This is a genomic window from Ruegeria sp. B10 (assembly GCF_056539825.1).
Genome location: NZ_JBQFVP010000004.1, coordinates 169,920 through 281,903, shown reverse-complemented (window position 1 = coordinate 281,903; position 111,984 = coordinate 169,920). Strand labels below are relative to the sequence as shown.

The 111,984-nt window shown below is 59.0% G+C and carries 115 protein-coding genes and 1 tRNA gene (2 of these 116 running past the window's edge); 54 read left to right on the top strand and 62 right to left on the bottom strand.

Translation table 11 applies throughout. The annotated features are described in order from the left end of the window. The 9 genes from ACR0J4_RS07745 to iolG all read right to left on the bottom strand — a co-directional run. A protein-coding gene (locus tag ACR0J4_RS07745) for an SDR family oxidoreductase (protein ID WP_170642835.1) crosses the window boundary here: on the bottom strand, nt 1-212 show its beginning. The gene continues 547 nt to the left of window position 1, outside the view; the window shows 212 of its 759 coding nt (coding positions 1-212); the start codon lies at nt 210-212; its stop codon lies beyond the left edge, outside the window. Further along, nucleotides 209-1,015, bottom strand: coding sequence for a 5-deoxy-glucuronate isomerase (gene iolB, locus ACR0J4_RS07740; RefSeq protein WP_170642834.1), 807 nt, complete (start codon nt 1,013-1,015; stop codon nt 209-211). The genes ACR0J4_RS07745 and iolB overlap by 4 nt, the downstream gene beginning before the upstream one ends. A gap of 47 nt (nt 1,016-1,062) precedes the next feature. After that, nucleotides 1,063-2,244 (bottom strand): phytanoyl-CoA dioxygenase family protein, encoded by a 1,182-nt coding sequence (locus ACR0J4_RS07735; protein WP_170642833.1) that lies wholly within the window; start codon nt 2,242-2,244, stop codon nt 1,063-1,065. Nucleotides 2,245-2,292: 48 nt separating this feature from the next. Then, nucleotides 2,293-3,192, bottom strand: a complete 900-nt coding sequence (iolE, locus tag ACR0J4_RS07730; protein ID WP_170642832.1) for a myo-inosose-2 dehydratase — start codon at nt 3,190-3,192, stop codon at nt 2,293-2,295. Continuing rightward, nucleotides 3,189-5,021 carry a 3D-(3,5/4)-trihydroxycyclohexane-1,2-dione acylhydrolase (decyclizing) gene (iolD, locus tag ACR0J4_RS07725; RefSeq protein ID WP_170642831.1) on the bottom strand — a complete coding sequence of 611 codons (1,833 nt, stop codon included), beginning with the start codon at nt 5,019-5,021 and terminating at the stop codon, nt 3,189-3,191. The genes iolE and iolD overlap by 4 nt, the downstream gene beginning before the upstream one ends. A gap of 89 nt (nt 5,022-5,110) precedes the next feature. Further along, nucleotides 5,111-5,929 (bottom strand): ATP-binding cassette domain-containing protein, encoded by an 819-nt coding sequence (locus ACR0J4_RS07720; RefSeq protein ID WP_170378783.1) that lies wholly within the window; start codon nt 5,927-5,929, stop codon nt 5,111-5,113. Nucleotide 5,930: 1 nt separating this feature from the next. Next, the gene (locus tag ACR0J4_RS07715; RefSeq protein WP_170378785.1) at nt 5,931-7,055 is read right to left on the bottom strand and encodes an ABC transporter permease; all 1,125 of its coding nucleotides are present in this window, start codon (nt 7,053-7,055) and stop codon (nt 5,931-5,933) included. Between the two features lie 84 nt (nt 7,056-7,139). Further along, nucleotides 7,140-8,081 carry a sugar ABC transporter substrate-binding protein gene (locus tag ACR0J4_RS07710; RefSeq protein ID WP_170378787.1) on the bottom strand — a complete coding sequence of 314 codons (942 nt, stop codon included), beginning with the start codon at nt 8,079-8,081 and terminating at the stop codon, nt 7,140-7,142. A 122-nt stretch (nt 8,082-8,203) separates the two neighbouring features. Next, nucleotides 8,204-9,217: an inositol 2-dehydrogenase gene (iolG, locus tag ACR0J4_RS07705; protein ID WP_170642830.1), complete on the bottom strand. Its 1,014-nt coding sequence runs from the start codon at nt 9,215-9,217 to the stop codon at nt 8,204-8,206. 256 nt (nt 9,218-9,473) lie between these two features. Between iolG and ACR0J4_RS07700 the strand changes: the two genes are divergently transcribed. Further along, nucleotides 9,474-10,538, top strand: coding sequence for a Hint domain-containing protein (locus ACR0J4_RS07700; protein WP_170642829.1), 1,065 nt, complete (start codon nt 9,474-9,476; stop codon nt 10,536-10,538). Nucleotides 10,539-10,719: 181 nt separating this feature from the next. Here ACR0J4_RS07700 and ACR0J4_RS07695 read toward each other — a convergent pair. The 3 genes from ACR0J4_RS07695 to ACR0J4_RS07685 form a co-directional block, all read right to left on the bottom strand. Next, nucleotides 10,720-10,796, bottom strand: a tRNA-Arg gene (locus ACR0J4_RS07695). A gap of 21 nt (nt 10,797-10,817) precedes the next feature. Then, nucleotides 10,818-11,294, bottom strand: coding sequence for a GNAT family N-acetyltransferase (locus ACR0J4_RS07690; protein ID WP_170553323.1), 477 nt, complete (start codon nt 11,292-11,294; stop codon nt 10,818-10,820). Then, a complete protein-coding gene (locus ACR0J4_RS07685; protein ID WP_170378795.1) occupies nt 11,295-11,606 on the bottom strand; it encodes an ETC complex I subunit in 312 nt (103 codons plus the stop codon). Nucleotides 11,607-11,760: 154 nt separating this feature from the next. Here ACR0J4_RS07685 and uvrB point away from each other — a divergent pair, with 154 nt between their 5' ends. After that, nucleotides 11,761-13,947 carry an excinuclease ABC subunit UvrB gene (gene uvrB / locus ACR0J4_RS07680; protein ID WP_170642828.1) on the top strand — a complete coding sequence of 729 codons (2,187 nt, stop codon included), beginning with the start codon at nt 11,761-11,763 and terminating at the stop codon, nt 13,945-13,947. Between the two features lie 5 nt (nt 13,948-13,952). Here uvrB and ACR0J4_RS07675 read toward each other — a convergent pair whose 3' ends face one another. Further along, the gene (locus tag ACR0J4_RS07675) at nt 13,953-14,417 is read right to left on the bottom strand and encodes a hypothetical protein (protein WP_480668355.1); all 465 of its coding nucleotides are present in this window, start codon (nt 14,415-14,417) and stop codon (nt 13,953-13,955) included. Nucleotides 14,418-14,607: 190 nt separating this feature from the next. Between ACR0J4_RS07675 and ACR0J4_RS07670 the strand changes: the two genes are divergently transcribed. The 3 genes from ACR0J4_RS07670 (at nt 14,608) to ACR0J4_RS07660 (ending at nt 16,380) form a co-directional block, all read left to right on the top strand. Then, nucleotides 14,608-15,087 carry a Pycsar system effector family protein gene (locus ACR0J4_RS07670; RefSeq protein WP_170642827.1) on the top strand — a complete coding sequence of 160 codons (480 nt, stop codon included), beginning with the start codon at nt 14,608-14,610 and terminating at the stop codon, nt 15,085-15,087. 115 nt (nt 15,088-15,202) lie between these two features. Further along, complete coding sequence (locus ACR0J4_RS07665; protein WP_170642826.1) at nt 15,203-15,904, top strand: ORF6N domain-containing protein; 702 nt, start codon at nt 15,203-15,205, stop codon at nt 15,902-15,904. Nucleotides 15,905-15,951: 47 nt separating this feature from the next. Beyond that, nucleotides 15,952-16,380: a hypothetical protein gene (locus ACR0J4_RS07660; protein ID WP_170642825.1), complete on the top strand. Its 429-nt coding sequence runs from the start codon at nt 15,952-15,954 to the stop codon at nt 16,378-16,380. 44 nt (nt 16,381-16,424) lie between these two features. On the opposite strand, the gene ACR0J4_RS07655 is transcribed toward ACR0J4_RS07660, so the two are convergent. Both ACR0J4_RS07655 and ACR0J4_RS07650 read right to left on the bottom strand, forming a co-directional pair. Beyond that, entirely contained in the window at nt 16,425-16,715 is a 291-nt protein-coding gene (locus ACR0J4_RS07655; RefSeq protein ID WP_170468737.1) for a hypothetical protein, read from the bottom strand. A gap of 143 nt (nt 16,716-16,858) precedes the next feature. After that, nucleotides 16,859-17,278 carry an excalibur calcium-binding domain-containing protein gene (locus tag ACR0J4_RS07650; RefSeq protein ID WP_480668354.1) on the bottom strand — a complete coding sequence of 140 codons (420 nt, stop codon included), beginning with the start codon at nt 17,276-17,278 and terminating at the stop codon, nt 16,859-16,861. 109 nt (nt 17,279-17,387) lie between these two features. Here ACR0J4_RS07650 and ACR0J4_RS07645 point away from each other — a divergent pair, with 109 nt between their 5' ends. Next, nucleotides 17,388-17,870: a pyridoxamine 5'-phosphate oxidase family protein gene (locus tag ACR0J4_RS07645; protein WP_170553341.1), complete on the top strand. Its 483-nt coding sequence runs from the start codon at nt 17,388-17,390 to the stop codon at nt 17,868-17,870. Nucleotides 17,871-17,891: 21 nt separating this feature from the next. On the opposite strand, the gene ACR0J4_RS07640 is transcribed toward ACR0J4_RS07645, so the two are convergent. The 6 genes from ACR0J4_RS07640 to phhA all read right to left on the bottom strand — a co-directional run bounded on the left by ACR0J4_RS07640 (nt 17,892) and on the right by phhA (nt 24,053). Beyond that, the gene (locus ACR0J4_RS07640; protein ID WP_170462743.1) at nt 17,892-18,212 is read right to left on the bottom strand and encodes an antibiotic biosynthesis monooxygenase family protein; all 321 of its coding nucleotides are present in this window, start codon (nt 18,210-18,212) and stop codon (nt 17,892-17,894) included. Between the two features lie 111 nt (nt 18,213-18,323). Beyond that, a complete protein-coding gene (locus tag ACR0J4_RS07635) occupies nt 18,324-20,609 on the bottom strand; it encodes a glycosyl hydrolase family 28-related protein (protein ID WP_170553344.1) in 2,286 nt (761 codons plus the stop codon). A gap of 135 nt (nt 20,610-20,744) precedes the next feature. Further along, nucleotides 20,745-21,146, bottom strand: a complete 402-nt coding sequence (locus ACR0J4_RS07630; protein WP_170490745.1) for a DUF4864 domain-containing protein — start codon at nt 21,144-21,146, stop codon at nt 20,745-20,747. A gap of 49 nt (nt 21,147-21,195) precedes the next feature. Then, on the bottom strand, nt 21,196-22,770 hold the full coding sequence (locus tag ACR0J4_RS07625) for a lysine--tRNA ligase (protein ID WP_170553350.1): 1,575 nt from the start codon (nt 22,768-22,770) through the stop codon (nt 21,196-21,198). A 122-nt stretch (nt 22,771-22,892) separates the two neighbouring features. Then, a complete protein-coding gene (locus ACR0J4_RS07620; RefSeq protein ID WP_170642824.1) occupies nt 22,893-23,246 on the bottom strand; it encodes a 4a-hydroxytetrahydrobiopterin dehydratase in 354 nt (117 codons plus the stop codon). A 6-nt stretch (nt 23,247-23,252) separates the two neighbouring features. After that, complete coding sequence (gene phhA, locus ACR0J4_RS07615) at nt 23,253-24,053, bottom strand: phenylalanine 4-monooxygenase (protein ID WP_170642823.1); 801 nt, start codon at nt 24,051-24,053, stop codon at nt 23,253-23,255. A 109-nt stretch (nt 24,054-24,162) separates the two neighbouring features. Between phhA and ACR0J4_RS07610 the strand changes: the two genes are divergently transcribed. Continuing rightward, nucleotides 24,163-24,630: an Lrp/AsnC family transcriptional regulator gene (locus ACR0J4_RS07610; RefSeq protein ID WP_480543195.1), complete on the top strand. Its 468-nt coding sequence runs from the start codon at nt 24,163-24,165 to the stop codon at nt 24,628-24,630. 79 nt (nt 24,631-24,709) lie between these two features. Continuing rightward, nucleotides 24,710-25,132 (top strand): tellurite resistance TerB family protein, encoded by a 423-nt coding sequence (locus ACR0J4_RS07605; RefSeq protein ID WP_170553359.1) that lies wholly within the window; start codon nt 24,710-24,712, stop codon nt 25,130-25,132. 2 nt (nt 25,133-25,134) lie between these two features. Here ACR0J4_RS07605 and dacB read toward each other — a convergent pair whose 3' ends face one another. The 3 genes from dacB to ACR0J4_RS07590 all read right to left on the bottom strand — a co-directional run bounded on the left by dacB (nt 25,135) and on the right by ACR0J4_RS07590 (nt 27,803). Then, a complete protein-coding gene (gene dacB, locus ACR0J4_RS07600) occupies nt 25,135-26,613 on the bottom strand; it encodes a D-alanyl-D-alanine carboxypeptidase/D-alanyl-D-alanine endopeptidase (protein WP_170642822.1) in 1,479 nt (492 codons plus the stop codon). Nucleotides 26,614-26,679: 66 nt separating this feature from the next. Further along, nucleotides 26,680-27,300, bottom strand: a complete 621-nt coding sequence (locus tag ACR0J4_RS07595; protein ID WP_170642821.1) for a nicotinate-nucleotide adenylyltransferase — start codon at nt 27,298-27,300, stop codon at nt 26,680-26,682. A gap of 32 nt (nt 27,301-27,332) precedes the next feature. Beyond that, entirely contained in the window at nt 27,333-27,803 is a 471-nt protein-coding gene (locus tag ACR0J4_RS07590) for an MOSC domain-containing protein (protein WP_170642820.1), read from the bottom strand. A gap of 138 nt (nt 27,804-27,941) precedes the next feature. Here ACR0J4_RS07590 and ettA point away from each other — a divergent pair, with 138 nt between their 5' ends. The 5 genes from ettA to ACR0J4_RS07565 all read left to right on the top strand — a co-directional run bounded on the left by ettA (nt 27,942) and on the right by ACR0J4_RS07565 (nt 32,020). After that, complete coding sequence (gene ettA / locus ACR0J4_RS07585; protein ID WP_170642819.1) at nt 27,942-29,609, top strand: energy-dependent translational throttle protein EttA; 1,668 nt, start codon at nt 27,942-27,944, stop codon at nt 29,607-29,609. Between the two features lie 3 nt (nt 29,610-29,612). Next, nucleotides 29,613-30,281, top strand: a complete 669-nt coding sequence (locus ACR0J4_RS07580; RefSeq protein ID WP_170642818.1) for an SEC-C metal-binding domain-containing protein — start codon at nt 29,613-29,615, stop codon at nt 30,279-30,281. Beyond that, on the top strand, nt 30,278-30,742 hold the full coding sequence (locus tag ACR0J4_RS07575) for a hypothetical protein (protein WP_170642817.1): 465 nt from the start codon (nt 30,278-30,280) through the stop codon (nt 30,740-30,742). The genes ACR0J4_RS07580 and ACR0J4_RS07575 overlap by 4 nt, the downstream gene beginning before the upstream one ends. Nucleotides 30,743-31,107: 365 nt before the next feature. Beyond that, nucleotides 31,108-31,314, top strand: a complete 207-nt coding sequence (locus tag ACR0J4_RS07570; RefSeq protein ID WP_170378838.1) for a cold-shock protein — start codon at nt 31,108-31,110, stop codon at nt 31,312-31,314. Between the two features lie 151 nt (nt 31,315-31,465). Continuing rightward, nucleotides 31,466-32,020: a L,D-transpeptidase gene (locus ACR0J4_RS07565; RefSeq protein ID WP_170378840.1), complete on the top strand. Its 555-nt coding sequence runs from the start codon at nt 31,466-31,468 to the stop codon at nt 32,018-32,020. Nucleotides 32,021-32,026: 6 nt separating this feature from the next. On the opposite strand, the gene ACR0J4_RS07560 is transcribed toward ACR0J4_RS07565, so the two are convergent. Continuing rightward, nucleotides 32,027-32,692, bottom strand: coding sequence for an arylesterase (locus ACR0J4_RS07560; RefSeq protein WP_170642816.1), 666 nt, complete (start codon nt 32,690-32,692; stop codon nt 32,027-32,029). A 26-nt stretch (nt 32,693-32,718) separates the two neighbouring features. Here ACR0J4_RS07560 and ACR0J4_RS07555 point away from each other — a divergent pair, with 26 nt between their 5' ends. Together ACR0J4_RS07555 and ACR0J4_RS07550 are read left to right on the top strand one after the other, a co-directional pair. Beyond that, nucleotides 32,719-33,414: an ATP-binding cassette domain-containing protein gene (locus tag ACR0J4_RS07555; RefSeq protein WP_170468773.1), complete on the top strand. Its 696-nt coding sequence runs from the start codon at nt 32,719-32,721 to the stop codon at nt 33,412-33,414. Next, entirely contained in the window at nt 33,411-35,939 is a 2,529-nt protein-coding gene (locus ACR0J4_RS07550) for an FtsX-like permease family protein (protein ID WP_170642815.1), read from the top strand. The genes ACR0J4_RS07555 and ACR0J4_RS07550 overlap by 4 nt, the downstream gene beginning before the upstream one ends. A 4-nt stretch (nt 35,940-35,943) precedes the next feature. Here ACR0J4_RS07550 and ACR0J4_RS07545 read toward each other — a convergent pair whose 3' ends face one another. Then, complete coding sequence (locus ACR0J4_RS07545; RefSeq protein ID WP_170378848.1) at nt 35,944-36,390, bottom strand: Rrf2 family transcriptional regulator; 447 nt, start codon at nt 36,388-36,390, stop codon at nt 35,944-35,946. Between the two features lie 95 nt (nt 36,391-36,485). On the opposite strand from ACR0J4_RS07545, the gene ACR0J4_RS07540 reads away from it, so the two are divergent. Beyond that, nucleotides 36,486-37,097 (top strand): gamma-glutamylcyclotransferase family protein, encoded by a 612-nt coding sequence (locus ACR0J4_RS07540; protein ID WP_170642814.1) that lies wholly within the window; start codon nt 36,486-36,488, stop codon nt 37,095-37,097. A gap of 10 nt (nt 37,098-37,107) precedes the next feature. Here ACR0J4_RS07540 and gltX read toward each other — a convergent pair whose 3' ends face one another. Beyond that, nucleotides 37,108-38,433, bottom strand: a complete 1,326-nt coding sequence (gene gltX / locus ACR0J4_RS07535) for a glutamate--tRNA ligase (protein WP_170642813.1) — start codon at nt 38,431-38,433, stop codon at nt 37,108-37,110. A gap of 216 nt (nt 38,434-38,649) precedes the next feature. On the opposite strand from gltX, the gene ACR0J4_RS07530 reads away from it, so the two are divergent. Further along, complete coding sequence (locus tag ACR0J4_RS07530; protein ID WP_170642812.1) at nt 38,650-39,582, top strand: MBL fold metallo-hydrolase; 933 nt, start codon at nt 38,650-38,652, stop codon at nt 39,580-39,582. Between the two features lie 4 nt (nt 39,583-39,586). Here ACR0J4_RS07530 and ACR0J4_RS07525 read toward each other — a convergent pair whose 3' ends face one another. From ACR0J4_RS07525 to ACR0J4_RS07515, 3 genes are all read right to left on the bottom strand, one after another. Then, nucleotides 39,587-40,918, bottom strand: a complete 1,332-nt coding sequence (locus ACR0J4_RS07525; RefSeq protein WP_170642870.1) for an NAD(P)/FAD-dependent oxidoreductase — start codon at nt 40,916-40,918, stop codon at nt 39,587-39,589. A 161-nt stretch (nt 40,919-41,079) separates the two neighbouring features. Continuing rightward, nucleotides 41,080-41,301: a hypothetical protein gene (locus ACR0J4_RS07520; protein ID WP_480668353.1), complete on the bottom strand. Its 222-nt coding sequence runs from the start codon at nt 41,299-41,301 to the stop codon at nt 41,080-41,082. 323 nt (nt 41,302-41,624) lie between these two features. Then, complete coding sequence (locus tag ACR0J4_RS07515; protein WP_170642810.1) at nt 41,625-43,283, bottom strand: NAD+ synthase; 1,659 nt, start codon at nt 43,281-43,283, stop codon at nt 41,625-41,627. Between the two features lie 130 nt (nt 43,284-43,413). On the opposite strand from ACR0J4_RS07515, the gene ACR0J4_RS07510 reads away from it, so the two are divergent. After that, complete coding sequence (locus ACR0J4_RS07510; protein ID WP_480668358.1) at nt 43,414-44,922, top strand: MORN repeat-containing protein; 1,509 nt, start codon at nt 43,414-43,416, stop codon at nt 44,920-44,922. A gap of 4 nt (nt 44,923-44,926) precedes the next feature. On the opposite strand, the gene ACR0J4_RS07505 is transcribed toward ACR0J4_RS07510, so the two are convergent. After that, nucleotides 44,927-45,592: an SDR family NAD(P)-dependent oxidoreductase gene (locus ACR0J4_RS07505; protein ID WP_170553392.1), complete on the bottom strand. Its 666-nt coding sequence runs from the start codon at nt 45,590-45,592 to the stop codon at nt 44,927-44,929. A 291-nt stretch (nt 45,593-45,883) separates the two neighbouring features. Between ACR0J4_RS07505 and ACR0J4_RS07500 the strand changes: the two genes are divergently transcribed. Continuing rightward, entirely contained in the window at nt 45,884-47,452 is a 1,569-nt protein-coding gene (locus tag ACR0J4_RS07500) for a 2-isopropylmalate synthase (protein WP_170553395.1), read from the top strand. Between the two features lie 171 nt (nt 47,453-47,623). Here the strand turns inward: ACR0J4_RS07500 and ACR0J4_RS07495 are convergent, their stop codons facing one another. After that, a complete protein-coding gene (locus ACR0J4_RS07495) occupies nt 47,624-48,409 on the bottom strand; it encodes a 23S rRNA (adenine(2030)-N(6))-methyltransferase RlmJ (protein WP_170639960.1) in 786 nt (261 codons plus the stop codon). A gap of 155 nt (nt 48,410-48,564) precedes the next feature. Here ACR0J4_RS07495 and ACR0J4_RS07490 point away from each other — a divergent pair, with 155 nt between their 5' ends. The 6 genes from ACR0J4_RS07490 to ACR0J4_RS07465 are packed head-to-tail and all read left to right on the top strand — an operon-like array spanning nt 48,565 to nt 55,132. Then, nucleotides 48,565-49,611, top strand: a complete 1,047-nt coding sequence (locus ACR0J4_RS07490; protein WP_039523195.1) for a rod shape-determining protein — start codon at nt 48,565-48,567, stop codon at nt 49,609-49,611. A gap of 59 nt (nt 49,612-49,670) precedes the next feature. Beyond that, nucleotides 49,671-50,573, top strand: a complete 903-nt coding sequence (gene mreC, locus ACR0J4_RS07485; protein WP_170642808.1) for a rod shape-determining protein MreC — start codon at nt 49,671-49,673, stop codon at nt 50,571-50,573. Next, nucleotides 50,566-51,102: a rod shape-determining protein MreD gene (locus tag ACR0J4_RS07480; RefSeq protein ID WP_170642807.1), complete on the top strand. Its 537-nt coding sequence runs from the start codon at nt 50,566-50,568 to the stop codon at nt 51,100-51,102. The genes mreC and ACR0J4_RS07480 overlap by 8 nt, the downstream gene beginning before the upstream one ends. Next, on the top strand, nt 51,099-53,048 hold the full coding sequence (gene mrdA, locus ACR0J4_RS07475) for a penicillin-binding protein 2 (protein WP_170642806.1): 1,950 nt from the start codon (nt 51,099-51,101) through the stop codon (nt 53,046-53,048). The genes ACR0J4_RS07480 and mrdA overlap by 4 nt, the downstream gene beginning before the upstream one ends. Continuing rightward, on the top strand, nt 53,045-54,184 hold the full coding sequence (gene rodA / locus ACR0J4_RS07470; protein ID WP_170462716.1) for a rod shape-determining protein RodA: 1,140 nt from the start codon (nt 53,045-53,047) through the stop codon (nt 54,182-54,184). The genes mrdA and rodA overlap by 4 nt, the downstream gene beginning before the upstream one ends. A gap of 15 nt (nt 54,185-54,199) precedes the next feature. Then, on the top strand, nt 54,200-55,132 hold the full coding sequence (locus tag ACR0J4_RS07465; protein ID WP_170642805.1) for a 2-hydroxyacid dehydrogenase: 933 nt from the start codon (nt 54,200-54,202) through the stop codon (nt 55,130-55,132). 31 nt (nt 55,133-55,163) lie between these two features. Here ACR0J4_RS07465 and ACR0J4_RS07460 read toward each other — a convergent pair whose 3' ends face one another. The 6 genes from ACR0J4_RS07460 to ACR0J4_RS07435 all read right to left on the bottom strand — a co-directional run bounded on the left by ACR0J4_RS07460 (nt 55,164) and on the right by ACR0J4_RS07435 (nt 61,722). Beyond that, nucleotides 55,164-57,179 carry a M3 family metallopeptidase gene (locus ACR0J4_RS07460; protein WP_170642804.1) on the bottom strand — a complete coding sequence of 672 codons (2,016 nt, stop codon included), beginning with the start codon at nt 57,177-57,179 and terminating at the stop codon, nt 55,164-55,166. A 62-nt stretch (nt 57,180-57,241) separates the two neighbouring features. After that, nucleotides 57,242-58,291, bottom strand: coding sequence for a molybdopterin-synthase adenylyltransferase MoeB (locus ACR0J4_RS07455; protein WP_170642803.1), 1,050 nt, complete (start codon nt 58,289-58,291; stop codon nt 57,242-57,244). Then, the gene (gene dut / locus ACR0J4_RS07450) at nt 58,291-58,746 is read right to left on the bottom strand and encodes a dUTP diphosphatase (protein WP_170642802.1); all 456 of its coding nucleotides are present in this window, start codon (nt 58,744-58,746) and stop codon (nt 58,291-58,293) included. Before dut ends, ACR0J4_RS07455 begins: the two co-directional genes overlap by 1 nt. A gap of 16 nt (nt 58,747-58,762) precedes the next feature. Beyond that, on the bottom strand, nt 58,763-59,959 hold the full coding sequence (gene coaBC, locus ACR0J4_RS07445) for a bifunctional phosphopantothenoylcysteine decarboxylase/phosphopantothenate--cysteine ligase CoaBC (protein ID WP_170642801.1): 1,197 nt from the start codon (nt 59,957-59,959) through the stop codon (nt 58,763-58,765). Nucleotides 59,960-60,022: 63 nt separating this feature from the next. Continuing rightward, nucleotides 60,023-60,847: a ChaN family lipoprotein gene (locus tag ACR0J4_RS07440; protein WP_170642800.1), complete on the bottom strand. Its 825-nt coding sequence runs from the start codon at nt 60,845-60,847 to the stop codon at nt 60,023-60,025. Then, nucleotides 60,844-61,722 carry an RNA polymerase factor sigma-32 gene (locus ACR0J4_RS07435; protein ID WP_170642799.1) on the bottom strand — a complete coding sequence of 293 codons (879 nt, stop codon included), beginning with the start codon at nt 61,720-61,722 and terminating at the stop codon, nt 60,844-60,846. The genes ACR0J4_RS07440 and ACR0J4_RS07435 overlap by 4 nt, the downstream gene beginning before the upstream one ends. Before the next feature lie 99 nt (nt 61,723-61,821). On the opposite strand from ACR0J4_RS07435, the gene cobU reads away from it, so the two are divergent. The 4 genes from cobU to ACR0J4_RS07415 are packed head-to-tail and all read left to right on the top strand — an operon-like array spanning nt 61,822 to nt 65,423. Next, a complete protein-coding gene (gene cobU, locus ACR0J4_RS07430; protein ID WP_170642798.1) occupies nt 61,822-62,343 on the top strand; it encodes a bifunctional adenosylcobinamide kinase/adenosylcobinamide-phosphate guanylyltransferase in 522 nt (173 codons plus the stop codon). Continuing rightward, a complete protein-coding gene (locus ACR0J4_RS07425) occupies nt 62,340-62,918 on the top strand; it encodes a histidine phosphatase family protein (protein WP_170642797.1) in 579 nt (192 codons plus the stop codon). The genes cobU and ACR0J4_RS07425 overlap by 4 nt, the downstream gene beginning before the upstream one ends. A 58-nt stretch (nt 62,919-62,976) precedes the next feature. Continuing rightward, on the top strand, nt 62,977-63,861 hold the full coding sequence (locus tag ACR0J4_RS07420) for a glutathione S-transferase (protein ID WP_170468844.1): 885 nt from the start codon (nt 62,977-62,979) through the stop codon (nt 63,859-63,861). A 47-nt stretch (nt 63,862-63,908) separates the two neighbouring features. After that, complete coding sequence (locus ACR0J4_RS07415; protein WP_170642796.1) at nt 63,909-65,423, top strand: YifB family Mg chelatase-like AAA ATPase; 1,515 nt, start codon at nt 63,909-63,911, stop codon at nt 65,421-65,423. Nucleotides 65,424-65,620: 197 nt separating this feature from the next. On the opposite strand, the gene gshB is transcribed toward ACR0J4_RS07415, so the two are convergent. The 3 genes from gshB to rsmI all read right to left on the bottom strand — a co-directional run bounded on the left by gshB (nt 65,621) and on the right by rsmI (nt 67,845). Beyond that, nucleotides 65,621-66,553, bottom strand: coding sequence for a glutathione synthase (gene gshB, locus ACR0J4_RS07410; protein ID WP_170642795.1), 933 nt, complete (start codon nt 66,551-66,553; stop codon nt 65,621-65,623). Between the two features lie 61 nt (nt 66,554-66,614). After that, complete coding sequence (locus ACR0J4_RS07405; RefSeq protein ID WP_170642794.1) at nt 66,615-66,986, bottom strand: YraN family protein; 372 nt, start codon at nt 66,984-66,986, stop codon at nt 66,615-66,617. A 1-nt stretch (nt 66,987) separates the two neighbouring features. Further along, a complete protein-coding gene (gene rsmI / locus ACR0J4_RS07400; RefSeq protein WP_170642793.1) occupies nt 66,988-67,845 on the bottom strand; it encodes a 16S rRNA (cytidine(1402)-2'-O)-methyltransferase in 858 nt (285 codons plus the stop codon). 88 nt (nt 67,846-67,933) lie between these two features. On the opposite strand from rsmI, the gene ACR0J4_RS07395 reads away from it, so the two are divergent. Genes ACR0J4_RS07395 through murJ form a run of 3 tightly spaced genes read left to right on the top strand, consistent with a single transcriptional unit; the run spans nt 67,934 to nt 73,423 of the window. Beyond that, the gene (locus tag ACR0J4_RS07395) at nt 67,934-69,106 is read left to right on the top strand and encodes a penicillin-binding protein activator (RefSeq protein WP_170378902.1); all 1,173 of its coding nucleotides are present in this window, start codon (nt 67,934-67,936) and stop codon (nt 69,104-69,106) included. Further along, nucleotides 69,066-71,885: a [protein-PII] uridylyltransferase gene (locus tag ACR0J4_RS07390; RefSeq protein ID WP_170642792.1), complete on the top strand. Its 2,820-nt coding sequence runs from the start codon at nt 69,066-69,068 to the stop codon at nt 71,883-71,885. The genes ACR0J4_RS07395 and ACR0J4_RS07390 overlap by 41 nt, the downstream gene beginning before the upstream one ends. After that, on the top strand, nt 71,882-73,423 hold the full coding sequence (gene murJ / locus ACR0J4_RS07385; RefSeq protein ID WP_170642791.1) for a murein biosynthesis integral membrane protein MurJ: 1,542 nt from the start codon (nt 71,882-71,884) through the stop codon (nt 73,421-73,423). The genes ACR0J4_RS07390 and murJ overlap by 4 nt, the downstream gene beginning before the upstream one ends. Here the strand turns inward: murJ and ACR0J4_RS07380 are convergent, their stop codons facing one another. Beyond that, entirely contained in the window at nt 73,424-74,110 is a 687-nt protein-coding gene (locus tag ACR0J4_RS07380) for a rhomboid family intramembrane serine protease (protein WP_170553474.1), read from the bottom strand. It abuts the gene before it with no gap. Nucleotides 74,111-74,196: 86 nt separating this feature from the next. Here ACR0J4_RS07380 and trpS point away from each other — a divergent pair, with 86 nt between their 5' ends. The 13 genes from trpS to ACR0J4_RS07315 all read left to right on the top strand — a co-directional run bounded on the left by trpS (nt 74,197) and on the right by ACR0J4_RS07315 (nt 85,671). After that, a complete protein-coding gene (gene trpS, locus ACR0J4_RS07375) occupies nt 74,197-75,225 on the top strand; it encodes a tryptophan--tRNA ligase (RefSeq protein WP_170639940.1) in 1,029 nt (342 codons plus the stop codon). Between the two features lie 59 nt (nt 75,226-75,284). Further along, entirely contained in the window at nt 75,285-76,148 is an 864-nt protein-coding gene (locus ACR0J4_RS07370) for a branched-chain amino acid aminotransferase (RefSeq protein WP_170642790.1), read from the top strand. 65 nt (nt 76,149-76,213) lie between these two features. Beyond that, nucleotides 76,214-76,669, top strand: coding sequence for a universal stress protein (locus ACR0J4_RS07365; protein WP_170642789.1), 456 nt, complete (start codon nt 76,214-76,216; stop codon nt 76,667-76,669). Nucleotides 76,670-76,675: 6 nt separating this feature from the next. Next, nucleotides 76,676-77,269 carry a 2-hydroxychromene-2-carboxylate isomerase gene (locus tag ACR0J4_RS07360; RefSeq protein WP_170747348.1) on the top strand — a complete coding sequence of 198 codons (594 nt, stop codon included), beginning with the start codon at nt 76,676-76,678 and terminating at the stop codon, nt 77,267-77,269. A gap of 69 nt (nt 77,270-77,338) precedes the next feature. Beyond that, complete coding sequence (locus tag ACR0J4_RS07355; RefSeq protein ID WP_170553485.1) at nt 77,339-77,902, top strand: NifU family protein; 564 nt, start codon at nt 77,339-77,341, stop codon at nt 77,900-77,902. After that, the gene (tsaB, locus tag ACR0J4_RS07350) at nt 77,892-78,479 is read left to right on the top strand and encodes a tRNA (adenosine(37)-N6)-threonylcarbamoyltransferase complex dimerization subunit type 1 TsaB (protein WP_170642787.1); all 588 of its coding nucleotides are present in this window, start codon (nt 77,892-77,894) and stop codon (nt 78,477-78,479) included. Before ACR0J4_RS07355 ends, tsaB begins: the two co-directional genes overlap by 11 nt. Beyond that, nucleotides 78,476-78,889, top strand: coding sequence for a GNAT family N-acetyltransferase (locus ACR0J4_RS07345; protein WP_170553491.1), 414 nt, complete (start codon nt 78,476-78,478; stop codon nt 78,887-78,889). The genes tsaB and ACR0J4_RS07345 overlap by 4 nt, the downstream gene beginning before the upstream one ends. A 157-nt stretch (nt 78,890-79,046) precedes the next feature. Beyond that, nucleotides 79,047-80,045: a BMP family lipoprotein gene (locus tag ACR0J4_RS07340; RefSeq protein ID WP_170553494.1), complete on the top strand. Its 999-nt coding sequence runs from the start codon at nt 79,047-79,049 to the stop codon at nt 80,043-80,045. 84 nt (nt 80,046-80,129) lie between these two features. Further along, a complete protein-coding gene (locus tag ACR0J4_RS07335; RefSeq protein WP_170462691.1) occupies nt 80,130-81,659 on the top strand; it encodes an ABC transporter ATP-binding protein in 1,530 nt (509 codons plus the stop codon). Nucleotide 81,660: 1 nt separating this feature from the next. Further along, nucleotides 81,661-82,755 (top strand): ABC transporter permease, encoded by a 1,095-nt coding sequence (locus ACR0J4_RS07330; RefSeq protein WP_170378926.1) that lies wholly within the window; start codon nt 81,661-81,663, stop codon nt 82,753-82,755. Beyond that, nucleotides 82,755-83,723, top strand: coding sequence for an ABC transporter permease (locus ACR0J4_RS07325; RefSeq protein ID WP_170553497.1), 969 nt, complete (start codon nt 82,755-82,757; stop codon nt 83,721-83,723). The genes ACR0J4_RS07330 and ACR0J4_RS07325 overlap by 1 nt, the downstream gene beginning before the upstream one ends. A 257-nt stretch (nt 83,724-83,980) precedes the next feature. After that, nucleotides 83,981-84,901 (top strand): sulfite exporter TauE/SafE family protein, encoded by a 921-nt coding sequence (locus ACR0J4_RS07320; protein WP_170378929.1) that lies wholly within the window; start codon nt 83,981-83,983, stop codon nt 84,899-84,901. A 2-nt stretch (nt 84,902-84,903) separates the two neighbouring features. Further along, on the top strand, nt 84,904-85,671 hold the full coding sequence (locus tag ACR0J4_RS07315) for a TIGR02186 family protein (protein WP_170642786.1): 768 nt from the start codon (nt 84,904-84,906) through the stop codon (nt 85,669-85,671). A gap of 3 nt (nt 85,672-85,674) precedes the next feature. Here the strand turns inward: ACR0J4_RS07315 and ACR0J4_RS07310 are convergent, their stop codons facing one another. The 6 genes from ACR0J4_RS07310 to ACR0J4_RS07285 all read right to left on the bottom strand — a co-directional run bounded on the left by ACR0J4_RS07310 (nt 85,675) and on the right by ACR0J4_RS07285 (nt 92,585). Next, entirely contained in the window at nt 85,675-86,403 is a 729-nt protein-coding gene (locus ACR0J4_RS07310; RefSeq protein ID WP_170642785.1) for an SDR family oxidoreductase, read from the bottom strand. Further along, a complete protein-coding gene (locus tag ACR0J4_RS07305) occupies nt 86,400-87,932 on the bottom strand; it encodes an AAA family ATPase (RefSeq protein WP_170642784.1) in 1,533 nt (510 codons plus the stop codon). The genes ACR0J4_RS07310 and ACR0J4_RS07305 overlap by 4 nt, the downstream gene beginning before the upstream one ends. Before the next feature lie 60 nt (nt 87,933-87,992). After that, nucleotides 87,993-88,631 carry an acyl-homoserine-lactone synthase gene (locus tag ACR0J4_RS07300; protein ID WP_170642783.1) on the bottom strand — a complete coding sequence of 213 codons (639 nt, stop codon included), beginning with the start codon at nt 88,629-88,631 and terminating at the stop codon, nt 87,993-87,995. A gap of 83 nt (nt 88,632-88,714) precedes the next feature. Beyond that, nucleotides 88,715-89,434, bottom strand: a complete 720-nt coding sequence (locus ACR0J4_RS07295; RefSeq protein ID WP_170642782.1) for a LuxR family transcriptional regulator — start codon at nt 89,432-89,434, stop codon at nt 88,715-88,717. Between the two features lie 364 nt (nt 89,435-89,798). Next, on the bottom strand, nt 89,799-91,085 hold the full coding sequence (gene ccrA, locus ACR0J4_RS07290; protein WP_170468948.1) for a crotonyl-CoA carboxylase/reductase: 1,287 nt from the start codon (nt 91,083-91,085) through the stop codon (nt 89,799-89,801). Nucleotides 91,086-91,196: 111 nt separating this feature from the next. Next, the gene (locus ACR0J4_RS07285; RefSeq protein ID WP_170553513.1) at nt 91,197-92,585 is read right to left on the bottom strand and encodes a 1-acyl-sn-glycerol-3-phosphate acyltransferase; all 1,389 of its coding nucleotides are present in this window, start codon (nt 92,583-92,585) and stop codon (nt 91,197-91,199) included. A 144-nt stretch (nt 92,586-92,729) separates the two neighbouring features. On the opposite strand from ACR0J4_RS07285, the gene ACR0J4_RS07280 reads away from it, so the two are divergent. The 3 genes from ACR0J4_RS07280 to deoD all read left to right on the top strand — a co-directional run bounded on the left by ACR0J4_RS07280 (nt 92,730) and on the right by deoD (nt 95,870). Beyond that, nucleotides 92,730-94,697, top strand: a complete 1,968-nt coding sequence (locus ACR0J4_RS07280; RefSeq protein ID WP_170642781.1) for a protein meaA — start codon at nt 92,730-92,732, stop codon at nt 94,695-94,697. 122 nt (nt 94,698-94,819) lie between these two features. Then, entirely contained in the window at nt 94,820-95,137 is a 318-nt protein-coding gene (locus ACR0J4_RS07275; protein WP_170642780.1) for an H-NS histone family protein, read from the top strand. A gap of 19 nt (nt 95,138-95,156) precedes the next feature. After that, on the top strand, nt 95,157-95,870 hold the full coding sequence (gene deoD / locus ACR0J4_RS07270) for a purine-nucleoside phosphorylase (protein WP_170553522.1): 714 nt from the start codon (nt 95,157-95,159) through the stop codon (nt 95,868-95,870). Between the two features lie 34 nt (nt 95,871-95,904). Here deoD and ACR0J4_RS07265 read toward each other — a convergent pair whose 3' ends face one another. The 12 genes from ACR0J4_RS07265 to ACR0J4_RS07210 form a co-directional block, all read right to left on the bottom strand. Next, a complete protein-coding gene (locus tag ACR0J4_RS07265) occupies nt 95,905-96,102 on the bottom strand; it encodes a hypothetical protein (protein WP_480668352.1) in 198 nt (65 codons plus the stop codon). 43 nt (nt 96,103-96,145) lie between these two features. Then, the gene (locus tag ACR0J4_RS07260; protein ID WP_170553527.1) at nt 96,146-96,292 is read right to left on the bottom strand and encodes a hypothetical protein; all 147 of its coding nucleotides are present in this window, start codon (nt 96,290-96,292) and stop codon (nt 96,146-96,148) included. 124 nt (nt 96,293-96,416) lie between these two features. Continuing rightward, nucleotides 96,417-97,196, bottom strand: a complete 780-nt coding sequence (locus ACR0J4_RS07255; RefSeq protein ID WP_170642779.1) for a succinate dehydrogenase iron-sulfur subunit — start codon at nt 97,194-97,196, stop codon at nt 96,417-96,419. A 13-nt stretch (nt 97,197-97,209) separates the two neighbouring features. Continuing rightward, nucleotides 97,210-97,836, bottom strand: a complete 627-nt coding sequence (locus ACR0J4_RS07250; protein WP_170666837.1) for a sulfotransferase — start codon at nt 97,834-97,836, stop codon at nt 97,210-97,212. A 91-nt stretch (nt 97,837-97,927) separates the two neighbouring features. Further along, the gene (sdhA, locus tag ACR0J4_RS07245) at nt 97,928-99,736 is read right to left on the bottom strand and encodes a succinate dehydrogenase flavoprotein subunit (RefSeq protein WP_170378956.1); all 1,809 of its coding nucleotides are present in this window, start codon (nt 99,734-99,736) and stop codon (nt 97,928-97,930) included. Nucleotides 99,737-99,758: 22 nt separating this feature from the next. Beyond that, the gene (locus ACR0J4_RS07240; protein ID WP_170642777.1) at nt 99,759-100,130 is read right to left on the bottom strand and encodes a succinate dehydrogenase, hydrophobic membrane anchor protein; all 372 of its coding nucleotides are present in this window, start codon (nt 100,128-100,130) and stop codon (nt 99,759-99,761) included. Nucleotides 100,131-100,140: 10 nt separating this feature from the next. After that, a complete protein-coding gene (gene sdhC, locus ACR0J4_RS07235) occupies nt 100,141-100,524 on the bottom strand; it encodes a succinate dehydrogenase, cytochrome b556 subunit (protein WP_170378960.1) in 384 nt (127 codons plus the stop codon). A 213-nt stretch (nt 100,525-100,737) separates the two neighbouring features. Continuing rightward, the gene (locus tag ACR0J4_RS07230) at nt 100,738-101,397 is read right to left on the bottom strand and encodes a DUF1194 domain-containing protein (RefSeq protein ID WP_170642776.1); all 660 of its coding nucleotides are present in this window, start codon (nt 101,395-101,397) and stop codon (nt 100,738-100,740) included. Between the two features lie 156 nt (nt 101,398-101,553). Beyond that, complete coding sequence (locus ACR0J4_RS07225; RefSeq protein WP_170553542.1) at nt 101,554-102,582, bottom strand: MaoC family dehydratase; 1,029 nt, start codon at nt 102,580-102,582, stop codon at nt 101,554-101,556. After that, a complete protein-coding gene (locus ACR0J4_RS07220; protein WP_170378966.1) occupies nt 102,582-102,788 on the bottom strand; it encodes a DUF1737 domain-containing protein in 207 nt (68 codons plus the stop codon). The genes ACR0J4_RS07225 and ACR0J4_RS07220 overlap by 1 nt, the downstream gene beginning before the upstream one ends. Before the next feature lie 15 nt (nt 102,789-102,803). Continuing rightward, a complete protein-coding gene (locus ACR0J4_RS07215) occupies nt 102,804-103,355 on the bottom strand; it encodes an NnrU family protein (protein WP_170553545.1) in 552 nt (183 codons plus the stop codon). A 6-nt stretch (nt 103,356-103,361) separates the two neighbouring features. Next, nucleotides 103,362-104,219, bottom strand: a complete 858-nt coding sequence (locus tag ACR0J4_RS07210; protein ID WP_170642775.1) for an HpcH/HpaI aldolase/citrate lyase family protein — start codon at nt 104,217-104,219, stop codon at nt 103,362-103,364. A gap of 169 nt (nt 104,220-104,388) precedes the next feature. Between ACR0J4_RS07210 and ACR0J4_RS07205 the strand changes: the two genes are divergently transcribed. Beyond that, entirely contained in the window at nt 104,389-104,694 is a 306-nt protein-coding gene (locus ACR0J4_RS07205; protein ID WP_170553551.1) for a hypothetical protein, read from the top strand. On the opposite strand, the gene ACR0J4_RS07200 is transcribed toward ACR0J4_RS07205, so the two are convergent. After that, nucleotides 104,691-105,446 carry a sulfite exporter TauE/SafE family protein gene (locus ACR0J4_RS07200; protein WP_170642774.1) on the bottom strand — a complete coding sequence of 252 codons (756 nt, stop codon included), beginning with the start codon at nt 105,444-105,446 and terminating at the stop codon, nt 104,691-104,693. The two genes, ACR0J4_RS07205 and ACR0J4_RS07200, sit on opposite strands and share 4 nt — an antisense overlap. A gap of 161 nt (nt 105,447-105,607) precedes the next feature. On the opposite strand from ACR0J4_RS07200, the gene mdh reads away from it, so the two are divergent. Next, nucleotides 105,608-106,570: a malate dehydrogenase gene (mdh, locus tag ACR0J4_RS07195; protein WP_170468993.1), complete on the top strand. Its 963-nt coding sequence runs from the start codon at nt 105,608-105,610 to the stop codon at nt 106,568-106,570. Nucleotides 106,571-106,628: 58 nt separating this feature from the next. Here mdh and ACR0J4_RS07190 read toward each other — a convergent pair whose 3' ends face one another. Next, nucleotides 106,629-108,209 (bottom strand): hypothetical protein, encoded by a 1,581-nt coding sequence (locus tag ACR0J4_RS07190; protein ID WP_170553556.1) that lies wholly within the window; start codon nt 108,207-108,209, stop codon nt 106,629-106,631. A 263-nt stretch (nt 108,210-108,472) separates the two neighbouring features. On the opposite strand from ACR0J4_RS07190, the gene sucC reads away from it, so the two are divergent. The 4 genes from sucC to ACR0J4_RS07170 form a co-directional block, all read left to right on the top strand. Continuing rightward, complete coding sequence (gene sucC, locus ACR0J4_RS07185; protein WP_170469002.1) at nt 108,473-109,666, top strand: ADP-forming succinate--CoA ligase subunit beta; 1,194 nt, start codon at nt 108,473-108,475, stop codon at nt 109,664-109,666. Between the two features lie 84 nt (nt 109,667-109,750). Next, nucleotides 109,751-110,632: a succinate--CoA ligase subunit alpha gene (gene sucD / locus ACR0J4_RS07180; protein ID WP_170378979.1), complete on the top strand. Its 882-nt coding sequence runs from the start codon at nt 109,751-109,753 to the stop codon at nt 110,630-110,632. Nucleotides 110,633-111,073: 441 nt separating this feature from the next. Then, entirely contained in the window at nt 111,074-111,616 is a 543-nt protein-coding gene (locus ACR0J4_RS07175; protein ID WP_170642773.1) for a DUF805 domain-containing protein, read from the top strand. Beyond that, on the top strand, nt 111,613-111,984 hold the start of the coding sequence (locus tag ACR0J4_RS07170) for a 2-oxoglutarate dehydrogenase E1 component (protein ID WP_170642772.1). The gene runs 2,586 nt beyond the window's last position; 372 of the gene's 2,958 nt are visible here — the first part of the coding sequence; the start codon lies at nt 111,613-111,615; its stop codon lies beyond the right edge, outside the window. Before ACR0J4_RS07175 ends, ACR0J4_RS07170 begins: the two co-directional genes overlap by 4 nt.

The following is a 111,984-nucleotide window of genomic DNA, read 5'->3' as shown; positions in this document are numbered from 1 at the left end:
ATATCGCGTAGATCGCATTGGGCAAAGGCATGCTCACCTTCGAGTTCTGCCAACAGCTCATGGCCCGCATCCGCGTTGAGGTCCAGAAACCCCACCTTGGCCCCCTGTTCAGCAAAGGCCCGAACCGTTTCCGCTCCGATTCCTCCAGCACCGCCGGTGATGAAAACGGTCTTGCCGTTCAGACTGGGATAAGTGGCAAATTCTCGGGTCATCCGTCACGCTCCATAATCCACTCGACCTCGGGGGCCGCGACAAAGCGCCATTTCCGCAAAGGTCCGGCCATGACGTTCAGATAGTACATCTCAAACCCAAAGGGCGCTCCGCAAGGGTGGTGGCCGCGCGGAACGGTCACAACATCGCCATCCGAGACCGCCATCGTTTCATCCAGCTGGCCGTCATCGGTATAGACGCGCTGAATTCCGAACCCGTTGGCCGGGTTGAGGCGGTGGTAATAGGTTTCCTCGAGATAGGTAATGCGCGGGAAGTCATCCTCATCATGGCGGTGACTGGGGTATGAGGACCAATGGCCGTTCGGGGTGAACACCTCGGTCACCAGCAAGCTATCGGCGTAGTCTTCATTCTCCATCGCGATATTGTTGATATGGCGTGTGTTCACGCCCTTGCCGCGCTGGGTCAGAGTGATGCCATCCGGCCCAATCCGCCGGGCCTGATGCCCGCCTTTGCCGGGGGCCGAGCAGACGGCGATGACGCAATCGGTTTCGGCCACGGCCTCCCATTCGGTGCCGTTGGGCAGGTAGAGGCAATGAGGCGGTGATTTCTCGAACACATTCATCCGGTCGCCCAGAACGCCCCAATCCTGCCCGGCGCCGGAGATCTGCGCCTTGCCTTCGACCATGACCAGAATGACCTCACGATCTCCAGTGACCTCGGTCGCCTTGTCGCCCGCACGCAGGTGGTAGAGGCCGAACCCGACATAACGCCACCCTGCGCTGGCCGGAGTGATGTCGTGGACCTTGCCACGGGTGCCGAATGGTTTCTTGAGCAAATCTGCCATGTTGGTCTCCGGTATTGGGCGGTCTATGCAACCGCCCGGTTCTTATTTCAGGCGGATTGCCGTTTGGTCAGCGCCGAAAGCGCATTCGAAAGCTGCGCCTCGGACCACCCCTCGGCCACAGCGCGGCGCAGGATATCCGCCTGACTGTCCGGCGCATTCCCCCCGACCGGAGGGTCCGTGTCGAGATTGGTCGGAAAAGGATAGCCCTCGGCAGTTGCGGCGATCGCGGCCTCTAGCTGTGTCGCGGTCAGGTCGCCCCGCTGTTTCAAGGTGATGAGCGACGGAAACACCGCCTCGGACATCGCGCGGCGATCCACGGCCTCCATCGCCCGACCAAAGGCCGAGGACACCTGAAGCAGGTTTGCCATGCGATGAATGTCCGCGCTGCGGTTTTCGCCCGCTGCATGGAACAGCGCAGGGTTGAAGAACACGGCATCACCTTTTTGCAAAGGCAGCTGTACGTAGTTCTCTTCGAAATGCGCGCGGTGCTCCGTGTCGTGGAAGGCAAGATATCCGGGCGCATAAAGCTGCGAGAACGGAAGCAGCTTGGTTGGGCCGGACTCTACCGGCATATCGCAATGCGCTACAGCGCCCTGCAATGTCAGAGCTGCCGTTAGAAAATGCGCGTGCGCGGGATAGCGTGCTGCGCTGTCTGCCGTCTGAAACCCAAGATGATAGTCACGATGCGCTTGCTGTGCCTGCCCGCCGGGACGCACCTGGTTGATCTGAGCCGTGACCTGATAGTTCGGGCCAAGCCAAGCCTCACACGCGGCGGCAATCGAGGTGTTTCCGAAATAGAGAGCGAAGCCCTCGGGATCGCGCAGGCACTGTTTCTGCAACGCGTTCCAGATCCGGTCATTGGCCCCAGAGGCCGCAAAGTGGTCGCCCTCACCCCCACCGCCCTGACGTTCGTCTTCGATGATCTGGCGGAATACATCTGTGGCCCGGTCGATCACACTCGTGTCCGGATACGCCTGTTTCAGGGCGATGACGCCTGCGGATTTGGCAAGAACCCAAGCCCATTCGGCCAGCAAGGCCTGCCGCTTGTCTGCTTGCCCTAGTAGCGGTCGCAAAGCCTGCATGTCATAGACGGGCACATTGTTTTCTACGGACGCAGCAAATGGCACCGCGTCCGTCGAAAGGGCTTGCGAGGTCAACACCTTGAATTCATCCAGATCACAGGATTCCCGGTCAAAATAGCCGATGTATCCGAGGTCTTGATTTACCATGACTTTCTCCTTTCTCATGGCTTCGGTGTTGCCCCTTGGGGCGGTGTGCTAAGCGGTGATCTCCAATCCTGCCTTGCCGCAGACGTCAACGATATGGTCGTAGCCTTTTTTGGAGTACTCATAGGGCGGCGCTTTGGCCGGGTCCTGTTCTGCCTCAACGACGATCCAACCGTCATAGTTCATCGCTTTCAGCGCATTTGCGACCGCCTGAAAATCAATGCAGCCGTCACTGGGCACCGTGAACGCGCCTGCAATCACGGCGTCCAGGAAACTGCGGTTGTTTTCCCGCACGTCCCGTACGATGGCGGGGCGAATATCCTTGAAATGCACGTGATGCACACGGTCGCCCCAGCGGTTCAGGGTCGCCATCACGTCACCTCCTCCAAACAGCAGGTGGCCGGTGTCAAAGCACAGCTTCACCTCGGGGCCTGAACCCTCCATCAACCAGTTCACGTCATCTTCGCTTTCAATGATCGTGCCCATGTGGTGGTGATAGGCCATTGGCATGCCCTGATCACCCATCCATTTTGCCAGTTCGGTCAGCTTGACCGCGTAGGACAGCACGTCATCCTTCGACAGTTTCGGGCGGTCATTGACCGGCGTCCCGATCTGGCCCTGAACGGTGTTGGAGCATTCGGCATAAACGATACACGGGCTGTTCAACGCCACAAACTGTTCTACCTGTTCGCGAACGGCGTCTCGTTCCGTCGCAAAGTCATTGACCAACGACGCACCGGAACACCAGCCGCCACAAAGCGCGATATCGTTGCCCTCAAGGTAGGCACGCAGCCCCTCGGTATCGCTGGGCATCCGCTGACCCCGTTCGACGCCGGTGTAACCAATCTGACGCGACTCCTGCAGCGCTTGTTCCATGGTGTATGCCGCCGTCAGGTCCGGCAGATCGTCATTCTGCCACGCGATCGGAGAGATCCCGATTTTCACGCTCATTTCGTGTTTCTTTCCTTGATGGCAACCTCATAGGCCGCGCGTTTTTCATTCACTTCGGGGCGGGTGCTGACCTCGGGCACCGCGACTTCCCACCACGTGCCGCCATATTCGGTCGAGGGGTAAGGATCGGTGTCGATGACCACCACGTAAGGCCCTGTGATGTCGCCGCGTTTAGCCAACGCGTCCTCAAGCTCGGCAATCGAGCTGACCTTGGCCGAGGTCGCGCCCATTGCCGCCGCATGTGCCGCGAAATCGATGTTCGAGGCAGTTTCATGGACAGTGTGATCAAGCAGGTTGTTAAATTCGGCCCCGCCGGTGCCCATTTGCAGCCGATTGATACAGCCAAAGCCCCGGTTGTCGGTGATCACAACGGTGAAGGACACGCCCATCATCGCCGCCGTCGCCATTTCCGAGTTCGCCATCATGTAGGTGCCGTCGCCCGTAAAGCAGATCACGTCGCGATCCGGTTGGGCCATCTTGATGCCCATGGCGCCTGCGATCTCATAGCCCATGCAACTGAACCCGTATTCCATGTGATAGGCCCCGGGTCGCGGCGCTTTCCACAGCTTGTGCAGCTCACCCGGCATTGTGCCAGCGGCGCACATCACCACCGTGTCGTCATGCGAGGCACGCTGTACCGCACCCACCACCTGCATATCAGTGGGCAGAGCGTTCCCGTCACCCGGCGCGTCGGTCAGCGCGTCAACCTTGCCAAACCAATCCGCTTTGAGTGTGTCGGCCACAGGATCAGCATTGTAGCCCTGCAGCGCGGTGCCCAGCTCCTGCAAGCCAACGCGCGCGTCGGATTGCAACGGCATCGCGCCGTGTTTCTCAGCATCATAGGCGGCTGTGTTGAGGCAGATCATCTCGCGCGCTGGGTTTGAAAACAGGCCCCACGAGCCGGTCGTGAAATCCTGCAAGCGCGTACCAACGGCCAGCACCAGATCGGCCTCCGCGCAGATGTCATTGGCCGGCTCACCGCCCGTCACACCAATCGGACCCAGGTTAAGAGGATGATCCCAGGCCAAGGAGGATTTGCCGGCCTGCGTCTCGGTGATCGGGATATTGTGTGTCTCAGCAAAGCTCTGCAAGGCGTCGGTTGCATCCGAGTAATGCACCCCACCGCCTGCGACAATGACTGGTCGTTTGGCCGCTGAAATTGCGGCTACGGCGCGCGCCAGCTCGCCTTCGTCCGGGCGAATACGGCGTTGGAACCACACGCGCGGTTCAAAGAAGCTTTCGGGATAGTCATAGGCCTCGGCCTGCACGTCCTGACAGAAAGCCAAAGTGACCGGCCCGCAATCCGCCGGATCTGTCATCGTGCGGAAAGCACGCGGCAGAGCGGTCAGCAGATGCTCGGGGCGCGAAATACGGTCATAGTAGCGGCTGACTGGGCGGAAACAGTCATTTGCGCTGATGGTGCCATCGCCAAAACTCTCGATCTGTTGCAACACCGGGTCCGGCCCGCGCGAGGCGAAGGCGTCGCCCGGCAGCAGAAGAACCGGCAGGCGGTTCACATGGGCCAGCGCAGCAGCGGTGACCATATTGGTCGCGCCCGGCCCGATGGACGAGGTCACCGCCATCGCCCGTGTGCGCCGCATCTGTTTGGCATATGCAATCGCGCAATGCGCCATCGTCTGTTCATTGTGGCCGCGATAGGTTGGCAGCGTGTCTTTGACACCATGCAGCGCCTCACCCAGCCCGGCCACATTGCCATGGCCGAAAATGGCCCAGACACCTGCGATGAAAGGCTCTCCGGCCTCATTCATCTGGGCACCCAGATAGCGCACCAAAGCTTGCGCTGCGGTCAGTCGGACGGTCTTGCCCATTGTGATCCCTTTCAACACAAGGCCATTCCGGCCAGTTCTGCGATTTCGTTGGATGTCGGACCGAATGGTCCCGTTTTGGGGGAACGGCGTTAAACCGTTCCGCCCAGTGACCCTTCCAATTGGGCCAATTCCTGTCCTCCCGCCATCAGGTCCTGTAGTTCTTCAGGTGTGATCTCGCCGCGTTTTGCGGTGCCCAGCGTTTTGCCCCGGTTCAGCACGGTAAAGCGGTCGCCGACGGCCAGCGCGTGGCGCACGTTGTGGCTGATGAAAACCACTCCGACGCCTTGGCTGCGCACCTTGTCGATGGTCGCTAGCACGTTCGAAGTTTGCCGCACCCCAAGGGCCGAGGTCGGCTCGTCCAAAATCAAGATCTTGGCGCCGAAATGAACGGCGCGCGCAATCGCAACCGTCTGGCGTTCCCCTCCAGACAGGGTGCCCACAGCCTGATCAGGGCCACGCAGATTGATGCCCATCTTGCGCATCTCTTCCATAGTGATTTCGTCAGCCAGCTTCTTATCGAAGAAGCTGATTCCGGCCACTTTGCGCGTAGGTTCGTTGCCCATGAAGAAATTGCGGCTGACACTCATCAGCGGGATCATGGCCAAATGCTGATGCACTGTTGCGATCCCCGCTGAAATAGCATCGCGCGGGTCTTCAAAATGCATCGGCTTGTCTTCGAAGAAAATCTCGCCCGAAGTTGGTTTGTGAACGCCCGACATCGTCTTAATGAAGGTCGATTTGCCTGCACCATTGTCGCCGAGAAGACAGTGGCATTCCCCCGGTTTAAGATCAAAGCTGACGCCTGCCAGCGCAATCACCGAGCCGAAGTGTTTCTGGATGTCGACCATACGAATGATCGGCTTGCTATCCTGCACGTCCCCATGGTGGAACTTGGTATCGTCAGTCATCTCAGTGTTCTCCTGTGATGATGCGGCGGATATAGGTGTTCAGGATTACGGCACCCAACAGGATGATCCCCAAGAAGACCCTAAACAATGAGCTTTCAACGCCAGCAAAGAACAGCCCCTGCTGTACCACGCCAAAAATCAAAGCGCCTAAAGCAGCCCCCAGAACCGAGCCATATCCGCCGGTCAGCAGCGCGCCGCCAATTACAACCGCAATAATCGCTTCAAACTCCTTGAGCAAACCGCGGTCTGCACCAGCCGAGCCGAACTCCATAACCTGACAGGTGGCGAAGACCGTGGCGCAGAAGGCGGTGAACATGAACATCAGTATTTTGACTTTGTTCACTGGCACGCCTGAATTCCGCGCTGCCTCGGCGTCGCCACCCGCTGCGAAAATCCAGTTGCCAAACTTGGTTTTAGTAAGCAGCACGTGACCAAAAATAATGATACCAATGGCCCAGACAATCAGCATGGGAATACCGTCAACAACAGGCTGGCCCGCGCGCGTTCCACGCTCGAACGTTTCGATCAAACCGTTTTCGCCAAGCCAAGTGAAGAACCCTTGTCCGACTTTGCCACCGAAGATCGACGCCAGCCAGTCACCCTCCGCGACGTCTTTGATGCCGCCAATGATCGTCTTCCGCTCAATGGTTTGCGGCAGATAAATGGTGAAGCCGCGCAGGATAAACAGAAAGGCCAAAGTCACGATAAAGCTGGGCAGGCCAGTTCGCACCACGATAAAACCGTTCAAGGCCCCAATCGACACACAGAGCGCAAACGTCACAATGATAGCCATCCACACGGGCCAACTGAGTGTGACTGAGAAGATCGCGATCATCATCCCGGCAAAGCCGATCATCGAACCGACCGATAAGTCAAATTCGCCTGCGATCATGAGCAGGCACGCCCCTACGGCAATGATCATGAACTGCGCCGAAACGATTGACCAGTTCAGCACACCCTGACTGGTAAACATGCCACTATCGAAGGCAAACAACAGAAAAAACGTGAATACGGCGACGGTGCCGACAATTCCACCCAGCTCAGGGCGGATCAGAGCACGGCGCAGCGGCGAGATCTCTTTGATCCGTTCATCTTCAACTGCCGTGGATTGAGCTGACTCAGACATTGTGGTCCTCCCCTCGCGGGTGATCCAGAAAAAATGGAAGTAGGTCTGAGCGGGCGCCTTAGCACGCCCGCTCAGCTAGGAAGATCAGCGGTATTCACCTGCGAATTCTTCGATTTTCTCCAGGCCGTCCGCGGTCACGAAACCGGGGCCAGAGTTGATGTTGTTGCCAGGCAGAACGCCGTAACGGTGGTAGTTAGTCAGAACAACAACCGGCAGGTAGGCCTGCAGGAACGGCTGCTGGTCGATTCCCCACTGAATGGTACCGTCCTTGATGGCTTTGACAATCTCGCCACCCAGATCGAACGTACCGAAATAAATGTCACCGGCCATGCCGTTCTCTTGAAGCGCCAAGATGGTTGGATCGGCAGAGGTCGGGCCAAGCGTCAAAACAGCGTCCGTCTCTGGGTTAGCCGACAGGTAGGCCAGAACGCGGTTTTTAATCTCCGCCGGATCCTGTCCCGCGTCGATCATCTGTTCACCAAGTTCAATACCCAGACCGTCCGCGAAGCCCTGGCAACGCTCTTGGCTGGATGGCTGGACTATGTAGTGGTTCACACAAAGGAAAGAGCCAATGCCGTCACCTTTCGCACGAAGACCAGCCGCGTAACCAGCGTCATATTCGGGTTGCCCGACATACATCAGGGCACCAACTTCGCGTGCCTTATCGGGTGTCCCAGTGTTCATAATGATCACGTCGATCCCGGAATCTACAGCCGCTTTGATTGGGCCTTCGAGAATATCCGGGTCAGCCAACGTGGTGATGATACCGTTGGGACCAGAGGCCGCAGCCTGATCGATGATGCGCGCCATATCCGCAAGGTCACCAGTAGGCGGGTTGCGATATTCCACCTCGACACCCATCTGCTCACCAGCCAGAGCGATACCGTTCTTGATCGTGTTCCACCAGCTGTCACTGTCTGGGGCATGGCTGACCAGGATGTACTTTTCGCCTTCAGCCGCGGCACCGCTTGCGGCCGCCACCGCGACAGCACTGGCCATCAGTACTCGTTTCACAAACTTGTTCATTTGGTTTCCTCCCATAAAACCGTCTGTTTTCGTCCTAGGCTATCAGCTCCATTTATTCGGTTGGGCCGAATCTGTATTGCCCGGGTCTGTATCCGAGCTGTTTTCAGTTTGAAGAAATTCAATCATTTTGCAACCGGTTTCAAAACTTCAGCCAGATGAACCGGCCTACCAGACTGCGCCGACAGCGTTGCCGCCTCGGCCATGGCGAGGGCTGCAACCCCATCTTCCAGCGAGACCGGAACCTGCGCGCCCGAGGCCGCTGTCACCACAAAAGCGGCCCACTCGGCCTGATAGGCCGGCATGTAGCGTTCCAAAAAGAAATAGGTAGGTTTGGCGCCGACAACGCCAGCAGAGGTCGATTTGACAACCGTGTTTTCCAGCATGTTCTGCGCTTGCAGAAGACCTTCGGAACCCAGCAACTCGACCCGCTGATCATAGCCATAGACCGCACGGCGTGAATTCTTGATGGCCGCGATACGACCATCCGCGTAAGTCATTGTGACAACGGCGGTATCCACGTCTCCGGCTGCGCCGATTTCTGGGTCGACGATCGACGACCCGACAGCGGAAATCGTTGTCGGGACCTCTCCCATCAGAAAATTCGCCATGTCGAAATCGTGGATCATCATGTCCCGGAACAGGCCACCTGAAACCTTGACATAGCTCAACGGCGGCGGAGCTGGGTCAAACGAGGTGATGGACAGCAATTCGGCCTTGCCGATGTCGCCTGTATCCACAGCTGCTTTCAATGCCGAAAAGCTGGGATCAAACCGACGGTTGAAACCAATCATCACGGGCTGACCATGGGCCGCAACCGACTGCTGGCAAGAAATGGCGCGCTGAAGGTCCAGATCGACGGGTTTTTCGCACAAAACAGCTTTACCCGCCGCTGTTGCGGCTTCGATCAGGTCTGAATGCGTGTCTGTCGGCGTCGCGATCAGCACAGCGTCAATTTCTGGGTCCGCTATGATCTGGTCCGAGGTTCGAACCTCAGCGCCGTGGTCACTGGCCAGATCCTCTGCCGCCTGAGCCATGGCATCCGAGACCGCGCATAGCACACTGCCCGGATGGGCTGATATCGCCCGCGCATGCACCCGCCCGATCCGTCCGGCGCCCAGCAATCCAACCTTCAACATCCAAACCCTCGAATCCTGTTCTGTGGCGTAACAATGGATTTTTTTGCAACCGGTTGCAATAGTTTTATCATCGGTCCTCCGATCAAGGTCTGCGGGCGATGCAGTCGTCACCTCAACAACAATTGAATACGCGAAGCCTAAATAAGCCTGACGCTCAAGATGACGTGAATTGGTCGGGGTCGAGAACCACCCTAGGGTGCGCCGCAAATGGTCTGTTCAGGCCGCTCAAAGCAACAGCAATCATGACGGGTACTAGATGGTTCTGCGTAGTTTCTTTTCGGTCGACAGCGAAAACATGATGGTAACGTCTAGCCCCAGCGCGGGGATTGTAGGCACGCCAATCCGCAACAACTCAGACACGCCGAACGGTACTGTTTTCCAATATACGGCGGGCGGCGGAACCACGGTCACTGTAGATGACACCTCGGGCAATCCAGATGTGTTCGAAGATGATCAGGCCTTTGGTCACACAGTCACCGATGGCGGTGGCATCGTGGCCAATGGTACTCCTGTGGAATCCGAATCCTTCATCGACATTCGGCAACTTGACGAAAACGGTCTAGAAACCGGACCTGTCATCCGGCTGTATGTCTTTTCGCAAAACGGCGTGACCTCAGATGTCTGGGGTTTCGCGGCCTCGGAACGGCTGATAGATGGGGCGTCCTACGTCAAGGTTGCGGGATCGAATACGGGGTCTTCGCTGTATTCGGACTATGTGGCTTGCTTTGCTGAGGACACATTGATCGAAACAGCCGACGGTTCGGTTCCCGTGCAGCAGATCCACGTCGGTCAAAAGGTCTGGACACGGGACAACGGCCTGCAGCCAGTTCTGTGGATCGGGAGCACATCCGTTCCGGCAACCGGGCGCTTTGCCCCTGTGGTCTTTGCCCCCAACACGCTGGGGAACCCGAGACAACTAGTCGTCTCGCAGCAGCACCGGATGATGATCGACACCAGCGTAGCCGAGCTTCTGTTTGGCGCGCCCCGCGCATTGGTGGCAGCCAAGTTCCTATGCGGCATGAACGGAGTATCGATTCGCGAAGGCGGGCATGTCAGCTATTGGCATATTATGTTCGATCAGCATCAGATCATCAGATCTGAAGGCGTCCTTAGCGAGAGTTTTTTCGTGACCCCGACTTCGATCGGAGCGCTGGATCGCCCGCAGCGCGCTGAAATAATGTCACTTTTCCCCGAGCTGCGGGTAAATTCCGACGCTTATGGGCCGACGGCTGCACCCATTCTGAAACCACATGAAGCGGCTGTTCTCAGGCCCCATCTATCCCGTTTGAACACCACAGGAGCCCGCGTAGCGGCACAGTAACTACGGGAATCCCCCAATTTCGCGCGCTGTGCGCATTTGTTAATCATTGGTTACTGATTTTCCTACCACTCAGTAACCCTCTAAAGAAGGGCTGGCGCGACCCCCTCAGCCAGCCCTTCTGAACCTTCCCCGCCAAAGCGAAGAACGGATCGGACAAGCCGCGTGTTTTTCTTGGGTGAAATGGCGATCCCTGAAGGACTCGAACCCTCAACCTGCTGATTAGAAGTCAGCTGCTCTATCCAGTTGAGCTAAGGGACCGCTGCGCCCTTCTTGCTGGTTTTAAGAGCGGGGTTCAAGGGCCAAGCGCATGAAGGCGCTGTTTGGATCGTCTTCATACCCATAGATCGGGCCGCAATAGGAATAACCCAGCGCCTCATAGAGCTTACGGGCAGCTGCATAATCTGGCAGATGCGCCGCACCCGTTTCGAGCACAAGTGCCTTTGTCCCCTCATTGGCTGCCAGATCGGCAAGGTATGCCATCATCACCCGCGCCAGACCGCGCCCACGTGCTGTTTCGACAACGTGCACCGATTTCACTTCGGCCGTACCATCGGGCAGGGTCTTCAACGCGCCGCAGCCCAAGGCGCGACCCTCTTCGAAAAGACCCCAGAAGCGGATGCCGTCACCCGACAAGGCCTCGGGCCCCATGGTATGATTGCTTTCCGCCGGACCGGCTTGTTCGCTATGGGCAAAATGCGCCTCAATCACGGGACGCAAGGCATCCGACATGGGGTCGGCCAGTCGAATTTCGATCATTTAGTGCGTCCAGGGGCTGCGACGGTCCGTTGCGAAATTCTCGCCATACCCACGCGGACGCAGGTTGGGCTTGCGCTTGTGCGGCTCGCTGACCTGTACGTCGATACCATTGTCCTTGGCGTAATCCAGCGCCTCTTCCTTGGTATCGAATTTCAGGCGCACCTGGGTCTGAGTGTCATCGGATGAGGTCCAGCCCATCAGCGGATCAACTTCACGCGAAGACGCAGGCGCATATTCCAAAACCCACTTGCGGGTCTTGGCCATGCCCGAGGTCATCGCATTCCGCGAAGGCTGGTAAATCCGTGCGCGCATCTCGCCTCTCCGTACTCACTTTGCTGGCTTTGTTTATGCGTCACACCATCCATTCGGACAAGTCCACAATTGTCGCAATTGCGTGCAATGGAAATGCCCCCTTGAACCGGAACAAAAACAGATCAAAATCAGGCGCGAAAGGAATCCCCCCTCTATGGCCTATGCTCATTCCGACAAGACCCAGCTGACCTCAGAAGACGTCCGCGCCCGCCTCAAGCTTGAGGGCGGCAAGGCGTTCGTGATGCACACCGATTTTGCACCTGCCGGGGACCAGCCCACAGCCATAAAAGAGTTGGCGGGCGGCGTTCTGGACGGCGAGCGCGATCAAGTTCTGCTTGGCGCGACCGGAACGGGCAAGACCTTCACCATGGCCAAGGTGATCGAGGAAACCCAGCGCCCTGCCATAATCCTTGCGCCTAACAAGACGCTGGCCGCACAGCTATACGGCGAGTTCAAAGGCTTCTTCCCCGAAAACTCGGTCGAATATTTCGTATCCTACTACGACTACTACCAGCCCGAGGCCTACGTGCCGCGCTCGGACACCTATATCGAGAAAGAATCGCAGATCAACGAACAGATCGACCGGATGCGCCACTCAGCCACCCGCGCGCTTTTGGAACGTGACGACGTGATCATCGTCGCCTCGGTCTCGTGCATCTACGGTATCGGTTCGGTCGAGACCTATGGGGCGATGACGCAGGACCTGAAGGTGGGTCATGAGTATGACCAGAGGCAGGTGATGGCTGATCTGGTCGCCCAGCAATACCGCCGCAACGATCAGGCGTTTCAGCGCGGGTCCTTCCGGGTGCGGGGTGACTCGCTGGAGATCTGGCCCGCCCACCTCGAGGACCGCGCTTGGAAGCTGTCCTTCTTTGGCGAAGAACTGGAACAGATCACCGAATTCGACCCGCTAACCGGCGAACGCGCCGCCACAATGGAGCAGGTGCGCGTCTATGCAAACTCGCACTACGTGACGCCGAAACCGACGATGCAGCAGGCGATCATCAGCATCAAAAAGGAACTCCGCATCCGGCTCGACCAATTGGTGGGCGAAGGCAAACTGCTGGAAGCGCAACGTCTGGAGCAGCGTACCAATTTCGATCTGGAAATGCTCGAGGCTACTGGTGTCTGCAACGGGATCGAGAACTACTCGCGCTACCTCACGGGTCGCGCGCCGGGTGAACCGCCCCCGACCCTGTTCGAATTCATCCCCGACAACGCCATCGTCTTCGCCGACGAATCCCACGTCAGCGTGCCGCAGATCGGCGGCATGTACCGCGGCGACTATCGGCGCAAATTCACGCTGGCCGAACACGGGTTCCGCCTGCCGTCCTGCATGGACAACCGCCCCCTGAAGTTCGAGGAATGGGACGCCATGCGCCCGCAATCCGTCTTCGTCTCGGCCACCCCGGCGAAGTGGGAGATTGAACAGACCGGCGGCGTTTTCACAGAACAGGTGATCCGCCCCACGGGTCTGCTGGACCCCGAGGTCGAAATCCGCCCCGTCAGCATGCAGGTGGACGATCTGCTGGACGAGGTGCGCAAGGTCTCTGCCAACGGCTTCCGCACGCTGGTGACAACGCTCACCAAACGCATGGCCGAGGACCTGACTGAATACCTGCACGAACAGGGCATCAAAGTCCGCTACATGCACTCGGATATCGACACGCTGGAACGGATCGAAATCCTGCGTGACCTGCGGTTGGGGGCGTTCGACGTGCTGGTCGGCATCAACCTTCTGCGCGAAGGCCTCGATATTCCCGAATGTGGGCTGGTCGCCATTCTTGACGCGGACAAAGAGGGCTTCCTGCGATCCGAGACCTCTCTGGTCCAGACCATCGGCCGCGCTGCGCGGAACGCCGAGGGCCGGGTGATCATGTATGCCGACAAGATCACCGGCTCGATGGAGCGCGCGCTGAACGAGACCAACCGCCGCCGCGCCAAGCAGATCGCCTATAACGAGGAACACGGCATCACGCCCGAGACGGTGAAGAAAAACGTCGAGGACGTTTTGGCCGGTCTCTACGAAGGCGATGTCGACATGAACCGCGTCACCGCCACCATCGACAAACCGATGCACGGCGCCAACCTCGAGGCCCATCTGGACGGGTTACGCGAGAAGATGCGCAAAGCCGCCGAGAACCTGGAATTCGAAGAGGCTGCCAACATCCGCGATGAGATCAAACGTCTGGAAGCGGTCGATCTGGCCGTCGCCGATGACCCTATGGCGCGCCAATGGGCGGTCGAGAAGGCCTCGGAAGACGCGGTGAAATCGCGCGGACGATCAACGGCTGGTAGGCCGGGGCAACGGGGTGGGAATGTGAAGCGGAGGAAGCGGTGAATTCGCTACCAAGCACATTGCTTGGCTTCGTCTTTGCTGGTCGCCCAATCAACACAGTCTTTCAGTTCAGATAACTCGTTTGTAGTATCCTTAGCGTCGCGTAACAGGTCGTTATAGTCATCTACCAATTCGTTATATTTGAACTGAAGACTCTCGTATTCTTCCACGCATTCGGACACATTTGATTTGCACGTGAAGCCTTCGAAATCGCATTGGTAGCTGTCAAAACAAACAGCATTAGTGCTCACGCATTTGCCCGCACTTGAGCATACTTTGTCCCCATAATCGAGACAAGCAGGTTGGGCTCCGTACTGGCATGAGAAAGATTGCGCAATCATTTTAGTGGCAAATACCGTTGCAGAGAAGCAGACAGAAATAGCCAAATACATATTTACTAGTTTCATTTTCCCATTCATTTTATTTGTTCGCGTCGCACGAAATCCTTCTGCGATGAGCCAAAACAACTGCATTGCCCCATTCACTTCAATCGCGCGCGCGCTTCTATTTCTTCGGATTTTTCGATGGTTTGGGAGCCGGTTTTGGATTAGGTCTTGGCGCGGGCTTTGTCCCATCATTACGTTGCGATGAAGCATTTCCGAGACGACCACGTGTCGGTGGAGGCGCAGGTCTCTTTGCCATTTACTACCTTTAGGAGAAGTTTTGACGTCTAATAATCGTCTTGATATCGCAGTAGAAGCCCTTCGGCAAACGGAACTGAGGCTAGAAGACTACAATCAGTTGGCATCTAGTGCGGACCAAAGAGCAATGGCGCTTGCTGGAACGATGACGGCAGTTGCCGCTTTGCTTGGTGCTTTGGGGGCAAACACCCCTGCTCCACTGCTGACTTATTTTTGCTGCTCGGTTTTCGTCTTGTCTGGCATTTTGGCTGCGGCATCATGCCTTCCCCGAAGCTTCCATGTGAGAGGGCACTATTGGCGAGATTGGAAAGGCCATCTCGATGAAGACGATGATTTTTTTGAAGTTATTGCTTCTCAAGCTGCAGAAAACGATGACAGGTTAGATCAGAACGACAAAGCTTTGGAAAAAGCTGCGAGACTAACGAAATTCTCATTCGTTTTGTCGCTTTGGACGTTTTGCTTTTTTGTTTCCGCTCAATTAGGAGCATTGTTCATTCAATGAACTATGTGCTTGCAGTGCTTTGGTTTTCATTCTTGGTACCCCACACTCCACCCTTGCACCCCGCCCCACCCTCCTCCACGTTTGAAATCACAAATTGTGATTCCAAACGGTTGCCATGACGAACACCCTGCCCAGCACGCATGAGGTCCAAAGCGCCATTCACCGGGTGCGCGGCGCCCGTGTGGTGCTGGCCGAGGATCTGGCGCAGTTTTACGGAAAATCCGTCAGCGCCTTCAATCAGGCCGTCTCTCGCAACAAGGACCTGTTCGAGGGCTACCGCTTTCAGCTGACCGATGCCGAGGTCGCCGAGTTGCAATCACAGAATGTGATCTCAAAACCCAAAGGCCGCGGCGGGCGGCGGGTCAATCCTTGGGTCTATACGGATTACGGCGTGGCCATCGCCTCGGCCCTATTCAAGGACCCGCGCGCGATCAGGATCACCCGGATGATCACCGAGGCCTTTGTCGACGGTGCGAATGCGCTGGCCGAGGCCCCGCGTAGCGTACCGGAAATCCTGCCGCCCGAGGACGCCACTGCCCCATTGCTGCCCAATGGAGAACAGCTGCGCGATCTGGCCGAAAACATCCTCGATTCCGGTAAGCAGAGCCTTGTTGACTATATCGCCAGCCCTAGCACCAATCGCAAACAGGCCGTGGCGGCGATCATGAAGACGCTGGCCGAAACCGCCAGCGAAGATGTTCGCACCCAGCAGGAACGCCTGCGCCTGAGCATTGCCCAGCGCCTGGCCACCGGTGACTATGCTGACGATGATGACCGAAAGCGGCTGCTGGACTTGTTGAATGCAATGAAGGGCTAGCCCGTTACACACTTGTCAAAGGGCAATCTGCGGCTAGGTTCCTCGCTATGCGCTTTGTCCTGCTCTCACTGCTGCTCGGCAGCCCCGCCTATGCGTGGAACGCCACGATTGGCGACATCTGCACGTTGACACACGAAACCGAAGCAGAGGAGATCCGGCTCACCTACGATCCGGCGCAGCCGCTCTATACCCTCGAAATCACGCGCCGCATCGAAGGCTGGACGCAAACGCCGTGGTTCGCCATGCGATTTGAAGGGCCAAACCCGATTGAGATCGGAACGCCACGACACACGCTGTCGGACGATGCGATGTCGTTGTTCGTTTCAGACACCGGTTTTGGCAACGTCTTGGATGGCCTTGAGTTCAACCAAACAGCCTATGCCTTCACGCAAGACCACCTGAGTGAATTCTCACTGGCAGGTGCCGCGCCAGAGGTGCGCAAGTTTCGCACCTGTGCAGCGTCGCTGCTCTCGTAGCATCGCCTGAAGTGGCGCGGATCGGCCGGTGGTCAAACGTGCGTTCAGCCTTTGTCCCAATGGGCAATCACGTCAAAGCCTGCCGGGGTTGGCGGCGCTTCCATGAATTCAGCGAAATGCCCCCAAAGCTCGGCCACTTTTGGAGCGTTTGCGTTCGAGATATCCTCACTTTCGACCACCGAGATCACGTATCCGGTCCCATCCTCGTTCATGACGTTGGTAAAACAGTGCATGCCGGGCATGCCCATGATTTCAGATTTCAATTCGTTCATCTTCGCCGTGGCCGCCTCGCGCGTGCCGGGCTTCATTTTAAATTGAGTTACGCGTGCAAACATATTTGTCCTCCCAAACTGGGCGAAATTGCCCGATGGAGGCACCAAACTGGTACCAACGCGGAGCATCATAGCATGAACTGGCAGATTCCCGCAGCGTCACAGGCCAAGCGGTCGCGGAGGTAACGACCCTCAACCCACGGGTTTCAAGGCTTGATGAACTTGGCGTTGCCCAAGGACCTTTGGCTGGCGCTGGTTTCGCGGGGCGTGGTCGTGCTCGGCGAGGGAGCCGTTTGACGTTGCGCCACATCCGGTCCACAGGCCACTCCATCACCGTCGGGGTCGTTGCGTGGATGATAGCCCGCATAGCCTTCGTAAAACGTCCCAAACCCAATCGCCCGAGAGGCATCGCACCCAGCCAGCGCGATCAGATGGACCATGGCCTCATCCCGGCCATAGTCTGAAAGGCGCACGAACATGTTGAAGGAGATCAACGCGACGGTCAGCGGCAGGCACAGAACCATAAGCAGAATACGCAGGGGAGAGAGCGCGCGTCGCCGGGCAGCTTCGGCCCGGCGCTGACGTTTGGTCGGCAAGGGTTCGTCCAGTTTGGATTTGCGAAACATCATGCCATCGCGATACAGGGGATTTGTGGCGAAGCCGAGGCAGAACACGGCTTACCCACAAAGATCAGCGCGGATAGGATCACCCTCACACTCATCAATGCGAGGCACAATGCCAACCAAAGACCCCTACCAACAGCTGGACGACACCGCCCGGGGCCTGATCCGCGAATTGATGGATGAGGCGACCCATGCCGCGCTCGCCGTTCTGAGCCCGGTCACCGCTTTGCCATCAGTATCGCGGATTGCGCTGGCGACAGATGCCAAGGGGCAGCCGATCTCGCTGATATCAGGCCTATCGGATCATAGCCGGGCGCTACAGAGCAACCCGGCCTGCGCCCTTCTGATCGGGGATCCAGACCCTAAGGGGGATCCGCTGACGCATCCTCGGCTGACCTTGCACGCGACGGCTCGTTTGGTTGCAAGGGGAACGGCGGATCATGACAACCTCCGCCAGAGGTATCTGTCACTGCGCCCCAAGGCTAAACTCTATGCAGATTTCGCCGATTTCAGCTTTGTCCGCTTTGAGATTGAAGATGGGCTGCTGAACGGCGGGTTTGGCAAGGCTTACCGCGTCGAAGCTACAGACATCTGACACCGGGGCACCGGACCTGCGTTAATTGAAGGTCTCAGCCACGTCATACATGACCGGCTCGAAACTCTTGCAAAGCTCGTTGATCTTGCGGTTGCGGTCGCGCATTTCCGGTGTGCGCAGCATAGCCAGAAAATCCTCGCGCCGTTCCCATTGCGAATAATTGGCAATCCGGGTCTGGGCGTCGTTGACATGCAAGCCGGCCGATACAAAACCGGGCTGTTTTGAGATGAATTCGGAGTAAGCATCTGTCAGCGCCTCAAGCAGGTCCTGACAGGTGCCGGGTGTCATCTCAAATGTCGTGATAACGGTCTGAACGCTGGCGGTTTTGGCTATGGTCGGCATCTGGGTCCTCCTTTGGCTTACCCTCAGCCTAGCACAGGATTCCCAAACGTCTTGTCTTTCCTGCCGCCCAAAGCGAAGTCGCCCCGTTAAAGGGGCGACTTGCTGGTATCTCTACTCTTCCAGACGCATCTGCACCGAGACATCGCCGCTCAGGCTTTCGGCCCAGCGCAGTTGGACGGCATCGCCGTTGCTGCCCTGTTCCACATCGGCATAGGGAAAGGAATGGCGCACCGACCCAAGCGCCGTTCTGAGCGGCCCCAGAACCGCTACCGCATCGCAATTGCGAGCCTTGGAGCCAAACGGCAACCGACCGTCCGAGTCGATGGTCCAGACCTGCGAGGCCGAGTTCTGGCTGTGTCGCACCCGCAGCGGGTTTTCCACCTTGGCGTCAATCCCGTGATAGGTGTTGTTGCTGAACGTGACATTGATGTGCTGATCCGCATCCAAATCCGCAAAGGACGTATCCACCCGGTCGGCGCGCTCTAGGTCTGTCCCACTAGAACGGAACTTGTTGCCGGTCACCGCCAGCCCATTCAGAAAATGCCCCGGGCCGTGCGGGCGGATCACGATATAGCTGAACCAGGGCGGGGCCTCGCTGGAAAAGAAGATATTGTCAGTGATGCTCATGGCGCTGAAGGAATAGCCCGAGACATAGGCGGGCGTCGTGTCACGCTCATTCGTCCATTGCACGAAGCAATTGTCCACGTAATTCTCGGCGATGGTCGAGCTGTTATAGGTGCCGATCATGATCAGCCCTGCGGTCCGCACCCCTTGCGGAATACTGTCGCCCTGGAAAAAGTGGTTGCCAAGGATCATGTTGTTGTCGCCGCCGATAACCGCAAAGTGCTTGAAACGCACCGCCCGGTTGTGGCGGATCTTCACGTCATTCGAGGTGGTGTTCAGAGCGATCGACTTGCGATCGGGCACAATGAACGACTCTTCCGAGGACAGGAACTGGCAATTGTCGATCAGCATCCCCTTGCAGCCCGAGCCGATCGAGGTGATGCCGCGATCCAGCGGACGGCTGATGAAACAATCCGACAGGGAAAACGTGCTGCCCGCCGGTGCCAGGCGAATGGCGCTGCAGCGGCCGTTGCACTGGAACTCGATCTGCTCCATCCCGAATTTACGCAGCACTCCGAAATTACCGAAATCCAGCAGGTATTTGAAGGATACAAAAGTGAAGGTCTGGGTCCCTGCCGCATCATACATCGGTGCGTTCAGCGTCAGCTCTCCGGCGCTTTCATCCTTGCCGCGCACGTAGATCTCGCGCCCGACGCCGCTGCCCTGAACCAGCGAGCCGATGGGGATATTCGCCACGTTGGCCACATTGGTCAGACGGGTCGAATCCGCCGGATCATAGGTCGCGACCGAGGTGAAGGTCTCGGTATCCCAGGCCGAGCTGCTTTTGACATCGAACTGACCGTTTCGGATGACACGACGGGTCGAAAACCCCGGCTTGTTGGGAACGGCGGCAAACATGTCGATTGGGGCCGTCACCTCGATCTTGCGACCGCCCAGATCCAGCGATTCATGGTCCGAGTTGTTCAGCAGCGCCTGAAACGCCTTTTTGAAGGCCAGTTCTTCATTCCCGAACGCGGCAATATAGGCGGGCAGGTCATAGTTTTTCAGCAGCAAAAGCATCTTGTCGTCAGGCATCGTAACTGTGCCCTCAAACTCGACCTCCGAGGACAGGGTGGTGTTCTCGGCCAGACGATAGGTGCCTTGGGGCACAAAAATGCGTCGGCCTCCGGCGGCCTGATCCGCCGCCTCGAACGCGGCCGAGTCGTCAGCAATGCCGTCGCCAACCGCGCTGTAGTCGCGCACGTCCACACGGCTGATGATCTCACGCAGGAACACGCCGGTGACATCGGTGATCTCCAGATCATCGACGCGGATGACGGCCCCGTTGGCGCCCTCAATATCAATACCGAAATGACCGTAGAGCGCACTTACACCCCAAGCCATGTCCACACCCGGACGTCGCCCGGTACCCACAATCGCGGTGATCTCGGTCACCGCGCCGTAACTTGTCAGCTGGGTGGCTGGTCCTTGCTCGATAACCCCCGTCAGATGGGTGTCGCCTGCTGCACCGGCCCAGGCGGCGATCCGCACCTCGGGCAGAGGGCCACTGATCGCCTTAACCCGCGCCTTGATCTGCAAATAGCACCCCGGCAGGATCGGGGTCTGGCCCATGTAGCGCAGTTGTTGCGGGCTGTTGATCTTCAGGATCTCAAGACAGCCGCCAAAATCCGCATCCGACGGCACAAATGCCCCGGTGCCCGAGCCATCATAGGTCGGTGAGCCCGGCGTACCATCGCCCGCAGACCACACGCCCAGACCGTTTTCGAAAGCAGGCGGCATGAACACAATGCCGTCGGTGATTGCCTTGTTCATAGAAATCCCTTTCCTCGTCGCGCAGCCCAATGGCTGCACGTTCAAACGCCGTGTTCAGGTCCATCCCGAACGCGACGGTCTGAGTATCCAAAAGGGATTAACCGCCACTCATGCGACCGTGACGGTGGTGTTGCATCAGGCTGCGGGGTCGGCGCGACCCAATAACTGCACGCCGTTGATCTTCCAGCCATTTTCCTGCTGGATCATCTGATAGTCGAGAATGTGAACCGCGCCATCGCCATCGGTGATCATGACCTTCTGCCACAACGCGCCTGCGACCTCGCGCAGTTCCAGAAACCGCACATCAGAAGGACGCCAGACCATGGGATAGCCATTGCGCACCATCGCTCCGAAATTGTCCGGGTTTCCGAAGAGACGCTGGATATTGGGGCTGGCAAAGGTAAAGGCCGTGGCGAAATCATCCGCCTTGAAGGCCTGAATCTGGGCCGCAATATTGGCCTCGATCTCAGCGCTCTGGGCAAACGCACCCGAGGCCAAACCGGCGCTCAGGGACAGGGCAAGCAGTAAACGACGCATGGGGCTACCTCCTGACGGGAACGGTAGCCCCATGTGGGTTCAGGTCAAATCAGACCAGCTCTCCGGCCAAGGCCTTGTCGATCAGCGCGATCGTTTCCGGCACGCCATAGAGGGCAATGAAGCCGCCAAAACGCGGGCCTTGCGAGGCCCCCAACAGCACCTCGTAGAGGGCGGTGAACCAGCCACGCATCGGGTCAAACCGCTCGCGCCCGATGGAATAGACCACCGATTGCAGAGCCTCATCCTCGGCCGGGCCGTCATAGGCCTCGAGCGCGGCCTTGAGCGCCTCCAGCGCTTCGCGCTCTTGATCCGTCGGGGCGCGGTGCTTGCGCGTTGGTTTGACGAAATCGTTGAAGTAGCGCACGGCAAAACCGGCCGCCTGATCCAGATCGGGGTGGCTCTCGGCGGTCGCCTCAGGCGCGTAACGGCGGATAAAGCCCCAAAGCGCCTCTTTGTCTTCTGCCCCGGAAACCGACGCGAGGTTCAGCAACATGGCAAACGGTACGATCAAGGTCGATTCCGGGACATCACCGCCATGGATATGCCAGACCGGGTTGTTCAGCTGCGCCTTCAGCTCCTGCCCCGGATAGGCCCGCAGCTGCTGGTGGTATTCATCATAGGCTTTGGGAATGACGTCGAAATGCATCCGCTTGGCAGTCTTGGGCTTTTGATACATGAAATACGACAGGCTTTCTGTCGGCGCATAGGTCAACCATTCGTCAATCGACACGCCATTGCCCGACGATTTCGAGATCTTCTGGCCGTTTTCATCAAGAAACAGCTCATACGAGAAATGCTCGGGCGCACGACCGCCCAAAGCACGGCAGATCGCGTCATAGATCTTTTCGTTAGTCGCGTGTTCCTTGCCGTACATCTCGAAATCGACGCCCAGCGCAGCCCAGCGCGCGCCAAAGTCCGGCTTCCACTGCAGCTTGACGTTGCCGCCAGTGACGGGAACGGTCCATTCCTTGCCCGTCTCATCATCAAAGGTCACGGTGTAGTTCTCGGCACAGACCTTTTTCATCGGCACATACATCACCCGCCCGCTTTCGGGATGCAGAGGCAGGAAGATCGAATAAGTTTGCTGCCGTTCTTCGCGGAGACTTTTCAGCATGATCGCCATAATCTCATCGTAGCGTTCGACAGCACGCTTTAGGATCTCGTCAAATTGTCCGGACTCGTAGAATTCCTTCGCCGAATAGAACTCATACTCGAACCCAAAGGTGTCGAGGAACCGGCGTAGCATAGCGTTGTTGTGAGCCCCAAAGCTTTCGTATTCACCGAATGGATCGGGCACCGATGTCAACGGACGCTGCAGGTGCTGCTCCAGAATCTCCGGGTTCGGCACGTTGCTTGGCACTTTGCGCATGCCGTCCAGATCGTCCGAGAAACAGATCAGCTTGGTGGGGATATCCGACAGGGCCTCGAATGCGCGCTTGACCATCGTGGTCCGCGCGACCTCCCCAAAGGTACCGATATGTGGCAGGCCCGAGGGGCCATAGCCGGTCTCGAACAGCACAAACCCCTTCTCCGGAGCGTTCTTCTGATAGCGTTTGAGCAACCGGCGCGCCTCTTCGAAAGGCCAGGCCTTGGACGACATTGCGGTTTCACGCAGTTCAGACATCAGATTTGCTCCATCGGGAAAAACGGCGCCGATCGCACTTTGCAACCGACCGGCCCCTCCTATTGTGCCGTTGCAGCATGAGTCAATAAAAGCGAGGGGTTTTTCCGAGGAACAAGGCCGATTTAACCGGTCAACTGGTCCAGTTTCGCCGCCCAGATAAAGTCATTCTCGCTGAGCCCGCCGATTTCGTGGGTTGTCAGCCTGACATCCACATAGCCCCAGCCGAACGAGATATCAGGGTGGTGGCCCTGCTGATCCGCCAGCCATGCACAAAGATTGGCCAGGTAGGTCGCCTTAGCAAAACCCTTGAACGCGAAGTGGCGGCTTAGCTCGGTCGACCCGGCATTCAGTGTCCATTCCGATGACAGCTCACCCATATGAGCGTTTGCCTCATCTGCCGTCAGGGCTGGAATGCCGCCGGAACAAGGTATGCACGTACGGTCTGACAAGTTGCAGGTTTGTCCTGTTGTGGTCATTTTCGATCACTCCGCTGCTGTTGCTTTGGGTGGGAATTTGTTCGGCAATAGACCGAGCGACTGCGCCTGCCTTACATCTGCCAACAGGTCCCTGTCGGCCGCGGCGAACAGCGCCTCGGGGTCTTGCAGAACAAAGTAGCCCATCTGGTGCATGTCGATCCGGTATGGGGTGCGCAGGATCGTCAGCACGTCAAACGGGTCCCGGTCCGGAATGTCGCTTTCGACCGCATAAACAAGTTCGGTGGGCGAGGACGCCAGCCCCGAACCCAGCGCTTTGATTGCACCATCCTGCCACCGTAACCCGAACTCGACCGAAAACCAATAAAGCCGGATCAGCCAGGCATAGTCCTTTGGCCCAGCCTGCACCCCGGCCTTGCCGATGGCCTGACTGAACGCCGCAAATCTGGGATCGCTGAGCAAGGGCGTATGCCCAAAGATCTCGTGAAAGATGTCCGGCTCTTCAATATAGTCGAAATCCTCGCGTGAGCGGATGAAGGACGCTGCCGGAAACACCCTGTCGGCCAGCATCCCGAAGAAGGTTTCGAACCCAATCAGCGCTGGCACGGGCTGAACCCGCCATCCGGTCAGGTCCAACAAACGTTCCGAGATATCCTTGCAAGAGGGCACACGGGTCTTCGGCAACTCCAACCGTTTCAGGCCGTCGAGATAGTCGCGCGCCATGTATTTCTGCACGTTGTCCTGCTGCGCCGAGTAGAGATCAGCCCAAACAGCGTCCTCTTCAGCGGTATACGCGATATGACCCTTCGCATCGGCGATTTTAGCGCGGTATTTCGTTGTTTTCGGCATCTTCTCCTCCCCTTCACAGATATTCTATTCAAGGGAGGTGGTGAATTCAGTTTCTATAGATGGGAAAATCGCTTATAGTTGAACGGATCATTTCGCATTGAGATTAAAATTGGCACAAACGTTTCATCCTGCCGATCTAGCCATCCTGCAACAGCTGCAAACCGACGGCCGATTGTCGATGCAGGAGCTTGCAGACCGCACGGGCCTGTCGGCCTCGCAATGCTGGCGTCGGGTGCGGGATCTTGAGGCATCCGGAGTTGTATCGGGCTACACTGCGCAGGTCCACGCCAAGTCTGTCGGGCTGAACGCAATTGCTTATATCCACGTCGCGTTGCAGAGCCATCAGGAAGACAGCATCAACGCCTTCCTCCGTCTGGTTGAGACAGAACCTCAGATCGTGGAATGCGCGTCGATTACCGGAGATCATGACTTCCTCCTCAAGGTCTATGCCAAATCGCCCGAAGATCTTGAGCTTTTCATAATGCAGCGCCTTCTGAAGTCAGGCCTGGTCCGTGACACCCGTAGCAATTTCGTGCTGCGCCAGACCAAAACGCGGGGACCACTGCCAATTCTCTGACACACACAGGCAAAAGCCGTTGAACCCGTCCGCCAGCCCTCCTATCGTGCGACGGCAGCAAATGACTCAGGACGACCCAATGACCGATCAAATTCCACACCCGATGTCTCCGCAAGATTGCCTTGTGGCGATCATGGTCGCGATCTCGGCGTCGGATGAGACGATCCGCACCGCCGAACTGGTCAAGATCGAAGGCGCGGTGAATATGCTGCCTGTTTTTGCGGGCTATGACATTGACCGCACCCGCCGGGTTTCGCAAATCGTGTTCGACCTGTTCGAACAGGAAGACGGGCTGGATGCGCTGTTTGGCCTGATCCGAGAAAACCTGCCCGAACGCTTGAATGAAACCGCCTATGCGCTGGCCTGCGACGTGGCCGCCGCAGACGGTTCACTGGCCGAGACCGAGCTACGTTTGCTGGAAGAAATCCGCTATGAGCTAAACATCGACCGCCTGCACGCTGCCGCGATCGAACGCGGTGCCCGCGCGCGCCACACGATTTAGGTTCAACTGCCGTAAAGAGACCCCCAGCGCTCAATCAAAGCCCGCTGAAGCTTGCGCGACCGTCGGTTCCAACTGCGCGCGCCTTCTGGTCGCTCGCGTTGTTCGCGCGGGATCGTGGCGCGGTGGTCCACATCTGCCGTAAAGATCGCAAAGGCCAGTTCGGACCCGTCGGCCGTGGTCAGAAAGCCGCCAAGACCCGAGACGAAGTTCAGCGTTCCGGTTTTTGCATTCACCTTGATGGGATGATCCTTGACCGCGCGACCCTGACTATCGGTCAGCGTAAAAGGCTTGAGCAGGGGCCGCAGCGCCCCGGTTTTGCGCGCCGCAACAAGCGCCTTCACCAGATCACCCGGAGGCATGCGGGACGCATCACCAAGACCAGAGTGATCCACCATGGCGATTTGGTTGGCACCATAGGTCTCCGCCGCCCAGCGGTTCATCTCAGCCGCCGAGTCCGCCAGATCACTCGGCCTCACCCCGCGTGCTTTAGTAGCCGCCATACCAACCATTTCTGCCGTCAGATTGGTCGAGTATTTCAGCATCCCGCGCAGGATGCTCTCTAACCGGTCACTCTGATGCACAACCAACGTAGTGCCCTGCGGGGTTTCCTGCGTGACTTGCACCCGACCCAGAACAATCCCGTTTGAGCGGGCAAGCGTGCGAAACACATCGCCCGCATAAAGTGCAGGTTTTCGAACAGGCAACCAGCGTGCGCCGCCATTGCCCAGCGCTCCTTTGGCCACGGTCCAGCGGTCCTGACGTGCGCTGGGTTGATAGGTGTAGATCGGTAGGCTGCGCGGTTCCACCCGCATCACAGCCATATCGACATCCGGACGGTACTTGGCGCTGCGCGCATCCATCGTGACGTTGTAATTCGTCCCGGCCCGCTTCCATTCGAAATGAACGCGGTTGAAGTTCAAAGAAATTCCACTGATCGCCGGGCTATAGCCCAGATGATCTGGCTGCCCGGGGTCGATGCTGAACACGTAGGGCAAGGCTCCGTCATAGACTTTGAACGCCCCGCGAACTTCGGTCACCCCAGCCTCGCGCAGATTGGCTGCCATGCTTGCCAAAGCATCTGTATCCAGCAGAGGGTCTCCGCCGCCGACAAGGATCAAGTCGCCTTTTAGAATGCCATTCTCAATTGGCCCATCCGCCAGAAGCTTGGTCTCAAAGCGATGATCTGGCCCCAGAACGTCCAATGCATAGAGTGCCGTCAGCGCCTTGCCCACACTGGCCGGAGGCAACCCGGCCTCACCCCCCAGCGCCTCAAGCTGAGTGCCTGTTTCAACATCTGCCACTGCAAAGATCACATCGCCCCGCAGCCCGGCTGCGCGCACGAACCGCTCTGCCCCGGTCAGCTGAGGTCCACGGGCCTGAGGCCGCAAGGACACCAAGGGGGCCTGCGCAAAGGCAGCAGCGGGGATCGCAGCTGCGCTCAACCCTGCAAGAAACAAACGGCGTGAAATACGATCAACCATGGGTCAATTAAAATCCCAGAGATGAAATTTGGACAACCATTGCATGAGAATATGCAGGCAATGTGGCTATTCGGGCAACACTCCGTTCGCCCAGATGCCGCGATTGCGAAGATCAGTTGAACTGAGATTTACCATCGGCACGTTCACGAAACACCATGCCGGCGCCTGCGCGCGTCCCAATAGATGCCGCGCCTGCCCGTCAATTCTGTAGGGTGCGTAGACCCGCGCCGCTGGCGACATCCGCGCGGAAATTCGATCACCCGATCGCGCCACAACGCCCACGGGGACGCTGTCCATGATCAGCCGCCAGTCCTTCCATTGGTGAAACTGCGCCAGATTGTCGGCCCCCATGATCCAGACAAATCGAACTTGAGGATAAAGCCGCCGGAGGGCCAACAGAGTATCCGCCGTCGCCCGCGTACCCGTCAGCGCCTCGATATCCGTAACGTCCACCCGAGGGTGCTGCATCACTGCCTGCGCGGCCCCTAACCGACGCGGCAAAGGCGCAGGCCCTTGCTGTTTCAGAGGGTTACCCGGAGAGACCAGCCACCACACACGATCCAATCCGAAAGCCTTCATCGCCTCAAGCGTGACATGCACATGACCTTGATGCGGAGGATCAAAGGACCCTCCGAACAGCCCAATGACCTGTCCGGGTCGAGCATATGGTATCTGGCTGCGCAACATCCCTTGCTGATGTTCAGAACTGAAGCAGCTTGTCAATCAATCGGTTGCACCGTATCGCCCACCCGAACGCGCCCAGGGCGCACCACTTCCGCACACCACCCGCCATGCCCACGCACGGCAGAATAGCCGCCTTTTCCCAGCGCTTCCTCCATTCGGCTGCAAGGTGCGCAGATCACGGTAAAGCGCAGAACCGCCTCACCCACCTGCACCTCGCGTCCTTTGAGCGCGGGGAGGTTAATCCCCGAAACCACCAGATTGCGCAGCAATATCTCTGGCGCAATCGGCCCTTGTCCTAGATACGAGCCAATCGCTGCCAAATGCTCCTGCTGGATCAAGGTCACCGCCCTCTTGCCCGTGCGACTGCGATCTCCATCCAAACCATCAGCGGAAATCATGGTGTCGCCTAAAGCGACGATCGCCGCCCGCCGGGCTGGACGCACTCCGATCCAATCGACCCGACCGGGCTTTGCCCAGCCAGCAATCAATTCCGCAAGTTCTGACATCTCACGCGCCTCTCAAACCTTGGCCACTCTAGCCCGCCCAAGGTCTCAGCAAAAATCACGAAACCACCAGCTTGCCCCGCCCGCTCCGCTTGGATATCAAGCGTTTCAACCTGATTTCCCCGACCCAGAGGACGCGACATGGCCGCCTATCAATATGTCTACCACATGCAGGGTGTCTCAAAGACCTATCCCGGTGGCAAGAAGTGCTTTGAAAACATCCACCTGAGCTTTCTGCCCGGCGTGAAAATCGGTGTTGTCGGCGTCAACGGCGCGGGTAAATCGACGCTGATGAAGATCATGGCGGGCCTCGACACGGACTTCACCGGTGAGGCATGGGCGGCCGAGGGCGCCAAGGTGGGCTATCTGCCGCAGGAACCGCAGTTGGATGAATCCCTGACCGTCCGTGAAAACGTCATGCTTGGCGTGGCCGCGAAAAAGGCCAAGGTCGACCGCTTCAACGAAATCGCCATGGAGATCGCCGAGAACTACTCGGACGAGCTGATGGAGGAAATGACCACCCTGCAGGACGCGATTGACGCGGAGAATCTCTGGGACCTCGACAGCCAGATCGACGTCTCGATGGAGGCGCTGCGCTGCCCGCCGGACGATGCCAACATCGCCAACCTCTCAGGCGGTGAGAAACGCCGCGTGGCGCTGTGCAAACTGCTGCTCGAAGCGCCCGACATGCTGCTGCTCGACGAACCGACCAACCACCTGGACGCCGAGACCATCGCCTGGCTGCAACAGCACCTGATCGACTACAAGGGCACCATCCTGATCGTCACCCACGACCGCTATTTCCTGGATGACATCACCGGCTGGATCCTCGAACTCGACCGCGGCCGCGGCATTCCGTACGAGGGCAACTACTCCGCATGGCTGGAACAAAAAGCCAAACGGCTGGAGCAGGAAGCCCGCGAAGACAAGTCCAAGCAGAAAACCCTGCAGCGCGAGCTGGAGTGGATGCGGCAGGGTCAAAAGGCCCGCCAGGCCAAATCCAAGGCCCGGATCAACGCCTATAACGAACTGGCCGAACAGTCAGAACGTGAAAAGCTGACCCGCGCCCAGATCGTCATCCCCAACGGCCAACGCCTCGGCGGCAAGGTGATCGAGGTCGAGGGCCTGTCGAAACATATGGGCGACAAGCAACTGATCGAAGGGCTGGACTTCGCCCTGCCCCCCGGCGGCATCGTCGGTGTCATCGGCCCCAACGGCGCCGGTAAATCGACCCTGTTCAAGATGCTCACCGGTCAGGAACAGCCCGACAGCGGCACCATCACGCTGGGCGACACGGTCGAGCTGTCCTATGTCGACCAGTCCCGCGATGACCTGAAAGACAACGACACCGTGTGGGAGGCGATCACCGGCGGCGCCGAGATCGTTCAGCTGGGCGACGCGCAGGTCAATTCCCGCGCCTATTGCTCGTCCTTCAACTTCAAGGGCGGCGACCAGCAAAAGAAGGTCTCGCTGCTATCGGGTGGTGAGCGCAACCGCGTCCACATGGCCCGCCTGTTGAAAGAGGGCGGCAACGTCCTGCTGCTGGATGAGCCGACCAACGATCTGGATGTCGAAACCCTGCGCGCGCTGGAAGACGCTCTGGTCGATTTCGCCGGTTGTGCCGTGGTGATCTCGCACGACCGCTTCTTCCTCGACCGGATTTGTACGCATATTCTTGCGTTTGAGGGTGACGCGCATGTGGAGTGGTTCGAGGGCAACTTCGAGGACTACGAAGAGGACAAAAAACGCCGTCTGGGACCGGACGCGCTGGAGCCTAAGCGGTTGAAGCATAAGAAGTTTGCGCGGTAGGTTTTGTTTACCGCCGACGACTTCAGCGACTTGTTCTCTGAGCAACCCTGTTTTTGTGGTAGCGGAAAGCCATACGACGACTGCCACAAAAACAAAACATACAAGCAGCCAATCGAAATTCAGCATGATCAGGCAAAGTTCATGCATCGAGCACGACTTTGCCCGGTTTCCTATTCAGGCCAAGAGTGCGGCAAGCCTGTCATAGCATCTCATTCACAGCAACGTAGAGGTCCTCTAAAACAGATTGCAGAAGCAGGTCACGTCATCGGGTTTTCCGATGGTCCAAATACAAAACCTTCGAGTTCGGATGAGCGCGAACTTGTTCGAGTAAGCGCGAAAAGAGCATCTACATTTCCCGGTCTTTGCGCCGAGCATGATGCTACCTCGTTCTCCGAAATTGAGAACAAGCTTCTACAGCCCGGTTATAGAACGTCTCTAGCTTTGGCCATTCGATGCGCACTTTATGAAGCTGTAGTTCATACTGACGGCGCACTATTTTTGAACTGGCTACAAACGGTACCAAGTTTCGATTTCTGGATAGATGTAGACAGCTTCACATCAGAACTTGAGCACATGATCCACTACTCGAGGTACAACTGGGACTTAATCAAGCTTATCCAACGCATTGAGCGAAAAAAAGCGCGCGTAAACTCTACTTCTACTCCGCATTGATCGACACGGCGCTGCCATTCTCCGCCACAGGTTGTTTTTGTATAGAAAACGACGTCTTTGGAAATCAACTCCAACCTTTCTCCGAATACGGGCGGAAGTTTTCTTACGCTCAACTGACTGTGATGCCGCAGGCAAACGATACCACATTGGTTTCAATTTCTTCGACGGACGACAAAGACAAAGCATCGTCTATACGGTTTGTGAACTCTTACCGAGCCTGCAAACCAAACGATTTACCTAACGTCATACTGCGTACTGCAATGGAATACACTGAGAACATCTACTTCAAACCATCTTGGATCGAATCTCTGAGTACCGATGAAAGGCGATCTTTGGTGGACAGGTTTGATGACCGCGTCGTTTTTGAGGCCGGACAAGAAAAGCCCAAGAACTCACTTTCTTTACCTCTTCACTTGAGTGTCCTTGGCACAAGAGTAAAACAGCTGTCGAATGCGGGTTGATGCAAGCGTAGGATGGGGTTTTACCCCTTTTTGCGGCTCTCCGAACGTGCCATTGGTGACCACACCGCTCCACTCCGGATCAACCCGGCTTGCACGAATATCGCGATGGAGAGACGAATGCGGCGTGGCCAAAGGTGAAATTTCATCGGCGGGTTCACGTTCAAATCACCAGTTACGCCCTGAATTCACAGCGCATCCTGTTCAATCCTCCCTTGCCACATACCCACCTCAATGCCATATCCAAAGGGCTAACGTTTTTCTATTTCGACCCACTGTCTCCTTCTACGGCGCTCAGTCATTCGATCCAGACCGACGACGCCAGGCTGCCGCATCCACGTGGGCAGCACTAAACAGGAGACACGGATATGCCTGCAGGCACCGTAAAATGGTTCAACACCACCAAAGGCTATGGCTTTATCGCACCCGAAGATGGCGGCAAAGACATCTTCGTTCACATCTCGGCTGTCGAGCGTTCGGGCCTGACCGGTCTGGCCGACAACCAGAAAGTCACCTACGAGCTGCGCTCGGGTCGTGACGGTCGCGAAAGCGCGGACAATATCGAGCTGGCATAAGCCACTTAGACGGGCGGGGGTAAACCCCGCCCTTTTTTGTGGCCGTAAGGCCTCACATCACAATTTCGTAATATCTGCCCCATAATTGACCAATTAAGATATCATTCTGGAGTTCGAGTGATGATTTTTCAGGTCAATTCAAGAGGCGCACATGTTCACACGTCGTGTTTTTCTGGCCGGAACGGCCCTGAGCCTTCTCCCCGGTATTGCCGTTGCCAAGAAGGCCGCCGAGTATGATCCCACACCACAATTTGTCCGGATCAAAAAGCAATTTCAGCCGGGGCAGCTGCTGGTCGTGCCGCGATCATTCTACCTGTATTACGTGACCGAACCGCGCAAGGCGGTCCGCTATGGCTGTGGGGTCGGCAAAGCCGGGTTGGAGTTCACCGGCACTGCGACCATCGACGTGAAGAAGGAATGGCCCACCTGGCGACCGACGCAAGAGATGATCGAGCGGGATCCGGTGGCCTATGCGCGTTTTAAGGATAACGACTATGTTCAGCCCGGAGGGGGCGACAATCCGTTGGGCGCGCGTGCGCTCTATCTGTTCCAGAACGGGGTCGATACCTATTTCCGCATCCATGGGACAACGCAGCCGCAAACGATCGGACGGGCCGCGTCGAACGGATGTATCCGGATGATGAACGAACACGTGGTGGACCTCTACAACCGTGTGCCGATCGGAACGGTCGTCACAGTGGTTTGACGGCCCCTAGCCCTGTTCACCCGACATCTTGACCAGTTCCAGCACGGATGGGCCAAGCGCCTCAACAATCCGCGCGACGCCTTGGGCATTCGGGTGAATCCTATCAGGCTGCATGTATTGGCTGACTGCGTTCGGATCACCACCCGAGGCGAGACCGTCAAAGAAACTCTCGGCGTAGAGGACATCAAACTGTTCAGCCAAATCCGGGTAGATCGTGTCGAACGCCTGTTTGTAGTCCGGACCATAGTTGCCGGGGGCCTGCATGCCGATCAGCAAAACGTCGACATCGCTTGTTTCAGCCGCGCTCAGGATTGCGGTCAAGTTGGCGCGCGACAGATCGGGGTCGAGGCCCCGCAGCAAGTCGTTGCCACCCAGCGCAACGATCATCGCGTCCACATCCGGCGTCAAAGTCCACTCGACCCGCGCCGCGCCGCCCGCCGTTGTATCCCCCGAGACACCTGCGTTGATCAAACGAACCTCGGCCCCGTTCGCCTGCAGCCAACGTTCCAGCTGTGGGACAAACCCATCCTGTTCGACCAGCCCATAGCCTTGGGTTAGCGAATCCCCCAATGCGGCAATCACCACGGGCTCGGCTGTTGCAGTATAGCCCCAACTGACAAACAGCCCTGAAACCAGAACCTTGCGCAGAGCTACAAACGCTCCATATCCCAATTGACTGCCCTCCGATGGAAAGACCAATGACTTCAGCTGTTCTTACGCTCCAAAATGCCTCTTTGTCTCTGGATGGCAATGCCGGGCGGGTCGATATCCTGCATGAAATCTCTCTGTCCGTGACGAAGGGTGAGAGTCTGGGGCTGATCGGGCCATCCGGGTCGGGCAAATCTTCGCTGCTGATGCTGATGGGCGGGTTGGAGCAAGCGACCGGCGGTCGCGTCTCGGCTTTGGGTCAGGATCTGACGACAATGGATGAAGATACTCTGGCCCGCTTTCGACGCGACACGATGGGTATCGTGTTCCAGAACTTCCATCTGATCCCCACCATGACGGCACTGGAAAACGTTGCCACCCCACTGGAGCTGGCTGGCCACAAGGACGCATTCACCCGCGCCGAAGCAGAACTCGACACCGTCGGTCTGTCCCATCGGCGCGACCACTATCCGGCGCAATTGTCCGGGGGTGAGCAGCAGCGGGTTGCCCTGGCCCGCGCCTCGGCCCCGCGCCCTCAGATCCTGCTGGCGGATGAGCCGACGGGCAATCTGGATGAAACCAACGGTGCTGCAATCGTCGATCTTTTGTTCGGTCTGCGGGACAAGCACGGCGCGACCTTGGTATTGGTCACGCACAGCCCATCGCTGGCGGCGCGCTGCGACCGCGTTGTGCGCCTGCGCGATGGCCGCATCTCGGATGAGACCAAGCAAGAGGCCGCGGAATGAGTCTGCGACTGGCCGGACGGCTGGCACGTCGTGAACTACGCGGAGGCCTGCGCGGCTTTCGTATTTTCCTCGCCTGTCTCGCCCTTGGGGTTGCCGCCATCGCTGCGGTCGGCTCGGTCCGCTCGGCCATCCAGACAGGGTTGACGCAGGAAGGGGCTGCCTTGCTGGGCGGAGACGCGCAGCTTGAGTTCACCTATCGCTTTGCCAGCGACGAAGAACGGCGCTGGATGGACGAGACCGCGCAACAAGTGTCCGAGGTTGTCGATTTCCGGTCGATGGCTGTCGCCGCGCAAGACACCGGAACCGAGCGGGCGCTGACACAAGTCAAAGCGGTAGATGGCGCTTACCCTTTGGTGGGATCTGTCACTCTGGCCCCAGAGATGCCACTGGACAACGCTTTTGCGGGCGCAGACGGCCTGCCTGGTGCCGTCATAGCCCCCGCATTGATCGATCGGATGGGGCTGACGGTCGGCGATCGCTTCGCCTTAGGCACGCAGGAGTTTGTCCTGATGGCGGCCCTGAATCACGAGCCAGACGGTGCCGCGGACGGGTTCGCCCTCGGGCCAAGAACACTGGTCCGAACCGAAGACTTGCAGACGTCGGGGCTATTGGCCCCGGGCACCCTGTTTTCGACCAAATACCGCCTTAACCTGCCCAAAGGTACTGATCTTGCAGACCTCACCCAGCAGGCCAAGGAAGCCTTCGATGGCACCGGCATGCGCTGGACCGACGCCCGCAACGGGGCACCTGGCATCACTGAATTCGTCAACCGCCTCAGCGCGTTTCTGGTTCTGGTCGGCCTTTCGGGGCTGGCAGTCGGAGGCATAGGTGTATCCGCAGCCGTCCGAGCGTACCTGTCGCAAAAGACCGAAACCATCGCCACCTTGCGCACCTTGGGGGCCAACCGCGCGACGATCTTCCTGACCTATATGATCCAGATCGGGCTCTTGTCGGGCATCGGAATAGCCATCGGCGTAACATTGGGCGGGGTCTTACCGCTGGCCTTGGCTCCAATGATCGAAAGCATGCTGCCGATCCCGGCGGTTTTCGCCCTCTACCCGCAAGCTCTGGCCGAGGCTGCGATCTACGGCATTCTGACCGCTTTCCTGTTTACCCTCTGGCCACTGGCCCGAACTGAGGAAGTGCGCGCCGCCACCCTGTTTCGAGATGCGCTGACCACGGCCCGCGCCCTCCCCCGACCCATCTATGTCATGGCAACCGGTTTCGGGCTGGTCCTGCTGATCGCAATCGCCGCGTGGTTCAGCGGCTCGGCCCGACTGACGCTCTGGACCAGCGCTGGCTTGGTAGGCGCGCTCATCCTGCTTTCCCTATCGGCCATCGCCATCGGTCGCCTCGCCCGGGCGGGCAAACCCGCCGCACGTGGTCGTCCCGCCCTGCGATGGGCGCTCTCGGCTATTTCCGACCCGCGGGAGGGCGCGGCATCGGTTGTCTTGTCCCTCGGTCTCGGCCTGTCTGTTCTGGCCGCTGTTGGGCAGATTGATGGAACCTTGCGCAACGCGATCTCAGGCAACTTGCCTGACGTTGCGCCGTCCTATTTCTTTGTCGACATCCAAAAAGACCAGATGCCAGGGTTCACCGAGCGTCTTGAGACCGACCCATCCGTCAGTCGCATCGAAAGCGCACCGATGCTGCGCGGCATCGTCACCCAGATCAACGGACGCCCCGCGCGCGACGTTGCCGGGGACCATTGGGTTCTGGAAGGCGACCGAGGTATCACATACTCGACCCGCCCGCCCGAAAACGCCCGCGTCACAGCAGGCGATTGGTGGGCCGAAGACTATTCCGGAGAACCGCAGGTCAGCTTCGCCGCGGAAGAGGCCGCTGAGATGGGCCTGGCCCTTGGGGATGAACTGACGGTTAACATCTTGGGCCGAGATATCACGGCCCGCCTGACCTCATTGCGCGAGGTTGACTTTTCGACGGCAGGCATGGGCTTCATAATGTCGATGAACCCCTCGGCGCTGGCCGGTGCACCACACAGTTTCATCGCCACCGTTTATGCTCAGGAACAGGCCGAAACCGCGATCCTGCGCGATCTGGCCAACCAGTACCCCAATATCACCGCGATCCGGGTGCGGGACGCGATTGACCGGGTGTCGAGCCTGCTGGCCGGGTTGGCGGCGGCAACCTCCTACGGGGCAGGTGTCTCGCTTTTGACCGGGTTTCTGGTCCTGATCGGCGCAGCCGCCGCCGGAGAGCCTGCGCGACGCTACGAAGCTGCGGTGCTGAAAACACTCGGGGCGAACCGGCAGCGCATCCTGCAAAGCTTTGCTCTGCGTGCTGTCTTGCTGGGAGCAGCCGCTGGGGGAGTCGCCCTTCTGGTCGGAATTCTGGGGGGCTGGGCCGTCGCCACATATATCTTCGACACCGGCTATACGGTTATCTGGCCTTCAGCCGTTGGCATCGTATTGGCCGGAATGGTCGTGACACTGGGTGCAGGGCTTGCATTCGCTCTACGTCCGCTATCGGTAAGACCAGCCCGCATCCTTCGCGCCAGCGATTGACCCCTTAGCGCACGCAGGCGACGGGTTGCAGGATTTTCAACAAAGGATCGTTGTCGCAAACCAAAGCATCCAGCGTGATATCGTCCAACGAGGCATAAAACACCTCAGCCGCGTCCTTCAGCGCCAGCTTCAATCGACACGCATCTGTCAAAGGGCAGGTGTTGTCGGCATCCGCAAAACACTCGGCAATCGGCAATGCGCCTTCCACATCCCGGAACACAGCCCCCACCCGGATCTCATCGGCCGAGCGCGCCAGCGACATGCCCCCATTGCGGCCCCGTTGGGTGCTGAGATAGTTTAGCTGGCTCAACTGGTTGATCACCTGGGCCAAATGGTTCTCGGAAATGTTGCAGACCTCGGCGATCTCGGCCTTGGTCACCAGCCTTTCGGGATGTGCCGCGCAATACATCAACAGGCGCACGGCAATATTCGTCCGTTTGGTAATCCGCATAAGGGCCTCCCTAAATCAATGATGTGATCTTATTGCATGTCTGGCAAAAAAGCGGTTTGACATACATCAATCGACCCAAAGGACATCGCGCGCTGATGGCAGACCCCTATTTCTTTGGCTATGGCAGCCTCGTAAACCTGGCCACACATGACTTTCCCGATCCTCGGCCTGCAAAGCTCAAAGGTTGGCGGCGGGCATGGAAGCACACCGACTTGCGCTCGGTCGCGTTCCTGACGGCGGTACCTGATCCTGATTCCGAGATCGAAGGTATGATTGCCCACGTACCTAAAAACGACTGGGCCGCGCTGGATGAGCGTGAGTGGGCCTATGACCGCATCCCCGCCACGCCGTCAGTCACGCATTCGCTTAAGCAGGATGTTGAAATCGCTGTTTATGCAGTGCCGCAGGACCGACACAATGCGCCGACAGATCATCATCCGCTACTGCTGAGCTACATCGACGTCGTTGTGCAAGGATATCTGCGTGTTTTTGGGCCGGACGGGGTCGACCGGTTCTTCGCAACAACGGATGGCTGGGACGCACCTGTCGTGAATGACAGGACCGAGCCAAGATACCCACGCCACCAACAGCTCAAACCTGACGAGACAGACTTTGTTGACGATCGCTTGCGCCGGGCGTCGGTGCGGGTCATCCAACCGCACCAACAAAAAGAAGCAGACGAACTGCCTGCCTCTTTCAAGTTCTAAGGCCCGGCAATCAGCCTCGCGCGCGGATCACTTGCAACAGCGGCAAGAGTGCTGCCATCTCAGGCCCGCGCTCCATCCCGGTCAGCGCCTTGCGCAGCGGCATGAACAGGCCCTTGCCTTTGCGGCCCGTGGCCTCTTTGACGGCCTTGGTCCAAGTGCCCCAGGTGTCGCCATCGAAGGGGCCTTCTGGCAATAGCGCAATTGCCTCAGCGATAAAGTCACGATCCTCATCGGCGATCAGAGGTTCGGCCCCATCCCGGCACAGCTCCCACCATCCCTTGAGGTCAGCCAGAGTGGTGATGTTCTCGCGCGCCATGGCCCAGAACGGCTCAGCCAGTTCAGCAGGAACGCCCGCCTCGGCAACGGCGTCTGCAACATCCCCCAGCGGCAGCGATTGCAGGTGCTTAGCAGTCAGGGGGAAAAGGTCCTGCACATCGAACTTTGTCGGAGCAGCGCCAAAACGGTTGATATCGAACCCGTCGATCAGCTCAGCCATCTCGGAACGCAGCTCAACCGGGTCAGACGAGCCCAGACGCGCCATCAGGCTCAGCAGAGCCATCGGCTGCACGCCCTGTTCACGCAGATCGCGCAGCGCCAGCGTACCCAGACGTTTTGACAGCGCCTCGCCCTGAGGACCGGTCAGCAGCGAATGGTGGGCAAAGCGCGGGCAAGTGCCACCCAGCGCCTCGATGATCTGAATCTGCGTTGCAGTGTTGGTGACGTGGTCCGAGCCACGCACCACGTCGGTCACGCCCATCTCGGTATCGTCCACGACAGACGCAATCGTGTAGAGAACCTGCCCATCGCCGCGGATCAGCACCGGATCGGAAACGGAGGCCGCATCGATCGAGATGTCGCCCAGAATACCGTCATTCCACTCGATCCGCTCGTGATCCAGTTTGAACCGCCAGACGCCGTTGCCACGCTCAGCCCGCAGCGCGTCTTTCTCGGCCTCGCTCAGGTTCAGCGCGGCACGGTCGTAGACCGGTGGCTTGCCCATGTTCAGCTGCTTCTTGCGCTTGAGGTCCAGCTCGGTCGGCGTCTCGAATGCTTCGTAAAACCGGCCCATATCGCGCAGCTTGTCGGCGGCTTCAGCGTAGCGGTCCAGACGCTCGGACTGACGTTCGACCCGATCCCAGTGCAGACCCAGCCACTCCAGATCCTGTTTGATCGCGTCGACATATTCTTCTTTCGAGCGCTCAGGATCGGTATCGTCGATGCGCAGGATGAAGGTGCCGCCTGATTTGCGGGCGATCAGGTAGTTCATCAGAGCGGTGCGCAGGTTGCCCACATGGATGTAACCGGTGGGCGACGGGGCGAAACGGGTGGTTGTCATGGGTGTCTCCTGTTGGCGCGGCTCTTGTCACAAAGGCGCGTTTTTGTCCAGCAGGCGTTTCGGATTGCCCAAGCTCCTCAGGCACCCCGGATCGCAAGATGAACAAATATTAACACGCAATGTTCATCCACGCAGACTAAGTACCGGTGTATAAAGTGGCACGCGACCCGCAGCGAACTACCTGTTTCGCTGGCGTTCTCACAGGGAGACTAAGAAATGGCCATCAATTTAACACGCAGAGCGGCCCTGGGCGCCGCAGCAGCCCTTCCATTTGCATCCGCAGCGACCCCACTTTTGGCGGCCGGAGCCGAGACAAAGGCGAACTCGACCATCGCAAGATCATTCCAGCTGGGCGACTTCACGGTCACAACCCTGCTTGATGGCAGCCTGCCACGCGACGGCGCGCAAGAAATCTTCGGTGGCGGCGCCTCGGATGAGGAATTCGCCAAAGTTTCAGCCGAAAACTTCATCTCGCCCGACGTGGCACAATTCTTTTTCACGCCGACTCTGGTAAATACAGGCTCGGAGCTGATCTTGTTCGATACCGGACTTGGTCAGGGCGGCATTCAGGCCGCTCTGGCAGATGCAGGTGTCACGCCCGATCAGATTAACGTGGTCGTGCTGACCCATATGCATCCAGACCACATCGGCGGCATGACCACAAACGACGCGCCGACATTCCCCAATGCCCGCTATGTCACTGCGGCACCCGAATATGATTTCTGGTCCGCTCAGGAAGCCGGGAACCGGGTCGGCGATCTGGTTGCTGCCAAAGTCACCCCTCTGGCCGAGAAGATGAGTTTTATTGAGGATGGCGTAGACGTAACCTCGGGCGTGACGGCGATGGCGACCTTTGGGCATACCCCCGGTCACATGGTCTACCACCTGGAAAGCAACGGTCAGCGCCTTATCCTGACTGCGGACCTTGCCAATCACTATGTCTGGTCTTTTGCGCACCCCGAATGGGAAGTTCGGTTCGACATGGACAAAGCTGCCGCAACGGAATCACGCCGCAAGATTTTGGGCCTGCTGGCCGCCGACAAGGTACCGATGATCGGCTATCACATGCCCTTCCCGGGCGCTGGCTATGTCGAAACCCGTGGCGACGGCTTCCGCTTTGTGCCCGTCAGCTATCAAATGATGGGCTAAGCCTTCAATACCCTGGGTCCGGCCGGACCTTTGAGCCATCGGTGAACCGAGACAGGCGAAACGCGGCCGGATCCACACAGGGCGTTCTGTGCATAACCAGATCTGCCATTAACAGGCCCGCACCGGGGCCGATGCCGAAACCGTGGCCAGAAAACCCGGTGGCTATGAACAGGCCCGGCAGATCATCGGCTGGCGACAGAACCGGGATCGCGTCCGGTGTCACGTCAATCATCCCCGCCCAGCTTTGGACGATCTCGGCCTGCTCCAGCGCCGGATAGCCCTTGCGCGCATTCGCCCATGCCCCACGGATAACCTTTTGCGACGGCTCTGGATCCAGCACGCGGCAATGTTCGAACGGAGTCACATCGGTGGGCAGCCAGCGCCGATCTTCGCGCGCCTCGGTCGCCCAGCGACCCGACAGGCGAAAGCGCAGCGATCTCCATTCCTGTGCGAAGGCTGGCAGGAACTTGAGGGCCAGCCGGAAACTGTCAGGCACGATATCCACCGTGTTTTCATGACCCGAGGCGATGGTATAACCACCATCCGCCCGCTTTCGAATTGCAAACCCATCCGACCACAACGCGACCTCTGGCCCCTCGACCATCGGCGACACGCGCATGACTGTGTTCAGCACTTTCAGTTGAGGCAGGTCGATCCCTGCATTTCCCGCAAACAGGCGCGACCACGCCCCTCCGGCCAAAACCACACGGTCACTCGCCACGCGGCCCCGTTCGGTGAACACTCCGGCAATGCGACCCGCTTGCATATCGACGCTACGTACGGTGCAACTGGTCATGACGATCGCCCCGCGATCACGCGCCGCCTCGGCGATGGCGGGGGCGGCCCACTGCGGCTCGGCCCGACCGTCTTGCGGCATATAGAGGCCGCTTGAGATATCCGACTGCGCCCCGGGCATAAGCTCGGCCAGTTCGGCCCCGGCGACGATCCGTGCGCCGGTGTCCAACCCATCGACATGGCGCATCCAACGTTCAAGATTGCGCGCATCTCGCTGGCCTGAGGCCCCAAAGAGAATTCCTGATTGCGTGTAGCCGGTCTGACGCCCGGTCCGGCCATCCATCCCTCGCCAAAGGCGCAGCGACTCTTGCATCAGAGGGATTTCCCTCGGGTCGCGCATACCAAGACGCACCCAACCCCAATTGCGAGAGCTTTGCTCGCCCGCGATCTGACCCTTTTCACAGAGCAGGACCGAAACGCCCCGCTCGGCCAGTTCCAAGGCCGTCGATACACCGATAATACCGCCGCCAATCACGACGACATCGACTTGTTTCGGCAATGAAAGATCGGAATCGAAGACAGTAGGCTTGGGACCGGGCATCAAAAGCTCATGGACAATCGCATGGACCGCCATGGAGACCGACCGCTGCGCCACTGGCAACCGGTTTTTTGAGGCTCACATAAGGATTGTGCAGACCTGTGGCGCGTACGCCAAAGGTGCCGCGAAATATGCCGCACCGTCTACGGTTTTAAACTAAAGATTTACGCCGCGCCTGACAGCTCAGCCCACTTTTGACGCAGATTGGCCGAGAACCCGCTCGACTTGGGCTTTGACCCGGTCCGGACCTCTTCCTGGGGGACAAGATCAGGGAATTCAGGACGCTTCATCGGCGCGACATTCTGCTGACCTGCATCTTCCCTCAGCATGTCCGCAATGGCCGCATCCAGTTTCTCCTCGTCCAACTCTTGGGGAGGAGATTCCATCGTATTCAGCGCCCGCGGCGCGTGAAGCGATTTATCATATTGCTCATTCATCGTAACACCACACTGTTCACTCAGACATCCCACCCGGATGTGGCGTCGTCAGGCTAAAAAACAGTTTGCCATGACCCTGCGCCCCTCGCAGCAATACGTCACACCCGCCTCACATGAGGCAATATCCAAGCATAAATGTGGCGGAAAAATGTCGCAAAAACAAGTACAGCCTGCGGATCACCTAGGAAAATGAGCGAGGCACGCACGGTTTCGGAAACAATGCGAGAGCTCAGAGCTGCACTACACCATAAACGGGAAACAATGTGCCTTATTTACCCCTGATCACGCCAACGATTCACGATCGGATAGCGACGGTCCAACCAGAAGGCCCGGCTGGTCAGGCGCGTGCCGGGGGCGGATTGGAACCGTTTATATTCGCTGATGTAAATCAGATGCTCGACCCGTTTGGCATCGGCCTCATCGAAACCGGCCGCAACACAATCGGCGATCGCGCCATCCTGATCGACCAGGATATCCAGAATGCCATCCAGAACCGGATAGTCCGGCAGGCTGTCGCTGTCTTTCTGATCTTCGCGCAGCTCGGCGCTTGGGGGTTTGTCGATGACCGACGGTCGGATGACCTCGCCTTCAGGCCCCATCATCCAGTCGCGATGATTAGCGTTGCGCCAGCGGCAGGTCTCGAACACGCGGGTTTTGTAGAGGTCCTTGATCGGGTTATAGCCCCCGTTCATGTCGCCGTAGATGGTAGCATAACCAACCGCAACCTCGGATTTGTTACCGGTGGTCAAAAGCATCTCACCAAATTTGTTCGAGATCGCCATCAGCAACACGCCGCGCAGGCGGGACTGGATGTTCTCTTCGGTCAGATCGGCATCGCGACCGGTGAACAGAGGGGCCAGAGTCTCGGTCACCGCCGCGCGGCTGTCCGAGATCGGCACATAGTCGTAGCGAACACCCAGTGCCTTGGCGACCGCCTCGGCATCGTCCAGCGAGGCTTGGCTGGTGTATTCCGATGGCAGCATCACGCAGCGCACATTGTCAGCGCCAATCGCGTCAACGGCAATGGCCGCAACCAGGGCTGAATCGACCCCACCCGACAGCCCAAGAACCGCCTTTTTGAAACCGGTCTTGCCCATATAGTCACGCAAGGATTGGACCATCGCACGGTAGTCCTGCTCCCACACATCCGGCTGGGGGACGATCTCGGCCGGGGCGATGCGCCAGCCGTCATCGCCACGCTCAAGGTCTACATGGCGTATCGCTTCGTCGAATACGGGCATGCGGAAGGCAAGTTCACCACCCGGATTCAGGCCAAAGGTTGCCCCGTCAAAGACCTGATCGTCCTGCCCGCCAACCATGTTCAGATAGATCAGCGGCAGTCCAGTCTCGACCACGCGGGCCACCATGTGGTTCAGACGCACATCGTATTTGTCCCGGAAATAGGGCGAGCCGTTGGGGATCAGCAGAAACTCGGCCCCGGTTTCCTCCAGCGTCTCAGCCACATCCGGATGCCAGCCGTCTTCACAGATCGGGCTGCCGATGCGGAAATTGCCCACCGAGTACGGCCCACCCAGCGGGCCAGAATCATACAGACGCACCTCATCAAAGACCGTTTCGTTCGGCAAATGGTGTTTCAGGGACTTGCTGGTGATTCGCCCGCCATTCAGGATCAGGTAAGCGTTATAGAGGCGCCCGTCCTCGACCCACGGCCCGCCGATGGCAATGGCAGGACCCTCCGCACAATCCACAGCTAGAGCCTCGATCGCGGCCATGGCAGCGCGATGAAACACGGGCTTCATCACAAGGTCCTGCGTGTTGTAGCCGGTGATGAACATCTCGGGGAAGGCCAACATATCGGCCCCGGCCTCGCGGGCCTCTTGCCACGCTGCGCGCGCTTTGGCGGCATTGCTGGGAATATCCCCCACGGTGGGGTTAAGCTGCGCCAGAGTGATGCGGAAACGGTCGGCCATGCTGCCCTCTTGCCTTCGTCAGTCCTTTTGCATTTAGCAGATCACCGCGCGAGTGAAAGGGCCATGCGGCAAAAGCCGTTGCTCTGCCCGTGACGGTCCCTTAGTTTTGCGCCGAAGAAAGCAAGCAATGATGATCGGGCAGGCAGGAACAACAATGGATGTGATCCGCAATTCGATTGCTGCAGGGGCCATGACCCTGATCGCAGCAGCAGCCTTTGCACAGGACGGAACTGTCATCGTCAAAGATGACGAGGTCGGAGGCGTCTATGAAGGCACCTTCCTGAACGGCTTGCGGCACGGGACCGGGTCGTATCGGCTACCCAACGGGTTCGAGTATTCGGGCGAATGGATCGAGGGCAAGATTCAGGGGCAAGGCACGGCGCGTTTTGCGAATGGCGCGATCTATGAAGGTTCCTTCGCCGATGGCCAGCCGGACGGCCAGGGCAAGATCACCTATCCCGATGGCGGCACCTATGAGGGGACGTGGTCCAACGGGGCCATCAACGGAACCGGCGTGGCCCAATATGCCAATGGCCTGCGATATGAAGGCGCGTTCAAAGACGCGCGCCATCATGGCAAGGGGACTCTGTCCGACCCCAACGGATACGCCTACGAGGGCGACTGGGTTGAGGGTGAAAAGCAAGGTATGGGCAAGATCACCTCGGCCGATGGCTCGGTTTACGAAGGTGAGATCGAAAAGGGTCAGCGCCATGGTCAAGGTCGTTTGGTTCAGTCGGACGGCGTTGAATATGACGGTCAGTGGCAGAACAACGTGATGACAGGCACCGGGCGGCTGACGCTGGCCAACGGGGATGTCTACGAGGGCGCATTGCTGGACGGGCGCCGTCAGGGCAAAGGCAAGGAAACCTATGCCAACGGCAACGTCTATGAGGGCGACTACGAAGACGATCAGCGCCACGGCAAAGGCACCTTCACCGGGACAGATGGCTACAGCTATACGGGCGACTGGTCCCGTGGTCAGATCGAAGGTTTTGGTGAGATCACTTATCCCGACGGCTCAACCTATATCGGCGAACTCAGCGCGGACCTACCGCATGGCAAGGGTCAGAACACATATCCTGACGGTACCATCTATGATGGTGAGTGGGTTGCGGGCGTGTTCGAAGGTCAGGGCCAGGCCACATACCCAAACGGCGTCATCTATACCGGCGAGTTCCGGAATGCGGTCAGCCATGGCACCGGCATCGTCACTTTCGCCAACGGCTATCGCTATGAGGGCGAATGGGTCGACGGTGCGCGGCAGGGCAAAGGCAAGGCCAGCTACGCGGACGGCACGATCTATGACGGAGATTTCCTGAACGGCAAGCGCCACGGCAAAGGCACGATCACAACGCCCAGCACCTTCACCTACACGGGCGATTGGGTTGACGGCAAAATCAGCGGCATCGGCGTTGCGACCTATAGCACAGGCGACGTTTACGAAGGCGGCTTCCTCGACAACAAACGCCACGGCGAAGGCACCATGCGCTATGCCAACGGCCAAGAGGAGTCTGGCGTGTGGGACAATGACGCCCTGCCTGCGCAAAGCGCAACAGAAGAAGCGCCCGCGCAAGAGGATGAACCCGCTCAGGCAGAAAACACTGAGGAACCAGCGGAGGCGGAACCCTCCGACGGTTAACCCACTACCACGGAACGGATTTTCCAGCCCAATCGAAGAACCCACCCGTGTCATCGGTCGTTAGGCCGTTGACCACGTTTAGCAAATTCTGAGCAGCCTCTTCAGGCTCCACCGCCGGATGCCGACCAAGGTATTTCTGCGTGAAGGCCGTTTTGACGGTGCCGGGATGCAAAGACACGCAGATCGCCTGTTTGTGCGTGCGCGCCAGTTCAATAGCCGAGGTATGGACGATCTGATTCACCGCAGCTTTCGCGGCCCGGTAGCTGATCCAACCACCGATCCGGTTGTCTTTGATCGACCCCACACGCGCCGACAGAACACCAAAAACAGATCGCCTGTCGCGCGGTAGCAATCTGTGCGCACGGCTGAGGACCAAGGCCGGACCAACCGCATTCAACGCAAACTGATCCATCATTGCCTGCGCCGATACCGCGCGGATCGTCTTTTCCGGCTCTGCCCCTTTGATCTCCAACGCGCCGGAGACGACCAGAACCAGATCGAACGGGTCAGGCAGGTCATCCAACATCTGCAAAGCCTGGTCCGGTTGAGTCAGGTCAAATCCGTCAACAGACCGGGACAGGCTTGTGACCTGGATGCCGTACTCCTCAAGACGCGTGCAAAGCGCCGATCCAATTCCGCCAGAGGCGCCTATGATCAAAGCCGTTTTCATGTCTAACGACCTAGCGGCGGTAATGGCTGGATCAATGACAGGTCTCTAAGAATCCGCGCAGAAAGGACCACGCCCTCATTTTGGTTCTTTTCATTCCGCGCAAGCTGGGTATAACCTCATCCTCATGATCAACCGCGCAGATATCCTTGTTGCCGACACCGCCCTTCGCGGTGCGCCGCTGCGTGGCCTACTGATCCTAATCCGCCTCTGAGCGTGCCATCCGGCGCGCCCGCTCAGAGGAGGACGCCAGCGCGCCAAGAGGCTTTAGGACAGAAGAAGAAAGAGAACCCCATGACCAACGTGACCGACCAAGACCGCGTCTTGATCTTCGATACCACTTTGCGCGACGGCGAGCAGAGCCCCGGCGCAACCATGACTCACGACGAAAAGCTCGAGATTGCCGAGCTGCTGGACGAAATGGGCGTCGATATTATCGAAGCCGGTTTCCCCATCGCATCCGAGGGCGACTTCAAGGCCGTATCCGAGATCGCGCAACGTTCGAAAAACAGCCGTATCTGCGGTCTGGCCCGTGCGAACTTCGCCGACATTGACCGCTGCTGGGAGGCGGTGAAACACGCCGAGAAGAACCGTATTCACACCTTCATCGGCACATCCCCCCTGCACCGCGCCATTCCGAACCTGACGATGGACGAGATGGCCGAGAAGATCCACGAAACCGTCAGCCATGCGCGCAACCTGTGTGAAAACGTACAGTGGTCACCGATGGATGCGACGCGGACCGAGTGGGACTATCTCTGCCGAGTGATCGAGATTGCGATCAAAGCAGGCGCAACCACGATCAACATCCCTGACACAGTGGGCTACACCGCCCCGGTGGAGTCGGCTGACCTGATCAAGCGTCTGATCGAGACCGTACCAGGCGCGGATGAGGTGATCTTTGCCACCCACTGTCACAACGACCTCGGCATGGCGACTGCAAACTCGCTGGCCGCTGTCGCAGGCGGCGCGCGTCAGATCGAATGCACCATCAACGGTCTGGGCGAACGCGCGGGCAACACGGCTTTGGAAGAGGTTGTGATGGCGCTGCGCACCCGCAACGACATCATGCCTTGGCACACGGGCATCGACACCACCAAGATCATGCATATCTCGCGCCGCGTGGCGACCGTGTCCGGCTTCAACGTGCAGTTCAACAAGGCCATCGTCGGCAAGAACGCCTTCGCGCATGAAAGCGGCATCCATCAGGATGGGATGCTGAAGAACCGCGAAAACTTCGAGATCATGCGCCCCGAGGATATCGGCCTGTCCGGCACCTCGCTGCCATTGGGCAAGCACTCTGGCCGCGCTGCACTGCGCGACAAGCTCGAGACGTTGGGATTTGACGTCGGGGACAACCAGCTCAAGGACATCTTCGTTCGGTTCAAGGATCTGGCCGACCGCAAGAAAGAGGTGTTCGACGACGACCTGATCGCTTTGATGACCATGGATGAGCATGACGACTACTTACAGCTTGTCTCGATGAAAGTGACCTGCGGCACCGGCGGACAAGCCGAAGCAACTGTCGAGCTTGAGATGGACGGAAAGGACATCATAGCCACCGAACATGGCGATGGTCCGGTGGATGCAACTTTCAAGGCGATACGCGCGATCTATCCTAACACCGCTCGGTTGCAACTGTATCAGGTTCACGCAGTGACCGAAGGCACCGACGCGCAAGCCACAGTCTCGGTCCGCCTGAGCGAGGACGGTATGATCGCAACGGGCCAATCGGCCAACACAGACACGGTCGTTGCGTCAGCCAAGGCCTATATTCATGCGCTGAACCGCCTGATCGTTCGTCGCGAGAAAACCGGCCCCGGCGCAGACACGCGTGAGATCAGCTACAAAGACCTGACTTAGAAACGGCAAAGGGCTCCCGCACCCGCGGCAGCCCGGCTTCGCCGACCCACCTTGGCTTTTGGGCCCGGCAGCGCGCCTCTGGCGCGCTGCCGGGCCCAACGCGTTCGGCGGCATCTTTGATTTTGATGCAGGCAAACGGGGCGGGAGCTTTACGTGCTCCTTTCGAAGACCTCAAAGCTGTTTGAACAACCCAGACAATCTGCGGGTTTCCTGATCCAAACCGAAGGGCGCGTTGATCACGAACATTCCAGACCCGACCATCCCATGCCCTTTGCGCGCTGTGGGGAATGTCACCTCGTGTGTCAACGCCTTCGGGAAATCCTGAGAAGTCAGCGCATCCACCATCGGCTTTTGACGGCCATCTTTCAGGATCGGATACCACAAGGCGATCACACCGACATTCCACTTGCGATGCAGTTTGGCGATGATCCCCGGCAGGCGATCATACTCCGCCTTCACCTCGTAGCTGGGGTCAATCAACAGCATACCCCGTCTGGGCGTCGGAGGCAGAAGGGACTGCGCCAGCTCATACCCGTCCTGCTTGTAGACGCGCGCATTGCCCCCCGGCACAGCCAGTGACAATGCCGCGTATTCCTGTGGATGCAATTCGGCGAGGTGAAGACTGTCCTGCGACCTCAGCAGGCTAGCTGCAATCAGGGGCGATCCGGGGTAGCTGGCCTCTCCAAAACGCGCCCGTGTCATCTCGATCGCCTGCGCCAGCGGATGCTCATCGTCAAACCACGCGACACGTTGCACCCGCTCAATCCCGGCGGCTGCTTCTCCGGTTTTGCGGGCTTCGTCTGAATCTAGCCTGTAAAGCCCACGCCCCGAGTGGGTTTCGACATAGGTCAGCGGTTTGTCCTTTTGGGTCAGATAGGACAGCGTCCATGCCAATAAAGCGTGCTTTTGCACATCAGCCAGATTCCCGGCGTGGTAAATATGTTGATATGAGAGCATATTGCCTTCTACAGTCCGTGCAAATGAAGCGAAAAGGTGCTGATTGCCGCGGAATCAGCCCTTTTACCGGGCGAGTTGGCACCCTATAAGTCATCCGTCCCGGAACCGTCGAGTCGCGGGCAGTAGAAAAACCGACATACAGGATCAGGGGAAACATGGGGATCTTTGGCAATCTGGGCGGCCTGTTCACAGCGGACATGGCTATCGACCTTGGAACGGCAAACACGCTGGTCTACGTCAAGGGGCGCGGTGTGATCCTTTCTGAACCCTCGGTTGTGGCCTATCACGTCAAGGATGGCGTGAAAAAGGTTCTGGCGGTTGGCGAGGACGCCAAGCTGATGCTGGGCCGGACGCCGGGATCGATTGAGGCCATTCGCCCAATGCGCGAAGGTGTCATTGCGGACTTCGACACCGCCGAGGAAATGATCAAGCATTTCATCCGCAAAGTGCATAAGCGTTCGACCTTCTCGAAGCCAAAGATCATCGTCTGCGTCCCGCATGGCGCGACCCCGGTTGAAAAACGCGCGATCCGTCAGTCGGTTCTGTCCGCAGGAGCGCGCCGCGCGGGTCTGATTGCCGAACCGATTGCAGCGGCGATTGGGGCAGGCATGCCAATCACCGATCCGACCGGCAACATGGTTGTCGACATCGGCGGCGGCACCACCGAGGTCGCGGTTCTGTCGCTGGGGGATATCGTGTACGCCCGCTCAGTCCGCGTGGGTGGAGACCGTATGGACGAGGCGATCATCTCGTACCTGCGTCGCCAGCAAAACCTTCTGGTCGGCGAATCCACCGCTGAGCGCATCAAGACCACTATCGGCACCGCCCGGATGCCCGACGACGGCCGCGGCCAGTCGATGCATATCCGCGGTCGCGACCTGCTGAACGGCGTGCCGAAGGAAATCGAGATCAGCCAGGCTCAGGTCGCCGAGGCGCTCTCGGAACCCGTCCAGCAAATCTGCGAGGCGGTGATGACCGCGCTGGAGACCACGCCCCCCGATCTGGCAGCAGATATCGTGGACCGCGGCGTGATGCTGACGGGTGGCGGAGCGCTGCTGGGTGATCTGGATCTTGCTCTGCGCGAACAGACCGGTCTGGCCGTGTCGATTGCCGATGAAAGCCTGAATTGTGTGGCTTTGGGCACCGGCAAGGCGCTAGAATACGAAAAACAGCTGCGCCACGCGATTGACTACGAAAGCTAAGGCGCGCACCCTTTAGAAAATAGGGTAAATTCGGCCCGAGCAGCACGGGAAGGTAACCTGTGGCAAAAGACCGATCACAGCGCGATGACTACACGGCCCCACTGCGCCGTCTGCTTCTGGGGATTGTTGTGCTGTGCCTGCTGGGCATCTTCATTGTCTGGCGGATCGATAGCCCTCGGGTTGAACGGTTCCGCGCGCAGGTTGTGGATGCTATTGTGCCGTCAATGGATTGGGCCATGGTTCCGGTCACCGCAACCGTCAACCTGTTCCGTGATTTCCAAAGCTATCAGAGCCTGAGCGAGCAGAACCGCGAGCTGCGCTCGGAACTGCGGTTGATGCGTGCGTGGAAAGAGGCAGCGTTGCAGCTGGAACAGGAAAACGCGCGGCTGCTGGATTTGAACAATGTGCGGCTTGATCCGCGCCTGACCTATGTCACCGGCGTTGTGATGGCCGATAGCGGCTCTCCCTTCCGGCAGTCGGTGCTGTTGAATGTGGGGGAACGGGACGGGATCGTTGATGGCTGGGCCACGATGGACGGGATCGGTCTGGTTGGCCGTATCTCGGGCGTTGGGCCGGATACGGCGCGCGTCATTCTAATGACTGATGCCTCAAGCGTCATTCCCGCCACCATCCAACCTTCAGGCCAGACCGCTTTGATCACGGGCGACAATACCCCTGCCCCATCCGTCGAGTTTCTGGAAAACCGTGAGCTTGTGCGCCCCGGCGACCGGGTCGTGACCTCGGGCGATGGCGGCGTGTTTCCCGCCGGCCTGCTGATCGGCCAGATCGCCGCCGACCCCGGAGGCCGCCTGCGCGTGCGCCTCTCTGCCGATTTCGAACGGTTGGAGTTTCTGCGCGTTCTTCGCTACAACTCGGCCCCTACAATCCGCGATCCGGGGCAGATCGTTGGCCCCTCACGCCCCGCCGCTTCGTTGTCACCTGAGGAAGCTGGTGATGGATAAACCGGCCTCTCACAAATGGGCAATGCGCGGTCTTTACGGGGCGCTCGCGGTGTTCGTTCTGTTCCTGCATCTTCTGCCGCTGGATACACAGCCGGACCGCTGGCCTTTTCCGGACTTTCTGATCGTCCTGACCTTTGCATGGGTGCTTCGGCAGCCGGATTATGTGCCAACCGTTTTGGTCGCTCTGGTCATGTTGCTGGCCGATCTTCTGCTGCAACGCCCGCCGGGTCTGTTGGCCGCTTTGGTGGTGCTGGGCGCGGCATACTTGCGGTCTGCGGCACCAGGGATGCGAGATGCGGGCTTCGTAGCAGAGTGGATGTCGGTCAGTGCAGTCGCTGCTGGCGTCTTTCTGGGCAACCGGGTCATCCTTGCAATCCTGTCTGTTGATCAAGCGGCTTTGTTACCGGTTATGATCCAGCTTGTGCTGACAATTCTGGCCTATCCGGTCATTGTTCTGCTGTCTCAGAGTGTATTCGGCGTGCGCCGCGTCTCGGCCGCGGATGCCAGCGCTGCGGGGGCGCGTGCATGAAACAACGCAAGATCAAAAGCGAGGGTGTCGCCTATAAACGTCTGCCACGGCGGGCCCTGCTGCTTGGCGGTCTGCAGGCGGTTTTTGTTGGCGGGTTGGCCGCGCGCATGCGGTACATGCAAGTCGATCAAGCGGATGAATATCGTCTTCTAGCCGAAGAAAACCGGATCAATATCCGCCTTATCCCGCCGACGCGGGGGCGCATCTATGACCGCAACGGGCAGATCATAGGGCAGAACTCACCGTCCTACCGCATCGTCATTGTGCGCGAGGATGCCGGTGACATCGACAAGGTGATCGCCAAACTCTCGGACCTGATCCCGCTGAACGAGGATGAGATTGAGCGCGCACGCACGGAAATGCGCCGCTCGGCCCCGTTCCTGCCGGTCACATTGGTCGATCAGGTGACGTGGGAGGACATCTCGAAAGTCGCCGTCAACGCGCCCGCCCTGCCCGGCGTCACGCCTGAGGTCGGGCAGACCCGACAATACCCGCGCTATGAGGATTTCGCCCATATCGTCGGCTATGTCGGCCCGGTCAGCGACTATGACCTCAGCCAGATCGAAGACCCCGAGCCGGTGCTGCGCATCCCCCGGTTCCAGATCGGAAAGGTCGGCTTGGAAGCCAAGCAAGAGATCGACCTGCGCGGCAAGGCAGGCTCCAAGCGGGTCGAGGTGAACGCCACCGGCCGCGTCATGCGCGAGTTGGACCGGCAGGAAGGCCAACCGGGTGCTGATCTGCAACTCTCGGTCGACGCGGACCTGCAGCAATACGCTCAGGCACGGCTTGCCGGAGAAAGCGCCGCCGCCGTTGTCATTGATTGCGAAACCGGCGATCTGCGGGCAATGGCCTCGGCCCCCAGTTTCGATCCAAACCTGTTCGTGCGCGGTATCTCGGTCGCGGACTATCAGATCCTGACGCAGGACAAATACCGCCCACTGGCCAACAAGACGGTTCAGGGCACATACCCGCCCGGATCGACCTTCAAAATGGTCACCGCCTTGGCCGCGCTTGAGGCCGGTGTCGTTGGCCCCGGCAACACCGTGTACTGCCCCGGCCACCTCAAGGTCGGCAGTCGCCGCTTCCACTGCTGGAAGCGCGGGGGACACGGTATGGTGGACCTCAATACATCGCTCAAGCGCAGCTGCGATGTCTACTACTACGACGTGGCGATCAAGGTCGGCATCGACAAAATCTCAGAGATGGCGCGGACCCTCGGGCTGGGCATCAAGCACGACATTCCGATGTCCGCCGTACGTGCCGGTCTGGCGCCCAATCAGGAATGGAAGCAACGCACCCATGGCGAGGACTGGCTGATAGGCGATACGGCCAATGCATCGATCGGGCAAGGATTTATGCTGGCCTCACCGATGCAGCTGGCCGTGATGACCGCGCGGATTGCCACGGGGCGGGCCGTGACACCGCGACTGGTCCGCTCGATTGATGGGGTCGAACAGCCAACGGGCGCGGGCGAGCCGCTTGAGATCAGCCCGGCCAATCTGAACTACATCCGCGAGGCGATGTGGTCGGTCTCAAACGACCGGCGCGGCACGGCCTATCGCAGCCGGATCATCGCCGATGACCTCCGCATGGCAGGTAAAACCGGTACCAGCCAGGTACGCAACATCACCAAAGCGGAACGTGCCGCAGGTGTGATCCGCAACGAGGACCTGCCATGGGAGCGGCGCGACCATGCGCTGTTCGTCAGCTTCGCCCCTTACGACAAGCCTAAATACGCCATCGCGGTGGTCGTCGAGCATGGCGGCGGTGGCTCCAAAGCGGCGGCCCCGGTCGCGCGCGACATCATGCTTCAGGCACTTTACAACGGCACGCCCCCGCTCGAGGCCTACCCGGCCGGAGATCGAGAGCGCATCAAGGAACAGCAAAAACGGCTCGAGGGCGATCGCCGCCCCAAAGCGCGCCCCAGCGAGAAGGACCGCGCATGAGCTATCTTGAATATGCGGTCAAATCCACGCCATCGGGGTTCCGTAAATTCCTGTATATGAACTGGCCGCTGACGCTGTTGCTGATCAGCACAGCCAGTGCCGGGTTCCTGATGCTATACTCGGTGGCGGGTGGTTCGTGGATGCCGTGGGCCGAGCCTCAGATCGAACGTTTCGGGCTGGGCCTGACAGTGATGTTCATCGTCGCACTGGTGCCAATCTGGTTCTGGCGCAACATGTCGGTACTGGCTTATCTGGCCTCAATCGCGCTGTTGGTGTTTGTGGAGCTGTTCGGCACCATCGGCATGGGCGCACAGCGTTGGATCGACCTTGGGTTCATGCGTTTGCAACCATCCGAGGTCATGAAAGTCGCGCTGGTGATGCTGCTGGCGGCCTACTATGACTGGCTGCCCTCGCACAAAACCTCACGCCCACTTTGGGTTCTGATCCCTGTCGTGCTGATCCTGATCCCTACCTTCATGGTACTGCGCCAGCCGGATCTTGGAACTTCGATCCTGCTGCTGGCAGCTGGCGGAGGGTTGATGTTTCTGGCCGGTGTACACTGGGCCTATTTCGCCGCCGTGATCGCGGCGGTCGTCGGCCTGATTGCGGCTGTTTTCAATAGCCGAGGGACTGAGTGGCAGTTGCTGAAAGACTACCAGTTCCGCCGGATCGACACGTTTCTTGATCCGTCTACCGACCCTCTGGGCGCGGGCTATCACATCACCCAGTCCAAGATCGCCTTGGGGTCAGGCGGATGGAATGGGCGGGGGTTCATGCAGGGTACGCAATCACGGCTGAACTTCCTGCCTGAAAAACACACGGATTTCATCTTCACCACATTGGCCGAAGAGTTCGGCTTTGTCGGTGGCATCACCCTGTTGCTGCTTTACGCGCTGATCCTGATCTTCTGCATGGTCACGGCCCTGTCGACCAAAGACAGGTTCTCGTCGCTTGTCACCATGGGGATCGCGCTGAACTTCTTCCTGTTCTTTGCGGTCAATATGTCGATGGTGATGGGGCTGGCTCCGGTTGTCGGGGTGCCTCTGCCCATGGTCAGCTATGGCGGTTCGGCCATGCTAGTTCTGATGGCCGCGTTCGGTGTCGTGCAAAGCGCCCATATCCACCGCCCCCGCTGATCGGAAAGCCCCTCCATGCCTGTCAATATCCTGTTCTCCGCACGTCCTGAGCTTTGGCCGGTGTACCAGCCGCTTCTGACCGAAGGGCTGCGAGAGGTAGGCGTCGCGTTCAATCTGGCAACCGAATTCCCAGAGCATGAGGTGGACTATGTTGTCTACGCCCCAAGCGGTGGGCTGCTGGATTTCACGCCCTACACCCAGCTGAAAGCGGTTCTCAGCCTCTGGGCCGGGGTCGAGAAGATCGCAGGGAACGAAACGCTGACCGTGCCTCTAGCGCGGATGGTAGATCATGGGCTGACCCAAGGCATGACCGAATGGGTCGTGGGGCATGTGCTGCGCTACCATCTGGGGATGGACCAGCACATCAAAGTGCAAGACGGTGTGTGGACGCCCGACGCACCGCCATTGGCGAACGAACGCAAGGTCTGCTTTCTGGGCCTTGGCGCATTGGGGCAGGAGGCTGCGCAAGCGCTAGCCGCATTGAATTTCAACATCACCGGATGGAGTCGCACCCTCAAAGACGTCCCCGGAGTAACCTGCCTGAGCGGCGAAGAGGGGTTGAGAGAGGCGCTGTCAAAGGCTGAGATCGCCGTCCTCTTGTTGCCCGATACACCCGCAACCGAGAACACCCTGAACGCCGAAACCCTTGCGTTAATGCCCAAAGGCGCGCGGATCATCAATCCGGGGCGTGGGCCTCTGATCGACGATGACGCGCTATTGAAGGCGTTGAACACAGGCCAGATCGGACATGCCACTCTTGATGTGTTCCGGGTTGAGCCTCTGCCCGCCGATCATCCCTACTGGGCGCATCCGAACGTAACGGTGACGCCGCATATCGCCTCGGAAACTAGGCCGGTCACAGCGGCGCAGGTGATCGTCGAAAATATCCGGCGCGGGGAAGCTGGCGAGCCGTTCGTGCATCTGGTGGATCGCCAGCTGGGGTATTGATCCCTCGATCCAAGGGCTGGAAGAGAACGGTTTAAGCTGCGATCAGGCCGCGCCCTTTCAACAAGGCTTCGACACCTGGCATCCGGCCCCGGAAGGCCAGATACAGCTCCTCAGCCTCGCGCGAGCCGCCAGTGGACAGAATATTGTCTTCCAGAGCTTTGGCGCGTTCCGGATCAAATGCCCCTCCGGCCTCTTCAAAGGCCTCGAACGCGTCGGCATCCATCACTTCGGACCACATGTAGCTGTAGTAGCCCGAGCTATAGCCATCGCCCGCGAAGACATGCGCGAAATGCGGGGTCGCGTGGCGCATGCCGATGGCTGCGGGCATACCGATACCGTTCAAGACCTCGGCCTGTTTCGCAATCGGGTCCGCCGGGGCTGCGCCTTCATGGAAGGCCAGATCAACCAAAGCCGAGGCGACATATTCCACCGTCTGGAACCCCTGATCGAAATTCGCGGCTTTCAGCACTTTCTCCAGCATTTCCTGCGGCATTGCCTCGCCTGTGTCCGCGTGAGTGGCGAACTCGGCAAGCACCTCGGGGACCTCCAGCCAATGTTCGTAGAGCTGGCTTGGCAGTTCGACAAAGTCGCGCGCCACGGACGTGCCCGAAATGCTTTCATAGGTCACATTCGACAGCATCTGATGCAGGGCATGCCCGAACTCGTGGAACAGCGTGCGCGCGTCGTCATAGGACAACAGAGCCGGATCGCCTTTGGCAAAGTTGCACACGTTGATCACGACCGGAGCCTGTTCTTTTGGGAACTTCGCTTGCCCCCGCATCGCGCTGCACCAAGCGCCGGATCGCTTGGAGCCACGCGCGAAATAGTCTCCAATGAAGACCGCGATATGCTTGCCGTCTCGCGTCACTTCCCACGCCCGGCAATCGGGGTGGTAGAGCGGCACGTCCAGCGGTTTGAACTTCAACCCGAACAGACGGTTGGCACAGGCGAACGAGGCCTCGATCATCCGGTCCAGTTGCAGGTAGGGTTTCAGCGCGGCCTCATCCAGATCATGCTCGGCCTTGCGGCGTTTCTCGGCGTAGTAGCGCCAATCCCACGCCGCCAGAGGGCCGTTCACGCCATCCTCCTGCATCATTGCGGTCAGAATCTCGGCATCTGCGTCGGCACGCGCCTTCGCAGGCTCCCACACTTGCATCAGCAGGTCGCGGACGCGGTCAGGCGAGCGGGCCATTTCGGTTTCCAGCTTGTAGTCGGCAAAGCTGTCATAGCCCAACAACTTGGCGCGTTCTTCGCGCAGGCTCAGGATTTCGGCGGCGATGTCGCGGTTGTCGGTCTCACCACCGTTTGCTCCGCGCGCGGTCCAAGCGCGATAGGCTTTTTCCCGCAGGTCGCGACGGGGTGAGAACTGCAGGAACGGCACAATGATCGACCGGGACAGGGTGACTACTGGACCAGCGGCGCCCTTTTCCTGACCCGCCGCGCGTGCGGCATCGACAACGAAATCCGGCAGGCCTTGCAGGTCATCCTCGGACAGATCCATGAACCAGTCGCGCTCATCCGCCAGCAGGTTTTGGGTGAAGGACGTTCCAAGTGACGCCAGCCGCGCCTTGATCTCTTGCATCCGGGCGTCCTGCTCGCCGTCCAACGCCGCGCCGGCGCGGACGAAACCGCGATGAGACAGCATCAGCACGCGGGCCTGTTCGTCGCTCAGGCCCAAATCATCGCGCCGCGCCCACAGGTCGGCCACGCGTTTGAACAGCGCCTTGTTCGAGGATATCCCCGAGAAATGCGCCGCCAGCATTGGCGAGAATTCTCGCTGCAATTCCTCGCGTTTCGGATTGCTGTCCGCGCCCGCAACTGTGAAGAAAACTGACAGAACTCTGTCCAGTTGCTCACCCGCGGCCTCAAGCGCTTCGATCGTGTTGGCGAAACTCGGGGTTTCAGCGTTTGCAGCGATCGCGTCGATCTGCGCGTTATGCGCCTGCAGCGCAGCATCCAAAGCGGGGGCGAAATCGTCGTCCGAAATCTTGGCAAAAGGGGCGAGTTCGAACGGAGTGGTCCAGTCGGACAGGATCGGGTTGGTCATTCAGATCTCCTTTGCCCACAACCTAGGAAGGGCCGGTCAGATGATCCAGAGCAACACGGCGTTTATTCACCACCGGCGCCGCAAATCGGGCAGTCAGAGCGCTTGGAGAGGGTGATCTTACGGCTTTCACCATAAAGCGCGTCATAGATCAGCATCTCGCCACGCAGCGCTTGGCCGGCCCCGGTGATCACCTTGATCGCTTCAACCGCCATCATGGACCCAACCACGCCCGGCAAAGGGCCGATCACGCCCGCCTCGGAACAGGACGGGGCCAGACCGGCTGCGGGGGCTTCGGGGAAAATACACTGATAGCAGGGGGCACCCTTGGCCGGGTCGAAGACGCTCAGCTGTCCTTCCCATTGCGACAGTGCGCCCGAGATCAGCGGTTTGCCCAACGCGACGGCCGTGTGATTGGCCAAATAGCGGGTTTCGAAATTGTCGGTACCATCCAGGATCAGGTCGAAATCACCAAACAGGTCTGACGCGATTTCCTCGCTTAGACGCCGATTGTAGGGCAGAACGGAGACGTTGGGGTTCTGCGCCTCCATGGCCTGCTGGGCCGAGAACACTTTGGGCATTCCAATATCGGCGTCGCGGTGAATGACCTGACGCTGGAGATTGGCGTTTTCGACCACGTCGTCGTCGATCACTCCGATCGTGCCCACACCCGCTGCAGCCAGATACTGCAAGGCTGGTGCGCCGAGACCCCCGGCCCCAATCACCAACACGCGCGCCTTTTTCAACCGTTTCTGCCCCGGTCCACCCAGTTCGCGCAGAACGATATGGCGGGCATAGCGGTCCAGCTCTGTCTCAGTGAACCGGTCCGAGGGTTTGGCCTCGGTCTTGTCCGCTTCGGGCTGCGCCCGATTTCGCAGCGCTTTCAGCCCCTTGCCATAGACCATGACCAGAGCAGCCGCTCCGGCAAGCATCAGCCACAGCGCAGCCGATCCTCCGGTTGCTTCGCGCAGGGGATGACCGCTCGGCAAAACCAGATGCGACAGGATCACCCCGACCATAAGCACACTGACCGAGGTCACACGCGCCGTCCGGGACACGCCCGCGATATAGCCGACGCCCCAAAGACCTGCGGCAAGGACTAGAACCAGCAACATCAGCCGCGCCCGGTTGAGCCGAACCCGCCCGACCCACGCTCGGTCTCGCCGAGGTTTTCGGTCAGTTCGAACGTAGCCTGCACGACAGGCGCAACGATAAGCTGCGCGATACGTTCTCCGTGAGTGACCTCGAACCGGTCTTGCCCTGCGTTCATCACGATCACACCCAGCGGGCCGCGATAGTCGCTGTCGATGGTCCCCGGCGTATTGGGCAGGGTGATGCCGTGCTTCAATGCCAAACCGGACCGCGGACGGACCTGCACCTCATACCCCGCTGGGATTTCGATCCGCAGGCCGGTTGGGACAAGGGCGCGCTGCCCGGGCTCCAGGAAAATAGACGCGCCTTCGGGCAGGTTGGCGCGCACATCAGCGCCGGCTGCGCCTGAGGTCACATATGAAGGCAGTGGAACAGTGGCGTCTGCCCCCTCTTCCCGGATCACGCGGATAACTACCATCTGTATTCCTTCTGTCTTATCCGGCCAGCGCGTCAGCGATCTTTTGTGCCAGACGCGCGGCGACCATGTCTTTGCCCATGCGCGGCCAGCTCTCGGCCCCTTGATCCGAGATCAGGACGACCGCATTTTCCGATCCCCCCATGATGCCGGTTGCCGGACTGACGTCGTTTGCCACGATCCAGTCGCATCCCTTGCGGGCGCGCTTTGCCGTCGCGTTGTCGATCACATCGTCGGTTTCCGCCGCAAAGCCCACAACCAGATCAGGGCGACCCGCACCCATCTGCGAGACGCGTTTCAGGATGTCGGGATTCTCGGCGAACTCCAGCGAGGGCAGACCATCACGGCTTTTCTTTAGTTTCCGATCCGAGGCGGTGGCCACTTTCCAGTCGGCGACTGCTGCGGCAAACACACCTGCATTCACAGGGAGCGCCGCATCCACTGCGTCCGACATCTGCTGTGCTGTCTCGACCTGCACGACCTGCACGCCTTGGGGCGGCGGAACGTCGGCGGGACCAGTGACAAAAACCACATCAGCCCCAAGCGCCGCCAAGGCGCGGGCAACGGCAGTCCCCTGCGCCCCGGATGAGCGGTTGGCGATGTAGCGCACCGGATCAATCGGTTCATGCGTTGGGCCGGAGGTTACAAGGATACGTTTACCCTTCAACGGCCCGTCGGCCAGGTGCGCCTCAACGGCGGCAACGATCTCTAGCGGTTCGGACATCCTGCCCGCGCCATATTCGCCACAGGCCATGTCGCCCTGGTTGGGTCCTACAAAGCGGATGCCGTCCTGCTGCAACTGCTTCAGATTGCGCTGGGTCGCCGGGTGGTCCCACATACGCACATTCATGGCAGGTGCACACAGAACGGGCGTGTCAGTGGCCATCAGAAGGGTCGAGGCCAGATCGTTGGCCAATCCTGCCGCCATCTTGCCCATCATATCTGCGGTAGCTGGGGCAACGACGATCAGGTCAGCGGAGCGCGACAGCTGGATATGCCCCATCTCGGCCTCATCGGTCAGGTCGAAGAGATCGCGATAAGCTTTCTGACCTGCAAGTGCAGAGACCGACAGCGGCGTCACGAACTCCTCAGCGGCGCGGGTTAACACGGGAGTGACTTGCGCGCCGCGTTCTTGCAGCCGTCGGATCAGATCGAGCGACTTATAGGCCGCAATGCCACCGCCGATGATCAGCAGAATGCGTTTGGATGCCAGCATGTTCAGCCCTTCCCGTCCCGGTCGGTCCTGACATTAGGCAAGGCCACCGGGTAGTTCCAGCGGTTAATTCTGCGTCTCAAACGCTTTGCAAGGGTCTTCACGCTCGATTTCCGGGCTGTCGATCACCGCATCAAAACTCCCGTCGATCACGCCGCCTTCGGACTGGCCTAGCACAAAGACCTTCAGCCCTGGCTTCAGGCGAGAAAGAAATGTCGGAATGCCCCGGTCGATTCTCGCGTGGCCATTGCCGGTGATCACGGCAATCGGACCACCGGTTTCCTCCTCCGCACGGAGGATCGCTCGGGTTAGTACAGCGTCTCGCAGACGTTGGATCGAGACCATCTGAGGCAACATCTCGGCGGGCAGAGCATCGCAATGGGCGGCCAGTTGATCCGCCTCGCGCGCGGCCTGATCCTCGGGCGACAACGGAACGGTCAGGCCATAGCGCGCGGCATCCGCACCAAGGGCCGTGGCCGCGCCTTTCTCCATCGCTGCGCGCGCGGCTGTGCGTGGAACCATAGCGCCATAAACCGGCGCGTCCGAGGCCTGGAAGACCGGGTAATACATGCTCAAAGGAGGCCAGCCCGACTCCGCCCAGCGCAGGATCCGAGACAATTCCTCGGGGTTGGACGCGGCTGTCTGAGCCAGACGTTGCGAACCTTCTTCGGTTACCATTTCCCATACCACCGCCGAGGGAGAAATCGCGCCCAATGCCTCGGTCTGCACAAGGTGGTGACGTGGATTGTCGTGGATTTCACCAAGGATCACCACATCTGCGTCCTGCATGGCGGTCAGGACATCCTCGGGGATCAAATCACCGGCTTGGACCGGGCGCACGGCGCTGGCTGTAAACGCCAGCACACACAACAGAATCGCAAATCTTGTCATGCGATGAAGTGTTGCACCTCACGCGATTGGGCTTCAAGGTTCTTGCGCATCTTGGTGAAGGCTGCGGCCTCAAGCTGCCGTACACGTTCCTTCGATAGACCCAGCTCATTCCCCAAGCTTTCAAGGGTCCGGGCCGGTTCGCGCAGCTTACGTTCACGCACGATAAATCTTTCGCGGTCATTGAGGGATTGCATCGCCATTAGCAACCATTCGCGCAGCTGCTCGGTGTCGTGGCGATGTTCGACCGCCTCGGCGGCCTGCTCACGATCATCTTCCAGCGCATCAATCCACTCACGCCCATCTTCATCCGCTGACTGCACCGCGTTGAGCGAAAAATCCGAGCCGGACAGACGCCCTTCCATCATCTCGACATCGCGCAAGGGCACACCGATTTCCGAGGCAATCATCTGGTGCAGCTGATGCCGATCCAACTCCTGCCCCTCGGTGGCGGCTTCACGTTCCAACCGTGCCTGAACGCGGCGCATGTTGAAGAACAGAGATTTCTGGGATGAGGTCGAACCGGTCCGCACCATCGACCAGTTACGCATCACGTAATCCTGGATGCTGGCTTTGATCCACCACACCGCATAGGTCGAGAACCGCACACCGCGATCAGGATCAAACTTGTCTGCGGCTTTCATTAGTCCAAGACCGGCCTCTTGGATCAGGTCGTTCATCGGAGCGCCGTAGCGCTTGAACTTGGCCGCCATCGAAATAGCTAGGCGCATGTAGGCGGTGATCAGTCGGTGCAGTGCTTGTTCGTCGCGGTTGTCACGCCACGCATAGGCCAGTTGCAATTCGGTTTCCGCGTCCAGCAGTTCGGCCTTCATCGCTTTGCGGGACATCGAGAAATCGGATGCGTTGTCCAGTGCCATGAAACTCTCCCTTTTTGCAGGCATCAGCCGGGCTTGCCTTGCCGACTTAGGGTCGATACGCAGATCATCACCAAGTGGATCACCAGAAAGGTAAGAATTGTGACCGCCAATTTAACCTTTGTGCTGGGAGGAGCCGCATCGGGAAAGTCGGCCTATGCTGAACAACTGATTGTATCCTCAGGGAAAAACCGGGTCTACCTTGCGACATCACAAGTGTTTGATAGCGAGATGCGGCAAAAGATCGATCGCCACATCGAACAACGCGGGTCCGGCTGGGAAACCATCGAGGCACCGCTGGACGTTGCTCCGGTTTTGGCGAAACTGAGCGCAGATCACGCCTGCCTGATTGATTGCGCCACGATGTGGTTGACCAATCACCTGCTGGCCGAGAACGATCTGGATCAGGCCCAAGCCCAACTGCTGAGCGCCCTGCGCAGCTGCCCGGCGCAGCTTGTTATCGTCTCGAATGAGGTTGGTCACGGCATCGTGCCTGAAAACGCCCTCGCCCGCCGGTTCCGCGAGGCGCAGGGTCGGTTGAACATCGCGCTAGCAGCAAAGGCCGACCTGGTGGTTCAGGTCACGGCGGGGCTGCCGATGGTCTTGAAGGGACACTTGCCATGACGCGTCTACACCTGGTCCGCCACGGTCCTACCCATGCTAAAACGATGGTGGGCTGGTCCGATCTCCCCGCCGATCTGAGCAATCAGGCCGCGCTGCAGCGATTGCATGATCACATCCCTGCGGACGCGGTTGTTGTCTCATCCGACCTGTCGCGCGCGGCGGATACGGCAACGGCGATCCAAGGCCAGCGCCTGCGCCTGCCCCACCATCCTGACCTGCGCGAGATCAACTTCGGCACATGGGAGCTGCGCGGTTTCGCCGAGATCGAAGCCGAAGACCCCGAGCTTGCCTTTGCCTATTGGGACAATCCCGGCGAAGTACGCCCTCCGAACGGCGAAAGCTGGAACGATGTCCGCGCGCGAGTCGACAAAACCGTCGATGCGCTAATGGCTGCACATGAGGGCGCGGATCTCGTCATTGTTGCCCATTTCGGAGTGATCCTGACGCAAGTACAACGCGCTTTGGATATTGAGGCGCAACAGGCGTTTTCACACCGGATCGACAACCTGTCGGTGACAGAAATCATGTATCGCGCGGGTGAATGGTCCGTCGGTGCCATCAATCATCTTCCGTGATCCGATAGGTCACAAATCACTGATTTACGAGCGCTTCCGGCTCCGTCATCCTTTGATCATGACCTATGATCTCTTTATCGGTGACCGCCTGTTTTCCAGCTGGTCCATGCGGGGCTGGTTGATGCTCGAGAAGTTCGGCCTGCCCTATCGCAGCCACTTAGTTGGCCTCTATTCCGGCACCATGGCCACGGATATGGAACCCCTTGCTCCGGCCCGTCTGGTTCCCGCTCTGCGTCTGCCCGATGGTACGGTTGTGGGCGAAAGCCTCGCGATGGCCGAGACCTTGGCTGAACGGCACCCCGAAGCTGGCCTTTGGCCATCAGACCCAGCCGCTCGCGCAACCGCCCGTTGGCTGTGCGCTGAAATGGTCGCAGGATTTAACGCACTGCGCGGGGAGTGCCCTATGCAGTTGGCGCATGTTTGGCAAGGTTTCCAGCCGTCACCGGACACTTTGAAAGACCTCGCCCGGATTGAGACTCTTTGGGCGCATGCTCGGGCGATCTCGGGCGCGTCAGAAGGGCCGTTATTCGGTGCCTACTCGCTGGCTGATGTCTTCTACACCCCCGTCGCGGCGCGGATCATTGGGTATGATCTGCCGGTCTCAGCCGAAAGTCGCAACTATTGCCTAAGCTTGCTGTCGGATAAATCGGTCCGACAATGGCGCGCGATGGGGCTGACGGTTCAATACAATCCGTATCCCTACCCAGAATATTCCCCTTCGGCCCACTGGCCAGCTGGCGAACCGTCTGAGGCACGACCCGCCGACGAAGGCCCTTCAGTCAACGCGCACTGTCCGTATTCCGGCGATCCGGTCACCGATTTCCTCGACCTTGAGGGCCATCGCTGGGGGTTCTGCAACACGTTCTGCCGCGACAAAACAGTCGCCGACCCGGGCGCATGGCCCAAATTCACCGCAATGCGCGCAGCCGTTAACCGTTCTTAAACCTCGGCCATGGCAGCAACGTCCTGTTAACCAAGAACAGGATTGCCATGGTTGCCCGCGCTCACACGGTTGCGTTTCAAGGGGTTGATGCCCGCCCGGTCGAGGTGCAATGCGCCGTCTCACCGGGCCTACCCGCCTTTTCAATCGTCGGTCTGCCGGACAAGGCGGTATCCGAGGCGCGAGATAGGGTGCGCAGCGCGCTTGGTTCCATGGCCATCGCCTTGCCGTCCAAACGCATCACCATCAACCTGTCCCCCGCTGACCTGCCCAAAGAAGGTAGCCATTTCGACCTTCCCATCGCCGTCGCCCTCCTGTCCGCTTTGGAGATCATCCCGGCAGACGCGGCCGAGGGCACTGTTGCGTTAGGCGAATTATCCTTGGACGGATCGCTGGTTCCGGTCGTGGGTGCTTTGCCCGCCGCCATGACAGCGGCGGCCGAGGATCGCGCCCTGCTCTGCCCCCGCGCCTCAAGCGCCGAGGCTGCATGGGTGGACGCCACTCAGGTCATCGGAGCCGGCTCGCTGGGCGACGTGGTGCGCCATTTTTCGGGCCAGGCCCCACTGGCCGCGGCCACACCGGGCGAAGTCAACCTGTCCTCCAACACCCGCGATCTGCGCGACGTCAAAGGACAGGAACGCGCCAAACGCGCGCTTGAGATCGCTGCAGCGGGACGGCACCACCTGATCATGATCGGCACGCCGGGATCGGGCAAATCCATGCTCGCCGCGCGCCTGCCCGGCATCCTGCCGCCTTTGACCCCGGTCGAGGCGCTGGAAACGTCGATGATCCAATCCCTCTGTGGGTTATTGGACGAAGGCGGCATCAACCGGACGCGGCCCTTTCGCGAACCGCATCACACCGCCTCGATGGCGGCGATTGTCGGCGGCGGACGCGGTGCAAAACCCGGAGAAATCTCTCTGGCCCATAACGGGGTATTGTTCATGGACGAGTTCCCCGAATTCCCTCGCACCGTTTTGGAAACCCTTCGCCAACCGATCGAAACCGGAGAGGTCATGGTCGCCCGCGCCAACGCCCATGTGAAGTACCCCTGCCGTTTCATGCTGGTCGCGGCAGCCAACCCGTGCAAATGCGGGTACCTGACCGATCCGTCCCGCGCTTGTTCCCGCGCACCGGGCTGTGGCGAAGACTACCTGAACCGCATCTCCGGCCCTTTGATGGACAGGTTCGATATGCGCATCGAAGTGCCTCCGGTAGCGTTCACCGACCTTGATCTGCCGCCGTCTGGCGACAGTTCGGCCACCGTGGCCGCGCGTGTGGAGCAGGCCCGCGCCGTTCAGAGCGCTCGGTTTGAAGGTCACGAGGGCGTACGTCAAAACGCTGATATCGAGGGTAAATTACTGGAAGAGGTCGCCGCCCCGGATGCCGAAGGCAAAGAGCTGCTGCTCAAGGTCGCCGACCGGTTCGGCCTGTCAGCACGCGCTTTTCACCGCATCCTGCGGGTCGCGCGGACCATAGCCGATCTGGATGGCTCCCCTGATATCCGGCGACCACACGTGGCCGAAGCGCTCAGTTTTCGGATCAGCGCACGGGTGATGGCTTAGATGTTCGCCCCCAGTATGTTGCTAGGCCGAATGGGAGACAATCTACAACGGAACTGATCATTGCCGTCGTCCTAGACAAGTCCCGCAGCTTACCGCTTGCGCCATGTTCAAGCGAAGAAATCGACCTTCAGTGCAACCGTGCATTCCAATGAACGGACCGCATCGAAAACCTAATCGCCGCCCAACGCCTGTAGCGCTTAGACTTTGGCCTCAATCGCCTGCCAGATCTTTTCAGCGATGTTCTCACCGTTGAAGCGCTCAAGCTCTTGAATGCCCGTGGGGGAGGTGACGTTGATCTCGGTCAGGTAGTCTCCGATCACGTCGATCCCGACAAAAATCTGGCCTTTTTCCTTTAGTAGAGGGCCGATGGTCGCGCAAATTTCGAGATCCCGCTCGGTCAAACCGATCTTCTCGGGTCGCCCGCCGACATGCATATTGGATCGCGTCTCACCTTCGGCCGGGACGCGATTGATTGCACCCACAGGCTCTCCGTCCACGAGAATCACACGTTTATCGCCGTTCTTCACATCTGGCAGGAATTTCTGAACGATCAACGGCTCGCGCGAGAATCCGGTGAACAGCTCATACAGCGAGGTCAGGTTGCGGTCATTGGCATCCAACCGGAACACCCCAGCCCCTCCATTTCCATAAAGAGGTTTAAGGATGATGTCCTGATGCTTGTCTTTGAAGGCCTTGATGGTCTGCATGTCCCGCGCAATCGTGGTCGGAGGGGTCAATTCGGGGAAATCCAGAACCAGTAGTTTCTCGGGGTAATTGCGCACCCAAAACGGGTCATTGACCACCAAAGTTTGCCCATTCAACCGATCCAGCAGATGCGTCGAGGTGATGTAATGCATGTCGAACGGCGGGTCCTGACGTAACCACACCACGTCAAACTCAGCCAGATCAACTTCACGCTCGGGACCGAGGACCGCTGGGTCTCCGGCAACGCGCTGAACCTGCATGTCTTGTCCTCGCGCGGTGATCCGCCCCTCCTGATAGGCCAATTGATCCGGCCCGTAGAAGAACAGCTCATGCCCCCGGGCCTGTGCCTCTTCCGCGAGGCGGAAAGAGCTGTCGGCGTTGATATCCACGGCCCCGATCGGGTCCATTTGAAAGGCGATTTTCATGGCATGTCCCTCAACTTCACGCCAGATACATGGCGCAGCAGGCCGAGGGGTTCAATGGGGCTTAGACCGGTCCGAAGGCGTTTTCGATGATTTGAACAGCGCCCGTGCCATCGACCAGCGCCGCGTCGAACCGAACATTCGTCAATTGCCCGCCGGGTTCATTTTCAAGAAACTGTGCCGCTGATGCGCAGATACGCTGGGTCTGCCGTGGGGTGATCCGAGCTGCAGCCATGTCGAAACTGGTGCTTTTCTTGACCTCAATGAAAACGAGCCCTTCGTCACCCCGCGCAATCAGGTCAATCTCACCCCCGGCACCGCGCCAGCGTCTGTGAGCGATCGAGAATCCGCGGCGTTCGTAATCGGCTGCAACCCGCAATTCCGCAGATTGCCCCGCATGATAAGATACCGACCCCCGCACCGCACGCTGCGCCATGTCATCCCTTTCCCAGTTTGAGGGCCTGCTGGTAAATGGGGCGTCGGGGCAGATCATACATTTTTGACACCAAATCCGCCGCATCCCGAACCGAATGGGTTTGCAAGGCCTGTTTCAAAGCCTCTTCTACGTCAGATTCGTTAACGCTTGGCGAATGGCTGCGATCCACGAGCAGAACGACCTCCCCCTTGGGGGTTTGGTCTTGGTAGGCCTCAGCCAGTTCTTGCAAAGACCCGCGTCGGACTTCTTCGAACTTCTTGGTTAGCTCGCGGCACAAAGCCGCCTGCCGGTCGGCACCCAGGATGTCGGACAGATCTGACAGGCATCCAGCGACGCGCTTGGGTGATTCGTAGAACACCAGTGTTCCGGGAACATCCCGCAGCGCCTCGATTCGGCTGCGACGAGCGCCCGACGCATTCGGCAAAAAACCCGCGAAAAAGAACGCATCCGTTGGCAGGCCCGCCAATGTCAGCGCCGTCAGCACGGCGGACGGGCCCGGTGCGCAAGTGACGGTGTGCCCGGCCTCGGCCGCCTGCCGCCCTAAATCGTAGCCCGGGTCGGCGATTAGCGGCATACCGGCCTCGGACGCATAGGCAACGGATTGCCCTGCGGCCAAAGCATCCATGATCTTGCCGCGTGCGCCCGCTCCGCTGTGGTCGTGATAGGCCTGAATGCGTCGCCCGCCCAAGGGGATACCGTGGATTTCCATCAAGCGACGCAGACTACGGGTGTCTTCTGCGGCGATCATGTCGGCCGAAGCCAGCACATCCAACGCTCTGAGCGTAATATCGCGCGCTGTACCGATCGGAGTGGCAACAAAATACAGGCCAGCAGCCAAACTTATGTTTTGGAAATTCAAAGCTGGACCCTCACAGCGTGACGTTTATTATCGCGGCTCGATAGAACAGCAGCGTCGCAAGCCGCCGGATCAGGGAGTTTTCTTTTAGATGTTTACCGTTTGCAAGTCCGTAAGCAAGTTGGCCAAAACCACGATCGCCCTGACCACCGCCGTTTTTCTGGCCGCATGTGAAACTACTGGCGTCGGCGGAGGCCCCTCGATCAACACCTCGGAACCGGTGCCCGTTGCGCTTCTGGTTCCGCGCGGATCAGGCCAGTCTGGCGACGCAGCGCTGGCGCAAAGCCTTGAAAATGCAGCACGTCTGGCGATGTCGGACCTGCCGAACGTTACGATCGACCTGCGTGTATATGATACGGCAGGCAATGCCGGCACGGCCTCAGGCGTGGCGCAACAGGCTGTGGCGGATGGGGCCAAGATCATCATCGGGCCGGTCTATGCACAAGCCGCCAACGCGGCCGGCCTTGCGGTGCTGAACAACAACGTGAACGTCCTGTCCTTCTCGAACAACACCAGCATCGCGGGTGGAAATGTATTTGTACTGGGGCCAACATTCCAGAACACGGCCAATCGACTGGCCAATTATGGCGGAAGACAGGGCAAGACCGGAGCAATCATCGTACACAGCAATGACGCAGCCGGAGAGGCTGGCCGCTCAGCCATTGCCAATGCGCTCGCCAGCAGCAGTATGAACAACGCTGGCAGCGTCGGTTACGATCGGTCGCAGCAGGGCGTGATCAACGCGGTGCCCAATATCAAATCCGCCATGGATTCCACCGGAGCGGACTCGGTCTTCCTGACTGCAACCACCGCAGGGGCGCTGCCTTTGTTCTCGCAGCTTCTGCCCGAAGCGGGGGTTTCGCCGTCAACCTCCCAGTATATCGGTCTGACACGGTGGGACATTCCGGCCCAAACGCTGGAACTGCCCGGTGTTCAAGGCGGTTGGTTTGCCCTACCTGATCCTGCAAAAGCGCAGGCATATCGTCAGCGCTACAATGCGACCTATGGCGAAGCGCCGCATCCGATCAGCGGACTGGCCTATGACGGGATCGCCGCCATCGGAGCGCTTGTAAGCCAGGGCAAATCGAATGCTCTGACCGGGGCTGCGCTGACCCAGAGCGCCGGTTTTCAGGGCGTTGGCGGCATCTTCCGTCTGCGCTCGGACGGTACCAATGAACGGGGTCTGGCGGTTGCCACGATCCAGAACAAACAGGTGGTTGTGATTGACCCTGCCCCTCAAAGCTTCTCAGGGGCCGGTTTCTGACCAGCCTCACCTGACCGCAGTGCCTGAAAACTCACTTATCTGCCCGCCTGAGGATATTTTCGACGGCGCCCACGTTGACGCTCAGCTTGCTGCAGCGTTCGAGGCAGGCACTGACAACTCCGCGCTGCGCGCCGAAACCGTGCGCATTCTGCGTGAGGCGCAAAAGTCCGGGCGCGCTGCCATCGCCGAGGCCTTTGCCGCCCGCCCATTCGACGCGCGCCCTCTGACCCGGTCCTATACCTACCTTACGGATTGTCTGGTCGGCACCGCGATGCGCGTGGCAAGCAAGCATCTTCACCCTCTGGCCACCCCGACGCAGGGAGAACGCATCGCTGTTCTGGCGGTCGGCGGCTATGGGCGCGGTGAGATGGCACCCGCATCAGACGTCGATCTGCTGTTCCTGACGCCTTACAAGATCACCGCCTGGGCCGAGAGCGTGATTGAATCCATGCTCTATATCCTATGGGACCTGCGCCTGAAGGTCGGCCATTCCTCACGCACGATCAAGGATTGCCTGCGTTTGGGGACCGAAGATTTCACTATCCGGACCGCGATGCTGGAACAGCGCTATTTGGCAGGAGACACGCGTTTGGCCAAGGAACTGGACCAACGCCTCAAGGCCGATCTCTTCAAGGGCACCGAGCGCGAGTTCATCGAGGCCAAGCTTCAGGAACGCGACGAGCGCCACTTGAAACAGGGCCAGCGCTACGTAGTCGAACCCAATGTGAAAGAGGGCAAAGGCGGGCTGCGCGATCTGCAATCGCTCTACTGGATCGCGAAATACATCTACGGTGTGCAAGACGTGGCCGAGCTGGTCCCGCTGGGCCTGTTCACGCCCGATGAATTCAAGACCTTTGCCGAGGCCGAGAACTTCCTCTGGGCCGTACGCTCGCACCTGCATCTGGTCACAGGTCGCGCGACCGAACAGCTGACCTTCGACATGCAGGTCGAGGTTGCGGCGCGCATGGGCTATGAAGATCGGGCCGGGCGGCGGGCCGTCGAAGTGTTCATGCAACGCTATTTCCGCCATGCCACCAGCGTTGGGGAGTTGACGCGGATCTTCCTGACCAAGCTGGAAGCCCTGCATATGAAAGGCGCTCCGCTGCTGGAGCGGATTTTCCGCCGCCGCCCTCGGGTCAAACCCGGGTACAGCATGGTTCACGGGCGTCTGGATATTGCCGATCCGGATACATTCCTGACCGACAAGCTGAACATTTTGCGCCTGTTCGAGGAAGGCCTGCGTACAGGCATGTTGATCCATCCGGATGCTATGCGGCTGGTCACGGCCAATCTGCACCTGATCGACGACGATATGCGCAACGACAAAGAAGCCCAGCGCATCTTCCTCGACCTGATGCTGAAACACGGCAATCCGGAACGCGCCCTGCGCCGGATGAACGAACTTGGGGTGCTTTCAGCCTTCATACCCGAATTCGAACCCATCGTAGCGATGATGCAGTTCAATATGTATCACAGCTACACGGTGGACGAGCATATCATCCAGTGCATCGTCAACCTCGCCCAGATCGAACGCGGAGAGCTGGTTGAATCGCTGCCGCTGGCGTCCTCGATCCTTGAAGGGGGCGTAAACCGCAAGGTCCTCTATGTTGCGCTTCTGTTGCACGATATCGCCAAGGGCCGGCCCGAAGATCACTCTATCCTCGGGGCACAAATCGCGCGGAAAGTGGCACCCAGGCTGGGACTGAACAAATCCGATGCCGAGACGGTCGAATGGCTGGTGCGTTATCACCTGCTCATGTCGGATATGGCGCAGAAGCGCGATATCTCGGACCCTCGGACCGTGCGGGATTTTGCCAAGGCTGTGCAAACGGTCAAACGGCTGGATCTGCTGACCGTGCTAACCGTCTGTGACATTCGCGGTGTCGGGCCTAATACCTGGAACAACTGGAAGGCCACGTTGCTGCGCGCGCTGCATGCGGAAACCAAACGTGCCTTGGAAACGGGCATGGAGGATCTGAACCGTGCCAATCGCGGGGCCGAGGCCAAGAAACTGCTGCGCGCCGAACTGGCCGAATGGTCCAAGGCCGATCTGAAGACGGAAACCGGGCGGCACTATGCCCCGTACTGGCAGGGCCTGAACGTCTCGACCCACGTGGAATTTGCCGAGATGCTACGGACGCTGGAGCACAGCGGCGATCCCGGCGCGATGGAGATCCGCCTGCATCCGGACGAGGATCGCGACGCCACCCGCGCCTGCTTTACCATGGGTGATCACCCCGGTATCTTTGCGCGGATCGCCGGGGCCTTGGCCTTGGTCGGTGCCAACGTCGTGGATGCCCGCAGCTACACCACCAAGGATGGCTACGTCACGGATGCGTTCTGGATACAGGATGCCGAAGGCCACCCGTTCGAAGCCAGCCGTCTGCCGCGTCTGACCCAGATGATCCACAAAACGCTGAAGGGCGAGGTCGTGGCCCGCGAGGCGTTGAAATCGCGCGATAAGATCAAGAAACGCGAACGCGCTTTCAACGTACCGACCCATATCACCTTCGACAATGACGGCTCTGAAATCTACACGATCATCGAGGTTGATACCCGCGACCGCCCCGGTCTGCTCTATGACCTGACGCGCACGCTGGCAGCGGCCAATGTCTATATCGCCAACGCCGTAATCGCGACCTATGGCGAGCAGGTGGTGGATACGTTCTACGTCAAGGACATGTTCGGGCTGAAATACCACTCGGAAAGCAAACAGCGCGGGCTTGAGACGAAACTGCGCAAAGCCATTACCGAGGGCGCCGAGCGCGCGGCGTCATGAAGCAAATCCGGCTGTTTTCGGGCTTCTTCACGGTCGGCTTCTGGACGTTGGCCAGTCGCATTCTGGGCTTTCTTCGTGAAATCCTGCTGACCGCGTTCATCGGCCCCGGCCCGGTGATGGACGCCTTCGTCGCGGCTTTCCGTCTGCCCAACATGTTCCGCCGCTTCTTTGCCGAAGGCGCATTCAACGCAGCTTTCGTGCCGATGTTTTCCAAGCGGCTAGAAGGCGGAGAGAACGCGCAAGGGTTCGCGCAAGACGCCTTCAACCTTTTGGTCGCCGCGGTATTGGCCCTGGTCGGGCTGGCAATGGTCTTCATGCCGGGCCTCGTCTGGCTGACGGCCGAAGGGTTTTACGGCGATGAACGCTTTGATCTGGCCGTCGACTATGGCTATGTCGTCTTCCCCTACATTCTTTTCATGTCACTGGCGGCGCTGTTTTCGGGCGTTCTGAACGCGACCGGGCGGTTTGCTGCCGCCGCCGCAGCGCCGGTTCTTCTAAACATCTTCGCCTGCACCGCCCTGATCGCTGGCGCGATATCCGGAGGCGAGGTCATTCGCTGGCTCATCGCCGTGATCCCTTTGGCAGGTGTGGCGCAGTTGGCGTTGGTCTGGTTTGCCACCGAACGCGCCGGTATCCGCATACGATTTGGGTTGCCGCGTCTGACGCCCGAGATGCGGAATATGGTCCGCATCGCCGTACCCGCCGCCTTGGCCATGGGGGTGACGCAGGTCAATCTGGTCGTAGGGCAACTCGTGGCCTCAAAGACCGAGAAAGCTGTCAGCTGGTTATTTGCTGCAGATCGTCTGTATCAGCTGCCTCTGGGCGTCGTTGGGATTGCCATCGGAATCGTGCTGCTGCCCGACCTGTCTCGCCGCTTGCGCGCGGATGACAAAGCAGGCGCGCGCAATGCGTTTTCGCGGGCCGGAGAGTTCATGTTGCTGCTCACCCTGCCCTCGACCGTAGCCTTCCTGATCATCCCGAACCCGCTGGTGTCAGTCCTGTTTCAGCGGGGCCAGTTCACCGCCGAGGATACAGCCGCAACAGCCCTGGCCGTTGCAATCTATGGCATCGGCCTGCCCGCATTCATGCTACAGAAGCTGCTGCAACCGCTGTATTTCGCGCGCGAGAACACGCGGTCTCCGTTCCACTATGCTTTGGTGGCAATGATCGTCAACGCGGCGCTTGCCTTCGGTCTTTACCCGATTTTCGGATGGATTGCCCCTGCCATCGCAGCCTCTGCCGCTGGCTGGGCCATGGTTGGCTTACTGGCCTTCGGCGCGCGGGATATGGGCGATGAGACTCGGTTCGACGACCGCTTCCGGCGGCGCGCGGGGCGGATCATCTTGGCATCTGTCGGGATGGGCGCGGTGTTGTTTGCCGCCATTCAACTGTTCGGCTGGACGCTTGATGTGCCCGGGTGGCGCTATCTGGCTCTGCTTGCGCTGATCATGGTTGCAGCGGTCAGCTACTTCGCATTTGGCCACCTGTTGGGGGCATTTAGACTGTCCGAGTTCAAAACGGCCCTGCGCCGGTCATGATTAATCACGCCGGATGCGGCCCTTGATCCGCGCCCAACCACCCGGCGCCAAAAAGAAGGACAGGCCGAACCCGGTGGCAAAACCGCCCAGATCGGCCACCCAATCGGATGTGCCGCCAAAGATCAGGCCAAACAGCAGCTGAATGCCCATCAGCACCGCAATCAACTGAAATGCCCGCGCCTGATTGGCCCCAACCAAAGAAAGTTTGCGCCACAGCAACCAAGTAAATGCCCCGATCAACCCGTAGACCGGTGGGAACCCTCCGAGCAGCGGATAAGACGGGTCCAGAAACAGCGCATACGCGAGCGCGCCACCAACACCCGACAGAACGAAGATCAGCAGCATCGGAAAGCCGCCAAAGACCTCACCCACCATCTTGCCCATTGCCAGCACGAACACGCAGACAAAAACCGCCTGCGTAAAACTGCCCGAAACGAACGGATAGGTCACAAAGCGGATAACATGCTCGAACGGCCAGCGCCCGTTCTGGACCATCCAATCGAAGATATCGGCCGAGAACGCGTAGCTCTGCAGCGCATCCAGCCGCCATCCGACCGCGCCGGGCCCTCCGACCAGACCCCGGGCGCCCAGCGTAAACGCCAGTTCGATCCCCATGATGAACAGAACCAAGGCCACCACGACGGGCGGCAGAGGGTTCACGGCGGGTGTATAATGCTCACTGCTCATTGGGCTGGCCTTTCGCGGCTGTTGACGTCCCTTGGCCTCATGGGTAAGCGACGAGGGCTGATTTTTCCAGACGGGAGTTCCCTTCGATGACCCAGACCCAATTCACGCCGCGCGTGTTTTCCGGCATCCAGCCTTCGGGCGGGCTGACCTTGGGCAACTATCTGGGCGCGATGAAGCGCTTTGTGGATATGCAGGGGCCAGAGTTCGAAACCATCTATTGCATGGTCGACCTGCATGCGATCACCGTCTGGCAAGACCCCGCCGCCTTGTCGCACAACACGCGCGAACTGTGCGCGGGCTATATCGCGGCGGGCATCGACCCGGAGCAATCCATCCTGTTCAACCAAAGCCAGGTGCCCGAACACGCGCAACTGGCGTGGATCTTCAACTGCGTTGCCCGGATGGGCTGGATGCAGCGCATGACCCAATGGAAGGACAAGGCGGGCAAGAACACGCAAAACGCCTCGCTGGGCCTGTTTGCCTATCCGGCGCTGATGGCCGCGGACATTCTGATCTATCACGCGACCCATGTTCCTGTGGGTGAGGACCAGAAACAGCATCTTGAGCTGACGCGCGACATCGCGATCAAATTCAACAACGATTTCGGCGTCGACTTCTTCCCGGTCACCGAACCCGTGATCGAAGGAGCGGCCACGCGGGTCATGAGCCTTCGTGACGGCTCCAAGAAGATGTCCAAATCTGATCCCTCGGACATGAGCCGCATCAACATGACAGACGATGCCGACACGATCGCCAAGAAAATCCGCAAGGCCAAAACCGACCCGGATGCCCTGCCATCGGAAGTCGACGGTTTGGAAGATCGCCCTGAGGCGCGCAATCTGGTCAATATCTACGCCGCGCTCAGCGACAGCTCGGCCGCGCAGGTGTTGGCCGATGTTGGCGGCAAGCAGTTTGGTGAGTTCAAACCGATGCTCGCGGAACTGGCGGTCGAAAAACTGTCTCCGATCTCGTCCGAGATGGCCCGCCTGATGGGCGAGCAGTCCGAGATTGACCAGATCCTGGCCCGTGGTGCGGAAAAGGCGCGCGCGATTGCCGCCCCGATCCTGAAACAAACCTACGAGATTGTGGGCATGGTCGGCGCTGCATCGCGCTGATTGCACTGGACCTTCGCCTGACGCCCTCCTAACTTTGCCGAAAGCTGAGGGAGGGCGCTATGGCAGTCGGCAAAAATATCCGCACCTATTTCGAAGGCCAATGGCATGAAGGGGACGCACCGATCATGCGGGCGGCGGATCATGGATCGTGGCTGGGGTCCTCGGTTTTTGATGGCGCACGCTACTTTGACGGCATGGCCCCTGATCTGCTGGCCCATTGCGCCCGCGTGAACCGGTCCGCCGAGGCTTTGATGCTGACCCCGACCGTGACGCCGGAACAGATGGTCGATCTGGTGCGCGAGGGGCTGCAATCCTATGGCCCGGATCAGGCTGTCTATATCCGTCCGATGTATTGGGGCATCCACGGGGACGCTACGGCCATCGTACCCCAGAAAGACAGCACCGGTTTCGCCATCTGTCTTGAAGAGATCCCAATGGCGCCCGATACGGCCTCGGTCACGTTGACGACCACCCGGTTCCGCCGTCCGGTACTGGAATCCGCCGTGGTGAATGCCAAGGCCGGGTGTCTCTATCCAAACAACGCCCGGATGCTGACTGAGGCACGCTCCAAAGGGTTCTCGAACGCGCTTGTCGCCGACGCGATGGGCAATGTGGCCGAGACCGCCACCGCCAACATTTTCATGGCCAAGGACGGTGAAGTCTTTACCCCCATGCCCAACGGCACCTTTCTGGCCGGGATCACCCGCGCAAGGCACATCAAGAACCTGCGCGCCGATGGTGTCACCGTACATGAAGCGGTCCTCAGCTTTGATGATTTCCATGCGGCGGATGAGGTGTTCATGTCCGGCAACATGAATAAGGTGACGCCTGTGACTGCTCTGGACGACACGCAATATCAGGTTGGCCCTATCGCCCGTCGCGCCCGCGCGCTCTACTGGGATTGGGCAGCAAGCGAGCGCTAGGGATTTACCCGAGTTGCCAGCACGCTATCGGTCGGGCATGATCCGAGAAAATCAAGAGGACCCAAATGCGCAAGTTTCTCGTCATTCTGGATGACAGCCGCGAATGCCTTAACGCCATGCGTTTTGCCGCGATGCGGGCCGCGCATACCGGCGGCGGCGTGACAATTCTGTCGGTGATCCCGCCGGATGAATTCAATCACTGGATCGGTGTGGCCGAAACTATGCGCGAAGAGGCCCGCGAGCGCATCCACGCCCATTTCGAAGTCTTCGCCAAATGGATGCGCGACAAGCAGAGCGTTGAACCTGAATTGGCCATTCGCGAAGGCGATCCAGTGGCACAGATCATCGAACACGTACAGTCCGATCCAGAGATTGGGGTTCTGGTTCTGGGCGCCGGCACCGACAAGAAAGGGCCGGGTCCGCTGGTGACTCAGCTGACCAGGAACTCGGGCAGCATGCCGATCCCGATCACCATCGTACCGGGCGACCTGAGCAAGGAAAAACTGGAAGAGATCACCTGAGGCACCATGGCCGTACCCGTTCAGTTCTGGTTCGAATTCGCCTCGACCTATTCTTATCTCAGCGCGATGCGGATCGAGCAACTGGCCGCTGACAAGGGTGTTTCCATCGACTGGCAGCCCTTTCTTTTGGGGCCGATCTTTGCCGAACAGGGCTGGAACACGTCTCCGTTCACGATCTATTCTGCCAAGGGCCGCTACATGTGGCGCGATATGGAGCGTTTATGCGCCGCTCGCGCATTGCCTTTTCAACGCCCCGATCCGTTTCCGCAGAATTCCCTGACCGCTGCGCGTCTGGCCGTCGCCATCGCGTCCCAAGACCAGCGAGCCGCGTTTACCCGTGCCGTCTACATGGCCGAGTTCGGCGAGGGCCGCGACATCTCGGCCGCATCGACATTGACCGATTGCCTTGCAGCCGCAGGTCTGGCCGCCGATTTCATAGAGAGCGCACAAGACCCAAAGGTAAAATCAGCGCTCTTCGAACAATCCAGCCGCGCCAAGGATCTGGATCTGTTCGGCGCACCCAGTTTTGTCGTCGGGGATGAGGTTTTCTGGGGCGATGACCGGTTGATTGACGCGATAAACCACGCTCTCGCAATTTAGAACGGTTCCAAATCTTGACTTCCACGGCGGCTGCCCGCATATCAGATGCAACGAAAACGGAGCTGCCTCATGTTCATTCAGACCGAATCCACCCCGAACCCGGCAACCTTGAAGTTCCTGCCCGGCCAGACGGTGCTTGAGGCAGGCACAGCCGACTTCCCATCCGCCGAAGCGGCCGAAAAATCGCCGCTCGCCCAGCGCATCTTTGCGGTCAGCGGCGTGACCGGCGTGTTCTTTGGCAATGACTTTGTCACGGTGACCAAGGCGGATGAGGTCGATTGGGACCACATCAAGCCAAGCATCCTCGGCGCGGTGATGGAGCATTACCAATCCGGCCAGCCCGTCATGGGGGCCGAGGCGGCACCTGCTTCCGGCCATGCCGAACATACTGGCGAGGATTCGGAAATCGTCGACCAGATCAAGGATCTGCTGGACAGCCGTGTGCGCCCTGCGGTGGCTCAGGACGGTGGCGACATCACCTTCCACGGCTTTGACCGCGGCGTGGTCTACCTGCACATGCAAGGGGCCTGCGCGGGCTGCCCGTCCTCGACCCTGACCCTGAAAATGGGGATCGAAAACCTGCTGCGCCACTATATCCCCGAAGTGACCGAGGTTCGCCCCGTTGCCGTCTGAACCGACCCTTCTGGCATTTGACACATCGGCCGCGCAGTGCGCGGCCGCTTTGTTGCGTGGCTCTGAAATTGTCATCACGCGGGCAGAGGCCATGTCACGTGGGCAGGTCGAACGCCTGATGCCTCTGCTGGAGGAGGTTCTGTCTGAGGCCGGTCTTGGTTGGAAAGACTTGGACGCCATTGGTGTTGGCGTAGGACCGGGAAACTTCACCGGCATTCGAATCTCGGTCTCAGCGGCGCGCGGGCTTGCTTTGGGTCTGAAAATCCCGGCCGTTGGCGTGTCAGGATTTGACGCCTTGGAGGAGATCATGCCCGACAGTCACCTGCCTGCGATCTCAGCCCCGCGCGATCAGGTCTATGTGCGAACCTCAGAAGGCCCACGACTGATGCCTCGGGCCGAGGCCGAGGGGCTTGGCCCGCTCTTCACTGCCACGGACCCAAACGCGCATGTTCAGGCCATCGCCCATGTCGCGGCGCGCAGGTTCGGCACGGAAACAGACCCACCCGCACCGCTTTATATTCGCCCCGCGGATGCGGCGCCTTCTCGCGACCTCCCTCCTGTGCTGCTGGACGAATGACCCCGGAAGACATGGCCCTGACCCACGCTGCGGCCTTCACACAGGCGCGCCCGTGGACGGCTGCCGAGTTCGAAGACCTGCTGCAAAACCGCTTCACCCATGTTGTCGGAGACCCCAACTCCTTTGCTCTGTTTCAGGTAGTCACGGGCGAAGCCGAGTTGCTGACCATCGCGACTCACCCCCTGCATCAGCGTCAGGGCTTGGCTGCAGCCTGCATGAAAAACTGGCACGCCATTGCCGCTGACCTCGGCGCGGCACGCGCGATTCTTGACGTGGCGGCAGACAATGGGGCAGCTATCGCACTCTATGAAGGCTTTGGATACAGCCTATGCGGGCGGCGAAAAGACTATTACACGCGCGATTCCGCCTCAAATTGCGACGCGATCGTGATGGAACGCCCCCTCCCGTAGCCCCACACCCCACTTTTTAGACCAAGTGGTCAAAAATCAGTTGACCCTGCCTGTTGCATACGGCCTTAATTCCCGTCATCACAACGGTTATGCTCGCTATAGGTGGGTAAACGAGGCTAGTTTAACCTCGAACCGACAAAAACAACGGGAGTACCAAATGACCCTGATGAAATCCTTGATGGGCGCTGCCGCCGCCGTCGCTCTGACCGCGGGGGCCGCACTGGCCGAACCGGCCCTGATCTTTGACCTGGGCGGCAAGTTCGACAAGTCGTTCAACGAAGCCGCACATAACGGCGCACAGCGTTGGGCCAACGAAACCGGCGGCACCTATCGCGAGATCGAGCTTCAGTCGGAAGCACAGCGTGAACAGGCCCTGCGCCGTTTCGCCGAGGCTGGCGCGAACCCGGTGATCACCATGGGCTTCGCCATGGCCGATCCGCTGTCTGCCGTTGCCGGCGACTATCCTGACACCAAGTTCGTCGCGGTTGACGTCACCTGGCTGGATGCCCCGAACATCCGTCAGATCGGCTTTGCCGAGCATGAAGGCTCGTACCTCGTTGGTATGATGGCCGCGATGGCGTCGGAATCGGGCACTGTCGGCTTCATCGGCGGAATGGATATCCCGCTGATCCGCCACTTTGGTTGCGGCTATGCGCAAGGCGCCAAGGCTGTGAATCCCGACATCAACGTTGTTGCCAACATGACCGGCACAACTCCGGCCGCATGGAACGACCCGGTTAAAGGGTCCGAGCTGACCAAAGCGCAGATCAGCCAAGGCGCTGATGTAATCTACGCCGCTGCAGGCGGTACCGGTGTTGGTGTTCTGCAGACCGCAGCGGACGAAGGCATCCTGTCGATCGGCGTGGACAGCAACCAGAACCACCTGCACCCGGGCAAAGTTCTGACCTCGATGCTCAAGCGCGTGGACGTTGCCGTCTATGACGCGATGAAAGCGGGTGAAGATCTGGAAACCGGCGTGTTCGCCATGGGCCTGGCCGAGGACGGCGTTGGCGTTGCCATGGACGAGAACAACAAAGAGCTGGTCTCGGTTCGTATGAACGACGCCGTGGACGAAGCACGCAAAGCGATCATCAACGGCGACATCTCCGTTGTCAGCTACTACGAGAACGACAGCTGCCCGGCGCTGCAGTTCTGATATCGCACGGGGCGGGGGGTGACCTCCGCCTCGGTCCCACTCTGCCGCGAACCGCGCGGCCCTTCGGCAACCCAAGGACAAGACATGACAGTCCCCGCCATTGAGCTCAAAGGGATTTCCAAAGCCTTTGGGCCGGTTCAGGCCAATAAAGACATTTCCATCAGCGTCGCCCCCGGCACGATCCATGGGATCATCGGTGAAAACGGTGCGGGCAAATCCACGCTGATGAGCATTCTCTACGGCTTCTACAAAGCCGATAAAGGTGAAATTTGGATCAACGGTACCAAGACCGACATTCCAGACAGTCAGGCGGCCATCGCCTCGGGTATCGGGATGGTGTTCCAGCACTTCAAGCTGGTCGAAAACTTCACCGTTCTTGAAAACATTGTTCTGGGCGCCGAGGATGGCGGGCTGCTGGCCCCGTCTCTGGCCAAAGCCCGGAAAGAGCTGAAAGCGCTGGAAGAAGAGTACGAGCTGTTCGTCGATCCTGACAAGCGCATCGATGAGATCGGCGTGGGCATGCAGCAACGGGTCGAGATCCTCAAGGCGCTGTATCGCAAGGCCGAGATCCTGATCCTCGACGAACCCACCGGCGTTTTGACCCCGGCCGAGGCCGACCAGCTGTTCCGCATCCTCGATCGCCTTCGGGCCGAAGGGAAAACGATCATCGTGATCACGCATAAGCTGCGTGAGATTATGGAGAACACCGATACCGTCTCGGTCATGCGGCGCGGAGAGATGACGGCCACGGTCAAAACCTCCGAAACCAGCCCGGAGCATCTGGCCGAGCTGATGGTGGGCCGCAAGGTCCTGCTACAGGTCGACAAGGTACCCGCGCAGCCCGGGAAACCCATTCTTGAGGTCCAAGACCTGCGCGTGTTCGATGCGGCAGGTGTTGAACGTGTCAAAGGCATCGACCTGACCGTCCGCGCCGGTGAGATCGTCGGCATCGCAGGCGTCGCGGGCAACGGCCAGTCGGAACTGCTGGAAGTTCTGGGTGGAATGCGCCCCGGTCAGGGGTCGATCAAGCTGAACGGTACGCCGCTTCCCCTCAGCGGGGCTGGGTCTGACGGTCAGGCGCGTCGCGCGCAGCACATCGCCCACGTCCCCGAAGACCGTCAGCGCGAAGGTCTGATCATGGATTTCCATGCCTGGGAAAACGTTGCCTTCGGCTATCACCGTGACCCGGCCTACAAGCGCGGCCTGTTCATGGACAACGCCGCCCTGCGCGCGGACACCGAAGCTAAGATCGAGAAATTCGATGTGCGTCCCCCGAACGGCTGGCTGACCGCCAAAAGCTTTTCGGGCGGCAACCAGCAGAAGATCGTCGTCGCGCGCGAGATTGAGCGGAACCCAGACCTGTTGCTGGTCGGCCAACCGACCCGTGGCGTCGACATTGGCGCAATCGAATTCATTCACAAACAGATCGTAGCCCTGCGCGACCAAGGCAAAGCGATCCTGCTGGTCTCGGTCGAGCTGGAGGAGATCTTCTCGCTCTCGGACCGGATCGCCGTGATGTTTGACGGACATATCATGGGTGAGCGTCTACCCCATGAGACAGATGAAAAAGAACTTGGCCTGCTGATGGCCGGTGTTGCGGGAGAGGCCGCGTAAGATGGAAAAAATGCCCAAATGGGCCGACGTCGTGCTGATCCCCATCATCAGCCTGGTGTTGGCCACGATCCTGTCGGCGTTGGTGATCCTCGCCATCGGAGAGAACCCGGTTGAGGCTGTGAACCTAATGGTCACAGGCGCGCTTGGGTCGACCTATGGCTGGGGCTATACGCTCTACTACGCGACCAACTTCATGTTCACCGGGCTTGCGGTGGCCGTAGCCTTTCACGCGCGGCTGTTTAACATCGGTGGCGAAGGTCAGGCGATGCTGGGTGGTCTTGGCGTTGCCATGGTGTGTCTCTACATCCCTTGGCCGCATTGGAGCATCGCTCTGATCGCTGCAGGACTGGGGGCCGCTGTATTTGGCGCAGCATGGGCCGCAATCCCGGCTTACCTGCAGGCCAAACGTGGCAGCCACATCGTGATCACCACGATCATGTTCAACTTTATCGCAGCCGCCTTCCTGAACTACATGCTGGTAAATGTCATGCGCCCGCAAGGCTCGCAGGACCCGGCAACAGCGCGCTTCCCCGAGGCGGTTCACCTGCCGACCTTCCAATCCATGTTCTCAACCGCTGAGAACGTGATGTTCCGCGGCGCACCGGCCAATATTTCGTTCTTCGTGGCGATCATAGCCTGTTTCGTGGTCTGGGCTCTGATCTGGCGCACTCGGTTAGGCTATGAAATTCGGGCATATGGTCATTCAGAGACCGGTGCCGTCTATGCCGGGATCTCGCCGGTTCGCATCACTATCATCGCCATGCTGATCTCGGGCGGGCTAGCCGGTCTGATGGCCATCAACAACGTGATGGGTGAGGCCGAGCGTCTGGTTCTGAATTCGACCGAAGGCGCAGGCTTTATCGGCATCGCCGTGGCACTGATGGGCCGATCACACCCCTTCGGCGTGTTCCTTGCCGCGCTTCTGTTTGGCTTTCTCTATCAGGGCGGCGCCGAGCTGGCCTTGTGGACATCTATCCCGCGCGAACTGATCGTCGTCATTCAGGCGCTGGTGATCCTGTTTACCGGAGCGTTGGACAACATGGTGCGGATGCCGCTTGAAAAGCTGTTCCTTGCCCTGCGGAAGGAGCCTCAGTGATGGATTCGTTCGTAACACTGATCCAGGTCCTTGATTCCACCGTCCGTCTGGCGACGCCTTTGCTGCTGGCCTGTCTGGCAGGTCTCTATTCCGAACGTGCCGGGATTTTCGACATCGGGCTTGAAGGCAAAATGCTGATCTCGGCCTTCTTCTCAGCAGCCGTGGCGGCGGTGACCGGCTCGGTCTGGTTGGGATTGCTCGCGGGTATCGCGTCGTCTCTGGTTTTGTCGGCACTACATGGCGTGGCGTCGATCACGTTCCGGGGCAATCAGCTTATCTCTGGCGTGGCGATCAACTTCCTGGCCTCAGGCCTGACGGTTCTAATTGCTCAAAGCTGGTTCCAACAAGGCGGGCGCACCCCGTCGCTGTTCGGAGAAGGCCGGTTTGAGCCGATCAACTTCCCCTTCGCCGAAGCGCTGAGCGAAGTGCCCTTCATCGGCCCGATCTATTCTGAACTGCTGTCGGGCCATTCGATCCTTGTCTACATCGCCTTCCTGATGGTGCCTGCGACGTGGTGGATCCTGTATCGCACCCGGTTCGGGTTGCGGTTACGCGCGGTGGGTGAAAACCCGGCCGCCGTGGACACGGCCGGTGTCTCGGTCGTCGGTCTGCGCTTTGCAGCTGTCGCCATATGCGGCGTGCTCTGCGGTATCGCCGGTGCCTATCTTGCAACTGCGCTGCAGGCCGGGTTCGTCAAGGAAATGACCGCCGGTCGCGGGTTCATTGCACTGGCGGCGCTGATCTTTGCGAAATGGCGTCCCTGGCACGCGATGTGGGCCTGTTTGCTGTTTGGCCTGCTACAGGCTATTGCGCTGCGGTTCCAGAATATCGACCTGGGCGGCATCGTGATCCCTGTGCAGGTGATGGACGCCCTGCCATATATCCTGACCGTGGTGATTCTTGCGGGCTTCGTCGGCAAGGCGGTTCCGCCCCGCGCCGGCGGCGAGCCCTACGTGAAAGAACGCTGATAAGTCCAGTTCAGGGCCAATTCTGGGTCCTGTTCGCTGCAGAGCGGCATGCAGAGTTGATTTTGCATGCCGCAACCGCTCTAAGAGGGTATGTGCGTGTTTCCTCTGATAGAAAAGAGTGCAAACCTCCCCTCGTATTTGCCAAAGACGGGTGGTAGGCCTGTGACCGCAGCGCCCGATATTCAGGCTGCACGCATTTCCGATGCCGGCGGGTTCACCGCTTTGCACAGCCGAACTCAATACGACTAGAGCATGCCATGCAAATTTACCTTCCGATTGCCGAAGTCTCCGTAAACGCCTTTCTATTGCTAGGGCTCGGAGGCATGGTCGGCATTCTGTCGGGCATGTTCGGAGTCGGCGGTGGGTTCCTTATGACGCCGCTTCTGTTCTTTATCGGCATCCCTCCGGCGGTTGCCGTTGCGACCGAAGCCAACCAGATCGTGGCCTCGTCCTTCTCGGGCGTTCTGGCGCATTTCAGGCGAAGGACGGTCGATTTCAGGATGGGCACGGTGCTTTTGATCGGCGGCCTCATCGGGGCCGCGCTTGGCGTTGTCGTGTTCAACTACCTCAAGAGCTTGGGTCAGGTCGATCTGCTGGTGACCCTGTGCTACGTCGTCTTCCTTGGCGTGATCGGCAGCCTGATGTTCATCGAAAGCCTGCGCGCCTTGCGCAAAGCAAAGAAAGGCGGAGCGGCACCTGCCAAGCGTCGTCAGCGCGGCTGGGTCCATGCGATGCCCTTCAAGATGCGCTTTCGCACCTCGGGCCTGTATATCTCGGTCATCCCTCCGGTTCTGGTCGGCCTCTGCGTAGGCGTTCTGTCCGCGATCATGGGCGTCGGCGGCGGCTTTATCATGGTGCCCGCGATGATCTATCTGCTGGGCATGCCCACCAAGGTTGTGGTCGGGACATCCCTGTTCCAGATCATCTTCGTCACCGCCTTCACGACAATGCTGCACGCCACCACGAACTACACCGTGGACGTGGTTCTGGCCGTGCTGCTTCTGGTCGGCGGCGTTATTGGGGCTCAGATAGGAACCGTGATCGGCGCCCGGATGCCAGCCGAACAATTGCGGGTTTTGCTGGCCGCGCTTGTGCTGGTCGTCTGCGGCAAGCTGGCGCTTGATCTGCTTCTGGAACCGTCCGAGCTGTATTCGCTTGGCGCCAGCGGGGGGCACTGATCATGGTCCGCTCATTGATCACCGCCCTGTGCCTGTTCTGCCTGCCCGCGGCTGCCGCGGAAGAGCAGGTGGTCCTGGGCCTCAGCCAGGACCGCGTTGCCATTACCGCCACGTTCGACGGGTCCGAAATTCTGATCTTCGGGGCCATCAAGCGCGAAGCTCCGATCCCCGAAGGCCCTCCGCTAGAGGTGATCGTCACCGTTGCCGGCCCGTCCGAGCCTCTGACCGTGCGCCGTAAAGAACGTAAACTAGGAATCTGGGTGAACACCGACAGCGTCGAGGTCGATCTGGCCCCCAGCTTCTACGCTGTTGCCACCAGCGGACCATTTAAAGAAATTCTCACCAATACCGAGGATCTCCGCTATCGGGTTTCCATCGAACGGGCCATCCGCTCGGTTGGGGCGGCCATGCATATTGAGGCCGCTCAGGACTTTGCCGATGCCGTGATACGCATTCGCGAAAGCGAGAGCCTGTATTCGATCCGCGAAAACACGGTTGCCGTGGATGAACAAACCCTGTTCCGTACTTCCATCGACATGCCCGCCGACCTGACCGAAGGCGACTATGCCGCGCGCATCTTCCTGACGCGGGGCGGCAATGTGGTGTCGCAATACGAAACCACCATCGACGTGCGCAAAGTGGGGCTTGAGCGGTTTCTCTACAACATGTCCCGCGAACAGCCCGTTTGGTACGGGCTGATGTCACTGGTCATCGCCATCGCCGCTGGGTGGGGGGCCTCGACGGCTTTCCGTCTGCTCCGCGAAAAGTAGCGCTCAGCCCCGGCCGATATAGGGCATGGTCGTGGCCATCACGGTCATGAACTGCACATTGGCCTCGGGCGGCAGATTTGCCATGTGTAGCACCGATTTGGCAGCGTCTTCCACATCCATGGTCGGATCGGGCGTCGCACCGTCGGCAATCGCAGCATCGACTAGCCCCTGCACCATCTGTGTGCGGGCATTTCCGATGTCGATCTGACCACAGGCAATGCCAAAATCGCGCCCGTCCAGCGACAGGCTGCGCGTCAGCCCGGTGATGGCATGTTTCGTTGCAGAGTAGTGCACCGAATTCGGGCGCGGCACATAAGCCGCGATTGAGCCGTTGTTGATGATGCGTCCGCCTTGTGGGGTTTGATGACGCATGATCCGAAACGCCTCACGCGCGCTTAGGAACATGCCGTTGAGGTTGACGTTGACGCTTTGGTACCAGTCCTCCAACGCGATTTCATCAATCGTACCGCCGGGTGCGAAGATGCCTGCATTGTTGAACAGAACGTCCAGCCGTTCGGCCCTGTTCGAGAACGACCGAAAGGCGCGCGCAACCGCCACCGGATCCGTCACATCCGCAACCAGAGGGATGGCGTTGCGATGCCCTTCGGCCAGTTCCGTCAGTTTGTCTTCGCTGCGGGCAAGCAGGCCGACGGTCCAGCCCTCAGCCAGAAACAGCTCTGCTGTAGTCTTTCCGATCCCGGAACTCGCGCCGGTTATGAGGATGGATTTCATATCTCTTCAGCCTCCAGTGTCAGGGTCGTCGCCGGAATGGCACGCAGATCATCGACGCGCAGAGGATGGGTGGGTTTGGACAACCGATTGCGCACCACCCAGATCAAGCGTTCCTGCGCGCGGGTGATGGCAACATAGGCCAGTCGTTTCCACAAGGGCTGCCCGGCCTCGGTCCGACCCATGCGGGCAGCGGCGTAGATGTCCGGCGCAAAGACCTGCACCGTATCCCATTGCGAACCCTGCGCCTTATGGATAGTAACCGCTGCCCCATGCAGAAAGGTCGCACCCATACGCGCGGCATAAGGGATAAACGGCTCTTCTTCATCCGGCTTTTCGATCTGCACAATCGACGCGGCACTGACTTGAGGGTCCTCGGCCCCCATGACATGCAGGCGAGAGAAACCGGGTTTTCGCCCCGGCCCCAGATAAACCACCTGAGCACCCTTGATCAGGCCGCGCGCCTCAAGATCCAGTCGTTTCTTACGGTGTTTCAGAGGCAGCTCTATCCCGTCGCAGATCAGCGGCTCACCTTCCAGCAATTCCGTCTCGGGGGCGCCATGGACCTGCCGGAAGGCCTGGATCAGACGGATGCGCGTTGCGTTGCGCCAGACCAGAACCGGGCTGCGGGCCATCAGATCAACCTCGACCCTCTGCCCCCAGACCACACGGTCATCGCGACGCGAGGTGTCTTCGACCAGACGCTCGAAATCCTCAAACCCCATGGCAGGGTCAGCAAGCGCATGAGCCAGATCGAGGATGGGATTATCGGCGTCCTGCCGGTGTATGCGATGCAGGGTCAGTTTGCGCGGCTCGGGCAGGGTTTCGAACACCATGCTGCCAGATTGGTTCACTGGTGCCAGCTGTGCTGGATCACCGAACAACAACAACGACGGGAAGATCTCCTTCAGATCATCAAACTGGCGGTCATCCAGCATCGAGGCTTCATCGACAAAACCGATATCCAGCGGCTCTTCCCGGCGTTTCCAGCCAGTGATGAAATCCGACCCGCGCAAACCGGCGGCGGCCAGAGCACCCGGGATCGACTTGTTGTTCTGATAGAAAGCAGCGGCCCGGTCCAGCGCCTCATCCGTCAGGCCTTCGATCTCGGGCCGTTCGTCATTGCCCTCAAGCCATTCGGCAATCCGTTCATATTCCGGGTCGTAGACGGGCGTGTAGAGAATGCGATGGATGGTCGTCGCGGGTACCCCCCGCAGGCGCAAAACGCTTGCGGCTTTGTTCGTGGGGGCCAGAATCGCCAGACTGCGTTTGTCGCGAGACTTGCGGCTTTCATAGTCACCCGAGACGATGTGAACGCCCGTCTCGGCCAGCGCCTTGTACAGTTCAGCTAGCAGTAGGGTCTTGCCCGAACCAGCCTTGCCGATCACGGCCATAACGCCCGATTCACCGTTTCCCGGCAGTTTCAGCAGCGCATCATCTTCAAGGTCCACCCCGGCAGAGCGCAGCATCTCGGCGATACTGTCATAGGCGGCGGCCTGATCTTCTGAGAAGGTCACATTGGGCAAAGACATGGCGCGACCCTACAGGGCCACGCCACCCTTCACCAGATACGGATTTGGGTTTTCAAGGTCCTAGGCCGACAGCGCAAATCGGTGTTGTTTTGCCGGGCCGAATGCGGTTTTGAACCATAGGCGCGAAAGCTCGCGCGGGATGCCCGCCCGTTCGGCCACGCGGTTGCAATCATCCGCGGAATAGGGCCACAGGCCGACCGAGATCTGATCGCGCCCTTTCCCCTCGGACCCCAACACAATCGGAGACGACCCGATCAACCGGTAGATCCGGATCATCCGCGCATCAAAGACGCCGGCGATATGGGTCAGGCCGAACCCCTCCATCATTTCACCGCCGCTCAGCATGATAGCCCCAGCCGTATGGGGGCTGGCTGTGCGCGATAGGCAAAAGCGCGTGACCTCCCAGATCAGAGGGCTGCAGATCGGCTCGCCCTCGTTGAGATGACCGAACACCTCGTTCACCATGACCGGGCCAGTGGTCGGCAGAACCCGCATTGAGCCGCCATGGCTACCATCCGGCTCCTCCCAAATCACGTAGAGCGGGTTGAGATCATCGTACTGATCCCGCTCTTCCCCTTTTTCATTGACGTAAACGTCCCATCCCAGCCGGGTTTTGAACTGATCCGCGCGATCGCGAAACATGCCGTCGGCCAAAGCTGGAAATTCATGCAGCTCATCAGCATACAAGTAACGCAACATGACTAATTCCCCTTGTCGTCCTGTGCAGGAACGAAAGGGGTACGAAGTCGTGGTTAATTTACTGTTCTAAGACCGTACGTTGCTTAAACGACTATTAACCCACGGCTGAGCGCGGTCGCGATGGCGTGCGTCGTATTTTGCGCACCCAGTTTCGAGCGCGCGCTTTCAATATAGACCCTAAGAGTGTGTTCCGAGATCGACAGCGAATGCGCAACCTGCGCTCGGCTGAAGCCCTGCGCAAGCAACGTCATCGCATCAATTTCACGCGGAGACAGACCTCGGGTCGCTTCAGGCTGCCTGTCCTTTTCAAACTCCAGTGCTTTGCGGTTGATGTAATGCGCCACGAGAATCAATTCTCGGCCAAAAGTCGAGATGAAATCCTGCCAGGTGCCGTCGTCACAACTGTGATTGACGGTGAACAGCGCAAACTGCCCGTTCGGCCCTCGGATCGGGATCGAATAACCCTGATTACCCACCCCATGTTCCAATGCATCCTGAAGAAACGCTTTGGACACCCTGCCGGACCAGTCCAGAGATTTCCAATCAACCGGGTGAAATCGTTGGAAACACCCCAGTATCACAGGGTCGATGCGGTGATAGTTTTTTTCGCGATACCGTTCATCCCAGGCATCGGAATAGGTGGTATAGCCGTACTGATCCCCGGCGGCATCCACCCAATGATATGTCAGATGTTCGACTTTCAGACAGTCGCGCAGGCGAGTGGCGACCGAGCCAAGCTCATCAAGCGTGCTGGTGTTTTCCAAATCCTTCAGGATCTGACCCAAATCGAGTTCTGTTCCCATCCGCGGGCGCCCGTGCCTTATCTGTCATGGACGCGATCTCGGCTGCGGCAATCAGCTTGGTGTCGTCCAGCTGTTCGGCCAAGGCAGTCAACCCATTCGCAACAGCGAACGCGTTGAGGTCCGACAATACATCCAGTATCCACTCATTTTGCGCCATTAGGGTCTCTCTGAAACAGTTAACGAAGTGTTAACACAACCATAACATGTGCAATCTTTTTGACCTATTCACCGGTTTCTACTCCCCAAAAATAGTGAGGGGCAAAATTCCAACCTGTTGAAACAAAAAAGGACCCTTCAAGACGGCAAAACACCCGCGTATCGGAGTTCCGATTCGCGGGTGTTTTTTAGATATTTCAGGATGGGCTTATGGTCGCGCGTCCAGAACCTCTTCCAAAGTGCGCATGCCGGTGCGCGGGGCCTGAACCAGAACCGACATGTTGCCCGGCTTGTGCTCGTTGCGCAGCATTTTCATATGCGCTTCGGGCAGATCGTTCCACGCGAACACTTCCGACATGCAGGGGTCCAGACGGCGTTCGACCATCAGCTTGTTGGCGGCTGCCGCTTGCTTCAGATGCGCAAAATGCGACCCCTGTAGGCGTTTCTGGTGCATCCACATGTAGCGCACGTCAAAAGTGCAATTGAACCCGGTGGTACCGGCACAAATCACGACCATGCCGCCCTTTTTCACCACGAAGGTCGACACTGGGAAGGTGCTTTCGCCGGGGTGTTCAAACACCATATCAACGTTATTGCCCTTACCGGTGATATCCCAGATCGCTTTGCCGAACTTGCGAGCCTCTTTGAACCACTCAGCGTATTCGGGTGTGTTGACCGTGGGCAGCTGACCCCAGCAGTTGAAGTCCTTGCGGTTCAGAACGCCTTTGGCGCCCAACCCCATCACGAAATCCCGTTTGCTTTCGTCCGAGATCACACCGATCGCATTTGCACCGGCCGTGTTGATCAACTGGATCGCGTAAGAGCCCAAACCACCCGAGGCACCCCAGACCAGAACGTTCTGGCCGGGCTTCAGGTCATGGGGCTCGTGCCCGAACAGCATCCGGTAGGCCGTAGCGAGCGTCAGGGTATAGCACGCCGCCTGCTCCCAGGTCAGGTGCTTGGGACGCGGCATCAGCTGTTGCGCCTGCACGCGAGTGAATTGGCTGAACGAGCCGTCAGGTGTCTCATAGCCCCAGATGCGCTGGCTGGGTGAATACATCGGATCGCCGCCGTTGCATTCCTCATCGTCGCCATCGTCCTGGTTGCAGTGGATCACCACCTCATCGCCGACCTTCCAGCGCTTGACCTTGTCACCCACGGCCCAAACGATGCCCGACGCATCCGAACCAGCGATGTGGTACGGGGCCTTGTGGCCATCAAATGGGCTGATCGGCTGGCCCAAAGCGGCCCAGACGCCGTTATAATTGACGCCCGCCGCCATCACGAGGACGAGAACCTCGTTGCTGTCCAGCTCGGGCACATCGACCACTTCCTGCTGCATCGCAGTATTTGGTTCTCCGTGACGCTCTTTGCGGATCGCCCAGGCGTACATCTGCTTGGGCACAAACCCCATCGGAGGGATTTCCCCCATTTCATAGAGGTCCTTTTCGGGTGCCTCGTACGACGCGATACCGCTTTCGGTGTCCAAAGCCATGCTGGCCTCCTTTTCAATATCTTTGCCGCGGCGCAGAATCGCCGCCTCTCCTACAGAGGGATAGGAGGGGTTGCGCAACATTGCAACCATCTTTGGTCTATTTTTGTAATTTTATGACCCAGCGGGTGCAGAAACGTCTTTTGCGGACGCAGCATTGGCGGATTTCACATGTTCGGGCACTGACTCTGCGTAGTATTGCATTAGATCCTCGCGCTGCCCGGACAGATTCAAAACCCCGTCTTCAAGGGTCAGAATGCGTCGTTCGACCATTTGATCCACAGCGCTGGTGATGGCGTCCTCTGATTCCGCCAGCGCCAGACCATCGGCTTGCATGAGGGCACGGATACGACTCCGCACCTCTTGTTCGGGCATAGGGCCATTCTCGCGCAGCAGCCAGCACGCGGCCGGCCCCGGCACCAAGGGAATCGCTGCGCCAATCCGTTTCATCAACGCGCGGGCGAGGTCGGTCATGACGTCATCACCGGCTCGTGCCTCGAAGTCTTTCAGCGAGATCGGCTCACCATACCGAACCGCGGCCAGTCCGAACCGCTTGTAGCGACCGATCAACCGACGCCAGATTTGCTTGAGAACCCAGCTTGTGATCACCCCGATCCGCGCGCGAAAACGTCGATCGGTTCCGAGGGCGGCGCGCGTCAGGATCGTGTCCTCAAGCACGCGGTCATAGTTCAGGGCCACCGGCACAAACACCACATCGCGCCCCTCGGGCGAGGTGCCGTCGATAATATATTTCAACAAACCCAGCTTGGGGCGCCCTAAAGCGCCGGTCAGGCTGAGCCCGCCTTCGGGGAACATCGCTTGCGTTACACCTGCTTCGGTCGCGTGTCTTACGTAGCTGGCCAGAACCTGGCGATATAATTCACTGCCCGATTTGCGACGGATGAAATACGCGCCCATCGCGCGGATCAACCGGCTGAGCGGCCAAACCCGCGCCCATTCGCCCACTGCATAGGACAGGGCGGATTGCTGCGCCGCCAGATAAGTGACCAGAACATAGTCCATATTGCTGCGATGGTTCATCACAAAGACAACCGTCGCCTCGGGGTCGATATCCTTGATCGCGCTTTCATCCTTGTAGCTGAGATGCACGTTGTAGAACGCGTTGCTCAGCAACCTGGACAGACGAATGGCGAAGCTGAAATAGGCAAAAGCCGAAAAGGAGGGCACGATCTCACGTGCGTATCTGCGGGCTTGTTCGAACGCAACGGCTTCGGGGATACCTTCTTCGTGGGCGTGCTGCTGCACTGCTTGCCCGACCTGAGGATCATAGATGAGTCGCTGGATCATGTCGTGCCGCCGCGCCAGCTTGAACGGCTGGATCGGCCGCTGCAGGCGCTGGTTCAACCGAGAGACCGCCCTCTCAAGCCTGCGGCGAAAGAACCAGCGGACGGACGGGAACAAAAAATGCGAGGCAAAGGTGACCATGGCAAAGACCACGATCAACAGGAATAGCCACAGCGGAAGTTCCACGGTTCTCAACATCGGGCCACACTGCCACCAAACGAGACGGCTCACAATCTAGACAATTCGCATATGCCGCAACGCAGCGAATTGACAACGCCTGAAAATTGCGATTTAGAACCCGTAGACGTAATTTTGTTGCTCACCGAAACACGAGGCCCGCCCATGACGCAGATGCAGAAAGACCGCCCCTGGCTGATCCGAACCTACGCCGGTCATTCCACCGCCAAAGCCTCGAACGCGCTGTATCGCGGCAACCTCGCCAAAGGTCAGACTGGCCTGTCGGTGGCTTTCGATCTGCCGACTCAAACGGGCTATGACAGCGACCACACACTAGCGCGCGGCGAGGTCGGCAAAGTGGGTGTGCCGATCTGCCATCTGGGCGACATGCGGGTGCTGTTCGACCAGATTCCGCTGGAGCAGATGAACACCTCGATGACGATCAACGCGACGGCCCCGTGGCTGCTGGCGCTTTACATTGCCGTGGCCGAGGAACAGGGCGCGGATGTCTCAAAGCTGCAGGGCACCGTACAGAATGACCTGATCAAGGAATATCTGAGCCGCGGCACCTATGTCTGCCCGCCGAAACCCTCGCTGAAGATGATCGCGGATGTGGCCGAGTATTGCTATACCAACGTGCCGAAATGGAACCCGATGAACGTGTGTTCCTACCACCTGCAAGAGGCCGGTGCGACACCGGAACAGGAGCTGGCCTACGCACTCGCCACAGCCATCGCAGTGCTGGACGAACTACGCCCGCGTGTGCCTGCCGAGGACTTCCCTGCCCTGTGTGGGCGCATTTCCTTCTTCGTGAATGCAGGTATCCGCTTTGTCACCGAAATGTGCAAAATGCGGGCCTTCGTCGACCTTTGGGATGAAATCCTTCAACAACGCTATGGTGTTGAGAACCCCAAGTTCCGCAGATTCCGCTATGGCGTTCAAGTGAACTCGCTTGGGCTGACTGAACAGCAACCGGAAAACAACGTCTACCGCATCCTGATCGAGATGCTGGCCGTGACCCTTTCGAAAAAGGCGCGCGCCCGTGCCGTTCAGTTGCCCGCCTGGAATGAGGCTTTGGGCCTGCCCCGCCCGTGGGACCAGCAGTGGTCGATGCGCATGCAGCAGATTCTGGCTTATGAGACGGACCTGCTGGAATACGGAGACCTGTTCGACGGGAACCCGGCAGTCGATGCCAAGGTCGAGGAACTCAAAGAAGGCGCACGGGCCGAGTTGGCCAATCTCGACTCAATGGGCGGTGCCGTGGCCTCGATCGAATACATGAAGTCCCGACTGGTCGATTCCAATGCAGAACGCCTGAACCGCATTGAACGGAACGAAACCATTGTGGTCGGTGTGAACAAATGGGTCGATGGTGAACCCTCGCCTCTGCAAACCGAGGATGGCGGAATCATGGTTGTGGACCCTGCGGTTGAGCAGGAGCAGATCAATCGTCTGAACGACTGGCGGGCAGAGCGTGATGAGGTAGCCGTAGCAGCGGCGCTGGCTGCTTTGCGCGAGGCGGCACAAACCGGGGCGAATGTCATGGAGCCCTCGATTGCTGCGGCCAAGGCCGGTGCAACCACGGGTGAATGGGCCGAGGAAATGCGCAAGGTCTACGGCACCTACCGTGGCCCAACCGGCGTGTCCGGCTCTGTCTCGAACAAGACCGAAGGGTTGGAGGACCTGCGCGCGTCGGTGGATGCAGTCAGTGACCGTTTGGGGCGTCGTTTGAAATTTCTGGTCGGCAAGCCGGGTTTGGATGGTCATTCCAACGGCGCCGAGCAGATTGCCTTCCGTGCCCGTGATTGTGGTATGGATATCAGCTATGAGGGCATTCGCTTGACACCAGAAGAAATCGTCTCGGCCGCGTCCGAAGACGATGCCCATGTGATCGGTTTGTCGATCCTGTCTGGCAGTCATCTACCCCTGGTCGAAGACGTAATGACCCGCCTGAAACAGGCAGGCCTGTCGCACGTACCTGTCATCGTCGGCGGGATTATTCCGGACGATGACGCAGACGCTTTGAAGAAAATGGGTGTCGCCAGAATCTACACGCCCAAGAATTTCGAATTGAACGCAATCATGGGCGACATCGTCGCGCTGGTGGACCCACAGGAAATCGCCGCCGAATAACGGCTCGTTTTGAAAAACTCTTGATGGCTATTCCCGAAATGACGGGAATAGCCTATATCGGCGTGTGAAATTGCTGCAATTCTTGGAATTGCAATAACTCACGTCTGAAAGAGGAAAAAATAATGGGACTTGAGCTTGAAAAAATGTCGCGCAATGAACTTCTGCAATTGCGCAACGATATTGATAAAGCCCTGGTAAATGCCGAAAAGCGCGAGCGCAAAGCCGCTCTGGAAGCCGCCGAAAAAGCCGCAGCCGAATTCGGGTTTCCCCTGTCAGATCTTTTGGACGGGGCTTCGAAAGGTACCAAGACCCAGAAATCAAAAGCGAAATACCGCAATCCGAACGCCCCGGAGCAAACCTGGTCAGGCCGTGGGCGCAAGCCTCAATGGGTCCATGACGCGCTGAATTCCGGCACCGATATAGCCGCGTTGGAAATCTGAATCTGAGGTTGTTTCAGAAATGACAATCCACATTGGCGCAGAAAAAGGCGATATCGCAGAAACCGTTCTTTTGCCCGGAGATCCCTATCGGGCGAAATGGGCAGCCGAAACGTTTTTGGATGACGTTAGGTTGGTCAATGACGTGCGCGGCATGCTCGGGTTTACCGGAACGTGGAAAGGAAACCCTGTCACCATTCAGGGCAGCGGTATGGGGATGCCCTCACTTTCCATTTACGTGAACGAATTGATCCGGGATTTCGGCGCAAAGACACTGATCCGCATCGGCTCCTGCGGTGGTATGCAGGACAGCGTCAATGTCCGCGATGTTATTCTGGCTTTGACATCGACCACGCTCAGCACGCCGTCCCGGGGCATCATGAAGGAACTGAACTTTGCCCCCTGCGCGGATTGGGGGCTGTTGCAGGCCGCGGCCAATGCGGCGGCAGCCAAGGGAACACCAACCCATGTTGGCGGGATCTATTCGTCAGATGTGTTCTATGATGAACGCCCTGATTTGAACGAACAGATGGTGCGTCACGGCATTCTGGGGGTCGAGATGGAAGCAGCCGAGCTGTATATCCTCGCCGCCAGACACAAATGCCGGGCACTTGCGGTTCTGACCGTCTCGGACCACCTGCTGACGGGCGAAGCCCTGCCCTCATCCGAGCGGGAGCGTAGCTTTGGCGACATGGTCGAGATCGCGCTGCAAGCGGCCTTCCCGGACACAGCATAACGTGAAACGGGCCGAGCATGTCTCGGCCCGATTTCTATTTGCCGATTGATTGCCGCAGACATTTCGAAGGACGATCTGAACCGTCGGACCGCGCGCCGCAAAAGGCGCAGACCCACAGATCTTCGTCCCGATGCTGTCGCCAGCGACAATCGCGTGTCAGCGAAGACGTGCGGGAGCGCCAGATGAAATAGGCGAAAACCCCTGCGGCCAGAAGAAGCAGAAGAACAGGCATAGATCTGTTTGGCCCGTTCCAGCGGCAAATGGCAAGGCCGGTGTTACGCTGCGTTTGCGTATTCGAACAGCTCAGGCTCTCGCTGATCCTCAGCACCAACAGTTTCAGGCGCGTAGTAAGCCCAAGCTTGCTCCAACAGGGTCAGAGCTTCCTTGGCGTCGGTTTTCAGAGTGTTTGATTGTGTACTCATCGGAGTGATCCTGATTTCATCACTCCTCCCTTCTGCAAATATACCGCGTCAGTGGTCCGTCGACATCGGACGTTTTTGCAAAGGGGGCATGCGCTTGCCGCAGCACGGCAAGCGCATAGGTCGATCAGACAGAGCGTTCGACCATCATCTTCTTGATCTGCGCAATCGCTGCCGCCGGGTTCAGACCCTTCGGGCAGGTCTTGGCGCAGTTCATGATCGTGTGGCAGCGATACAGCTTGAAAGGATCTTCCAACTCATTCAGACGCTCACCCGTGGCTTCATCACGGCTGTCGATGATCCAGCGGTAGGCATGCAGCAAAGCTGCGGGGCCAAGATAGCGGTCGCCATTCCACCAGTAGCTCGGGCACGAGGTCGAGCAGCTGGCGCACATCACGCACTCATACAAGCCGTCCAGCTTCTTGCGGTCTTCGATGGACTGCTTCCACTCTTTCGCGGGACGGTTGGTCTTGGTTTCCAGCCACGGCATGATCGAGGCATGCTGCGCGTAGAAATGCGTCAGATCGGGGATCAGGTCCTTGACCACTGGCATATGCGGCAGCGGGTAGATCTTCACGTCGCCCTTGATCTCATCCATGCCGTAGATACAGGCCAGCGTGTTGATCCCGTCGATATTCATCGCGCAGGAGCCACAGATCCCTTCCCGGCACGAACGGCGGAATGTCAGGGTTGGATCGATCTCGTTCTTGATCTTGATCAGCGCGTCCAGAATCATCGGGCCGCAGGTGTCCATATCGACGAAATACGTGTCGACACGTGGGTTCTGGCCGTCATCGGGGTTCCAGCGATAGATCTGGAACTTGCGCAGGTTCTTCGCGCCGTCCGGTTTGGGCCATGTCTTACCGGTGGTGATCCGGGAATTCTTGGGCAGGGTCAGTTGAACCATGTCAATTCTCCATTCAGCCTGTCCGGGCGCGGTCAGACGCGCCTCGATTGTAGTGCCCCCAATGGGCAATGTTCACGTCAAAATCCGCAGATAACCAGTCGGCAATCGCCTGAGGGTCGTCGCGGTCGATATCAAAGCGCAGGAAACTTGGGTTCCCGTCGAAATGGGCCTGCACCTCGGCGTGGTGTACGTCATACATCCGGCGCCAGCCCTGTTTCACCTCGTCTGCGCCCATCCCGTTGGCCTTGCAGCAGCGTTCGAGATAGCCGCCATTGCTGTGCAGCGCGCGTGAGGAAATCCAATCCTCGCGATCGCGCGTGTTCAGCAGAAAATAGGCTTCCGGGTAAGCCGCATGCAGCTCGCGGAAGAACCGCGTGCCATCCAGCATGAACCGGGCATTCACAAAGGCAATGTCAGTAAAGGCCCGGACCGAGCCGAACCCATCCAGCGGTTTCCGACCCATGGCGATATTCGTCACCATTTTCTGGGCCAAGTTGTTGCCCTGATCGTCCACCCAATGCACCGACGCGATGCCACTGTTCTGAAACAGCTTGTGCAGCGACGTGGTGGCACAGCGGTTCAGGCCGATCAGGATGATCTTGGGATCCCGCGGACCCGAGGGCAGCTGTTCAACCGTCATGGCAAGCACCCCTCACCGCGCCCGCATGGGGCGTTTGTCGTGTCGGTGGGTATGTGGCGCTTGCACCGCATTGCCTGATGGTTGCTCCTACTTAGAACGTCCGCGCTTTCGGCGCGATTTTCTTGAGGCTGATGCCGCCCTGATCCTCGTTGGTCAGAGGATCAACGATCACCGGACGGTAACTGAGTTCAACCTTGTTACCCTCGACCCGGCTGACGGTGTGGACACGCCAGTTCTCATCGTCGCGCTCCGCGAAATCCTCATGCGCATGTGCGCCACGGGACTCTTTGCGCGCTTCGGCCCCCACGATGGTCGCCAGAGCGCTTGGCATCAGGTTGGTCAGTTCCAGCGACTCCATCAGGTCACTGTTCCAGACCAGAGACCGGTCCGAAACCTTCAGATCGTCCATCTTAGCCGCGATCGCCGTCATCTTTTCGACGCCTTCCGCCATGGTCTTGGCGGTCCGGAACACAGCCGCGTCCTGCTGCATGGTTTTTTGCATCTCAAGCCGCAGGTCAGCGGTCGGGACTGCGCCCGAGGCGTTCCGTACGGCGTCAAACCGATCAAATGCCTTATCAACCGATGCCTGGTTCAGCACAGGGTTCGGCGCGTCTGCGTCCACTACTTTACCGGCTCGGATGGCCGCCGCGCGACCAAAGACGACCAGATCGATCAGAGAATTAGAGCCCAGACGGTTGGCACCGTGGACCGAAGCACAACCCGCTTCGCCCACTGCCATCAGGCCGGGAACAACTGCGGTTGGGTTGTCTGCAGTTGGGTTGAGAACCTCACCCCAATAATTCGTCGGAATACCGCCCATATTGTAATGCACGGTCGGCAGAACCGGGATGGGTTCCTTGGTAACGTCAACACCAGCAAAGACACGTGCCGATTCCGAGATTCCAGGCAACCGTTCCGCCAGCGCCTCGGCTGGCAGGTGGCTCAGGTTCAAATGAATATGATCCCCGTCATCGCCGTGACCACGACCTTCGCGGATCTCCATCGTCATCGAACGCGAGACATAGTCGCGCGGCGCCAAGTCCTTGTACTGGGGCGCATAACGCTCCATGAACCGCTCACCTTCAGAGTTGGTCAAATAACCGCCTTCACCCCGAGCACCCTCGGTGATTAAGCAACCCGAGCCGTAGATGCCGGTTGGGTGGAACTGAACGAACTCCATATCCTGAAGCGCCAGACCGGCACGGGCCACCATGCCGCCACCGTCGCCGGTGCAGGTATGGGCCGAGGTCGCGCTGAAATATGCACGACCGTAACCGCCGGTCGCCAGTACAACCATCTTGGCGTTGAAGACATGCATCGTGCCGTCGTCCAGCTTCCAGCAGACGACGCCCTGACACTGCCCATCCTCGGACATGATCAGGTCGATGGCGAAATATTCGATGTAGAATTCAGCGTTGTTTTTCAGCGACTGTCCATAAAGCGTATGCAGGATCGCGTGACCGGTCCGGTCTGCGGCTGCACAGGTGCGCTGCACGGCGGGACCTTCGCCAAACTCGGTGGTATGACCGCCGAAGGGGCGCTGGTAAATTTTACCCTCTTCCGTACGGCTGAAGGGCACACCGTAGTGTTCCAGCTCATAAACTGCCTTGGGAGCTTCGCGCGCAAGGTACTCCATCGCATCGGTATCACCCAGCCAGTCCGAACCCTTGACGGTGTCGTACATGTGCCATTGCCAATGGTCAGGCCCCATGTTGGACAGGGACGCTGCAATACCACCTTGCGCGGCAACCGTATGTGAGCGTGTCGGGAACACCTTGGTGACACAGGCTGTACGCAGGCCCTGCTCGGCCATGCCCAATGTCGCCCGCAGACCGGCCCCACCTGCACCTACGACGACCACGTCGTATTCGTGGGTTTCATATTCATATGCTGCTGTCATTGTTCTTGTTCCTTATCGCGCGTCACAGGGCCAGCTTGACCAGGGCAAACAGCCCCGCAGCCATCAGCGTGTAACCAAGCGCCCACATCGCAACGAGAGAGATTTTCTCAAGAATGCCATGGATATAGTCTTCGATGGTTTCCTGCGCCTCATACATAAGCTGCTGCAGGCCCACGACCAGCGTCAGAGCGGTGACAATCGCAGGGAAGGGGCGGCTGAAATAGGCCAGAACCTCTTCATACGTGCCGCCGAGGCCTATTCCGAAGGTGATGATAAATATGGGAACCAGCACGGTCAGGATCATCGCGCGCACCATGGTACGCCAATGGGTTTGTGTTCCCGATTTCCCTGCGCCCAAGCCCTGCGCGCGTTTGCGGTCGGTCAGATATCGCATCTCCGTCTCCTTAAACCACAAGCACGGTGAGAATGGTCAGGACTGTGGCACCGATGAACATGCCCATCCCCAGTTTTTCCGAGGTATTCACGTCGAGGCAGTAGCCGAAGTCCCAGAACACGTGACGCAGGCGGCCCAGCGTGTGATACCAAAGCGCCCAGGTCGCGACGATGAGGATCAGCTTACCGAACCAGCTGGTCAGGAACCCGTCGATCAGCGCAAATGCACTTTCCGAAGTTGACGCGGCCAGCAGCCACCAGACAACCAGAATGGCAACGGCAAACACCCCGAGGCCGGAAAACCGGACCATGATGGACGACATGGAGGTCATCTGCGGGCGATAGATCATAATATGTGGCGAGAGCGGGCGGTTGCCCCGATTGACATCGGCCATGGCGGCTCCTCTTACTTTGGCTACCAGACTTTTTACTTGTTTTTGCGCTTCTGTCACGTGCTGCACCTGCAAAAACAGGTAAAATTGCCTCAAAAACGGTGATTTTGACTAATTGTGATCACGCACTTTAAAAGTGTGATCACAAAATACAATGCGATCATTCTATGTTAGCGTTTTCAACGTCGAAGCATTGTGATCACGAATCCCTGTAGATCAACGAAAACCGGCAGATTGCTGCGTCACCTCGCGTAGCAGCTTTTTACGTATGCGCTCTGGGTAGTCTGCAAACCCTGAGGCCGACACGACAAAAGCCCCCTCTCCGAAGATGACGTTCTCAAAGAAGTAGGCCGTCAGATCCGGTTCACTTTCTTCAATAGCTATGGCGTTTACTGTCACGCCTCGATCTTTCAGAAGGCCATGAATCTGCGTCGGCTCAATCCCTTCGTTGGAAACCCCGTCTCCCGAGATATCAATCAGCATTCGCCTGCACTCTGCCACTTCGTCAAACCGCAGCAGGGTGGCCTCTAGAGCTTCTCCGATCGCGGTTGAGAAGTTTCGCCAGACCCTTGGATCCTGCGCAACTTGATCAGCAAAGTTCTCCAGAGCGATAAAGCTGTCGATTTTCGTCCACGGGATCGTCACCCGCTGGCGGGATTCGCCCGTCCATTGCACCAACATCAATTGCGCCTGCCCGCGCACCAAGGCCTCGGACACGATCGGGTCACGCAACCCAGCGGCGAGGCCATCCATCTGAATGCGGTATTCGCTGCTGTCGACAGAGCCAGAGACATCCACCGCCAAGGCCAGCGCCAGATCGCACCCCCAGGCGGGGCGTGTAAGGCACAGGAAAAGGGTGAGAAAACGTAGAAACATGCCGCCACCCTAGCACGGATTGCGGGTGCTGTGTTCACATCACTGTAACCCGATTTTAGCGTTTCGGGTTATACCTGTGACACGAATACCCTGCCACGCTTGCAGCGTTCTCGGGACATTCGTGTCACTTGATGATTCAGGTAAACCCGAAACGCTTTAGATCGGCATCAAGGCCCAATAGTCGAGGTCCAGCAGCACGTCCGACGTGTATTTTCCGTCTTCGCCGCGCAGCTCGAACGGCGCGCCGCCTTTGGTCGCCACCAGACGCAGACGGATCGCCCCTACCCCGGGCACGTCGGTTTCGGCCTTGTCCAGAACCTCGGACCACGCCTTGATCGTGTCTCCTGCGAAACAGGGGTTGGCATGTGCGCCGCCATTCAGACCCACGATCATCTGCGCATTGGCCAACCCGTTGAACGACAAAGCCCGCGCCATCGAGATCACGTGACCCCCATAGATCAGTCGGCCCTCGGGGCGGAAGGTCAGGTCGAAATGCACCTTGGCCGTGTTCTGCCACAGGCGTGTAGCCAACATATGCTCAGCCTCTTCCACCGTCACGCCGTCCACGTGATCAATGGTCTCGCCGATCTCATAGTCGCCCCAACGATGCGGCTCACCCGCCAGGGTGAAATCGTAATTCGAAAAATCAAGCCCCTCGGGGATGACCAAATCGCTCGGCTCCAACACTTTCTTCAAATCGGGCACGACGGTTTCCGGTGCCGGCGCATCCGGGTTTGCCTTGCGCACCATCACCCAGCGGACATATTCAATAACCACTTCGTCTAACTGGTTCAGACCGCGCGTCCGCACCCAGACCACGCCGGTCTTGCCGTTCGAGTTCTGCTTGACCCCGATCACCTCGGACACCGACCGCAGCGTGTCTCCCGCATGAACCGGCAACAGCCAGCGCCCCTCGGCATAGCCCAGATTCGCCACGGCGTTCAGCGAGATATCGGGCACCGTTTTGCCGAACACCACGTGGAAGGCCGCCAGATCATCAATCGGGCTTTCCTGCAAACCACAGGACCGCGCGAACTCATCCGAGGAATACAGCGCATGACGCGCAGGATAGAGCGCATGGTAGAGGCCGCGCTCTCCCTCCGTCACGGTGCGAGGGACAGCGTGCGGCAGCACCTGCCCGACGGAATAATCCTCAAAAAAGCGGCCCGGATTGGTTTTTGCCATTATTGCTGTCCCAGTTTCATCTCAGGTGAATAGTCCGCGTCGACCTCTTTGGTCACGGCCTGCGCGCACCGCATGACATTGTTGGCCTGATCGAAGGCGTAGGAGGGATCGCCATAGAGCTCCCACCCTTTTGCCAAGGCGTCCGACACTTTGTGACAGAAGGCCGAGGTGTCTTCCTCGGTCAGCAGGCGATAGAGTTTTGCCATTCTTTTAGGTCCTTATCATCCGAATGGAGACGGGCCGACGAGCCCGTGGATATAGCCAATCACACCCAGCAGCACGATCGAGGCGACAAAGAACATCGCGTCCATGCCATAGGTGCCCGGTTTGCCAGGGGTCCAGTCGGGTTCGGATTTGTTGATCACGATCACTTCGACCACGGCCCAGGCCAAAAGCCCGCCGAACAGGATGATCGAGGCCAAATCGCCATTCACCAGAAGATGCGCAAAGGCCCACAGCTTGAACCCGCCCAGCATCGGATGGCGCAGCTTGTGGAGCAGACGGCCTTTCTTAGGGGCTGGACTCATCATGTAGATCGCGATCAGCACCAACAGGTTGTTGATATGGGTCATGAAGCTTGGCGGCGCCCAGACATAGATGAACTCGGTCATGCGGTAGCCAAAGATCATCAGCAAGATCGCGGTCACCAGCGCCAGCGCCACGGCCCCTTTGCCGCCATCGCCCATAGCCGCGCGCTGCGCAGGCAGGGCGCGTTTGAACAGATGTGCGGCCCACCATAGCGCCACACCAAGGATCAGAAGAACAAAGCCCATGCTTGCTTACCCCGCTTGCAAAGCTGAAATCGCCTCCGCTTTTGCCAGAATTTCGCGGGCAGTTACAACATGCAGGTTTTCAACGATCTTGCCGTCAACCACTGCAACGCCCTGCCCTTGCGCCTCGGTTTCCTCAAACGCGCTGATCTGACGGCGAGCGAGGTCGATTTCGTCATCCGACGGAGCGAAGGCTGCATTGGTGACCTCAATCTGCGCCGGGTGGATCAGCGTCTTGCCATCAAAGCCCATATCACGGCCCTGTTCGCATTCGGCGGTCAGTCCTTCGGTGTCTTTGAAGGCGTTGTAGACGCCATCAACGATGATCAGCCCTTCGGCCTTGGCCGCAAGCAGGCAAAGACCAAGTGAGGTCATCAGCGGCAGACGGTCGGGACGGAACCGGGTTTGCAAGTCTTTGGCCAGATCGTTTGTCCCCATCACGAATCCCGCCATCAGCGGATGTGCTGCAATCTCGGCCGCATTCAGCATACCGCGCGGGGTCTCCATCATCGCCCAGATCGGCAGGTCCCCGGTGATCGCGGCCAAAGCATCCACATCCGCCGCCGAGTTCACCTTGGGCAACAGAACCGCATCCGCATCCATCTCGCGCACGGCTTTGGCGTCATCTGCGCCCCACGGAGTATCCAGCCCGTTGATGCGCACGATCTTGACCCGAGGGCCGTATCCGCCAACGGCCAGCGCTTCCTTGAGGGTCTCGCGTGCATTGGCCTTTTCGTCGGCAGACACCGCGTCTTCCAGATCGAAGATGATGGCATCAACCGGCAAGGTGCGGGCCTTGTCCAAGGCCCGGTCACGCGAACCGGGAATGTATAGAACCGAGCGATAAGGGCGCTGACGCGGGTGCATTGGCCTCTCCCGTTGAAATAATGTTGCGCAGAAGGGGGCATTTTTCTCAGGAAAGTTCAAGGCAAAAATCGCCGCAACGCAGCATAAATGACGCAACGCTCTTTGCTTTAACGCAATTTCGCCCTCTTACCCGCAGGCTTGGAACGACAGGTGACAGATGGGGTCAGAGATGAAAAAGACAGTTTTGAAGATGACAATCGGGCTGGGAATCATGGTCCTCGCGGCGCAACAGGTTCAGGCACAGGGCCGCAACTGCGCCCCTCGGGCCGATGTGTTGCAACGCCTTGCCGAAACCTATGGTGAAACGCGCCGGGGGATCGGTATTGCCCGTCAGGGCGCGGTGATGGAGCTGTTTGCCTCGGACCAATCCGGCAGCTGGACGATCACGGTGACCCTGCCGGACGGGATGACCTGCCTTGTGGCCTCGGGGCAGGCCTATGAGCAGATGGTCGATGCCCTGCCGCCAAACACCTAAGTCAGTGCGTCCCAGATCAACTTGCCTCCGGTCAGGGTCAGCAACACATAGGCGATACCAAAGAACAGGCGTTCGGACAGCATGAAATGCGCCCGGACGCCCAGCCAGGCTCCCAGAATGGCGAACGGGGTCAAAAGAAGATCCGCTAACGCCGTGTCCCAGGTGAAAAGGCCGAGATAGGCGTAGGGCACGAATTTCGCTGCGTTGATCACCCAGAACACCAAAACGGTCGACGCCTGAAACTCGGTCTTAGACAGGCGCTGGGACAACAGATAGACGGCAGCCGGTGGACCTCCTGCATGGCTAACGAAACTGGTAAACCCCGCGACAAGCCCCGCGAACAGACCAGCAGAGGCAGGCAACCGGCGGGTGAAGCCGCGTATCCAGCCTTTGCTTTGGGCGACGTGCCAGATCACGAAACCGACCGAGATCCCTCCGATCAGCAGGCGTAGCAGGTCGTCATCTGTCACGCGGTATAGCCAGGCGCCCAGCAGAACACCCGGAACCGCGCCCAGGATCAGCAGACGTGAATCCGGCCAACTCCAGCGTTTCCAATAGGGTCCCAGCGTGGCCACGTCGATCACCATCAGGATCGGCAGCATCAGCGCCAACGCCTGCCCCGGTGTCAGGATCAAAGCCAGAATCGACGACGACGCAAAGGCCACGCCCGAGCCAAACCCACCCTTCGAGATGCCCGCAAAGATCACCGCCGGGATCGCGACTGCAAAAAACATCAGGTTCAATTCAAACATGCAGCGTCCCGGGAATTGGCTTGATTCACAGGCGGTTTAGCGCAACCGGTTTGGGGATAGCAAACGGTATGCGGTGGCATGCCGCGCCGCAGGACCCTTGCGCAAAAACCATTTAACGACTAGCAAACCCGCGATTTCAATACCGACCGGAGATATTCCAAATGGCCAGACCCAAGATTGCGCTGATCGGCGCTGGGAACATCGGCGGCACGCTTGCGCATCTTGCAGCTGTCAAAGAACTCGGTGACGTCGTCCTGTTTGACATCGCTGACGGACTGCCTCAGGGCAAGGCGCTCGACATCGCCGAGTCCGGCCCGTCCGAAGGCTTTGACGCCGCAATGTCAGGCTCCAGCGACTATGCGGACATCGCGGGCGCTGACGTGTGCATCGTCACCGCAGGTGTCGCCCGCAAACCGGGGATGAGCCGCGATGACCTGCTGGGCATCAACCTGAAAGTCATGAAATCGGTCGGCGAAGGCATCGCAGCCCACGCGCCCGACGCATTCGTGATCTGCATCACCAACCCACTGGACGCGATGGTCTGGGCTCTGCGTGAATTCTCGGGCCTGCCGCATAACAAGGTCTGCGGCATGGCGGGCGTTCTGGATTCGGCCCGTTTCGCACATTTCCTGTCGGAAGAGTTCAACGTCTCGATGCGCGACGTCACCGCCTTTGTTCTGGGCGGCCACGGCGACACGATGGTGCCGTCGGTTCGCTATTCGACCGTTGCCGGTATCCCGTTGCCCGATCTGGTCGAGATGGGCTGGACCACGCAAGAGAAACTGGACGCCATCGTTCAGCGTACCCGTGACGGCGGCGCCGAGATCGTTGGCCTGCTGAAAACTGGCTCGGCCTTCTATGCGCCTGCGACCTCGGCGATCGAAATGGCTGAAGCCTACCTGAAAGATCAAAAGCGCGTTCTGCCCTGCGCGGCCTATTGCAACGGCGAGTTCGGCGTTGACGGCATGTATGTCGGCGTTCCGACCGTCATTGGCGCAGGCGGTATCGAACGTATCGTCGACATCAAGCTGAACGAAGACGAACAAGCCGGCTTTGAAAACTCGGTCAACGCCGTGAAGGGCCTGATTGAGGCTTGCAAAGGCATCGACGGCTCGCTGACTTAAAAACAGGAATTGAGACAAATTCGGGCGGACTTTTTGGTCCACCCGAATTTGTTCGATGCTACCTGCTCTCACTCGCGTTTGCTTCGACTAGGGGCAACCCACCATAGTGCGCGGCAAGTCGTTGCTCGGTGCTTATGACACGCTGCTGTGAAAGCGGCTCATAGTCTGATGGTCGGTTCATTTCGAAAAAATGTGTGCCGCCTTCCCCTAAAAATGGCACCCTTGCGCAATCAGCCGATGCCTTTTGGACAATGTCAAAAACAGGCAGGCAACCTCTGCGTTCGGCCTCGTCAAACCGCAAAGACAATTCTACAAGCCGTCGACTGTTGAAAGGTGAAAGATAGAAGTGCTGCCACAAGGCGGGAAAAGATGCTCCGACTGTCGAATTGTAGTAGACTTCTAAAAACATAAAGTCGGCTGCTTTTTCCATCGCATTGGCTGGAAGGGTAGCTTGCCATGCAAAAAAATCTCCTTCGAAATGCTTACAGATATCTGAATTGTACGATCGCCGAGGCACAATGAGCATCCGTTCAATCTGCCATTCCGCGTCACTCCACATGGCCTTGGGCTTAAACACATAGACAGCACGTAAAAGGTCGGTTTGATGCCCCCTCAAGATAAGGTGATCGGACGGAATAGCGTTGGTTGCTCCGGTCACATACTCTTTTGGAGGGGCGGTATCGGACCCGTGCGAAATCTGATAAGCTTGCGCCAGAAATCTCTGCTCCCAGCGCTTAGTTTCCTTCCCAAAACGCGTTCCCAAAACGACATGCGGAGTGTTTAGGCTTTTGGCAACCGCAGCACCGACATGGGCGTCTACTTTGGAATTGTAGTTTTTCACATGCGTGTAGAAAAAAGGAATTTTGTGCAAACTTTCGCGGCCAACTGCCGCCAAAATTCGACTATCTCTTCCTCCCGTAATCGGCATGGCGCACTTGTGGCGTTCGGTGATCTTATCAATGTTGAAAGCCAGTCGCTTGGTGATTTCGTCATAGGTTTCGGCATGGTTCGAATTTTCAAGCGAGAACACCTCATCTCTAGGCCAGAACCTTTCAACGTCAAATGTGTTTAGGTTCAGGTAGAAATTTGGGTTCAACCGCTTCACCTTTTCATCACAAGTGTGAAATAGCGAATACCGTGTGGGAAGTTCGGCTAAACAGTCCGCTTGATATCGAATGTTTGGAACAACCTCTCGGTCAATCGCGAGCAGCGGTGAACTTGCGACGCGCTGCGCGTCGCGTTCGTAAACCGCGCCAATCATTCCAACTGGATCGGTATACAGGCGCTCTTCACCGCCGATCTGCAGGAAAAAGGCGAACCGGCCTGCACACTCGTTCAAGTATCGCTCGAATTTTCTCCATGCATCGCCGTCTCGGGTCGAAAACGGCAGCATTTCATCGCCATCGATCAAACCTTCCGGACCAACAGCGACCCCCAGCAAATAGCCAACCACGAGCCCATCCGAATCCTCTAGTTCGCAAACTGGAAGATCCTGCCCGACATGCAGTTGTGACGCACCAAATTTCAAGCTCTTCAAAAAGCCGACACTAAGTCCGGTTTTGTCCAGAACATATTGGAACCTGAATACCTCGGGCAGGTAACGTCGCTTAAGACTCCAAAGCCGCTCCGCCTCAAGCATTGATCACTCCAAAATCAGGTACACTATTAGCATATCCTCTATAGGCAATGCCAACTGGCCAAGAAAGTGATTTTGCGCCAAAGCTGCGAAGGAACAAAATATTGAAAGAATCAGTCCGAATATTTGTGATCACACCTTAAAATACTGTGATCACAAATATGGAAAATCTTGGCTAAAAACCACTCCGAGTTCAAAAAAGCCTTTATAATTGCGCCCTAGACACCTCTATATCGGTTTAATCGTAGTCAGACGGGACAATTTCGATGAACATTCACGAATACCAAGCCAAGGCGCTTCTTCGCAGCTATGGCGCTCCGGTCTCCGATGGTCGCGCAGTTTTGCGCGCCGAGGAAGCCAAAACCGCAGCCGGTGAACTGGACGGCCCTCTTTGGGTTGTGAAGGCGCAGATCCACGCAGGTGGGCGCGGCAAGGGCAGCTTCAAAGAGGCCGACGCAGGTGAAAAAGGCGGAGTCCGTCTGACCAAGTCGGTGGAAGAAGCGGCCGAGGAAGCAAAGAAGATGCTGGGTCGCACTCTGGTCACCCACCAGACCGGCCCCGCGGGCAAGCAGGTCAACCGCATCTATATCGAGGCCGGTTCCGGCATCGAGCGTGAACTGTATCTGGCCCTGCTGGTGGACCGCCAGACCAGCCGCATCTCTTTTGTCTGCTCGACCGAAGGCGGCATGGATATCGAAGAAGTGGCCGCGTCCACGCCCGAAAAAATCCTGTCCTTCTCGGTGGACCCTGTAACCGGCTATCAGGCCTATCACGGCCGCCGCATCGCGTTCTCGCTGGGTCTGGAAGGCGCGCAGGTCAAGCAATGCGTGCGCCTGATGGGCATCCTCTACAAAGCCTTCGTTGAGAAGGACATGGAGATGCTGGAGATAAACCCGCTGATCGTCTCAGACAGCGGCGAACTCAAGGTGCTGGACGCCAAGCTGGGCTTTGACGGCAACGCGGTTTACCGCCACCCCGACATCGCCGAGCTGCGCGACGAGACCGAGGAAGATCCCAAGGAACTGGAAGCCTCTAAGTACGACCTGAACTACATCGCGCTGGATGGTGAGATCGGCTGCATGGTAAACGGTGCGGGTCTGGCGATGGCGACTATGGACATCATCAAACTCTACGGTGCAGAGCCTGCCAACTTCCTCGACGTGGGCGGCGGTGCGACCAAAGAGAAAGTGACAGAGGCGTTCAAGATCATCACCTCGGACCCGAACGTCAAAGGCATCCTGGTCAACATCTTCGGCGGCATTATGCGCTGTGACGTCATCGCCGAGGGCGTTGTTGCCGCGGTGAAAGAGGTCGGCCTGCAGGTTCCGCTGGTCGTACGTCTGGAAGGCACGAATGTCGAAAAGGGCAAAGAGATCATCAATTCCTCTGGCCTGGACGTGATCGCGGCGGACAACCTGAAAGACGGCGCCGAGAAGATCGTGAAAGCCGTGAAAGGCTAAGCCCAATTCCGTGGAGTGGGTTTCGCCCCACTTTTCCGAAGAATTCTGGCAGGCCTTGGCCCGCCTAAAATAGGAGAACGCCAAATGGCAGTCCTCATCGACGAAAATACCAAAGTGATCTGTCAGGGCTTTACCGGCTCGCAGGGCACATTCCACTCTGAACAGGCCATTGCTTATGGCACCAAGATGGTTGGCGGCGTGACCCCCGGCAAAGGCGGCATGGAGCATCTGGGCCTGCCCGTGTTCAACTCGGTCCACGAAGCCAAGCACGTGACCGAAGCCAACGCCTCGGTGATCTATGTTCCGCCGCCCTTCGCGGCTGACTCGATCCTCGAAGCAATTGACGCCGAGATGGAAGTGATCGTCTGCATCACCGAAGGCATTCCGGTTCTGGACATGATGAAGGTGAAGCGCGCGCTCGAAGGCAGCAAATCGCGCCTGATCGGCCCGAACTGCCCCGGTGTCATCACACCTGACGCCTGCAAGATCGGCATCATGCCCGGCCACATTCACAAGCGCGGCTCGGTCGGCGTTGTGTCCCGCTCGGGAACTCTGACCTATGAGGCCGTTAAGCAGACCACCGATGTGGGTCTGGGCCAGTCCACCTGCGTTGGTATCGGCGGCGACCCGATCAAAGGGACTGAGCATATCGACGTGCTGGAATGGTTCCTGGCCGATGACGAGACCCACTCGATCATCATGATCGGTGAGATCGGTGGCTCGGCCGAGGAAGAAGCCGCGCAGTTCCTGGCGGATGAGGCCAAAAAGGGCCGCAAGAAGCCGGTTGCCGGTTTCATCGCAGGCCGCACAGCCCCTCCGGGACGCCGCATGGGCCACGCAGGCGCGATTGTCGCGGGCGGCAAAGGCGGCGCCGAGGACAAGATCGAAGCCATGCGCTCGGCCGGTATCGTTGTGGCAGAAAGCCCCGCGACGCTGGGTGAGGCCGTGCTGGAAGCGATTGGCTGATGGCAGACCGACTCTCCACAGGCGCTGAGGATAGCGCCCAACCTTGGGTGAGCGCCAAAAGCGCGCGCCCGGGGGGAGGGTCGGGCGCTGCCCGGCGTTGCCGCCGGGCGGCACTTGCTTTGCTTCTTGCATGTAGCGGCACATCCCTCGCAGCCCAAAACACTGAATTCACTCCGATGGATCAATTCATTGTTCGGGCTATTCCCGGTCTACATGGTGCCGAGACAGACGTATTGGCAGACGACAAAATCGCGTTCACGTATGTAAGTTTTCGTGTCGATAAGGACGAAATGCGAATGGCGGCTGAGTTTTGGTGTTCACAATTAGATGGAACAGCTCAGCTGGAATCCGATGTACAGGTGGGTAGCTATCTATGGTTGATAGGGCGTCGCCAAACCACCTATGACTGCGCAACTGAGAACTAAGGGGTAGGGATTTGCCGTGACCTTCTCTGACGCGATCCGCACTTGTTTCTCCAAATTCTTCACTTTCTCGGGTCGTGCCTCACGGCCCGAGTATTGGTTCTTTTTCCTGTTCATCGTGATCTGGAGCATTCTTGCGGGGATCATTGATGCACAATTCTTCACTCAGGTCTCGGTGACCGAGGGAGATGGCGTGAAATCCGTCACCGCCACATCCCGTCAACCGGTGCAAAGCATCGTCAGCCTGATTGTGTTCTTCCCGCATCTGGCCGTCGCGTGGCGGCGGATGCACGATTCCGGGCGCAGTGGGCTTTACGCTCTGTTGCCGATCCTGCTGATCCTCGGGGCCTTCGCGGTTCTGATTTTCGGCATCGGCCTTGCCTCGAGTTTCCAGCATGGCGGCAATCTGGACATTCTGTTCACACGTGCCACTCTGCTGATCGTCATTCCGACACTGCTTGTTTTGTTTGTGTCGCCCCTCCTGGTTCTGTGGTGGCTGACCCGCCCGTCTCAACCAGGCACCAACCAATACGGTCCCAACCCATATGAGGTAGCCCAATGACCGAACACACGCCCAATTCCGCGTTCCATGCCTCAAGCTTTATGCAAGGCCACAATGCCGAGTATCTGGAGCAGCTCTATGCCCAATACACCAAGAATCCCGGGGCGGTGGATGCCGCTTGGGCCGAGTTCTTTAAGGCAATGGGTGACGCCTCTCCGGACGTTCAGCGCGAAGCCGAGGGGCCATCCTGGGCGCGGACCGATTGGCCGCTGATGCCTGCGGATGATCTGACTGGGGCGCTGACCGGTGAGTGGGTCGAGATCGATGCCAAGGCTGCAGGCAAGAAGATCAAGGAAAAAGCGGCCGACAAGGGCGTAGAGGTCAGCGATGACCAGATCAAGCGCGCCGTGCTGGACAGCTTGCGAGCG

Coding starts and splice junctions, on each gene's coding strand:
- iolB (WP_170642834.1), bottom strand. CDS start 1,015: ATGGCAGATTTGCTCAAGAAACCATTCGGCACCCGTGGCAAGGTCCAC.
- ACR0J4_RS07735 (WP_170642833.1), bottom strand. CDS start 2,244: ATGGTAAATCAAGACCTCGGATACATCGGCTATTTTGACCGGGAATCC.
- iolE (WP_170642832.1), bottom strand. CDS start 3,192: ATGAGCGTGAAAATCGGGATCTCTCCGATCGCGTGGCAGAATGACGAT.
- iolD (WP_170642831.1), bottom strand. CDS start 5,021: ATGGGCAAGACCGTCCGACTGACCGCAGCGCAAGCTTTGGTGCGCTAT.
- ACR0J4_RS07720 (WP_170378783.1), bottom strand. CDS start 5,929: ATGACTGACGATACCAAGTTCCACCATGGGGACGTGCAGGATAGCAAG.
- ACR0J4_RS07715 (WP_170378785.1), bottom strand. CDS start 7,055: ATGTCTGAGTCAGCTCAATCCACGGCAGTTGAAGATGAACGGATCAAA.
- ACR0J4_RS07710 (WP_170378787.1), bottom strand. CDS start 8,081: ATGAACAAGTTTGTGAAACGAGTACTGATGGCCAGTGCTGTCGCGGTG.
- iolG (WP_170642830.1), bottom strand. CDS start 9,217: ATGTTGAAGGTTGGATTGCTGGGCGCCGGACGGATCGGGCGGGTGCAT.
- ACR0J4_RS07700 (WP_170642829.1), top strand. CDS start 9,474: ATGGTTCTGCGTAGTTTCTTTTCGGTCGACAGCGAAAACATGATGGTA.
- ACR0J4_RS07690 (WP_170553323.1), bottom strand. CDS start 11,294: ATGATCGAAATTCGACTGGCCGACCCCATGTCGGATGCCTTGCGTCCC.
- ACR0J4_RS07685 (WP_170378795.1), bottom strand. CDS start 11,606: ATGCGCGCACGGATTTACCAGCCTTCGCGGAATGCGATGACCTCGGGC.
- uvrB (WP_170642828.1), top strand. CDS start 11,761: ATGGCCTATGCTCATTCCGACAAGACCCAGCTGACCTCAGAAGACGTC.
- ACR0J4_RS07675 (WP_480668355.1), bottom strand. CDS start 14,417: ATGCAGTTGTTTTGGCTCATCGCAGAAGGATTTCGTGCGACGCGAACA.
- ACR0J4_RS07665 (WP_170642826.1), top strand. CDS start 15,203: ATGACGAACACCCTGCCCAGCACGCATGAGGTCCAAAGCGCCATTCAC.
- ACR0J4_RS07660 (WP_170642825.1), top strand. CDS start 15,952: ATGCGCTTTGTCCTGCTCTCACTGCTGCTCGGCAGCCCCGCCTATGCG.
- ACR0J4_RS07655 (WP_170468737.1), bottom strand. CDS start 16,715: ATGTTTGCACGCGTAACTCAATTTAAAATGAAGCCCGGCACGCGCGAG.
- ACR0J4_RS07650 (WP_480668354.1), bottom strand. CDS start 17,278: ATGTTTCGCAAATCCAAACTGGACGAACCCTTGCCGACCAAACGTCAG.
- ACR0J4_RS07645 (WP_170553341.1), top strand. CDS start 17,388: ATGCCAACCAAAGACCCCTACCAACAGCTGGACGACACCGCCCGGGGC.
- ACR0J4_RS07640 (WP_170462743.1), bottom strand. CDS start 18,212: ATGCCGACCATAGCCAAAACCGCCAGCGTTCAGACCGTTATCACGACA.
- ACR0J4_RS07635 (WP_170553344.1), bottom strand. CDS start 20,609: ATGAACAAGGCAATCACCGACGGCATTGTGTTCATGCCGCCTGCTTTC.
- ACR0J4_RS07630 (WP_170490745.1), bottom strand. CDS start 21,146: ATGCGTCGTTTACTGCTTGCCCTGTCCCTGAGCGCCGGTTTGGCCTCG.
- ACR0J4_RS07625 (WP_170553350.1), bottom strand. CDS start 22,770: ATGTCTGAACTGCGTGAAACCGCAATGTCGTCCAAGGCCTGGCCTTTC.
- ACR0J4_RS07620 (WP_170642824.1), bottom strand. CDS start 23,246: ATGACCACAACAGGACAAACCTGCAACTTGTCAGACCGTACGTGCATA.
- phhA (WP_170642823.1), bottom strand. CDS start 24,053: ATGCCGAAAACAACGAAATACCGCGCTAAAATCGCCGATGCGAAGGGT.
- ACR0J4_RS07605 (WP_170553359.1), top strand. CDS start 24,710: ATGACCGATCAAATTCCACACCCGATGTCTCCGCAAGATTGCCTTGTG.
- dacB (WP_170642822.1), bottom strand. CDS start 26,613: ATGGTTGATCGTATTTCACGCCGTTTGTTTCTTGCAGGGTTGAGCGCA.
- ACR0J4_RS07595 (WP_170642821.1), bottom strand. CDS start 27,300: ATGTTGCGCAGCCAGATACCATATGCTCGACCCGGACAGGTCATTGGG.
- ACR0J4_RS07590 (WP_170642820.1), bottom strand. CDS start 27,803: ATGTCAGAACTTGCGGAATTGATTGCTGGCTGGGCAAAGCCCGGTCGG.
- ettA (WP_170642819.1), top strand. CDS start 27,942: ATGGCCGCCTATCAATATGTCTACCACATGCAGGGTGTCTCAAAGACC.
- ACR0J4_RS07570 (WP_170378838.1), top strand. CDS start 31,108: ATGCCTGCAGGCACCGTAAAATGGTTCAACACCACCAAAGGCTATGGC.
- ACR0J4_RS07565 (WP_170378840.1), top strand. CDS start 31,466: ATGTTCACACGTCGTGTTTTTCTGGCCGGAACGGCCCTGAGCCTTCTC.
- ACR0J4_RS07555 (WP_170468773.1), top strand. CDS start 32,719: ATGACTTCAGCTGTTCTTACGCTCCAAAATGCCTCTTTGTCTCTGGAT.
- ACR0J4_RS07550 (WP_170642815.1), top strand. CDS start 33,411: ATGAGTCTGCGACTGGCCGGACGGCTGGCACGTCGTGAACTACGCGGA.
- ACR0J4_RS07545 (WP_170378848.1), bottom strand. CDS start 36,390: ATGCGGATTACCAAACGGACGAATATTGCCGTGCGCCTGTTGATGTAT.
- ACR0J4_RS07540 (WP_170642814.1), top strand. CDS start 36,486: ATGGCAGACCCCTATTTCTTTGGCTATGGCAGCCTCGTAAACCTGGCC.
- gltX (WP_170642813.1), bottom strand. CDS start 38,433: ATGACAACCACCCGTTTCGCCCCGTCGCCCACCGGTTACATCCATGTG.
- ACR0J4_RS07530 (WP_170642812.1), top strand. CDS start 38,650: ATGGCCATCAATTTAACACGCAGAGCGGCCCTGGGCGCCGCAGCAGCC.
- ACR0J4_RS07525 (WP_170642870.1), bottom strand. CDS start 40,918: ATGCCCGGTCCCAAGCCTACTGTCTTCGATTCCGATCTTTCATTGCCG.
- ACR0J4_RS07520 (WP_480668353.1), bottom strand. CDS start 41,301: ATGGAATCTCCTCCCCAAGAGTTGGACGAGGAGAAACTGGATGCGGCC.
- ACR0J4_RS07515 (WP_170642810.1), bottom strand. CDS start 43,283: ATGGCCGACCGTTTCCGCATCACTCTGGCGCAGCTTAACCCCACCGTG.
- ACR0J4_RS07510 (WP_480668358.1), top strand. CDS start 43,414: ATGATCGGGCAGGCAGGAACAACAATGGATGTGATCCGCAATTCGATT.
- ACR0J4_RS07505 (WP_170553392.1), bottom strand. CDS start 45,592: ATGAAAACGGCTTTGATCATAGGCGCCTCTGGCGGAATTGGATCGGCG.
- ACR0J4_RS07500 (WP_170553395.1), top strand. CDS start 45,884: ATGACCAACGTGACCGACCAAGACCGCGTCTTGATCTTCGATACCACT.
- ACR0J4_RS07495 (WP_170639960.1), bottom strand. CDS start 48,409: ATGCTCTCATATCAACATATTTACCACGCCGGGAATCTGGCTGATGTG.
- ACR0J4_RS07490 (WP_039523195.1), top strand. CDS start 48,565: ATGGGGATCTTTGGCAATCTGGGCGGCCTGTTCACAGCGGACATGGCT.
- ACR0J4_RS07480 (WP_170642807.1), top strand. CDS start 50,566: ATGGATAAACCGGCCTCTCACAAATGGGCAATGCGCGGTCTTTACGGG.
- mrdA (WP_170642806.1), top strand. CDS start 51,099: ATGAAACAACGCAAGATCAAAAGCGAGGGTGTCGCCTATAAACGTCTG.
- rodA (WP_170462716.1), top strand. CDS start 53,045: ATGAGCTATCTTGAATATGCGGTCAAATCCACGCCATCGGGGTTCCGT.
- ACR0J4_RS07465 (WP_170642805.1), top strand. CDS start 54,200: ATGCCTGTCAATATCCTGTTCTCCGCACGTCCTGAGCTTTGGCCGGTG.
- ACR0J4_RS07460 (WP_170642804.1), bottom strand. CDS start 57,179: ATGACCAACCCGATCCTGTCCGACTGGACCACTCCGTTCGAACTCGCC.
- ACR0J4_RS07455 (WP_170642803.1), bottom strand. CDS start 58,291: ATGTTGCTGGTTCTAGTCCTTGCCGCAGGTCTTTGGGGCGTCGGCTAT.
- dut (WP_170642802.1), bottom strand. CDS start 58,746: ATGGTAGTTATCCGCGTGATCCGGGAAGAGGGGGCAGACGCCACTGTT.
- coaBC (WP_170642801.1), bottom strand. CDS start 59,959: ATGCTGGCATCCAAACGCATTCTGCTGATCATCGGCGGTGGCATTGCG.
- ACR0J4_RS07440 (WP_170642800.1), bottom strand. CDS start 60,847: ATGACAAGATTTGCGATTCTGTTGTGTGTGCTGGCGTTTACAGCCAGC.
- ACR0J4_RS07435 (WP_170642799.1), bottom strand. CDS start 61,722: ATGGCACTGGACAACGCATCCGATTTCTCGATGTCCCGCAAAGCGATG.
- ACR0J4_RS07425 (WP_170642797.1), top strand. CDS start 62,340: ATGACGCGTCTACACCTGGTCCGCCACGGTCCTACCCATGCTAAAACG.
- ACR0J4_RS07420 (WP_170468844.1), top strand. CDS start 62,977: ATGACCTATGATCTCTTTATCGGTGACCGCCTGTTTTCCAGCTGGTCC.
- ACR0J4_RS07415 (WP_170642796.1), top strand. CDS start 63,909: ATGGTTGCCCGCGCTCACACGGTTGCGTTTCAAGGGGTTGATGCCCGC.
- gshB (WP_170642795.1), bottom strand. CDS start 66,553: ATGAAAATCGCCTTTCAAATGGACCCGATCGGGGCCGTGGATATCAAC.
- ACR0J4_RS07405 (WP_170642794.1), bottom strand. CDS start 66,986: ATGGCGCAGCGTGCGGTGCGGGGGTCGGTATCTTATCATGCGGGGCAA.
- ACR0J4_RS07395 (WP_170378902.1), top strand. CDS start 67,934: ATGTTTACCGTTTGCAAGTCCGTAAGCAAGTTGGCCAAAACCACGATC.
- murJ (WP_170642791.1), top strand. CDS start 71,882: ATGAAGCAAATCCGGCTGTTTTCGGGCTTCTTCACGGTCGGCTTCTGG.
- ACR0J4_RS07380 (WP_170553474.1), bottom strand. CDS start 74,110: ATGAGCAGTGAGCATTATACACCCGCCGTGAACCCTCTGCCGCCCGTC.
- trpS (WP_170639940.1), top strand. CDS start 74,197: ATGACCCAGACCCAATTCACGCCGCGCGTGTTTTCCGGCATCCAGCCT.
- ACR0J4_RS07370 (WP_170642790.1), top strand. CDS start 75,285: ATGGCAGTCGGCAAAAATATCCGCACCTATTTCGAAGGCCAATGGCAT.
- ACR0J4_RS07365 (WP_170642789.1), top strand. CDS start 76,214: ATGCGCAAGTTTCTCGTCATTCTGGATGACAGCCGCGAATGCCTTAAC.
- ACR0J4_RS07360 (WP_170747348.1), top strand. CDS start 76,676: ATGGCCGTACCCGTTCAGTTCTGGTTCGAATTCGCCTCGACCTATTCT.
- ACR0J4_RS07355 (WP_170553485.1), top strand. CDS start 77,339: ATGTTCATTCAGACCGAATCCACCCCGAACCCGGCAACCTTGAAGTTC.
- ACR0J4_RS07345 (WP_170553491.1), top strand. CDS start 78,476: ATGACCCCGGAAGACATGGCCCTGACCCACGCTGCGGCCTTCACACAG.
- ACR0J4_RS07340 (WP_170553494.1), top strand. CDS start 79,047: ATGACCCTGATGAAATCCTTGATGGGCGCTGCCGCCGCCGTCGCTCTG.
- ACR0J4_RS07335 (WP_170462691.1), top strand. CDS start 80,130: ATGACAGTCCCCGCCATTGAGCTCAAAGGGATTTCCAAAGCCTTTGGG.
- ACR0J4_RS07330 (WP_170378926.1), top strand. CDS start 81,661: ATGGAAAAAATGCCCAAATGGGCCGACGTCGTGCTGATCCCCATCATC.
- ACR0J4_RS07325 (WP_170553497.1), top strand. CDS start 82,755: ATGGATTCGTTCGTAACACTGATCCAGGTCCTTGATTCCACCGTCCGT.
- ACR0J4_RS07320 (WP_170378929.1), top strand. CDS start 83,981: ATGCAAATTTACCTTCCGATTGCCGAAGTCTCCGTAAACGCCTTTCTA.
- ACR0J4_RS07315 (WP_170642786.1), top strand. CDS start 84,904: ATGGTCCGCTCATTGATCACCGCCCTGTGCCTGTTCTGCCTGCCCGCG.
- ACR0J4_RS07310 (WP_170642785.1), bottom strand. CDS start 86,403: ATGAAATCCATCCTCATAACCGGCGCGAGTTCCGGGATCGGAAAGACT.
- ACR0J4_RS07305 (WP_170642784.1), bottom strand. CDS start 87,932: ATGTCTTTGCCCAATGTGACCTTCTCAGAAGATCAGGCCGCCGCCTAT.
- ACR0J4_RS07300 (WP_170642783.1), bottom strand. CDS start 88,631: ATGTTGCGTTACTTGTATGCTGATGAGCTGCATGAATTTCCAGCTTTG.
- ACR0J4_RS07295 (WP_170642782.1), bottom strand. CDS start 89,434: ATGGGAACAGAACTCGATTTGGGTCAGATCCTGAAGGATTTGGAAAAC.
- ccrA (WP_170468948.1), bottom strand. CDS start 91,085: ATGGCTTTGGACACCGAAAGCGGTATCGCGTCGTACGAGGCACCCGAA.
- ACR0J4_RS07285 (WP_170553513.1), bottom strand. CDS start 92,585: ATGTTGAGAACCGTGGAACTTCCGCTGTGGCTATTCCTGTTGATCGTG.
- ACR0J4_RS07280 (WP_170642781.1), top strand. CDS start 92,730: ATGACGCAGATGCAGAAAGACCGCCCCTGGCTGATCCGAACCTACGCC.
- ACR0J4_RS07275 (WP_170642780.1), top strand. CDS start 94,820: ATGGGACTTGAGCTTGAAAAAATGTCGCGCAATGAACTTCTGCAATTG.
- deoD (WP_170553522.1), top strand. CDS start 95,157: ATGACAATCCACATTGGCGCAGAAAAAGGCGATATCGCAGAAACCGTT.
- ACR0J4_RS07265 (WP_480668352.1), bottom strand. CDS start 96,102: ATGCCTGTTCTTCTGCTTCTTCTGGCCGCAGGGGTTTTCGCCTATTTC.
- ACR0J4_RS07260 (WP_170553527.1), bottom strand. CDS start 96,292: ATGAGTACACAATCAAACACTCTGAAAACCGACGCCAAGGAAGCTCTG.
- ACR0J4_RS07255 (WP_170642779.1), bottom strand. CDS start 97,196: ATGGTTCAACTGACCCTGCCCAAGAATTCCCGGATCACCACCGGTAAG.
- ACR0J4_RS07250 (WP_170666837.1), bottom strand. CDS start 97,836: ATGACGGTTGAACAGCTGCCCTCGGGTCCGCGGGATCCCAAGATCATC.
- sdhA (WP_170378956.1), bottom strand. CDS start 99,736: ATGACAGCAGCATATGAATATGAAACCCACGAATACGACGTGGTCGTC.
- ACR0J4_RS07240 (WP_170642777.1), bottom strand. CDS start 100,130: ATGCGATATCTGACCGACCGCAAACGCGCGCAGGGCTTGGGCGCAGGG.
- sdhC (WP_170378960.1), bottom strand. CDS start 100,524: ATGGCCGATGTCAATCGGGGCAACCGCCCGCTCTCGCCACATATTATG.
- ACR0J4_RS07230 (WP_170642776.1), bottom strand. CDS start 101,397: ATGTTTCTACGTTTTCTCACCCTTTTCCTGTGCCTTACACGCCCCGCC.
- ACR0J4_RS07225 (WP_170553542.1), bottom strand. CDS start 102,582: ATGGCAAAAACCAATCCGGGCCGCTTTTTTGAGGATTATTCCGTCGGG.
- ACR0J4_RS07220 (WP_170378966.1), bottom strand. CDS start 102,788: ATGGCAAAACTCTATCGCCTGCTGACCGAGGAAGACACCTCGGCCTTC.
- ACR0J4_RS07215 (WP_170553545.1), bottom strand. CDS start 103,355: ATGGGCTTTGTTCTTCTGATCCTTGGTGTGGCGCTATGGTGGGCCGCA.
- ACR0J4_RS07210 (WP_170642775.1), bottom strand. CDS start 104,219: ATGCACCCGCGTCAGCGCCCTTATCGCTCGGTTCTATACATTCCCGGT.
- ACR0J4_RS07205 (WP_170553551.1), top strand. CDS start 104,389: ATGAAAAAGACAGTTTTGAAGATGACAATCGGGCTGGGAATCATGGTC.
- ACR0J4_RS07200 (WP_170642774.1), bottom strand. CDS start 105,446: ATGTTTGAATTGAACCTGATGTTTTTTGCAGTCGCGATCCCGGCGGTG.
- mdh (WP_170468993.1), top strand. CDS start 105,608: ATGGCCAGACCCAAGATTGCGCTGATCGGCGCTGGGAACATCGGCGGC.
- ACR0J4_RS07190 (WP_170553556.1), bottom strand. CDS start 108,209: ATGCTTGAGGCGGAGCGGCTTTGGAGTCTTAAGCGACGTTACCTGCCC.
- sucC (WP_170469002.1), top strand. CDS start 108,473: ATGAACATTCACGAATACCAAGCCAAGGCGCTTCTTCGCAGCTATGGC.
- sucD (WP_170378979.1), top strand. CDS start 109,751: ATGGCAGTCCTCATCGACGAAAATACCAAAGTGATCTGTCAGGGCTTT.